Origin of the sequence: Streptomyces sp. NPDC055966 (genome assembly GCF_042269865.1) — a bacterium.
Lineage (GTDB): Bacteria > Actinomycetota > Actinomycetes > Streptomycetales > Streptomycetaceae > Streptomyces.
The window spans coordinates 739,882-849,672 of the sequence record NZ_JBHJYK010000001.1 but is presented as its reverse complement, the minus strand read 5'-3'; the positions used below and the strand labels follow the sequence as shown (position 1 = coordinate 849,672).

111 protein-coding genes, 4 tRNA genes, 2 pseudogenes and 1 riboswitch (1 of these 118 only partly in view) are annotated in these 109,791 nt (G+C 70.3%); of the genes and pseudogenes, 57 read left to right on the top strand and 60 right to left on the bottom strand.

Translation table 11 applies throughout. The features are described 5' to 3' along the window. The 5 genes in view from ACFC8N_RS03970 to ACFC8N_RS03950 are tightly spaced (at most 35 nt apart) and all read right to left on the bottom strand, a layout consistent with a single transcriptional unit that may run on beyond the window. A protein-coding gene (locus ACFC8N_RS03970; RefSeq protein ID WP_376286107.1) for a glycine betaine ABC transporter substrate-binding protein crosses the window boundary here: on the bottom strand, positions 1-921 show its 5' portion. The gene continues 36 nt to the left of window position 1, outside the view; only the first 921 of its 957 coding nucleotides appear in the window; it begins with the start codon at positions 919-921; the stop codon falls past the left edge of the window. Continuing rightward, on the bottom strand, positions 918-1,772 hold the full coding sequence (locus ACFC8N_RS03965) for an ABC transporter permease (protein ID WP_376286104.1): 855 nt from the start codon (positions 1,770-1,772) through the stop codon (positions 918-920). The genes ACFC8N_RS03970 and ACFC8N_RS03965 overlap by 4 nt, the downstream gene beginning before the upstream one ends. Continuing rightward, positions 1,769-3,022 (bottom strand): betaine/proline/choline family ABC transporter ATP-binding protein, encoded by a 1,254-nt coding sequence (locus ACFC8N_RS03960; protein ID WP_376286101.1) that lies wholly within the window; start codon positions 3,020-3,022, stop codon positions 1,769-1,771. The genes ACFC8N_RS03965 and ACFC8N_RS03960 overlap by 4 nt, the downstream gene beginning before the upstream one ends. Next, positions 3,015-3,662, bottom strand: a complete 648-nt coding sequence (locus tag ACFC8N_RS03955; protein ID WP_376286098.1) for an ABC transporter permease — start codon at positions 3,660-3,662, stop codon at positions 3,015-3,017. The genes ACFC8N_RS03960 and ACFC8N_RS03955 overlap by 8 nt, the downstream gene beginning before the upstream one ends. Positions 3,663-3,697: 35 nt before the next feature. Then, positions 3,698-4,177, bottom strand: coding sequence for an Lrp/AsnC family transcriptional regulator (locus tag ACFC8N_RS03950; RefSeq protein WP_356036884.1), 480 nt, complete (start codon positions 4,175-4,177; stop codon positions 3,698-3,700). A 122-nt stretch (positions 4,178-4,299) separates the two neighbouring features. Here ACFC8N_RS03950 and hppD point away from each other — a divergent pair, with 122 nt between their 5' ends. Continuing rightward, positions 4,300-5,445, top strand: coding sequence for a 4-hydroxyphenylpyruvate dioxygenase (hppD, locus tag ACFC8N_RS03945; RefSeq protein WP_356036882.1), 1,146 nt, complete (start codon positions 4,300-4,302; stop codon positions 5,443-5,445). On the opposite strand, the gene ACFC8N_RS03940 is transcribed toward hppD, so the two are convergent. Next, entirely contained in the window at positions 5,442-5,645 is a 204-nt protein-coding gene (locus ACFC8N_RS03940) for a hypothetical protein (RefSeq protein WP_362821277.1), read from the bottom strand. The two genes, hppD and ACFC8N_RS03940, sit on opposite strands and share 4 nt — an antisense overlap. 92 nt (positions 5,646-5,737) lie before the next feature. Here ACFC8N_RS03940 and ACFC8N_RS03935 point away from each other — a divergent pair, with 92 nt between their 5' ends. Then, positions 5,738-7,153, top strand: a complete 1,416-nt coding sequence (locus ACFC8N_RS03935) for an FAD-binding oxidoreductase (protein WP_376286094.1) — start codon at positions 5,738-5,740, stop codon at positions 7,151-7,153. A gap of 56 nt (positions 7,154-7,209) precedes the next feature. On the opposite strand, the gene ACFC8N_RS03930 is transcribed toward ACFC8N_RS03935, so the two are convergent. Further along, entirely contained in the window at positions 7,210-7,623 is a 414-nt protein-coding gene (locus ACFC8N_RS03930) for an SsgA family sporulation/cell division regulator (protein WP_356036876.1), read from the bottom strand. 234 nt (positions 7,624-7,857) lie between these two features. On the opposite strand from ACFC8N_RS03930, the gene ACFC8N_RS03925 reads away from it, so the two are divergent. Together ACFC8N_RS03925 and ACFC8N_RS03920 are read left to right on the top strand one after the other, a co-directional pair. Further along, positions 7,858-9,405, top strand: a complete 1,548-nt coding sequence (locus tag ACFC8N_RS03925; protein ID WP_356036874.1) for an RDD family protein — start codon at positions 7,858-7,860, stop codon at positions 9,403-9,405. A gap of 84 nt (positions 9,406-9,489) precedes the next feature. Then, entirely contained in the window at positions 9,490-10,134 is a 645-nt protein-coding gene (locus ACFC8N_RS03920) for an RDD family protein (RefSeq protein WP_356036872.1), read from the top strand. Positions 10,135-10,230: 96 nt separating this feature from the next. Here the strand turns inward: ACFC8N_RS03920 and ACFC8N_RS03915 are convergent, their stop codons facing one another. Beyond that, on the bottom strand, positions 10,231-10,470 hold the full coding sequence (locus ACFC8N_RS03915) for a hypothetical protein (RefSeq protein WP_071372259.1): 240 nt from the start codon (positions 10,468-10,470) through the stop codon (positions 10,231-10,233). Positions 10,471-10,775: 305 nt separating this feature from the next. Here ACFC8N_RS03915 and ACFC8N_RS03910 point away from each other — a divergent pair, with 305 nt between their 5' ends. Next, a complete protein-coding gene (locus ACFC8N_RS03910) occupies positions 10,776-13,139 on the top strand; it encodes an immune inhibitor A domain-containing protein (RefSeq protein WP_376286089.1) in 2,364 nt (787 codons plus the stop codon). Positions 13,140-13,260: 121 nt separating this feature from the next. Beyond that, positions 13,261-13,578: a hypothetical protein gene (locus tag ACFC8N_RS03905; RefSeq protein ID WP_356036868.1), complete on the top strand. Its 318-nt coding sequence runs from the start codon at positions 13,261-13,263 to the stop codon at positions 13,576-13,578. 19 nt (positions 13,579-13,597) lie between these two features. On the opposite strand, the gene ACFC8N_RS03900 is transcribed toward ACFC8N_RS03905, so the two are convergent. Together ACFC8N_RS03900 and ACFC8N_RS03895 are read right to left on the bottom strand one after the other, a co-directional pair. Beyond that, positions 13,598-14,191 carry a nicotinamidase gene (locus ACFC8N_RS03900; RefSeq protein ID WP_356036866.1) on the bottom strand — a complete coding sequence of 198 codons (594 nt, stop codon included), beginning with the start codon at positions 14,189-14,191 and terminating at the stop codon, positions 13,598-13,600. A 104-nt stretch (positions 14,192-14,295) separates the two neighbouring features. Further along, a complete protein-coding gene (locus tag ACFC8N_RS03895) occupies positions 14,296-15,642 on the bottom strand; it encodes a nicotinate phosphoribosyltransferase (protein ID WP_356036864.1) in 1,347 nt (448 codons plus the stop codon). A gap of 58 nt (positions 15,643-15,700) precedes the next feature. On the opposite strand from ACFC8N_RS03895, the gene clpS reads away from it, so the two are divergent. The 9 genes from clpS (at position 15,701) to ACFC8N_RS03850 (ending at position 23,483) form a co-directional block, all read left to right on the top strand. Next, positions 15,701-16,018, top strand: coding sequence for an ATP-dependent Clp protease adapter ClpS (gene clpS, locus ACFC8N_RS03890; protein ID WP_356036862.1), 318 nt, complete (start codon positions 15,701-15,703; stop codon positions 16,016-16,018). A gap of 13 nt (positions 16,019-16,031) precedes the next feature. After that, the gene (locus ACFC8N_RS03885; protein ID WP_376286084.1) at positions 16,032-16,637 is read left to right on the top strand and encodes a DUF2017 domain-containing protein; all 606 of its coding nucleotides are present in this window, start codon (positions 16,032-16,034) and stop codon (positions 16,635-16,637) included. Between the two features lie 318 nt (positions 16,638-16,955). Next, on the top strand, positions 16,956-18,386 hold the full coding sequence (locus ACFC8N_RS03880) for an amino acid permease (protein ID WP_356036858.1): 1,431 nt from the start codon (positions 16,956-16,958) through the stop codon (positions 18,384-18,386). 187 nt (positions 18,387-18,573) lie between these two features. After that, entirely contained in the window at positions 18,574-18,996 is a 423-nt protein-coding gene (locus ACFC8N_RS03875) for a Mov34/MPN/PAD-1 family protein (protein ID WP_376286081.1), read from the top strand. 79 nt (positions 18,997-19,075) lie between these two features. Further along, the gene (locus ACFC8N_RS03870) at positions 19,076-19,171 is read left to right on the top strand and encodes a putative leader peptide (protein WP_023550193.1); all 96 of its coding nucleotides are present in this window, start codon (positions 19,076-19,078) and stop codon (positions 19,169-19,171) included. Between the two features lie 86 nt (positions 19,172-19,257). Then, the gene (locus ACFC8N_RS03865) at positions 19,258-19,536 is read left to right on the top strand and encodes a MoaD/ThiS family protein (protein WP_356034121.1); all 279 of its coding nucleotides are present in this window, start codon (positions 19,258-19,260) and stop codon (positions 19,534-19,536) included. 17 nt (positions 19,537-19,553) lie between these two features. After that, positions 19,554-20,504, top strand: coding sequence for a cysteine synthase (locus ACFC8N_RS03860; protein WP_356034123.1), 951 nt, complete (start codon positions 19,554-19,556; stop codon positions 20,502-20,504). Positions 20,505-20,782: 278 nt separating this feature from the next. Then, entirely contained in the window at positions 20,783-22,858 is a 2,076-nt protein-coding gene (locus ACFC8N_RS03855; RefSeq protein ID WP_356034126.1) for a putative Ig domain-containing protein, read from the top strand. Between the two features lie 145 nt (positions 22,859-23,003). Beyond that, positions 23,004-23,483 (top strand): hypothetical protein, encoded by a 480-nt coding sequence (locus tag ACFC8N_RS03850; protein WP_356034128.1) that lies wholly within the window; start codon positions 23,004-23,006, stop codon positions 23,481-23,483. Positions 23,484-23,489: 6 nt separating this feature from the next. Here ACFC8N_RS03850 and ACFC8N_RS03845 read toward each other — a convergent pair whose 3' ends face one another. Next, the gene (locus ACFC8N_RS03845) at positions 23,490-23,999 is read right to left on the bottom strand and encodes a type II toxin-antitoxin system PemK/MazF family toxin (RefSeq protein WP_376286075.1); all 510 of its coding nucleotides are present in this window, start codon (positions 23,997-23,999) and stop codon (positions 23,490-23,492) included. A gap of 229 nt (positions 24,000-24,228) precedes the next feature. Between ACFC8N_RS03845 and ACFC8N_RS03840 the strand changes: the two genes are divergently transcribed. Continuing rightward, on the top strand, positions 24,229-24,981 hold the full coding sequence (locus tag ACFC8N_RS03840) for an MBL fold metallo-hydrolase (protein ID WP_356034133.1): 753 nt from the start codon (positions 24,229-24,231) through the stop codon (positions 24,979-24,981). Between the two features lie 58 nt (positions 24,982-25,039). On the opposite strand, the gene ACFC8N_RS03835 is transcribed toward ACFC8N_RS03840, so the two are convergent. Beyond that, positions 25,040-26,287, bottom strand: coding sequence for a PTS transporter subunit EIIC (locus ACFC8N_RS03835; RefSeq protein WP_356034136.1), 1,248 nt, complete (start codon positions 26,285-26,287; stop codon positions 25,040-25,042). 144 nt (positions 26,288-26,431) lie between these two features. After that, entirely contained in the window at positions 26,432-27,733 is a 1,302-nt protein-coding gene (locus ACFC8N_RS03830; protein ID WP_376286071.1) for a PTS transporter subunit EIIC, read from the bottom strand. Between the two features lie 127 nt (positions 27,734-27,860). Here ACFC8N_RS03830 and ACFC8N_RS03825 point away from each other — a divergent pair, with 127 nt between their 5' ends. From ACFC8N_RS03825 to ACFC8N_RS03815, 3 genes are all read left to right on the top strand, one after another. Then, positions 27,861-28,094, top strand: coding sequence for a PTS glucose/sucrose transporter subunit IIB (locus tag ACFC8N_RS03825; RefSeq protein ID WP_356034141.1), 234 nt, complete (start codon positions 27,861-27,863; stop codon positions 28,092-28,094). A 78-nt stretch (positions 28,095-28,172) separates the two neighbouring features. Next, the gene (gene rph, locus ACFC8N_RS03820; protein WP_356034143.1) at positions 28,173-28,910 is read left to right on the top strand and encodes a ribonuclease PH; all 738 of its coding nucleotides are present in this window, start codon (positions 28,173-28,175) and stop codon (positions 28,908-28,910) included. Between the two features lie 98 nt (positions 28,911-29,008). Then, a complete protein-coding gene (locus tag ACFC8N_RS03815) occupies positions 29,009-29,407 on the top strand; it encodes a hypothetical protein (RefSeq protein ID WP_356034146.1) in 399 nt (132 codons plus the stop codon). Between the two features lie 83 nt (positions 29,408-29,490). Here ACFC8N_RS03815 and ACFC8N_RS03810 read toward each other — a convergent pair whose 3' ends face one another. From ACFC8N_RS03810 to ACFC8N_RS03795, 4 genes are read right to left on the bottom strand one after another with little or no spacing between them, the layout of a single operon-like run. Continuing rightward, on the bottom strand, positions 29,491-30,240 hold the full coding sequence (locus tag ACFC8N_RS03810) for a DUF1707 domain-containing protein (RefSeq protein ID WP_362821271.1): 750 nt from the start codon (positions 30,238-30,240) through the stop codon (positions 29,491-29,493). 9 nt (positions 30,241-30,249) lie between these two features. After that, a complete protein-coding gene (locus tag ACFC8N_RS03805; RefSeq protein WP_356034273.1) occupies positions 30,250-31,197 on the bottom strand; it encodes an ATP-binding cassette domain-containing protein in 948 nt (315 codons plus the stop codon). 24 nt (positions 31,198-31,221) lie between these two features. Beyond that, entirely contained in the window at positions 31,222-31,998 is a 777-nt protein-coding gene (locus ACFC8N_RS03800) for an ABC transporter permease (protein WP_362821311.1), read from the bottom strand. A gap of 37 nt (positions 31,999-32,035) precedes the next feature. Next, positions 32,036-32,836: an ABC-2 family transporter protein gene (locus tag ACFC8N_RS03795; RefSeq protein WP_356034151.1), complete on the bottom strand. Its 801-nt coding sequence runs from the start codon at positions 32,834-32,836 to the stop codon at positions 32,036-32,038. A 693-nt stretch (positions 32,837-33,529) separates the two neighbouring features. On the opposite strand from ACFC8N_RS03795, the gene ACFC8N_RS03790 reads away from it, so the two are divergent. Further along, positions 33,530-36,370 (top strand): transglycosylase domain-containing protein, encoded by a 2,841-nt coding sequence (locus ACFC8N_RS03790; RefSeq protein ID WP_376286273.1) that lies wholly within the window; start codon positions 33,530-33,532, stop codon positions 36,368-36,370. Positions 36,371-36,399: 29 nt separating this feature from the next. Here the strand turns inward: ACFC8N_RS03790 and ACFC8N_RS03785 are convergent, their stop codons facing one another. The 3 genes from ACFC8N_RS03785 to ACFC8N_RS03775 form a co-directional block, all read right to left on the bottom strand. Next, complete coding sequence (locus tag ACFC8N_RS03785) at positions 36,400-36,720, bottom strand: multidrug efflux SMR transporter (RefSeq protein WP_053665396.1); 321 nt, start codon at positions 36,718-36,720, stop codon at positions 36,400-36,402. 39 nt (positions 36,721-36,759) lie between these two features. After that, positions 36,760-36,853: riboswitch (guanidine-III (ykkC-III) riboswitch) on the bottom strand. Between the two features lie 52 nt (positions 36,854-36,905). Next, positions 36,906-37,208, bottom strand: a complete 303-nt coding sequence (locus tag ACFC8N_RS03780) for a co-chaperone GroES (RefSeq protein ID WP_107304396.1) — start codon at positions 37,206-37,208, stop codon at positions 36,906-36,908. A 97-nt stretch (positions 37,209-37,305) separates the two neighbouring features. Further along, positions 37,306-37,635 (bottom strand): DUF3618 domain-containing protein, encoded by a 330-nt coding sequence (locus tag ACFC8N_RS03775; RefSeq protein WP_356034157.1) that lies wholly within the window; start codon positions 37,633-37,635, stop codon positions 37,306-37,308. A 93-nt stretch (positions 37,636-37,728) separates the two neighbouring features. Between ACFC8N_RS03775 and bcp the strand changes: the two genes are divergently transcribed. From bcp to ACFC8N_RS03755, 4 genes are all read left to right on the top strand, one after another. Next, entirely contained in the window at positions 37,729-38,196 is a 468-nt protein-coding gene (gene bcp / locus ACFC8N_RS03770) for a thioredoxin-dependent thiol peroxidase (protein ID WP_376286064.1), read from the top strand. A gap of 145 nt (positions 38,197-38,341) precedes the next feature. Beyond that, positions 38,342-39,001, top strand: coding sequence for an HNH endonuclease signature motif containing protein (locus ACFC8N_RS03765; RefSeq protein ID WP_356034162.1), 660 nt, complete (start codon positions 38,342-38,344; stop codon positions 38,999-39,001). After that, entirely contained in the window at positions 38,998-39,495 is a 498-nt protein-coding gene (locus tag ACFC8N_RS03760) for an HNH endonuclease (protein WP_376286061.1), read from the top strand. The genes ACFC8N_RS03765 and ACFC8N_RS03760 overlap by 4 nt, the downstream gene beginning before the upstream one ends. Positions 39,496-39,510: 15 nt before the next feature. Next, a tRNA-Leu gene (locus tag ACFC8N_RS03755) sits at positions 39,511-39,585 on the top strand. A gap of 42 nt (positions 39,586-39,627) precedes the next feature. Here the strand turns inward: ACFC8N_RS03755 and rdgB are convergent. Together rdgB and ACFC8N_RS03745 are read right to left on the bottom strand one after the other, a co-directional pair. Then, a complete protein-coding gene (gene rdgB / locus ACFC8N_RS03750; protein WP_356034166.1) occupies positions 39,628-40,230 on the bottom strand; it encodes an RdgB/HAM1 family non-canonical purine NTP pyrophosphatase in 603 nt (200 codons plus the stop codon). Positions 40,231-40,249: 19 nt separating this feature from the next. Further along, positions 40,250-41,584: an SGNH/GDSL hydrolase family protein gene (locus ACFC8N_RS03745; protein ID WP_376286058.1), complete on the bottom strand. Its 1,335-nt coding sequence runs from the start codon at positions 41,582-41,584 to the stop codon at positions 40,250-40,252. A 229-nt stretch (positions 41,585-41,813) separates the two neighbouring features. Here ACFC8N_RS03745 and ACFC8N_RS03740 point away from each other — a divergent pair, with 229 nt between their 5' ends. Then, entirely contained in the window at positions 41,814-43,142 is a 1,329-nt protein-coding gene (locus ACFC8N_RS03740) for a DUF445 domain-containing protein (RefSeq protein ID WP_376286055.1), read from the top strand. Positions 43,143-43,152: 10 nt separating this feature from the next. Next, positions 43,153-43,360: pseudogene (locus tag ACFC8N_RS03735) on the top strand (helix-turn-helix domain-containing protein); the annotation flags it as partial. A 31-nt stretch (positions 43,361-43,391) separates the two neighbouring features. Here the strand turns inward: ACFC8N_RS03735 and ACFC8N_RS03730 are convergent. Beyond that, the gene (locus tag ACFC8N_RS03730; protein WP_376286053.1) at positions 43,392-43,694 is read right to left on the bottom strand and encodes a hypothetical protein; all 303 of its coding nucleotides are present in this window, start codon (positions 43,692-43,694) and stop codon (positions 43,392-43,394) included. 100 nt (positions 43,695-43,794) lie between these two features. Here ACFC8N_RS03730 and ACFC8N_RS03725 point away from each other — a divergent pair, with 100 nt between their 5' ends. Next, a complete protein-coding gene (locus ACFC8N_RS03725) occupies positions 43,795-44,685 on the top strand; it encodes an inositol monophosphatase family protein (RefSeq protein WP_376286050.1) in 891 nt (296 codons plus the stop codon). Positions 44,686-44,941: 256 nt separating this feature from the next. Here ACFC8N_RS03725 and ACFC8N_RS03720 read toward each other — a convergent pair whose 3' ends face one another. From ACFC8N_RS03720 to ACFC8N_RS03690, 7 genes and pseudogenes are all read right to left on the bottom strand, one after another. After that, a complete protein-coding gene (locus ACFC8N_RS03720; protein WP_376286047.1) occupies positions 44,942-45,424 on the bottom strand; it encodes a hypothetical protein in 483 nt (160 codons plus the stop codon). An 83-nt stretch (positions 45,425-45,507) separates the two neighbouring features. Then, positions 45,508-45,732, bottom strand: a complete 225-nt coding sequence (locus ACFC8N_RS03715; protein ID WP_376286044.1) for a DUF397 domain-containing protein — start codon at positions 45,730-45,732, stop codon at positions 45,508-45,510. Between the two features lie 355 nt (positions 45,733-46,087). After that, positions 46,088-46,919 (bottom strand): annotated as a pseudogene (locus tag ACFC8N_RS03710) (helix-turn-helix domain-containing protein). Beyond that, positions 46,909-47,427, bottom strand: coding sequence for a DUF6879 family protein (locus tag ACFC8N_RS03705; protein ID WP_376286041.1), 519 nt, complete (start codon positions 47,425-47,427; stop codon positions 46,909-46,911). Before ACFC8N_RS03705 ends, ACFC8N_RS03710 begins: the two are co-directional and overlap by 11 nt. Next, positions 47,411-47,629 (bottom strand): hypothetical protein, encoded by a 219-nt coding sequence (locus tag ACFC8N_RS03700; protein ID WP_376286038.1) that lies wholly within the window; start codon positions 47,627-47,629, stop codon positions 47,411-47,413. Before ACFC8N_RS03700 ends, ACFC8N_RS03705 begins: the two co-directional genes overlap by 17 nt. Before the next feature lie 157 nt (positions 47,630-47,786). Further along, positions 47,787-47,981: a hypothetical protein gene (locus ACFC8N_RS03695; RefSeq protein WP_376286035.1), complete on the bottom strand. Its 195-nt coding sequence runs from the start codon at positions 47,979-47,981 to the stop codon at positions 47,787-47,789. 8 nt (positions 47,982-47,989) lie between these two features. Next, positions 47,990-48,841 (bottom strand): helix-turn-helix domain-containing protein, encoded by an 852-nt coding sequence (locus tag ACFC8N_RS03690; RefSeq protein ID WP_376286033.1) that lies wholly within the window; start codon positions 48,839-48,841, stop codon positions 47,990-47,992. Between the two features lie 261 nt (positions 48,842-49,102). On the opposite strand from ACFC8N_RS03690, the gene ACFC8N_RS03685 reads away from it, so the two are divergent. Next, complete coding sequence (locus tag ACFC8N_RS03685; RefSeq protein WP_376286031.1) at positions 49,103-49,762, top strand: ATP-binding protein; 660 nt, start codon at positions 49,103-49,105, stop codon at positions 49,760-49,762. A gap of 96 nt (positions 49,763-49,858) precedes the next feature. Here ACFC8N_RS03685 and ACFC8N_RS03680 read toward each other — a convergent pair whose 3' ends face one another. From ACFC8N_RS03680 to ACFC8N_RS03645, 8 genes are all read right to left on the bottom strand, one after another. After that, positions 49,859-51,211 (bottom strand): DNA cytosine methyltransferase, encoded by a 1,353-nt coding sequence (locus ACFC8N_RS03680; protein ID WP_376286028.1) that lies wholly within the window; start codon positions 51,209-51,211, stop codon positions 49,859-49,861. A 9-nt stretch (positions 51,212-51,220) separates the two neighbouring features. Next, positions 51,221-53,065, bottom strand: a complete 1,845-nt coding sequence (locus tag ACFC8N_RS03675) for a DUF6339 family protein (RefSeq protein ID WP_376286025.1) — start codon at positions 53,063-53,065, stop codon at positions 51,221-51,223. Beyond that, entirely contained in the window at positions 53,065-53,961 is an 897-nt protein-coding gene (locus tag ACFC8N_RS03670) for a hypothetical protein (RefSeq protein ID WP_376286022.1), read from the bottom strand. The genes ACFC8N_RS03675 and ACFC8N_RS03670 overlap by 1 nt, the downstream gene beginning before the upstream one ends. Further along, positions 53,958-55,934, bottom strand: coding sequence for a hypothetical protein (locus ACFC8N_RS03665; protein ID WP_376286019.1), 1,977 nt, complete (start codon positions 55,932-55,934; stop codon positions 53,958-53,960). The genes ACFC8N_RS03670 and ACFC8N_RS03665 overlap by 4 nt, the downstream gene beginning before the upstream one ends. Next, entirely contained in the window at positions 55,931-56,956 is a 1,026-nt protein-coding gene (locus ACFC8N_RS03660; RefSeq protein WP_376286016.1) for a PD-(D/E)XK motif protein, read from the bottom strand. Before ACFC8N_RS03660 ends, ACFC8N_RS03665 begins: the two co-directional genes overlap by 4 nt. Continuing rightward, entirely contained in the window at positions 56,953-59,508 is a 2,556-nt protein-coding gene (locus ACFC8N_RS03655) for a Z1 domain-containing protein (protein WP_376286013.1), read from the bottom strand. Before ACFC8N_RS03655 ends, ACFC8N_RS03660 begins: the two co-directional genes overlap by 4 nt. Positions 59,509-59,622: 114 nt before the next feature. Further along, positions 59,623-60,078 (bottom strand): very short patch repair endonuclease, encoded by a 456-nt coding sequence (locus ACFC8N_RS03650; RefSeq protein WP_376286010.1) that lies wholly within the window; start codon positions 60,076-60,078, stop codon positions 59,623-59,625. A gap of 419 nt (positions 60,079-60,497) precedes the next feature. After that, entirely contained in the window at positions 60,498-61,517 is a 1,020-nt protein-coding gene (locus ACFC8N_RS03645; RefSeq protein ID WP_376286007.1) for a hypothetical protein, read from the bottom strand. A gap of 138 nt (positions 61,518-61,655) precedes the next feature. On the opposite strand from ACFC8N_RS03645, the gene ACFC8N_RS03640 reads away from it, so the two are divergent. Then, complete coding sequence (locus ACFC8N_RS03640) at positions 61,656-62,669, top strand: permease (RefSeq protein WP_376286270.1); 1,014 nt, start codon at positions 61,656-61,658, stop codon at positions 62,667-62,669. A gap of 14 nt (positions 62,670-62,683) precedes the next feature. Further along, on the top strand, positions 62,684-63,415 hold the full coding sequence (locus tag ACFC8N_RS03635; RefSeq protein ID WP_356034203.1) for a TIGR03943 family putative permease subunit: 732 nt from the start codon (positions 62,684-62,686) through the stop codon (positions 63,413-63,415). On the opposite strand, the gene ACFC8N_RS03630 is transcribed toward ACFC8N_RS03635, so the two are convergent. Further along, positions 63,405-64,880: a beta-1,6-galactanase gene (locus ACFC8N_RS03630; RefSeq protein ID WP_376286004.1), complete on the bottom strand. Its 1,476-nt coding sequence runs from the start codon at positions 64,878-64,880 to the stop codon at positions 63,405-63,407. The two genes, ACFC8N_RS03635 and ACFC8N_RS03630, sit on opposite strands and share 11 nt — an antisense overlap. 203 nt (positions 64,881-65,083) lie before the next feature. Between ACFC8N_RS03630 and ACFC8N_RS03625 the strand changes: the two genes are divergently transcribed. Further along, positions 65,084-65,878: a class E sortase gene (locus ACFC8N_RS03625; protein ID WP_376286001.1), complete on the top strand. Its 795-nt coding sequence runs from the start codon at positions 65,084-65,086 to the stop codon at positions 65,876-65,878. Positions 65,879-65,899: 21 nt separating this feature from the next. Here the strand turns inward: ACFC8N_RS03625 and ACFC8N_RS03620 are convergent, their stop codons facing one another. Then, positions 65,900-67,309, bottom strand: a complete 1,410-nt coding sequence (locus tag ACFC8N_RS03620; protein WP_376285998.1) for an MFS transporter — start codon at positions 67,307-67,309, stop codon at positions 65,900-65,902. Positions 67,310-67,416: 107 nt separating this feature from the next. On the opposite strand from ACFC8N_RS03620, the gene ACFC8N_RS03615 reads away from it, so the two are divergent. Continuing rightward, entirely contained in the window at positions 67,417-67,944 is a 528-nt protein-coding gene (locus tag ACFC8N_RS03615) for a helix-turn-helix domain-containing protein (protein ID WP_356034214.1), read from the top strand. Positions 67,945-67,981: 37 nt separating this feature from the next. Here the strand turns inward: ACFC8N_RS03615 and ACFC8N_RS03610 are convergent, their stop codons facing one another. After that, complete coding sequence (locus ACFC8N_RS03610; protein WP_376285995.1) at positions 67,982-68,818, bottom strand: serine hydrolase domain-containing protein; 837 nt, start codon at positions 68,816-68,818, stop codon at positions 67,982-67,984. Between the two features lie 94 nt (positions 68,819-68,912). Between ACFC8N_RS03610 and ACFC8N_RS03605 the strand changes: the two genes are divergently transcribed. The 3 genes from ACFC8N_RS03605 (at position 68,913) to ACFC8N_RS03595 (ending at position 71,073) form a co-directional block, all read left to right on the top strand. Beyond that, complete coding sequence (locus ACFC8N_RS03605) at positions 68,913-69,242, top strand: DUF6412 domain-containing protein (protein WP_356034219.1); 330 nt, start codon at positions 68,913-68,915, stop codon at positions 69,240-69,242. Between the two features lie 118 nt (positions 69,243-69,360). Continuing rightward, positions 69,361-70,086, top strand: coding sequence for a YidC/Oxa1 family membrane protein insertase (locus tag ACFC8N_RS03600; protein ID WP_376285991.1), 726 nt, complete (start codon positions 69,361-69,363; stop codon positions 70,084-70,086). 129 nt (positions 70,087-70,215) lie between these two features. After that, positions 70,216-71,073 carry a fumarylacetoacetate hydrolase family protein gene (locus ACFC8N_RS03595; protein ID WP_356034225.1) on the top strand — a complete coding sequence of 286 codons (858 nt, stop codon included), beginning with the start codon at positions 70,216-70,218 and terminating at the stop codon, positions 71,071-71,073. Between the two features lie 87 nt (positions 71,074-71,160). Here the strand turns inward: ACFC8N_RS03595 and ACFC8N_RS03590 are convergent, their stop codons facing one another. From ACFC8N_RS03590 to ACFC8N_RS03580, 3 genes are all read right to left on the bottom strand, one after another. After that, positions 71,161-72,060: an LLM class F420-dependent oxidoreductase gene (locus tag ACFC8N_RS03590; RefSeq protein ID WP_376285988.1), complete on the bottom strand. Its 900-nt coding sequence runs from the start codon at positions 72,058-72,060 to the stop codon at positions 71,161-71,163. 87 nt (positions 72,061-72,147) lie between these two features. Beyond that, positions 72,148-72,642, bottom strand: coding sequence for a heme-degrading domain-containing protein (locus ACFC8N_RS03585; RefSeq protein ID WP_356034230.1), 495 nt, complete (start codon positions 72,640-72,642; stop codon positions 72,148-72,150). After that, complete coding sequence (locus ACFC8N_RS03580) at positions 72,642-73,712, bottom strand: Gfo/Idh/MocA family oxidoreductase (RefSeq protein WP_376285985.1); 1,071 nt, start codon at positions 73,710-73,712, stop codon at positions 72,642-72,644. The genes ACFC8N_RS03585 and ACFC8N_RS03580 overlap by 1 nt, the downstream gene beginning before the upstream one ends. Positions 73,713-73,807: 95 nt before the next feature. On the opposite strand from ACFC8N_RS03580, the gene ACFC8N_RS03575 reads away from it, so the two are divergent. From ACFC8N_RS03575 to ACFC8N_RS03510, 14 genes are all read left to right on the top strand, one after another. Continuing rightward, a complete protein-coding gene (locus tag ACFC8N_RS03575; protein ID WP_376286267.1) occupies positions 73,808-74,959 on the top strand; it encodes an ROK family protein in 1,152 nt (383 codons plus the stop codon). A gap of 76 nt (positions 74,960-75,035) precedes the next feature. Beyond that, a complete protein-coding gene (locus ACFC8N_RS03570) occupies positions 75,036-75,320 on the top strand; it encodes a hypothetical protein (protein ID WP_376285982.1) in 285 nt (94 codons plus the stop codon). After that, entirely contained in the window at positions 75,266-76,252 is a 987-nt protein-coding gene (locus ACFC8N_RS03565) for a hypothetical protein (protein WP_376285979.1), read from the top strand. The genes ACFC8N_RS03570 and ACFC8N_RS03565 overlap by 55 nt, the downstream gene beginning before the upstream one ends. Before the next feature lie 48 nt (positions 76,253-76,300). Next, a complete protein-coding gene (locus ACFC8N_RS03560; RefSeq protein WP_356034238.1) occupies positions 76,301-77,056 on the top strand; it encodes a GntR family transcriptional regulator in 756 nt (251 codons plus the stop codon). 132 nt (positions 77,057-77,188) lie between these two features. Next, entirely contained in the window at positions 77,189-78,313 is a 1,125-nt protein-coding gene (locus ACFC8N_RS03555; RefSeq protein ID WP_376285976.1) for a TIGR03364 family FAD-dependent oxidoreductase, read from the top strand. 8 nt (positions 78,314-78,321) lie between these two features. Beyond that, the gene (locus ACFC8N_RS03550) at positions 78,322-79,017 is read left to right on the top strand and encodes an HAD family hydrolase (protein WP_376285973.1); all 696 of its coding nucleotides are present in this window, start codon (positions 78,322-78,324) and stop codon (positions 79,015-79,017) included. A 1-nt stretch (position 79,018) separates the two neighbouring features. After that, positions 79,019-80,074, top strand: a complete 1,056-nt coding sequence (locus tag ACFC8N_RS03545; protein WP_376285970.1) for an ABC transporter ATP-binding protein — start codon at positions 79,019-79,021, stop codon at positions 80,072-80,074. Beyond that, a complete protein-coding gene (locus tag ACFC8N_RS03540; RefSeq protein ID WP_376285967.1) occupies positions 80,067-80,849 on the top strand; it encodes a 2-aminoethylphosphonate ABC transporter permease subunit in 783 nt (260 codons plus the stop codon). Before ACFC8N_RS03545 ends, ACFC8N_RS03540 begins: the two co-directional genes overlap by 8 nt. Beyond that, the gene (locus ACFC8N_RS03535; RefSeq protein ID WP_376285965.1) at positions 80,836-81,633 is read left to right on the top strand and encodes an ABC transporter permease; all 798 of its coding nucleotides are present in this window, start codon (positions 80,836-80,838) and stop codon (positions 81,631-81,633) included. Before ACFC8N_RS03540 ends, ACFC8N_RS03535 begins: the two co-directional genes overlap by 14 nt. Before the next feature lie 68 nt (positions 81,634-81,701). Continuing rightward, complete coding sequence (locus tag ACFC8N_RS03530; protein WP_376285962.1) at positions 81,702-82,754, top strand: 2-aminoethylphosphonate ABC transporter substrate-binding protein; 1,053 nt, start codon at positions 81,702-81,704, stop codon at positions 82,752-82,754. Positions 82,755-82,882: 128 nt separating this feature from the next. Then, positions 82,883-83,662 (top strand): HAD-IIA family hydrolase, encoded by a 780-nt coding sequence (locus ACFC8N_RS03525; protein ID WP_356034254.1) that lies wholly within the window; start codon positions 82,883-82,885, stop codon positions 83,660-83,662. A gap of 115 nt (positions 83,663-83,777) precedes the next feature. Then, a complete protein-coding gene (locus ACFC8N_RS03520; protein ID WP_376285958.1) occupies positions 83,778-84,431 on the top strand; it encodes a hypothetical protein in 654 nt (217 codons plus the stop codon). Positions 84,432-84,440: 9 nt separating this feature from the next. Beyond that, a complete protein-coding gene (locus ACFC8N_RS03515; protein WP_356034259.1) occupies positions 84,441-85,112 on the top strand; it encodes a class F sortase in 672 nt (223 codons plus the stop codon). A 94-nt stretch (positions 85,113-85,206) separates the two neighbouring features. Beyond that, the gene (locus ACFC8N_RS03510) at positions 85,207-86,268 is read left to right on the top strand and encodes a glycoside hydrolase family 6 protein (protein ID WP_376285955.1); all 1,062 of its coding nucleotides are present in this window, start codon (positions 85,207-85,209) and stop codon (positions 86,266-86,268) included. 2 nt (positions 86,269-86,270) lie between these two features. Here ACFC8N_RS03510 and ACFC8N_RS03505 read toward each other — a convergent pair whose 3' ends face one another. The 4 genes from ACFC8N_RS03505 to ACFC8N_RS03490 form a co-directional block, all read right to left on the bottom strand. Next, positions 86,271-88,205, bottom strand: coding sequence for a kelch motif-containing protein (locus ACFC8N_RS03505; RefSeq protein WP_356034264.1), 1,935 nt, complete (start codon positions 88,203-88,205; stop codon positions 86,271-86,273). Beyond that, entirely contained in the window at positions 88,202-90,199 is a 1,998-nt protein-coding gene (locus ACFC8N_RS03500; protein ID WP_376285952.1) for a glycosyltransferase family 2 protein, read from the bottom strand. The genes ACFC8N_RS03505 and ACFC8N_RS03500 overlap by 4 nt, the downstream gene beginning before the upstream one ends. Positions 90,200-90,448: 249 nt before the next feature. Then, positions 90,449-91,198 (bottom strand): FadR/GntR family transcriptional regulator, encoded by a 750-nt coding sequence (locus tag ACFC8N_RS03495; protein WP_356034270.1) that lies wholly within the window; start codon positions 91,196-91,198, stop codon positions 90,449-90,451. A gap of 201 nt (positions 91,199-91,399) precedes the next feature. Continuing rightward, positions 91,400-91,473 (bottom strand) — tRNA-Lys (locus tag ACFC8N_RS03490). Positions 91,474-91,657: 184 nt separating this feature from the next. On the opposite strand from ACFC8N_RS03490, the gene ACFC8N_RS03485 reads away from it, so the two are divergent. The 3 genes from ACFC8N_RS03485 to ACFC8N_RS03475 all read left to right on the top strand — a co-directional run bounded on the left by ACFC8N_RS03485 (position 91,658) and on the right by ACFC8N_RS03475 (position 94,615). Next, positions 91,658-92,689, top strand: coding sequence for a peptidoglycan-binding protein (locus tag ACFC8N_RS03485; RefSeq protein ID WP_376285949.1), 1,032 nt, complete (start codon positions 91,658-91,660; stop codon positions 92,687-92,689). Positions 92,690-92,793: 104 nt separating this feature from the next. Further along, complete coding sequence (locus tag ACFC8N_RS03480) at positions 92,794-93,879, top strand: SPFH domain-containing protein (RefSeq protein WP_376285946.1); 1,086 nt, start codon at positions 92,794-92,796, stop codon at positions 93,877-93,879. Between the two features lie 121 nt (positions 93,880-94,000). Continuing rightward, positions 94,001-94,615, top strand: coding sequence for a lytic polysaccharide monooxygenase (locus ACFC8N_RS03475; protein WP_356038954.1), 615 nt, complete (start codon positions 94,001-94,003; stop codon positions 94,613-94,615). A 49-nt stretch (positions 94,616-94,664) separates the two neighbouring features. Here ACFC8N_RS03475 and ACFC8N_RS03470 read toward each other — a convergent pair. From ACFC8N_RS03470 to ehuB, 6 genes are all read right to left on the bottom strand, one after another. Then, positions 94,665-94,738 (bottom strand) — tRNA-Lys (locus tag ACFC8N_RS03470). A 98-nt stretch (positions 94,739-94,836) separates the two neighbouring features. Further along, positions 94,837-95,595 carry an IclR family transcriptional regulator C-terminal domain-containing protein gene (locus tag ACFC8N_RS03465; protein WP_356038951.1) on the bottom strand — a complete coding sequence of 253 codons (759 nt, stop codon included), beginning with the start codon at positions 95,593-95,595 and terminating at the stop codon, positions 94,837-94,839. A 178-nt stretch (positions 95,596-95,773) separates the two neighbouring features. Then, complete coding sequence (gene ehuA / locus ACFC8N_RS03460; protein ID WP_356038948.1) at positions 95,774-96,556, bottom strand: ectoine/hydroxyectoine ABC transporter ATP-binding protein EhuA; 783 nt, start codon at positions 96,554-96,556, stop codon at positions 95,774-95,776. Further along, entirely contained in the window at positions 96,546-97,196 is a 651-nt protein-coding gene (gene ehuD / locus ACFC8N_RS03455) for an ectoine/hydroxyectoine ABC transporter permease subunit EhuD (RefSeq protein WP_376285942.1), read from the bottom strand. Before ehuD ends, ehuA begins: the two co-directional genes overlap by 11 nt. Beyond that, positions 97,193-97,912: an ectoine/hydroxyectoine ABC transporter permease subunit EhuC gene (gene ehuC, locus ACFC8N_RS03450; protein WP_362821243.1), complete on the bottom strand. Its 720-nt coding sequence runs from the start codon at positions 97,910-97,912 to the stop codon at positions 97,193-97,195. Before ehuC ends, ehuD begins: the two co-directional genes overlap by 4 nt. After that, positions 97,909-98,835, bottom strand: coding sequence for an ectoine/hydroxyectoine ABC transporter substrate-binding protein EhuB (gene ehuB, locus ACFC8N_RS03445; protein ID WP_356038940.1), 927 nt, complete (start codon positions 98,833-98,835; stop codon positions 97,909-97,911). Before ehuB ends, ehuC begins: the two co-directional genes overlap by 4 nt. A 46-nt stretch (positions 98,836-98,881) precedes the next feature. Here ehuB and ACFC8N_RS03440 point away from each other — a divergent pair, with 46 nt between their 5' ends. Beyond that, the gene (locus tag ACFC8N_RS03440; RefSeq protein WP_356038937.1) at positions 98,882-99,376 is read left to right on the top strand and encodes a DUF3830 family protein; all 495 of its coding nucleotides are present in this window, start codon (positions 98,882-98,884) and stop codon (positions 99,374-99,376) included. Here ACFC8N_RS03440 and ACFC8N_RS03435 read toward each other — a convergent pair. Beyond that, positions 99,357-100,763 carry an amidase gene (locus tag ACFC8N_RS03435; RefSeq protein WP_356038935.1) on the bottom strand — a complete coding sequence of 469 codons (1,407 nt, stop codon included), beginning with the start codon at positions 100,761-100,763 and terminating at the stop codon, positions 99,357-99,359. The genes ACFC8N_RS03440 and ACFC8N_RS03435 overlap by 20 nt on opposite strands. Positions 100,764-100,779: 16 nt before the next feature. Beyond that, positions 100,780-101,739 carry a D-2-hydroxyacid dehydrogenase gene (locus ACFC8N_RS03430; RefSeq protein WP_376285938.1) on the bottom strand — a complete coding sequence of 320 codons (960 nt, stop codon included), beginning with the start codon at positions 101,737-101,739 and terminating at the stop codon, positions 100,780-100,782. A gap of 174 nt (positions 101,740-101,913) precedes the next feature. Between ACFC8N_RS03430 and ACFC8N_RS03425 the strand changes: the two genes are divergently transcribed. The 3 genes from ACFC8N_RS03425 (at position 101,914) to ACFC8N_RS03415 (ending at position 104,730) form a co-directional block, all read left to right on the top strand. Beyond that, positions 101,914-102,708, top strand: coding sequence for a decarboxylase (locus ACFC8N_RS03425; protein ID WP_376285936.1), 795 nt, complete (start codon positions 101,914-101,916; stop codon positions 102,706-102,708). A gap of 67 nt (positions 102,709-102,775) precedes the next feature. Then, a complete protein-coding gene (locus ACFC8N_RS03420; RefSeq protein WP_376285933.1) occupies positions 102,776-103,507 on the top strand; it encodes a decarboxylase in 732 nt (243 codons plus the stop codon). A 125-nt stretch (positions 103,508-103,632) separates the two neighbouring features. Beyond that, a complete protein-coding gene (locus tag ACFC8N_RS03415) occupies positions 103,633-104,730 on the top strand; it encodes an LLM class flavin-dependent oxidoreductase (RefSeq protein ID WP_356038925.1) in 1,098 nt (365 codons plus the stop codon). Between the two features lie 45 nt (positions 104,731-104,775). On the opposite strand, the gene ACFC8N_RS03410 is transcribed toward ACFC8N_RS03415, so the two are convergent. Further along, positions 104,776-106,605 carry a putative bifunctional diguanylate cyclase/phosphodiesterase gene (locus tag ACFC8N_RS03410; protein WP_376285929.1) on the bottom strand — a complete coding sequence of 610 codons (1,830 nt, stop codon included), beginning with the start codon at positions 106,603-106,605 and terminating at the stop codon, positions 104,776-104,778. A gap of 332 nt (positions 106,606-106,937) precedes the next feature. Between ACFC8N_RS03410 and ACFC8N_RS03405 the strand changes: the two genes are divergently transcribed. Beyond that, on the top strand, positions 106,938-108,191 hold the full coding sequence (locus ACFC8N_RS03405) for a M6 family metalloprotease domain-containing protein (RefSeq protein WP_356038921.1): 1,254 nt from the start codon (positions 106,938-106,940) through the stop codon (positions 108,189-108,191). 99 nt (positions 108,192-108,290) lie between these two features. Here ACFC8N_RS03405 and ACFC8N_RS03400 read toward each other — a convergent pair. The 3 genes from ACFC8N_RS03400 to ACFC8N_RS03390 all read right to left on the bottom strand — a co-directional run bounded on the left by ACFC8N_RS03400 (position 108,291) and on the right by ACFC8N_RS03390 (position 109,446). Further along, a tRNA-Lys gene (locus ACFC8N_RS03400) sits at positions 108,291-108,364 on the bottom strand. Further along, positions 108,355-108,987 (bottom strand): bifunctional DNA primase/polymerase, encoded by a 633-nt coding sequence (locus ACFC8N_RS03395; RefSeq protein ID WP_376285926.1) that lies wholly within the window; start codon positions 108,985-108,987, stop codon positions 108,355-108,357. The genes ACFC8N_RS03400 and ACFC8N_RS03395 overlap by 10 nt, the downstream gene beginning before the upstream one ends. A gap of 90 nt (positions 108,988-109,077) precedes the next feature. Then, positions 109,078-109,446, bottom strand: coding sequence for a hypothetical protein (locus ACFC8N_RS03390; protein ID WP_376285923.1), 369 nt, complete (start codon positions 109,444-109,446; stop codon positions 109,078-109,080). Positions 109,447-109,791 lie beyond the last annotated feature (345 nt).

Sequence of the window (109,791 nt, the reverse complement as noted above, 5' to 3'; positions counted from 1 at the left end):
CGCCACCTGGTGCGGGTCCTGCCCGTCCACGTCCACCCTGGCGTTCAGGGTCCGCGCGACCGAGTTGTCCAGCTTCCTGGTGACCGGGTCGATGACGCTCGCGATGGCCGGCCACTTCTTCAGGACCTTGCTGTTGACCACCGGTGCGGCGTTGTAGTCCGGGAAGAACTTCCTGTCGTCCGCCATCACCGCCAGGTTCATCGACTTGATGCGCCCGTCGGTGGTGAACACTTCCCCGTAGGTGCACTTCCCCTTGGCCACCTGGGTGTAGGTGATCCCGGTGTCCATCTGTGTGACGTTGCCCGCCGGGATCCTCATCCCGTACGCCTTCTCCAGCCCGGGCAGCCCGTCGGCGCGGTTGGCGAACTCGCTCTCCACGCACAGCGTGACGGCGCCGGGGTCCTTCGCGGCGAGCGCGGCCACCTGCGAGAGGGTCGTCGTGCCGTACTTCTTGAAGTCGGCCTGGTTCATGGCCAGCGCGTAGGTGTTGTTCAGGCGTGCGGGAGGCAGCCACGTCAGCCCGCTGCGCAGGTCCGCGTCGCGCACCGCCTGCCACTGTCTTTGCGGGTCGGGGATGGGCTCGCTGTGGCCGAGGTACGTGATCCAGGCCGTGCCCGTGTACTCGTACTGCGCGTCCGCCGTCCCGCCCTTGACCGCCTCCCGCGCGCCGATCGACCCCTGGATGCCGGTGCGGTCCAGCACGTCCGCGCCGGCCGCCTGGAAGGCGATCCCCATGATCGCGCCGAGGATCAGCTGCTCGGTGAACTCCTTGGAGGTGACGGTGATGTGGGCCCCCTTGAGCGGGCCGCCCGCGCCGATCGTGCCCGGTCCCACGTCGTCGGCCATGGGGGAGCCACTGGTCAGCCCGCAGCCGGAGGCCAGCAGCAGCCCCGCCAGTGTCAGGCACGCACCGCGTCTCATGCGCCCACCTCCAGGCCGTGCGGCCGTAGCAGCGCCTCGGCCAGCGAGGCCAGCCAGTCCACCAGCAGGGCGAGCGCGACGGTGAGGACCGAGCCGAGCACCAGCACCGGCATGCGCTGGGTGGTGATGCCGGTGGTGATCAGCACGCCCAGGCCGCCGCCCCCGCCGAAGGTCGCCAGCGCCGCCGTGCCGACGTTGAGGACCAGGGCCGTGCGGACGCCCGCGAGGATCAGCGGGACGGCGAGCGGGAGTTCGACCCGGGTGAGCACGCCGAGCGGGGACATGCCGATGCCGCGGGCCGCCTCCAGCAGCGTCGGGTCGTTGGCCTGCAGACCGGCGATGGTGTTGGAGAGGACGGGCAGGATCGCGTAGACGATGATGCCGATCAGGGCGGCCTTCGTGCCGGTGCCGAGCCAGATGACCAGGAGGGCCAGCAGGCCGATCGCGGGGGTCGCCTGGCCCATGTTGGCGAAGGTCAGCGCCACCGGGGTGGCCCTGCGGAAGGACCGCCGGGTGAGCAGGATGCCCAGCGGGATCGCGATGATCAGCACGAAGAAGGTGGAGATCACCGTCAGTTCCACGTGCTGCCACAGCGCCTTGGAGACCTGGCCGTTCGACAGCGCGTTCTTCGAGATCGTGTCCAGGTGCGCCTGCCGGAACCACAGCCAGGTCGCGAGCAGGACGGCGACGAGGAACGCCGGCAGGAACGTCAGCCGCTGCCAGGTCACCCGGCGCGCGGGCGGGCGCCGCGCCGGGGGCGGGGCCTCCTGCTCGGCCTCGCCGTCCTCGCGGAAGGGGAGCCCCCTGACCTCGTGCTCGCCGGCGGGGCGCTGCTGCCTCTCCGTGCTCACGCCTTCGTCACTCCTCCGGGGCCTTCCTGCTCGAAGTGCGTCTGCTGGGCGCGTGCCTCCTCCAGCTCGTGCTGCGCCTCCATCGCCTCCAGCCGGTCGGCCTCCAGCAGTTCGTGCACGGAGTTCATCAGCGTCTCCATGTCGACCACGCCGATGTACTCACCGCGTCTGCCGGTGACCGCGACCCGGCCCGCGTTGTCCGTGAGCACGGCCTCCAGCGCGTCGCGCAGGGTGCCGTCTCGGGTGACCGTGTCGTGCACGAGCGTGCCCGCGCGGGCCAGCGAGCCCTTGGCCCGCATCAGGTCGCCGCGGCGCAGCCACTTGTAGGGGCGCCTGCGCCGGTCGAGGAGCAGGATCTCGGTCTCGCCGGTGGAGCGCAGATGCCCGAAGATCTGCTGGAGCGGGGTGTCCACGGTCACCGTCGGGTAGTCCCGCATCTCCACGTCCCGCACCCGGGTCAGGTTCAGCCGCTTCAGGGCGGCGCCCGCGCCGACGAAACCGGAGACGAAGTCGTCGGCCGGGTTGGTGAGGATCGCCTCCGGGGTGTCGAACTGGGCGATGTGCGAGCGTTCGCGCAGGACGGCGATCCGGTCGCCCAGTTTGATCGCCTCGTCGAAGTCGTGGGTGACGAACACGATCGTCTTGTGCAGCTCGTGCTGGAGCCGGATCAGCTCGTCCTGGAGGTGGTCGCGGGTGATCGGGTCGACCGCGCCGAACGGCTCGTCCATCAGCAGCACCGGCGGGTCCGCCGCCAACGCCCGTGCCACGCCCACCCGTTGCTGCTGTCCGCCGGAGAGCTGGCGCGGATAGCGGCCGTGGAACTCGACCGGGTCGAGCCCGACGAGGTCGAGCAGTTCCTCGACCCGGGCCCGGATCCGCGTCTTCGGCCAGCCGATCATCCTCGGCACCAGGGCGATGTTCTGCGCGACGGTCATGTGCGGGAAGAGACCGGCGGACTGGATGGCGTAGCCGACCTTGCGGCGCAGCTTCACCGGGTCGATGTCGGTGACGTCCTCGCCGCCGATCCGGATCCGGCCGCCGGTCGGCTCGATCAGCCGGTTGATCATCTTGAGGGTCGTGGACTTCCCGCAGCCGGACGGGCCGACGAAGACGACCGTCTCGCCCGCCTTGATCTCCATGCTCACGTTGTCCACGGCCGGCTGCGCGCCGCCCGGGTAGCGCTTGGTCAGGTTCTCCAGCTCGATCGAGGCGCCGTGCGCGGTCGTCTCCTGGGCGGCGGTCTCAGACACGGATCCCCCTGGGGATGGTCAGCCGCCCGATCAGGACGTACGCGGCGTCGAACACAAGCGCGAGGATGACGATCCCGAGGGTGCCCGCGAGCACCTGGTTCAGCGCGTTCTTGCTGCCCAGGGAGGCGAGCCCGCGGAAGATCTCGTTGCCGAGCCCGGGGCCGGAGGCGTAGGCGGCGATGGCGGCGATGCCCATCAGCATCTGCGTGGAGACCCGGATCCCGGTCAGGATCGGCGGCCAGGCCAGCGGCAGCTCCACCCGCATCAGCCGCATCGCCCGGGACATGCCGATGCCCTGGGCCGCGTCCACCAGCATCGGGTCGACCCCGCGCAGGCCCACGATCGCGTTGCGCACGATCGGCAGCAGCCCGTACAGCGTCAGCGCGATCACCGTCGGCGGCACGCCCAGCCCGACGACCGGGATGAGCAGACCGATCAGGGCGAGGGAGGGGATGGTGAGAATCGTGGAGGTGGCGGTGGTGGCGAGGCTGCCCGCCCAGTCGGAGCGGTAGGTGACGACGCCGATCACCACCCCGATGACGGTCGCGAGGACCATGCACTGGAAGACCGCGCTGGCGTGCTGGTAGGCGTCCGCGAGCAGCTGCTGATGACGATTGCCCAGGTACTCCCAGAAGCTCACCCGCGCTCACCCCAGACCGGTCACGCCGCTACAGGTCACGTCCCTTCACTGTCCCGGGCGGCCTGCTCCACCAGCGGGATGATCCGCAGCGGAACGGGGTTCTCCATGACGATCGCCGTGGAGGCCCGGACGATGCCATCAAAACCGACGACGCGGTCGATCACCCGTTGAAGATCGGCGTTCGACCGGGCCACCAGCCGGCACAGCATGTCCCCGCTGCCGGTCGTGGTCAGCAGCTCCAGCACCTCCGGCACCGTCGTCAAGTGGGCCCGGACGTCGGGGCCTTGGCCCTGCCGGATCTGGAGCGTGGCGAAGGCGGTGACCGGGTAGCCGAGGGCCGCCGGCTCCACCTGGGGACCGAATCCGCGGATGACTCCGTTCGACTGAAGCCGGTCCAGGCGTGCCTGCACGGTCCCGCGGGCCACCCCGAGCCGCCGGGACATCTCCAGCACCCCGATGCGCGGCTCGTTCGCCAGCAGCACGATGATCCGCCCGTCCAGATGATCGATCGCCACGGCACCTCCAGGGATGGTCATCCTGTACAGAAAGCTCGCCGGTACGGCCGTACCGCTGTACAGACTGCCCAGCGGATACGCAAACTATTGCGCACCTTGCAGAGCGGGGCCACGCTTCCGCCATGACGCAGACCACACACCAGACCCCCGACACCGCCCGGCAGGCCGATCCCTTCCCGGTCAAGGGAATGGACGCGGTCGTCTTCGCCGTGGGCAACGCCAAGCAGGCGGCGCACTACTACTCCACCGCCTTCGGCATGAAGCTGGTCGCCTACTCCGGACCGGAGAACGGCAGCCGCGAGACCGCCAGTTACGTGCTGGAGAACGGCTCCGCCCGGTTCGTGTTCACCTCGGTGATCAAGCCGAGCACCCCCTGGGGCGAGTTCCTCTCCCGGCACGTGGCCGAGCACGGCGACGGCGTCATCGACCTGGCCATCGAGGTCCCGGACGCCCGCGCCGCCCACGCCTACGCCGTCGCGCACGGCGCCCGCTCGCTCGCCGAGCCGTACGAGGTGAAGGACGAGCACGGCACCGTCGTCCTCGCCGCCATCGCCACGTACGGCGAGACCCGCCACACCCTCGTCGAGCGCACCGGCTACGACGGCCCCTACCTGCCCGGCTACGCCGCCGCCCGGCCGATGGTCGCCCAGCCCGCCCAGCGCACCTTCCAGGCCATCGACCACTGCGTCGGCAACGTCGAGCTCGGCAGGATGGACGAGTGGGTGGCCTTCTACAACAAGGTCATGGGCTTCACGAACATGAAGGAGTTCGTGGGCGACGACATCGCCACCGAGTACAGCGCGCTGATGTCGAAGGTGGTCGCGGACGGCACCCTGAAGGTGAAGTTCCCGATCAACGAGCCCGCCATCGCCAAGAAGAAGTCCCAGATCGACGAGTACCTGGAGTTCTACGGCGGCGCGGGCGTCCAGCACATCGCGCTGAACACCAACGACATCGTGCAGACCGTGCGCACCATGCGCGCGGCCGGCGTCGAGTTCCTCGGCACCCCGGACTCCTACTACGACACTCTCGGCGAGTGGGTCGGTGACACCCGCGTGCCGATCGACACCCTGCGCGAGCTGAAGATCCTCGCCGACCGCGACGAGGACGGCTATCTGCTGCAGATCTTCACCAAGCCGATCCAGGACCGTCCGACGGTCTTCTTCGAGATCATCGAGCGGCACGGCTCGATGGGCTTCGGCAAGGGCAACTTCAAGGCCCTGTTCGAGGCGATCGAGCGCGAGCAGGAGAAGCGGGGCAACCTCTAGTCCCGTACAGGGCGCCCCTGCGGGTGCTGACCGGGTACGCCGGTCAGCACCCGCAGCGCCGCCCGCGCCGGCGCGCGGACCACCATGTGCGGCCGCTCCTGCGGCAGCAGCGTCAGCACCGCGGCCACGGCGACACCGGCCGCCGGCAGAGCCAGCAACAACACCCGGTACGTACCCGGCATGGTCAGTCGGTTGTCCATGGCGCTCACTGTGCGTCAGTACGACGAGCACATCCGGGCGGCCCAAGGGGGGTCGGGACGGGGTTCACACCGATGGCCGTGAGTGTCACGCTGTGATCATGAGCCGTATCGAAGCCCCTCGCTCCGAAGACACCGCAGAGACGAGCAACCTCACCGACCGGCTCCTGGCCGGCCTGCCCGCCGAGGCCGTCCTGACCGACCCCGACGTCACCGCGTCCTACGCCCGCGACATGGCGAGCTTCTGCCCGGCCGGCGCCCCCGCCGTCGTCGTCCTGCCCCGCACCGTCGAACAGGTGCAGTACGTCATGCGCGTCGCGACCGAGCTGCGCGTCCCCGTCGTCCCGCAGGGCGCCCGCTCCGGTCTGTCCGGCGCCGCGAACGCCACCGACGGCTGCGTCGTGCTGTCCCTCACCCGGATGGACCGCATCCTGGAGATCAGTCCCGTCGACCGGATCGCGGTGGTCGAGCCGGGCGTCGTCAACGCCACGCTCTCCCGCGCGGTCGAGGAACACGGCCTGTACTACCCGCCGGACCCCTCCAGCTGGGAGATGTGCACCATCGGCGGCAACATCGGCACGGCCTCCGGCGGCCTGTGCTGTGTGAAGTACGGCGTCACGGCCGAGTACGTGCTCGGGCTGGACGTGGTGCTGGCCGACGGCCGCCTGATGTCCACCGGCCGCCGCACGGCGAAGGGCGTCGCCGGCTACGACCTCACCCGGCTCTTCGTCGGCTCCGAGGGCTCCCTCGGCATCGTCGTCCGGGCCGTCCTCGCGCTGAAGCCGAAGCCGCCGCGGCAGCTGGTGCTGGCCGCCGAGTTCCCCTCCGCCGCGGCGGCCTGCGACGCCGTCTGCCGGATCATGGAGGGAGGCCACGTCCCCTCCCTCCTCGAACTGATGGACCGTACGACCGTCAAGGCGGTCAACGACCTCGCCCACATGGGTCTGCCGGAGACCACCGAGGCGCTGCTGCTGGCCGCCTTCGACACCCCGGACCCGGCCGCCGACCTCGCCGCCGTCGGCGCCCTGTGCGAGGCGGCCGGCGCCACCGAGGTCGTCCCGGCCGAGGACGCCGCCGAGTCCGAACTCCTCCTGAAGGCCCGGCGGCTCTCGCTGACCGCGCTGGAGGCGGTCAAGGGCACGACGATGATCGACGACGTGTGCGTGCCCCGCTCCAGGCTGGGCGCGATGCTCGAAGGCGTCGAGCGGATCGCCGCCACGTACGACCTGACCATCGGCGTCTGCGCGCACGCCGGCGACGGCAACACCCACCCCACCGTCTGCTTCGACGCCCGGGACGAGGACGAGTCCCGGCGGGCCCGCGCGTCCTTCGACGAGATCATGGCCCTCGGCCTGGAGCTGGGCGGCACCATCACCGGCGAACACGGCGTCGGCGTACTGAAGAAGGAGTGGCTGGCCCGGGAGATCGGCCCGGTCGGGGTGGAGATGCAGCGCGCGGTGAAGCACGCCTTCGACCCGCTGGGCATCCTCAACCCGGGCAAGCTGTTCTGAGCCCCCGGTCCCCCGTCGGCCGGCCGGGCCGACCGGGCCGGCGGGGTTCGCCGGGCTCACTGGGCGAGCAGCTGGTCGAGGGCGTCGTCGATGCCCAGCTGCTCGCCCTCCGTCCCCGGCGGCACCGCCGTCAGGGTCCGTTCCAGCCACGCCGACACCTGCGGGATCGGCGCCTCCAGCAGCGCGTCCCCGTCCGGCGAACTGAGCGCGATCAGCACGACGCTGCGCCCGTCGGCCTTCGTCGGCCACACCCGCACGTCCCCGTGCCCGCACGGCCGGAACACCCCCTCCACCAGCAGATCGCGGGCGAACGTCCAGTTGACCGGGGACTCGGAGTTGATGTGGAAGGTGATGTGGACGGCGTACGGATCGTCGGAGCGGTAGGCGAGCCGGGCCGGGACCGGGATGCTGCGCTCCGGCGACAGGATGAGCTTCAGCTCCAGCTCCCGCTCCACCACGGTGTGATGCATGACGTTGCCCTTCTTCTCTTGCCGGGGGCCTCGGAACGGGCCCGCACCGGGGGAGAGAGGGCAGGGGCCGCGCCATTACGCGGGTTCTGGGAAATTCTTTCCGGGGATCTGTGAGAGCCGGGTCCGGCGTTGCCCGGAAGGGGTTCGGTCGAGCGGGACTGGCGCTGCGGGCCGCCCCGGTCTGATAGATGTGGAGCCTTCAGCACACCCCCGAGCAGATACGGGACGACGGACATGAGCGCCCCAACCCCGGCCCCAGGTGACGACCGGCCCCGCGAGGGCTACTACCCGGACCCGTCCATCCCCGGCTACGTCCGGTACTGGAACGGCGCCTCCTGGGTGCCCGGCACCAGCCGCCCGGCGCCGCACGACGGTGAGCCGCTCACCCCGCCCCCGGGCGTCCGCCCGGTGACCCCGGCCCCGGCCGTGGAGGAGACGGGGCCGCACTTCTTCGACGAGGACCCCCAGCCCGCGCCCACCGGGCAGCAGCAGGGGCAGCGCGGCGGTGCGGGCGGGGTGCAGGGCGGGGCGGGCGCCGGTGACGGGCGTACCCCGTGGGGCGCCGATCCCAGGGTCCCGGCGGCGGGGCAGGGCGGGCCGGGCGGCCCTACCGACGCGGCCTCGAACCCGCCGGCGCAGGACGACGGCCCGGACCCCGGCGGCACCTTCATCTTCCGCCGCCCGGTCCCCGGCCCCGCCGCGGTCAGGGACGAGGGCACGATGACGTTCCGCCCGGTACCGGGCCAGGGCAGGCCGGGCGACCGGCCGGCCGCCGCTCCGGACGCCGGGGCGGGCTCCGGTTTCGGCCCGCAGACCCCTGGCCCGCAGACCTCCGGCCCCGGAGCGCCCGCCGCCGGCCGGCCGGGTACGGGCTTCGTGCCGGGCCAGGCCGGGCCCGGCGCCGGTACGGCGAACTCCGCCGGCGCCCCGGGCGGCTTCGGCCCGCAGGGGCCCGTCGGCCGGGCCACCCCGCCCGCCGCCGCGCCTTCTCCGGCCGAGGGCCCCGGATTCGGTGCGGGCAAGGCCGCCGCCGCGCGTGCCGCGGCCGCTCAGCCGCCGCAGCCGCCCCAGGCCGCCCAGCAGGCCCAGGCGCCCGCCGCCGTCGCCCCCTCGGTGCCGGCGCAGGGCGGTGCTCCCGCCGGCGGCCCCGGCACCCCGCTGACCAGCGGGCCGGGCGGCGGCCAGGCCTCCTGGGCGCAGCAGGTGCACCAGCTGGCCGGGGGCGGGGACGAGCAGCCCATGGCGCCGTGGAAGCCGCCGGTGGAGGACGTCTTCCAGGCGGCCGCGCGCCGCCAGGCCGCGGCCCGGCCCGCCGGAGTCGGCAAGCGGCTCGCGGCCCGGCTGATCGACACCCTGATCGTGCTCGCCGTGACGGCCACCGCCGCCGTACCGCTCGGCCTGCGCGCCGCCGACCACGTCCAGCAGAAGATCGACGCGGCCAGGCTGTCCGGCCGTGAGGTCACTGTCTGGCTGCTCGACGGCACGACCGCCACCAGCCTCGGCATCGTGCTCGCCGTCCTCCTCCTCGCCGGCGTCGCCTACGAGGTGGTGCCGACCGCCAAGTGGGGCCGCACCCTGGGCAAGCGGGCGCTGGGCCTGGAGGTGCGCGACATCGAGGCCCACGAGCCCCCGGCCTTCGGCCCGGCGCTGCGCCGCTGGCTCGTCTACAGCATCCCCGGGCTGCTCGGCATCGGGATCGTGGGCGTGCTGTGGTGCCTGTTCGACCGGCCCTGGCACCAGTGCTGGCACGACAAGGCGGCGCACACCTTCGTCGCCGGCTGACGTACCGGCCGGCGTACGCGAGGGGCTACTCCGTACGGCCGCCCGCCGGGTGCGGAGCCGGGGTGTTCGCGATCCACTCGGGCCATGAGCAGCGAACCGCCCCCCGGCTCCGGAGAGCAGCCCCCCGAGGACGACCCGTTCAGGAAGCGGCCCCCGTCGGACCAGGGGCCGGGCTCGCCGTACGACACCCCGTACGGCGGTGCCCAGCCGCCCCCGCCGGCCGGCGGCGGACCGTACGGCGGCGGCCCCTACGGCGGCTACCCCGCCGACCCGCTGGCCGGCATGCCCCCGCTGGCCGACAGCGCCCGGCGCACCCTCGCGCGGATCCTCGACATGATCCTCGTCGGCATCGTCGTCTGGCTGCTCACCTGGGCGTTCGGGGTGCGCGAGTACAACATCAACGGCGATCACGTCGAGGTCGGCAAGTCCGTCGGGCAGTCGTTCATCGGCGCCGTGCTCTACATCGCGTACGACACCTTCATGATGAGCAAGTACGGCCAGACCCTCGGCAAGAAGTGGCTCGGCATGCGGGTGGCGAACCTGGACGACGGTGCCACCCCGTCCGTGCAGACGATGCTGATCCGCTCCCTGGTGCTGTGGGTGCCGTTCGCGTTCTGCTGCGCCTGCGTCTGGACCGCGATCTGCGGCGGCTGGAGCTACTTCGACAAGCCGTACAAGCAGGGCCTGCACGACAAGGCGGCCAAGACGGTGGTGGTCAGCACGGGTTGACGGGTTGACGGGGTGCTGCGACCGGGTGCGGTGGACACGACACGAGAGCGGCGGGTTCGTGAGCTGTCACGAGCCCGCCGCTCTCGTGTCCGTCCCTCACAGGGAGACCGGCTCTTCCTGGGGTGCGGGCTCGACGGGGTCGGCCGGTGCCACGGCCGCGCGGGCCTTCGGCAGCGGCACCGTCATCGCGACGAGCAGCCCGAGGGCCAGGGCCGCGAGGGCGATGACGGTGATCCCGAGGCCCGAACTCGTCTGGGACAGCAGCAGCATGGCGAGCGTCGAGAAGATCACGGTGCAGGAACCGTAGGCGAGCTGTGCGGCGGTCGGACGAGGCATGGCAATCGTGTCCTCGGAAGTCTTCGGGGGATTGTCGGGGGAACAGGTGGGGTGCCGTTCGACTCTCTCCGCGTGCATGCCCGAGGGGGACGGCTGGTAAGCGTGACCTAACCCACGGTTCCGGTGCACAGGGGGCGCACGGAGTCATGGGGTGGAGGCATAGTCCGCTTGCAGGTGCGTAAAGCGAACGTCAGCTCCGCATAGTGCACACGGCCCGAGTGAGTCAAGATCTGTCTTTTCTTCTAAACCTCTAGTCAAATTACGTCACTTGACATGCGTCGGACAGACGCAGGGGAGGAACTCAAGTGACCAGCAGATCCTGGACGTTCAGAGCGGCCGCGATCGGCGTGACGCTGGCGGCGGCCTCCGCCACGTTCGCCACCTTCGCCGTCGCGGAGGCCGCCACCCGGCCGGCTCGCACCGCCGCCGCTCACCGGCACGACCCGGCCCCGGTGAAGCAGCAGGCGCACGACCTCGACGGCCCGCTCAGCAAGACGCAGAGGGCTCAGCGCCAGGAGGCCCTGAACCAGCTGATCGCGGGCAAGGCCAAGGCGAAGGACCGTGACGGCTCCAAGGTCGTGGAACTGGGGAGCAAGAAGGGCGACGGCAAGTACGTCGAGCTGAGCCGCGAGAAGAACGACAGGATCTTCACGATCCTGGTGGAGTTCGGGGACCGGACCGACCCGAAGTACGGCGGCACCGCGGGCCCGCTGCACAACACGATCGCCGCGCCCGACCGTACGAAGGACAACTCGACGGCCTGGCAGGCGGATTACGGCCGGAAGCACTACCAGGACCTCTACTTCGGCACCGGCAGGACGACCGAGTCGCTGAAGAAGTACTACGAGAAGCAGTCCTCGGGCCGCTACTCGGTCGACGGCGAGGTCGCGGACTGGGTCAAGGTCCCCTACAACGAGGCCCGTTACGGCAACAACGCCTGCGGCTCGACCAACTGCCCGAGCGTGTGGAACGTGGTCAGCGACGGTCTGAACGCCTGGGTCGCGGGGGCGAAGGCGGCCGGGAAGTCGGACGCCGACATCAAGAAGGACCTCGCCCGGTACGACCAGTGGGACCGCTACGACCACGACGGCGACGGGAACTTCAACGAGCCCGACGGCTACGTCGACCACTTCCAGATCGTGCACGCCGGCGAGGACGAGTCCGCGGGCGGCGGCGCCCAGGGCACCGACGCGATCTGGGCCCACCGCTGGTACGCCTTCGGCACCGACGCGGGCGCGACCGGCCCGGCGGGCAACAAGCTCGGCGGCGCCCAGGTCGGCGACACCGGCATCTGGGTCGGCGACTACACCATCCAGCCGGAGAACGGCGGCCTCGGCGTCTTCGCCCACGAGTACGGCCACGACCTCGGCCTGCCCGACGAGTACGACACCGCGGGCGGCGACAACTCCACGGGATTCTGGACCCTGATGTCCTCCGGCTCCTGGCTCGGCACCGGCAAGGAGGCCATCGGCGACCTGCCCGGCGACCTGAACGCCTGGGACAAGCTCCAGCTGGGCTGGCTGAACTACGACACCGCCAAGGCCGGCGTCTCCTCCTGGCACAAGCTGGGCTACGCCGAGTACAACACCAAGTACCGCCAGGCGGTGGTCGTCTCGCTGCCGGACAAGGCGGTCACGACCGAGGTCGTCACCCCGGCGCAGGGCTCGACCCAGTGGTGGAGCGGCAGCGGCGACAACCTCAAGAACACGCTGACCCGTTCCGTCGACCTCTCCGGCAGGGCCTCGGCCACCCTGAGCCTGGACGGCTGGTACGACATCGAGAACGGCTACGACTACCTCTACACCGAGGTGTCCACCGACGGCGGCGCCAACTGGACCGCACTGGACGGCACGGTGGACGGCCAGACCGTCCCGCGCGACGGCTCCGGCAAGCCCGCGCTGACCGGCACGGCCGACGCGTACAAGAAGCTGTCGTACTCCCTCGACGCCTACGCGGGCAAGAAGATCGACCTGCGCTTCCGCTACCAGACCGACGGCGGCGTGGCGTTGAAGGGCTTCGCGGCGGACGAGATCACGGTCACGGCGGACGGCACGCCCCTGTTCTCCGACAACGCCGAGTCCGCGGACGCCGGTTGGACCGCCTCCGGCTTCTCCCGCATCGGCGCGTCCTTCACCAAGGACTACAAGCAGTACTACCTCGCCGAGAACCGGCAGTACGTGTCGTACGACAGGACCCTCAAGTCCGGCCCGTACAACTTCGGTTACCAGAACACCGGCCGCCCCGACTGGGTGGAGCACTACCCGTACCAGAACGGTCTGCTGGTCTGGAAGTGGGACACCTCCCAGGCGGACAACAACACCAACGCGAACGCCCACCCGGGGACCGGGCTGATCCTGCCGGTCGACGCCCACCCGAAGGCGCTGCGCTGGTCCGACGGCACGCTGCTGCGCAACCGGATGCAGGCCTACGACTCCACCTTCACGCTGGAGCCGACGGACGCGATCACGCTGCACCAGTCGGGCGTCGCGACCAGGATCAAGTCGCAGAAGGGGGTGCCGGTCTTCGACGACCACACCGGCACCTACTACGACCCGGCGAACCCGACCGGCGGTGTCAAGGTCACTGACACCAACACCAGGATAAAGATCACCAAGCAGGCCCGAAACGGCTCGACGATCGAGCTGGAAGTCGGTCCCGCGGTGAAGTAGTCGGCATTTATGCAGGTCAGGCGCGTATCGGCGGCAAACCCTTGGCGGGTTGCCGCCGATCGTGTTTAGGTGCGTCCTGTGGACCGCTTATTGACACCGACCGGAACGGGGATCTGACGGCATGGCCGCTGGAGGCTTTACCAAGCTGCCGAACGGCACGGTCGTGGTGGCACTGAACCTGCCCTACGACTCCGCCGGGGTGCGCGTACTCGTGCACGCCCAGAACCGGGCGCGCGCCCTGACCAGGCTGCGCAACCTGGGGTTGCGCGCGATCTATCTACGGGGCAACGCCGCCCCGCCGACCCCGGACGAGATCACGGCGGTCCTGCACCACCCCGACGGCCTGATATGGCGGACGGCCCCCGCCGACAACGGTGTCATCGTGACCGAGCTGTGGCACCCGATCAGGGCACTTCTTCGCAGATCGGCGGTGGCGTAGCCGCGCGGGGGAGCGGGGTCTAGCCGCTGACGACCGGCTTGCCCGTCAGCTCCACGCCCGCCTCCCGCAGCTCCTCCAGCGCGCGCTCCGTCGTCTCCCCGGCGACGCCCGCCGTGAGGTCCAGCAGGACCTGGGTGCGAAAGCCCTCGCGGGCGGCGTCCAGGGCGGTGGCGCGGACGCAGTGGTCGGTCGCTATGCCGACCACGTCGACCTCGTCGACGGCGCGCTCGCGCAGCCAGTCGGCCAGGGGGACGCCGTTCTCGTCCCTGCCCTCGAAGCCGCTGTAGGCCGCCGAGTACGCGCCCTTGTCGAAGACCGCGTCGATCGCCCCGGAGGCGACGGCCGGGGCGAAGTTCGGGTGGAAGCCGACGCCCTCCGTGCCCGCGACGCAGTGCGCGGGCCAGGAGCGGACGTAGTCGGGGTCGTCGGCGAAGTGGCCGCCGGGGGCGATGTGGAGGTCGCGGGTGGCGACCACGTGCCGGTATCCGCTCCCGGCCGCCTGGCCGATCAGCTCCGTGATCGCGGCGGCGACGTCGGCGCCGCCGGACACCGCGAGGCTGCCCCCCTCGCAGAAGTCGTTCTGCACATCTACGACGATCAAGGCGCGGCGCATGGTGGGTGTCCTTCGACTGTCGGTTAATCAACCGAGCCTAGAGACTTCCGGGCCCGGACGGGAGGGGGCGGACGCGGGGGCGGACGGGAATGTGACGACAGGGCCTAGCTACCCGAGCGCTCCGTGAGGTACTCCGTCGGAAGGACGGGTTCCCCTCGGGAGAGCTGTGTGGCGGAGAGCGGGAGATTCGCGCGGGCGGCGATGTGCCGGCCGCGGGGGACGTCCAGCGGCTCGCGGCCCAGCACGTCCCCGCCCTTGATCAGCTGCACCAGCAGCTGCCGGTCCGCGAGCTCCGGCGGCACCGGGCCCGTGCCGACGACCTCGGCCTCGGCGACCCCGTCCGCGTCGAGCCGGCGCGCCGCCCACTTGCGGCCGCCGATGGAGGTCTTGCCGCCGCTGGACTTCTTCGCGACCGGCACCAGCGGCGCCTTCGGGTCGCCGGACTCGGCGCGGGCGACCAGCTTGTAGACCATGGAGCAGGTCGGGTGCCCGGAGCCGGTCACCAGCTGGGTGCCGACGCCGTACGCGTCCACGGGAGCGGCGGCGAGGGAGGCGATGGCGTACTCGTCCAGGTCGGACGTGACGACGATCTTGGTGTCGGCCGCCCCCAGCTCGTCCAGCTGCTGGCGCACCCGGTGCGCGACGAGCAGCAGGTCACCGGAGTCGATGCGGACCGCGCCCAGCTCGGGTCCGGCCACCTCCACGGCCGTACGGACGGCCTCGGCGACGTCGTACGTGTCCACGAGCAGCGTGGTGCCCCGGCCGAGGGTGTCGACCTGGGCCCGGAAGGCGTCGCGCTCGTGGTCGTGCAGGAGGGTGAAGGCGTGGGCCGAGGTGCCGACGGTCGGGATGCCGTAGCGGAAGCCGGCCGCCAGGTCGGAGGTGGTGGCGAAGCCGCCGACGTACGCCGCGCGGGCCGCGGCCACCGCCGCCAGCTCGTGGGTGCGCCGGGCGCCCATCTCGATCAGCGGGCGGTCCCCGGCGGCCGAGGCCATGCGGGAGGCGGCCGCGGCGATGGCGGAGTCGTGGTTGAGGATGGAGAGGATCACCGTCTCCAGCAGCACGCACTCGGCGAAGGTGCCCTCGACCCGCAGCAGCGGGGAGCCGGGGAAGTACACCTCGCCCTCGGGGTAGCCCCACACGTCACCGCCGAAGCGGTAGTCGGCGAGCCAGGCCAGGGTCCGCTCGTCGACGATGTTCCGCTCCCGCAGGAAGCCGAGGACGTCCGGGTCGAAGCGGAAGTTCTCCACCGCGTCCAGGACGCGTCCGGTGCCCGCCACCACGCCGTAGCGGCGCCCGTCCGGCAGCCGCCGGGTGAAGACCTCGAACACGCTCCGCCGTTCGGCCGTACCGGCCTTCAGGGCCGCCTGGAGCATGGTCAGCTCGTACTGGTCAGTGAAGAGCGCCGTCGAGGGAACGTCCACCGGCAGCCCAAGGTCCGCTGTGTTCATGGCCATGGATGCTACACCCCTTTTCGTCGGTGTGACGATTTTTCCTCGCCGTGGCAGCATGGGCTCTGTGACGTCACCCGCGCCCGTAGAGATCGAACGCACCGAGTCGGCGGAGGAGGTCTTCGCCGTACCCGAGCCCGACGTCCCCTGGGTCACGATCGTGCACAACGACCCGGTCAACCTCATGAGCTATGTGACGTACGTCTTCCAGTCGTACTTCGGCTACACCAAGGACAAGGCCACCAAGCTCATGCTCGACGTCCACCACAAGGGCCGGGCGGTCGTCTCCAGCGGCACACGCGAGGAGATGGAGCGCGATGTGCAGGCGATGCACGGGTACGGTCTGTGGGCCACCCTCCAGCAGGACCGGAAGTAGCGAACCCCTTCAGATGCCCGGACATTTCGAACCGCTTCCCGGCGGCGGCGCGGCCGTCGCGCTCGACGACGTCGAGATCTCCATCATCCGGTCGCTGGCCGTCCAGCTCCTGGAGCTGATCGGCCCCGGCCCCGGCGCCGAGGCCCCCGAGGACCCGCTCGCCGAGCTGTTCGCGGAAGGGCCCAGCGAGCCGCCCGCCGACCCGGTGCTGCGCCGGCTCTTCCCGGACGCCTACAGCGACCCCGAGAAGGTCCCGGACTCGCCCGCCGAGGCCGAGGAGCGCCGGGCCCACTCCGCCGAGTTCCGCCGCTACACCGAGAACGACCTGCGGGCCGGCAAGCGGGAGAACGCCCTCGCGGTGATCCGCGCCCTCGACGCGCTCGCCCCGGTGGACGAGGGCGGGGCGGTGCTGAAGCTGGCGCCGCAGGAGTCGAAGCAGTGGCTCGGCGCCCTGAACGACCTGCGCCTCGCGATCGGCTCCCGGCTGGAGATCACCAACGAGGACGACACCGACCTGCTCTACCGGCTCCCGGACGAGGACCCGCGCAAGCCGATGGTGATGGCCTACCTGTGGCTCGGCGGCCTCCAGGAGACCCTCGTGACGACCCTGATGCCCTGATATGCCCGCTCGCGTGTTCGCTCAGCGGACGCTCAAATCCGGATAACGATCCCGTTACCATTGCGGCCGGTTTTGCCGCATTTGGCCGTTCTTTGTCCGCTTTTCCCTGTGCGGTGCGCCACAACGCGCCCCTGTGATCAATATTGCGGCCGTGATAAATCTTCACGACCGCCCGGCCGACGCCACCCATGTCAGGCCGGGTGCGCCACCGAGCCGACGACCGTCGGCCAGGCACAACTCCATCAATCCGGGGGGATCGAAACCCGATCCGAGGCCGACGAAGGGCCGCGGTTCGGCATGGAGAAAGGCGCACCACACATGACCTCAGCGCAGGTCGATCAGCATCACGACGGCAATGAGGCCGTGCGGGACGGCGAGGGCGGCGAGGGGTACCAGCGCGGGCTCGGGGCCCGGCAGATCCAGATGATCGCCATCGGCGGTGCCATCGGCACCGGCCTGTTCCTCGGCGCGGGCAAGGGCATCTCCAAGGCCGGCCCGAGTCTGATCCTGGCGTACGCCGTCGCGGGCCTCGTCATCTTCCTGATCATGCGGGCACTCGGCGAACTGCTGATGTACCGCCCGGTGTCGGGTTCGTTCTCGGAGTACGCGCGCGAGTTCATCGGCCCCTTCGCGGGCTTCGTCACCGGCTGGACGTACTGGCTGTTCTGGGTGGTCACCGGCATCACCGAGGTCACCGCCGCGGCCGCCTACATGACGTACTGGTTCGCGATCCCGCAGTGGGTCTCGGCGCTGATCTTCACGATCGTGCTCTACGCCGCCAACCTGATCTCCGTGAAGCTCTTCGGCGAGCTGGAGTTCTGGTTCTCCATGGTCAAGGTCACCGCGATCATCGGCATGATCCTGATCTGCGTCGGCATCCTCACCGTCGGCTTCTCCGACGCGGGCAGGACCGCCTCCGTCAGCCACCTGTGGAACGACGGCGGCTTCTTCCCGCACGGCGTCGGCAGCACCCTGATGACCCTCCAGATGGTCATGTTCGCCTTCCTCGCCGTCGAGCTGGTCGGGGTGACCGCGGGCGAGTCCAAGGACCCGAAGAAGGTCCTGCCCAAGGCGATCAACACCGTGCCCTGGCGCATCGCCGTCTTCTACGTCGGCGCGCTGATCATGATCCTGTCGGTCGTGCCGTGGACCGAGTTCCACCCGGGCGTGAGCCCCTTCGTGGCCGCCTTCCAGAAGATGGGCCTGTCCGTCGGCGCCGGCATCGTGAACTTCGTCGTCCTGACGGCCGCGCTCTCCTCCTGCAACTCCGGCATGTACTCCACCGGCCGCATGCTGCGTGACCTGGCGCAGAACGGCCAGGGACCCCAGGTGTTCACCAGGCTGACGCGCAGCGGCACCCCGCTCGTCGGCACCACGTTCTCCGCCGCGCTGATGCTCGTCGGCGTCTGGATCAACTACCAGTGGCCGGGCAAGGCGTTCGACTACGTCGTGTCCTTCGCGACCATCTCCGGTATGTGGGCCTGGATCGTCATCCTGATCTGCCAGATCCGCTACCGGACGAAGGCCGATCGCGGACTGCTGCCGCAGAGCGAGTTCCGCGCGCCGTGGGCGCCGTACGCCAGCTACGCCGCGCTCGCGTTCATCTTCATGGTGATCGTGCTCATGGGTATCGACAAGGACGCCCGGGTGTCGCTGTACTGTGCTCCGCTGTGGGCCGCGATCCTCGGCGTCTCCTACTGGGTGCTCAGGCGCCGCAACCCGCAGGCCGCGGCCTTCGTCAAGCGCTGACCTCCTCCCCGGGACGTCCGGCCGCGCGGGGCTCTCGTGGTGCCCCGCCGCGGCCGCCGCTCAGGACGTCCGGCATATGGGCCGTTCCGTACCATCCCTCGGTACGGAACGGCCCTTCTGCTTTCCCGCCCGTCTCCCACCACCATCCCAAACGAGCGCTTCGCGCGCTCCGCTTATTCTGGCGAGCATGCTGACCATCACCCAGGCCCTCGTCGACCAGATCGTCGCCCACGCGCGCAAGGACCACCCCGACGAGGCGTGCGGCGTCGTGGCGGGCCCGGCGGGCTCGGACCGCCCCGAGCGCTTCATCCCCATGCTGAACGCGGCGATGTCGCCCACGTTCTACGAGTTCGACTCGGGCGATCTGCTCAAGCTCTACCGCGAGATGGACGACCGCGACGAGGAGCCGGTGGTCATCTACCACTCCCACACCGCCACCGAGGCCCACCCCTCGCGCACCGACATCTCCTACGCCAACGAACCCGGCGCCCACTACGTCCTCGTCTCCACCGCCGACGCCGACGGCCTCGGCGATTTCCAGTTCCGATCCTTCCGGATCGTGGACGGCGAGGTCACGGAGGAGGAGGTCACGGTCGTGGAGGCCTACTGATCTCAGCCGTCGGACGAAATGCGTCCGGCATGCGGGATCACACTCCGGGACCCGGACCGGGAATCGTTACGATGAGCGCATGGTTCTGAACGACGTGAGCGAGAAAGCGCCGGGCATGCTGCTCGTGGCGCGGCTGCACGTCGATCTGTGCAGGCTGAACAGCGCCATCTGTTGACGTTTCCCGCCGCCGTACGGCCGTGAGCCACGGCGCGCGACGCCGTGCGCCCACTTTCCGACCCTTTCCGACAGGAGCCCGCGACCATGGCCATCGAGGTCCGCATCCCGACCATCCTCCGCACGTACACCAACGGTGAGAAGGCGGTGGAGGGCAAGGGGAACACCCTCGCCGAGCTGTTCGCCGACCTCGAAACCCGGCACGCGGGCGTCGAGGCCCGCATCGTGGACAACGGCCAGCTGCGCCGCTTCGTCAACGTGTACCTGAACGACGAGGACGTCCGTTTCGTGGACGGCATCAACACCAAGCTGTCCGACGGCGACACCGTGACGATCCTGCCGGCCGTGGCCGGCGGCATGCGCTGATCGGTCGCTGAGCAGCGATGCGCTACGACTCCCCGCTGGCCGCGGTGGGCAACACCCCCTTGGTGCGCCTGCCGCGGCTCTCGCCGTCCGCCGACGTCCGGATCTGGGCCAAGCTGGAGGACCGCAACCCCACCGGCTCGGTCAAGGACCGCCCCGCGCTGCACATGATCGAGCAGGCGGAGAAGGACGGCCGGCTGACCCCGGGCTGCACGATCCTGGAGCCCACCTCCGGCAACACCGGCATCTCGCTGGCCATGGCCGCCAAGCTCAAGGGCTACCGCATGGTGTGCGTGATGCCCGAGAACACCTCGCAGGAGCGCCGGGACCTGCTGGGCATGTGGGGCGCCGAGATCATCTCCTCGCCGGCGGCGGGCGGCTCCAACACCGCCGTGCGCGTGGCCAAGGAACTGGCCGCCGAGCACCCCGACTGGGTGATGCTCTACCAGTACGGCAACCCGGACAACGCCGGCGCCCACTACGCCACGACGGGTCCGGAGATCCTCGCCGACCTGCCGTCGATCACCCACTTCGTCGCGGGCCTCGGCACCACCGGCACCCTGATGGGCGTCGGCCGCTACCTGCGCGAGCACCGGCCGGGCATCCAGATCGTCGCCGCCGAACCGCGCTACGACGACCTCGTCTACGGCCTCAGGAACCTCGACGAGGGCTTCGTACCGGAGCTGTACGACGCGTCGGTCCTCACCACCCGCTTCTCGGTCGGCTCGGCCGACGCGGTCACCCGCACCCGTGAACTCCTCCAGCAGGAGGGTATCTTCGCGGGCGTCTCCACCGGCGCCGCCCTGCACGCGGCGATCGGCGTGGGCCGCAAGGCGGTCAAGGCGGGGGAGTCCGCCGACATCGTCTTCATCGTGGCCGACGGCGGCTGGAAGTACCTGTCCACCGGCGTCTACACGGCGGCCACCACCGAGGAGGCCATCGAGACGCTCCAGGGCCAGCTCTGGGCGTAACGCCGTAACACCGCATTAACGCGCATCAAGCGGTCACCAGCCCCCTCTCATGAGGGGGCTAAGCCATTCCTATGGCGAGGCAAAGAAATCCCCCCGGTACTGCCGGTCCCGGCCCCGCCGGAGCTACGTTCCTCGGCGCACCCTGTCATGTCACGCTCACTCGGCGCCATGACAGGTGTCTGCGAGTGTCATGCTCATGACTGCGCGGCACCGCCGCTACGCGCGTCACGGGCCTGCCAATCCAGTGAAATCCCCACTTCAACCGGAGGCAGCACCCCATGCGTGAGTCACGCCCGAGCAGCCGGAGACGGAGTCTGCGAAGACTCGTCGCCGTCGCCTTCCCCGCCCTCGCCCTCACCGTCGCCGGACTCACCGCGGCACCCACGGCAGGGGCGGCCCAGGCGGCCACAGCTCCCGCGCCCCACACCTCCAAGGTGACGCAGAACAGCAAGGCCCTGACCGCCCCGCAGCGGCAGGCGTTCCACTCGACCGGCAAGGCCGGCCAGAAGGTGCCGACCCAGCACCTGTGCGCCACCGCCAAGCCCGGCGAGGCGTCCTGCTTCGCGCAGCGCCGCACCGACATCAAGCAGCGGCTCGCCGCGGCGCTCGCCGCCGCCACCCCCTCCGGCCTCTCGCCGGCCAACCTGCACAGCGCCTACAACCTGCCGACGTCGGCCGGTTCGGGCATGACCGTCGGCATCGTCGACGCCTACAACGACCCCAACGCCGAGTCGGACCTGGCCACTTACCGCTCCACCTACGGCCTGTCCGCCTGCACCAAGGCCAACGGCTGCTTCAAGCAGGTCAGCCAGACCGGTTCCACCACCTCGCTGCCGACCAACGACACCGGCTGGGCCGGTGAAGAGATGCTCGACATCGACATGGTCAGCGCGGTCTGCCCGAACTGCAGCATCGTCCTGGTCGAGGCCAACTCCGCCACCGACTCCGACCTCGGCACCGCCGAGAACGAGGCCGTCGCGCTCGGCGCCAAGTTCGTCTCCAACAGCTGGGGCGGCTCCGAGTCCTCCGCCCAGACCAGCGAGGACTCCCAGTACTTCAAGCACCCGGGCGTCGCGATCACCGTCTCCGCGGGCGACTCCGCCTACGGCGCCGAGTACCCGGCGACCTCCCAGTACGTGACCGCCGTCGGCGGCACCGCGCTCTCCACCGCCTCCAACTCCCGCGGCTGGACCGAGTCCGTCTGGAACACCTCCAGCACCGAGGGCACCGGCTCCGGCTGCTCGGCGTACGACCCGAAGCCGAGCTGGCAGACCGACACCGGCTGCTCCAAGCGCATGGAGGCCGACGTCTCCGCGGTCGCCGACCCGGCCACCGGTGTGGCGGTCTACGACACCTTCGGCGGCTCCGGCTGGGCGGTCTACGGCGGCACCAGCGCCTCCTCGCCGATCATCGCGAGTGTCTACGCCCTCGCGGGCACCCCGGGCTCCAGTGACTACCCGGCGAAGTACCCGTACCAGCACACGAGCAACCTGTACGACGTGACGAGCGGCAACAACGGCTCCTGCTCTCCGTCGTACTTCTGCACCGCGGGCACCGGCTACGACGGCCCGACCGGCTGGGGCACCCCGAACGGCACCGCCGCCTTCACCTCCGGCGGCAGCAGCGGCGGCAACACGGTGACCGTCACCAACCCGGGCAGCCAGTCCACCACCACGGGCGGCTCGGCCAGCCTGCAGATCAAGGCCTCCGACAGCGGCAGCGCCTCCCTGACCTACAGCGCCTCCGGCCTGCCGACCGGCCTGTCGATCAACAGCTCCACCGGCCTGATCTCCGGCACGGCGTCCACCGCGGGCACCTACCAGGTCACCGTCACCGCGACCGACTCGACCGGCGCGACCGGCTCGACCTCCTTCACCTGGACCGTCGGCACCTCCGGCGGCGGCTGCACCTCCTCCCAGCTGGTGGCGAACCCGGGCTTCGAGTCGGGCAGCACCGGCTGGACCGCGACCAGCGGCGTCATCACCAACGACACCGGTGAGGCGGCCCACAGCGGCTCGTACAAGGCATGGCTCGACGGCTACGGCTCCAGCCACACCGACACCCTGTCCCAGTCGGTGACCATCCCGGCCGGCTGCAAGGCGAGCTTCACCTTCTACCTGCACATCGACACCGCCGAGACCGGCAGCACCGCGTACGACAAGCTGACGGTGAGCGCCGGTTCGACGACCCTGGCGAGCTACTCGAACCTCAACGCCAACTCGGGTTACGCGCAGAAGACCTTCGACCTGTCCTCGTTCGCGGGCCAGACGGTCACCCTGAAGTTCAACGGTGTCGAGGACTCCTCCCTCCAGACCAGCTTCGTCATCGACGACACGGCCGTGACGACCAGCTGATCCGCACCGCCTGAACCACCCGGACCACCCGTGATCCCGCACGCGGAAGGAAATATTCCGCGTGCGGGATCCGTTCGTCGTGCCGGTACGTCTCATCTGCACCAGGCGGCCGACTCCCCACGGCCACGGCAGAAAGGCGAAACCCATGCGTCGTAGCGCGACGTCCCTCGCAGCCCTCGCGGCCGCGGTGCTGCTGCTCGCCGGATGCGGCTCCAAGAGCGGCACGAGCGACCAGGGAGGCAAGGGCGGCAAGGGCACGGACACCGGAAGTGCCGGCACGGTCTCGCCCTCGGCACCGGCCGGCGGCTGTGCCTCCACCGTCGAGCTGAAGGCGACCGACGCCGGCCGCACGGTCTGCGTGGCCAAGGGCGGCGAGGTCCGGCTGACCCTGGAGGGCACCAAGTCCCGCCCCTGGAAGCCGGTCCAGGCGAGCGGCACCGCCCTGAAGGCGATCAACACCGGCTTCGTCATCCGGCCGGGCCAGGCCACGGCCGCCTACCACGCCGTGGCGGCCGGCACCGAGAAGCTGACCACGTCCCGCCCGCTGTGCGCGCAGCCGACGAAGCCCGGCGGGGTGTCGTGCATGGGCATCCAGGAGTGGGCGGTCACGGTGACCGTGAAGTAGGGGTGCTCAGCCCGCCAGATGCCGGACCTGGTCCCACAGCACCGGGTCCACCACACCCACCCGGCGCCGGAAGTCGCCGACCGGCACTTCGCGCAGTTCGTCGGTCTCCAGGAAGCTGGGCCTGCCCCGGGCGTCGCCGACCGCGCCCGGGGGCAGCGGGATCACCCCGGACCGCTCGTCGTGGTACTTGCTGGTGATCTTCGCGACCGTGGCCCGGTTCCCGCGCACCGCCAGCACCAGACACGGCCGGTCCTTCGCCCTCCCGTCGCCCGCCACCGCCCTATCCGACGCGCTACGCGCGGCCCCCTTTGATTCTTTCCGGTCCTCGTAGGGGACGTCCGCCCACCAGATGTCCCCCGGGACGGGCCGTCCGTCACGCGCGCGCGTACCGGCGCGCCCCGGCGGCCGCAGCCGCCGACCACCGGGCCGGCGGCCGCGGCCCCAGCCGTCGACGAGCGTGGCGACCAGCGCGAGCAGTACCACCGCCGCGAGCGCCAGCCACCAGGACGTGTCCATACGACGACGTTACCGGCGCGCGCTGCGGATCGCGCGCCCTTGGTGTTCCTTCTGCGCCCCCTTTCCAGCCGAACCGGTGACAGCGCAGGTGAGTTCGCCCACAACGGCCCTTTGCGGAGGAGCGACCCGCGCTTTCGCGCCTTACGCTCGACAAACCGCACGACCCCCGTTTTCCCACCCATTTGATCTTGCCGTTCTGATCTTCACCGCCAACGGAGGTTTCTGCTTCATGAAGCTCACCGTCGTCGGCTGCTCGGGGTCGTTCCCGTCCGCGGAATCGGCCTGTTCGAGCTACCTCGTCGAGGCCGACGGCTTCCGGCTGCTTCTCGACATGGGCAACGGCGCCCTGGGCGAGCTGCAGCGCCACTGCGGTCTCTACGACCTCGACGCGATCTTCCTCAGCCATCTGCACGCCGACCACTGCATCGACATGCTCGCGTACTTCGTCGCGCGGTACTACCGCCACGACGGCGGCCGCTGCGACCCCATCCCGGTCTACGGCCCCGAAGGCACCGAGCACCGCCTCACCACGGCGTACGCCGACACCCCTTCCGCCTCCTCGATGAGCGAGGTCTTCGACTTCCACACGGTCAAGCCCTCCACGTTCGAGATCGGCCCCTTCACGGTCCACACCGACCTGGTCCGCCACCCCGTCGAGGCGTACGGCATCCGCGTCGAGCACGCCGGGAAGTCCCTGACGTACTCCGGGGACACGGGCGTCACCGAGGCCCTGGACGAGCTGGCCCGGGACACCGACCTGTTCCTGTGCGAGGCCGCGTTCACGCACGGCAAGGAAGACATCCCCGACCTCCACCTCAACGGCCGCGAGGCGGGTGAGTCGGCCGCGCGCGCCGGCGCCCGGCGCCTGGTCCTCACCCACATCCCGCCGTGGACCGACCCGGAGGCCAACCTCCGTGACGCGCGCGCGGTGTTCGGCGGGCCGGTGGACCTGGCCGCGCCCCGGGCGACGTACGAGATCTGAGACCACGCACGAGAAAGGCCCCGGAACCGTACGGGTTCCGGGGCCTTCGCGTGGAGTGCTATGCCTTCGTCAGGTCCTCGACCTCTTCATCGGGCTCGCGGCCCGGGGTGGGGAGGTTGAACCTGGTGATCGCGAAGCGGAACACCACGTAGTAGACCGCCGCGAACACCAGGCCGATCGGGATGATCAGCCAGGGCTTGGTCGCGAGGTTCCAGTTGAGCGCGTAGTCGATGAAGCCCGCGGAGAAGGTGAAGCCCGCGTGCACGCCGAGCGCCCAGGTGATCGCCATGGACAGGGCCGTCAGCACCGCGTGGATCGCGTACAGCATCGGGGCGATGAACATGAAGGAGAACTCGATGGGCTCGGTGACACCGGTGACGAAGGACGTCAGCGCGAGGGAGATCATCATGCCCAGCACGGCCTTGCGGCGCTCGGGGCGGGCGGAGTGCGCGATGGCGAGCGCGGCGGCCGGCAGACCGAACATCATGATCGGGAAGAAGCCCGACATGAACATACCGGCGTGCGGGTCACCGGCGAAGAAGCGGTTGAGGTCACCGTGGACGATCTGACCGGCGGAGTTCTTGTAGTCGCCGATCTGGAACCAGGAGACGGTGTTCACGAACTGGTGCATGCCGACCGGGATCAGCGCACGGTTGACCAGACCGAACAGTCCCGCGCCCAGCGCGCCGAGACCGGTGATCCACTCACCGGCGTTGGAGATGCCCTCACCGATGGGCTTCCAGACCAGACCGAAGAAGACACCCATGAGCGTGCCGACGAAGGCCATGATGATCGGCACCAGCCGGCGGCCGTTGAAGAAGCCGAGCCAGTCCACCAGCTTCTTGCGGTGGTAGCGCTGCCACAGCACCGCGGCGAACAGACCCATCAGGATGCCGCCGAGCACACCCGGGTTGTTGTAGGTGGCCTCGACTATCTTGCCGCTCTCGATGTGCTGCTGGGTCAGCGGGAACGCCTTCAGCACGTTGCTGTAGACCAGGAAACCGACCAGGGCGGCGAGCGCCGTCGAGCCGTCGGACTTCTTGGCGAAGCCGATCGCGACACCGATGCAGAACAGCATCGGAAGGTTGTCGAAGATCGCACCACCGGCCGTGGCGAACACCGCCGTGACCTTGTCGGGCAGGTGCAGCTTGTCATGGACGTCCTGCTGCCCCAGACGCAGCAGGATGCCCGCCGCCGGCAGTACGGCGATCGGCAGCTGGAGACTGCGGCCGACCTTCTGCAGGCCCTGGAACAGGCCGGATCCCCGCTTCTTCGCGGGAGCCGCCGTGGCGGTGGCGGTGCTCATGGTGGGTTCCTCCATCGGTGGTGGTCTACACCACTCAGTGGTGTAGACCTGTTGTAGCACGATGAAGGTGGGATAAGGAACCACGAAATCCGCTACCGGAACGCTACGCGGTGTGCCGGTGTGCTAAGGGGGACCGGGCCCGGCTCAGGCCTTGGTGATGTCCTCGACCTCGTCCTCGGGCTCCCGGCCCGGGGTCTTCAGATCGAACCTCGTGATCGCGAACCGGAAGACGACGTAATAGACCGCCGCGAAGCACAGGCCGATCGGAATGATCGCCCATGGTCTCGTCGCCAGGTTCCAGTTGATCACGTAGTCGATCAGGCCCGCCGAGAAGCTGAAGCCGTCGTGCACCCCGAGGCCCCACGTCACCGCCATCGACACACCGGTGAGCACGGCGTGGGCGGCGTACAGCAGGGGCGCGATGAAGAGGAAGGAGTACTCGATGGGCTCGGTGATGCCCGTCACGAACGACGTCAGCGCCACCGAGAGCATGAGACCGCCGACCTCCTTGCGACGGCTCGGCCGCGCGCAGTGCGTGATGGCCAGCGCGGCGGCCGGCAGCGCGAACATCATGATCGGGAAGAAGCCCGAGGTGAACTGACCCGCGTGCGGGTCGCCGGCCAGGAACATGTTGATGTCGCCGTGCACCACCGTGCCGTCCGGCTTGGTGAAGCTGCCGAACTGGAACCAGATGGGCACGTTCAGGAACTGGTGCAGGCCGACCACCAGCAGCGCGCGGTTCGCCAGCCCGAAGACGCCCGCGCCCCAGGCGCCCGCGTCCCGCAGCCAGTGGCTGAAGCTCTCCAGCCCGCTGCCGATCGGCGGCCAGATCCACAGGCACAGCGCCGCGAACACGATCGCGACGAACGCCATCAGGATCGGCACCAGCCGGCGGCCGTTGAAGAAGCCCAGCCAGTCCACCAGCCTCGTGCGGTGGAACCGCGCCCAGAAGAACGCGGCCAGCAGACCCATCACGATGCCGCCGAAGACACCCGGGTTCTGGAAGGTGTAGGGCGTCACCGACCCCACGCCCACACCGGTGCTGACCTGACAGCCGACCTGCGCGACCGCCTTCGAGCCGCCCGGACAGGACTCGGGGAACTGGTGCAGCACGCCGTAGTAGACGAGGAACCCGGCCACCGCCGCGAGCGCCGTCGAGCCGTCCGCCTTCTTCGCCATGCCGATGGCCACGCCCACGCAGAACAGCAGCGGCAGGCCGAGCGAGCCGTCGAGCAGGGCACCGCCCGCGCCCGTCATCACCTTGGACACGTTCGTCCAGCCCAGTCCGTCCTTGCCGAACACGTCCGGCTGGCCGAGGCGGTTGAGGATGCCCGCCGCGGGCAGCACCGCGATCGGCAGCTGGAGGCTGCGGCCCATCTTCTGCAGACCCTGGAAGGCGCGGTTCCAGCGGGCGCGGGCGGGGCTCACCTCGGCCTCTGTGCTCATCGGTTGGCGACCGCCTGTCCTGTGGTGTAGACCAGTCGTGGACGATTGAGTTTGCTGTGACGTCATCCTTCGGTACGCACGGCGCAATCGCTCGCGAAGTTGGGCCAACTGTGCGTGAGGAGACCAAATGGCCAGCAAGGCTGAGAAGATCGTCGCCGGCCTCGGCGGTATCGACAACATCGACGAGATCGAGGGCTGCATCACCCGGCTGCGCACCGAGGTGCACGACGCCGCCAAGGTCGACGAGGCCGCCCTGAAGGCCGCCGGCGCCCACGGCGTCGTCAAGATGGGCACCGCCATCCAGGTCGTCATCGGCACCGACGCCGACCCCATCGCCGCGGAGATCGAAGACATGATGTGAACCTCACCGGTTCACCTGTAAGGGGCTCTTCCCGACGCGGGAGGAGCCCCTTCCCCATGTGCGGCTAGGCTCGTCGCCATGTCTCGCATCGACGGCCGTACCCCCGAACAGCTCCGCCCGGTCACCATCCAGCGCGGGTGGAGCAAGCACGCCGAGGGCTCCGTCCTCGTCTCCTTCGGCGACACCAAGGTGTTCTGCACCGCCTCCGTGACCGAGGGCGTCCCGCGCTGGCGCAAGGGCAGCGGCGAGGGCTGGGTCACCGCGGAGTACGCCATGCTGCCCCGCGCCACCAACACCCGCGGCGACCGCGAGTCCGTCAAGGGCAAGATCGGCGGCCGTACCCACGAGATCTCCCGCCTCATCGGCCGCTCCCTGCGCGCCGTCATCGACTACAAGGCGCTTGGCGAGAACACCATCGTCCTCGACTGCGACGTCCTCCAGGCCGACGGCGGCACCCGCACGGCCGCGATCACCGGCGCGTACGTCGCGCTCGCCGACGCCGTCGCCTGGGCCCAGGGCCGCAAGCTGATCAAGGCCGGCCGGCAGCCGCTCACCGGCACGGTCTCCGCCGTCTCGGTCGGCATCGTCGGCGGCGTCCCCCTCCTCGACCTCTGCTACGAGGAGGACGTGCGCGCCGAGACCGACATGAACGTCGTCTGCACCGGCGACGGCCGTTTCGTCGAGGTCCAGGGCACCGCCGAGGCCGAGCCCTTCGCCCGTGACGAACTGAACGCCCTGCTCGACCTCGCCGTCAGCGGCTGCGACGAACTGGCCCGGATCCAGCGCGCCACGCTGGACGCCACGCTCGGGAAGTAAAGCGCGGACCAACGGGAGGGGTGCGCGGGGGCAACCCGCGCACCCCTTCCCGGCGTCCTTCGGGTACAGCAGCCCAACCAGGGGAGGGGACCACCACCATGGCCGTCAGCCGACGCCGCCGTCTCACCGCCGTCGCCGTCGTCGCGGCGACCGTCGCGCTCACCGCTGGCCTGACCACCGGATGCGACAGCGTCGGCAAGGCCCTCGACTGCGTGCACACCGCCGACTCCATCGCGGACAGCGTCACCGGCCTGCAACAGGCCGTGGAGAACGCGGCGAACGACCCGACCCAGGCCGACGACTCGCTGAACTCCATCGAGAAGAACCTCGACAGGATCGGCGACAAGACCGACCACGCGGACGTCAACAAGGCGGTGGACGACGTGAAGAAGGCGGTGGGCAACGTCCGAACGGCCATCAGGAACGGTGACCGCACTCCGGACGTGAGCCCGGTGACGGACGCGGCGGGTGAACTGACCAAGGTGTGCACCAAGTGACCTAGGGGCGCGGGGCTGTATCGACATGCGGCTCTGCCGCGCGGGCGCGAACAACCACAACCACCCGCGCCCGCCGACGGCGCTCAGTACTCCCGGTCCCGGCGTTCCTGCCGCAGCTCGCGCCGCGCTTCGCGCCGCTCCACCCGCTCCTGCCGCCGCTGCTCCTTGAGGCGGAGCCGTTCCGCCCGGGTCACCTTGCGCTCCACGCCGACCCCGCCCCAGAAGGCGAAGCCCCCGATGACCACCCGCGGCGCGCCCGGCTCCGGCGGGTCGTCGTCACGGGGGTGCTCGAAACCGCCCATGACGCCGATGCCCCGGACCACGACCTCGACCCCCGGCGGCACGACGACCTGCACGCCGCCCATGATCGCCACGCAGTTGATCTCGACCTCGCGGTCCGCGAAGTTCGCCTCGCGCAGATCGATCTCGCCGCCGCCCATGAACGCGAAACAGCTGAACCGCTTCGGCACCGTCCAGCGGCCCTTGCGCTCGAACCCCGACAGGATCGCCACCCCGCCCGCCGAGGACCCCTCGCCGCCGACGATCCGGGACGCCCAACCCCCGCTCTCCGCAGGCGCCTTGGTGAACGACACCGGCGCGGGCGGCGCCGCCGCGGCGGCCGTCGGCAGATCGCGGGTGAGCGGGGTCAGCTCGCCGTAGGTGCGCGCCCGGTAGGTCGCCTCCAGCCGCTCCTCGAACTCCGCCATGTCGAGCCGGCCCTCGGCCAGCGCGTCCCGCAGCACCTCGGCCACCCGCTCACGGTCGGCGTCGGAGGCCCGCAGGTCGGGGGCGGGAGCAGGGGCCCGGTGGTCCCAGGCCGCGTCGTCGGTCATGACAGCAGCCTACGAGACGGCCTTCTCCGCGTACATCTTCGCGATGACGGCCTCGATGTCCGGCTCCCGCACCGACAGGTCCACCAGCGGATACCGCGCCGCCAGATGCGCCACGAGCGGCGCCGCCGACTGCCCCGCCGGGAACGCCAGCGACTGCCGGGGCCCCTCGACCCGCACCACCCGCGCCCCGGGCACCTCCACCGGCGGCAGCTCCCGCTCCAGGTCCACCACCAGCGTCCGCTCGCTCTCCCCGGCCTCGTGCAGCCCCGCGAGCGGGCCGTCGTACATCAGCCGGCCATGGTCGATCACCATCACCCGCGAGCACAACTGCTCGATGTCCTGAAGGTCATGAGTGGTCAACAGCACCGTCGTGCCGCGCTCGGCGTTCAACTCCCGCAGAAACCCCCGTACCTTGGCCTTCGACACGACGTCCAGGCCGATCGTCGGCTCGTCCAGGTACAGCACCTCGGGATCGTGCAGCAGCGCCGCAGCGATGTCCCCGCGCATCCGCTGGCCCAGCGACAGCTGCCGCACCGGCACGTCCAACAGGTCACCCAGCTCCAGGAGTTCGACGCAGCGGTCGAGGTTCTCCCGGTAACGGGCCTCGGGGATGCGGTACATGCGGTGCGCCAGCCGGTACGAGTCGATCAGCGGCAGGTCCCACCACAGCGTCGTACGCTGCCCGAACACCACCCCGATCCGCCGCGCGAGCCGCGTCCGCTCCCGGGACGGATCGATGCCCGCCACCCGCAGCCGGCCGCCGCTCGGCGTCAGGATGCCGGTCAGCATCTTGATCGTGGTCGACTTCCCGGCGCCGTTCGGCCCGATGTAGCCGACCATCTCGCCGCGCGCCACGGAGAACGACAGCGAGTCCACCGCCCGCACCTCGCGCCGCTCCCGCTTCATGAACCCGGTCCGCTTGCGCACCTCGAAGACCTTCTCGACGTCTTCGAGCATGATGAAGTCACTGTCCGGCACGTGCTAGCTCCCTGTGCTCCGGTACGAACGAAGTCCCGCCCGCCACGCCAGCCCCGCCAGCGCACAGCAGCCCGCCGCGACCAGCGGAGGCGTGAACGCCACCCACCCGGGCAGGTCCAGCGGATACGGCCGCCCCAGCACGTACGTCGCGGGCAGCCAGTTGACGAAGGCCAGCGGCAGCACGAACGTCACCCCGCGCACCAGCTCCTTCGCGAACACCGTCGGCGGATACTGCAGCAGCGTCGTCCCGCCGTACGTGAAGGCGTTCTGCACCTCGGAGGCGTCCTGCGCCACGAACTGGAACGCCGCCCCCGCCACGAACACCGCGCAGAAGATCGCGAAACCGCTCGCCACCGTCACCGGCATCAGCAGCAGCTTCAGCGGCGTCCAGTCGATCCCCACCCGGGTCAGCGCCCAGCCCAGCACCAGCGAGCCCTGCACCACCCGGCCGAGCCGCCGCAGCGCGAACCGGTCGGCGGCCACCTGCGCCAGCACCGGCACCGGCCGCACCAGCAGCGTGTCCAGCGTGCCGTCCCGCACCCGCCGCCCCAGCCGGTCCATCGAGCCGATCGCCAGATCCGCCAGCCCGAAGGACACGGCCGACAGCCCGTACAGGAACGCCACCTCCGCCAGCGTGTACCCGCCGAGCGCGTGCACCCGCGAGAACATCAGCATGATCGCGACGAAGTCGAAGAAGGTCGCCGCGAAGTTCCCGAACGTGGTCATGGCGAACGACGCCCGGTAGGACATCGTGGACCGCACCCACATCCCGGCGATCATCCCGTACGCCCGCACCCCCGCGAACACGCGGCCGCGCTCACCCACCCTGGACCACCACCCGCCGTGTCGCCGCCGACTGCAACAGCCGGCCCAGCCCCAGCAGCACCGCCGCCCACGCTCCCTGGAACAGATACGTCCGCAGCGGATCCGCGTGCCCCAGCAGCACGTCCGCCGGACCCTGCAGCAGAGACGACCACGGCAGCGCCCGTACGACCTCGCCGAGCGCGCCCGGAAAGACGTTCAGCGGCAGCAGCATCCCGCTGCAGAAGTAGCCCGCCAGCCACATCATCTGGCTCACGCCCGTGCCGTCCAGCAGCCAGAACGCGCTCAGCGCCACCAGGTAGCGGATCCCGAAGCCGACCACCATCGCCAGCACGACCGCGACGAGGAACGCCAGCCAGGTGCCGGCGTCCGTGGGCAGGTACGCCGGAAAACACAGCGCCCCGAAGACGAAGGGGATCACGCCCCGCCCCAGCAGCTGGAAGAAGGCCCGGCCCAGATCGGCGGCGAGCCACCACAGCTGGAGGTCGGCGGGCCGGTAGAGATCGATCGCCACGTCCCCCGTACGGATACGATCCATCAGCTCCTCCTCGACGCCCCCGCCCCCGATCGCGAGCGTCGACAGGAAGGCCTGCCCGAGCCAGACGTAGGTCACGACCTGCGCCTCGTCATACCCCCCGAGGTGCGGCTTCGCGTCCCACAGGGCGCGGTACGTGTACACGAGGATCAGTCCGAAGACCGTGTTCGTGAACACCCCTGCCGCAGTGGCCGCCCGATACGTCGCGTACCGTCTGAATCCCCCCGCTGCGACGGCCACGTACAACCGTCCCGCGCCCACGCCAGTCCACCTCCCGGGACCGCTCGACACCGAAGCGCAGGAGCCTAGTCCGGAGGCCCGGCGGCCGGCCACGCATTTTCGTGCCCGAACCGTGCCGGAATCCGGGAACGGAACGCCAGGTGCGAGAGTCTTCACTCCGGGGGCGTAGAAGGCGTACGAGGCGTACGGAAACGACGTACGACGAAACAGGAGTCCGTGCACGACATGAGCGACGAGCCACAGCCGCAGGAACCGAAGGAAGGCGTGGCGCCGGAAAAGCCGCTGCCGGCTGCGACAGGGGAGGCCGAAAAGCCCTCCGGTCCGGCCCGGGACGAGAAGGCCGACGAGGGGGCGGAGACGAGGGAACCGGCTTCGGCCACCCCCACGCCCACGCCTGCCCCTTCGACCGAGCCGGAGGAGTCCGCACGGACTGAGCAGGGAGACTCGGCGCGGGCCGAGCAGGCCGAGCAGGGCGAGCAGGGCGGAGTCGGCCGGACGGGTGAACCGACGGCGTCCGAGGCCCGCTCGGCCCAGGACCGCACCGCCTCGATGGCCCGCGCCCGCCAGGCGGCGCGCGGGGGGCGCACGGAGTCCGACGCGACGACCTCCACCGGCCCCGACGACGCGGCTCCGGCTTCCGGTGCGGCGGGCGGTGGCAGTGGCAGCGTCGGTGGCTCCGGTGCCGAGAAGCCCCAGTCTCCCGAGAGCACGCAGGTGCTGCGGCGCGTCGGTGCGCCCCGGGGACCCCAGGAGGACGCGCCGAACGCGTCGGCCGGGGCAGGTCAGGGCCCCGGTGAGCCGCGGACGCCCGAGACCACCCAGGTCCTGCGCCGGGTCGGCGCACCCCGCCCGGGCGAGCCCGGTGTCACCGGTGATCCCGCCGGCACCGGCACGAAGCCGGGCACCGCGTCCCGCACCGCCCGGACGGCCGGAGCGCTCGGCGCCGCCGGCACGGCCGCGGCCGCCGCCGCGGGTGCCGCGAACGCCGCCGGCCAGGCGGGTGCCGTGGGTGCCGTGGGCTCCGCGGCAGGCGCGGGCACCCGACGCCCCGGCCCCGGCAACGGCCCCCGTACCGCCCCCGCCGGCCCCTCCAGTCCCTCCTCCTCCGAGGACGCCACCGCCCTCCTCGCCGCAGCCGACGGCCCCGCCGGTGCGCCCGGCGGACCCAGCGGTCCCGGCGACGGCGGAGGCAAGGGCGGCAAGGGGAAGAAGAAGCGGCCCAAGCGGACCGGGTGGCGGCGGATCATCCCCACCTGGCGCATGGTGCTCGGCACCTTCCTCTTCGGCGTGCTCCTGATCATCGGCCTGTTCTTCCTCGGCTACTCGATGGTCAACATCCCGCCCGCCAACGCCCTCGCGACCAAGCAGAGCAACGTCTACCTCTACGCCGACGGCTCCCAGCTCGCCCGCGACGGCCAGATCAACCGCGAGAACGTCAACCTCGCCCAGGTCTCCAAGGACGCCCAGCACGCCGTACTGGCCGCCGAGGACCGCGACTTCTACACCGAGTCGGCCGTCGACCCCAAGGCGATGCTGCGCGCCGCCTGGAACACCGCGACCGGCAAGGGCACGCAGTCCGGCTCGACGATCACCCAGCAGTACGTGAAGAACTACTACCTGGCCCAGGAACAGACGGTCACCCGTAAGGCCAAGGAGTTCTTCATCGCGATCAAGCTGGACCGGCAGAAGTCCAAGAACGAGATCCTTGAGGGCTACCTCAACACCAGCTACTTCGGCCGCAACGCCTACGGCATCCAGTCCGCCGCCCAGGCCTACTACGGCGTCGACGCCCAGAACCTCGACCCGGCCCGCGCCGCCTACCTCGCCGCGCTCGTCAACGCGCCCAGCGAGTACGACGTCGTGGCCCACCCCGAGAACAAGGCCGCGGCCGTCGCCCGCTGGAACTACGTCCTGGACGGCATGGTCAAGAAGGGCTGGCTCAGCGCCTCCAAGCGCGCCGGGATGACGTTCCCGATGCCGAAGGAGCAGACGGTCTCCACGGGCATGTCCGGCCAGCGCGGCTACCTCGTCGAGGCGGTCAAGCACTACCTGACCACCAACAACATCCTCACCGACGACCAGCTCGCGACCGGCGGCTACCGCATCACCACCACCATCCAGAAGGGCCGGCAGGACGCCTTCGTCAAGGCGGTGAACGACCAACTGGTCGCCAAGCTGGACAAGAAGAACAACAAGGTCGACAACTACGTCCGGGCCGGCGGCGCCTCCGTCGACCCCAAGACGGGCGAGGTCGTCGCGATGTACGGCGGCATCGACTACGTGAAGCAGTACACCAACGGCGCGACCCGCGGTGACTTCCAGGTCGGCTCGACGTTCAAGCCGTTCGTGTTCACCTCCGCGGTGCAGAACGGCTCGACCACGCAGGACGGCCGCCAGATCACGCCGAACACGGTGTACGACGGCACCAACGAGCGGCCCGTGCAGGGCTGGAGCGGCGGCACCTACGCCCCGCAGAACGAGGACCAGAAGTCGTACGGCCAGATCACGGTCACCAAGGCCACGGACCTGTCCGTGAACGCGGTGTACGCGCAGATGGCGGTCGACGTCGGCCCGTCCAAGGTCAAGCAGACCGCGATCGACCTCGGCATCCCCTCCGGCACCCCGGACCTCCAGCCGTACCCGTCGATCGCCCTCGGCACCGCCACCGCCAGCGTCCTGGACATGGCGGAGGGGTACGCGACGCTCGCCAACCACGGCAAGCACGGCCAGTACTCCCTGGTGAAGAAGCTCACCAGGGACGGCGGCACGGCCGAGATCAAGCTGCCCGACCCGACGGTCAAGCAGGCCGTCAGCCGGGAGGCCGCCGACACCACCACGGCGATGCTCCAGAGCGTGGTCGAGAACGGCACCGCCTCGGCCGCGCAGGCCGCGGGCCGTCCGACAGCCGGCAAGACCGGCACCGCCGAGAGCGACACCGCCGCCTGGTTCGCGGGCTACACCCCCGACCTGGCCACCGTCGTCGCCGTCATGGGCCAGGACCCGGTGACCGCCCAGCACAAGTCGCTGTACGGCGCCCTCGGCCTGCCGCGCATCAACGGCGGCGGTGCGCCGACCCAGATCTGGACGCAGTACACGCAGGCCGCGCTCCAGGGCACCCCGGCCTCCGACTTCGACCTCCAGCTCGCGTCGGGCGCCGACCAGCCGCAGGCGCCCAGCACCGGCACCTCGGCCACGCCGGGCACGACCGGCGGCCAGAACACCGGCGGCACCACCACCGGCACCCCCACCACCGGCGGTACGACCGCGAGCCCGACCACCGGCGGCACCACCACCGGCACCCCGACCACCGGCGGCACGACCACCACCGGCGGCGGCACCGGCACGACGGGCGCCACCACGACCGGCGGCGGCACCGGCACAACAGGCGCCACCACCGGCGGGAACACGACGACCGGCGGCGGGACCACCGGCACCGACACGACCGGCGGCACGACCGCCAGTCCCAGCGGCGGCACCCTCGGAGGCGGCGGCACACCCGGCGGCGGCACGACGGGCACGACCAACGCCGGCGCGGGCGGCGGCCCCGGCACATGACGCGGTGACGACAGCAGCAGCCTGACGTCTCAGTGACCGCTGGTCGCCTTCAGCCCGACGACGGCGACCAGCAGGAGACAGACGAAGAAGATCCGGGCGGCGGTGACCGGCTCACCCAGCACCACCATGCCGAGCACCGCCGCCCCGGCCGCCCCGATGCCCACCCACACGCCGTAGGCGGTACCGATGGGCAGGGACTTGGCGGCGTACGACAGCAGCACCATGCTCGCCACGATCCCGGCGCCCGTGAGCACACTCGGGACCAGCCGCGTGAATCCCTCGGTGTACTTCATCCCGATCGACCAGCCGACTTCGAGCAGACCGGCGACGACAAGCAGAACCCAGGCCATGACGGCACCTCCGGGGTATCGAGAGAGATCTCTGAACGGGGTGCGTCGTCTTTTCCTGGTCGTTCAGGCTTTCCTGGTGTCGCGGTCCCGGTACGGCGCGTCTCGTCGGGCTCGCTCCCGAACATAGCAAAGCCCACGCAAAAGGGGCTGGTGACAACCGTCACCAGCCCCTCTGAGCTGCCGGACTACAGGTACAGGCCGGTCGAGTCCTCGGACCCCTCGAACCGGTCCGCGGCCACGGCGTGCAGATCACGCTCGCGCATGAGCACGTACGCCACACCCCGCACCTCGACCTCGGCCCGGTCCTCCGGGTCGTACAGGACCCGGTCGCCGGGCTCCACGGTCCGTACGTTCTGCCCGACCGCGACGACGTCGGCCCAGGCCAGCCGCCGGCCGACCGCCGCCGTGGCGGGAATCAGAATGCCGCCTCCCGACCGCCGCTCGCCCTCACCGGCGTCCTGCTTGACCAGAACCCGGTCATGCAGCATCCGGATGGGCAGCTTGTCGTGCTGAGGGGTGTTCTCGTTTCTGTTGGCGCTCACGCCTCGAACCTACCTGCCTTCGCCCCGCCCGTCCGCTTCCGGGTCAGCCCTTGCGCCGCCTGCGGCCGACGGCGAACAGCCCGACGACACCGACGGCGAGCAGCGCGACCGGCACGATCCGCTCCAGCCGGGGCGCGCCCTCGTCGTCCACGAACTGCGCCCGCACGTCACTGACCACCCGATTGACCTGCACATACGCCCGCCCGACGGTGTGGTCGAGATGGGCGGCAGCCTTGGCCTTCGCGTCCCCGATGATCGTCTGCGGATGGACCCGCACGCCGATCTCGTCGAGCGTCTCGGCCAGCACTTCGCGGCGGCGCTTGATGTCCGCCTCGATCTGCGCCGGGGTTCTGGTGTCCGACGTGTCCGCCACCGTACGGCCTCCGAAGTCATCTGATGCTGTCCCGGACAGTCTGTCAGCTTCTCCTCCCGCCGCACCGCAAGGCCCCCCGGTTACCCTGGCCCGATGAGCGAGCGACTCCAGCCGGGGGACGTGGCCCCCGCCTTCACCCTCCCGGATGCCGACGGCAACGAGGTCTCCCTGGCCTCCTACGAGGGCCGCAAGGTCATCGTCTACTTCTACCCCGCCGCCCTGACCCCGGGCTGCACCAAGCAGGCCTGCGACTTCACGGACAACCTGGAGGTCCTCGCCTCCGCCGGCTACGACGTCATCGGCATCAGCCCCGACCAGCCGGAGAAGCTCGCGAAGTTCCGCGAGAAGGAGTCCCTGAAGGTCACGCTCCTCGCCGACCCGGACAAGAAGGTCCTCGACGCCTACGGCGCCTTCGGCGAGAAGAAGAACTACGGCAAGACCTACATGGGCGTCATCCGCTCCACGATCGTCGTGGACGAGCACGGCAAGGTCGAACGAGCCCTCTACAACGTCCGCGCCACCGGCCACGTGGCCAAGATCATCAAGGACCTGGGCATCTGAGGGGCCGTATCCGCTGCTGGCGGCTCGCACCGAGGGTGACCTGGTGCGGGCCGCTTTCTCGTGTCGGGGCGTGACTGTCCGATAACCGGTTCGTTACTCCGTACAGGCTGCGAACGCATGCGCGGCCGAAACGGAGGGGGCTCGCATGGGGGCCAGTGCGTACACCAGGGAGCGTCTGGAGGAGGCGGCTCGCGGGGCGCGGACGTTGTCGGAGGCGTTGGAGAGGCTGGGGGTGGATCCGAGGAGTTCGAGGAGGGACTACATCAGGCAGCGGATGAAGAAGCTCGGGGTGGATACGTCGCACTTCGAGCGGGAGGGGGCTAAGTGGACACGCGAGGTTCTTGAGCCAGTGGTGGCAGCATCCGCGAGCGTCAACGAGGTGGTGCGTCGACTCGGGCTCGATGCCGTGGGTGGTCACCAGGCCAACATTGCCCGGCGGATCAAGGCGTACGGGCTCGACACCTCACACTTCACGTCCGTGGTCCGAACTGAGCGGATGAGGCACAACCAACGCCGCCGGACCCCCGCAGAGATCCTCGTAGAGGACGCATCGGGGCATGCTCCGCGCGTCCCGGGACAGCGACTCAAGCGGGCAATGCTGGAGCAAGGGGTGGACGAGAGTTGTTCCCGCTGCGGAATCGAGGCTGTGTGGCAGGGACAGCCGCTGCCACTGGAAGTCGACCACATCAACGGGGACTGGCGGGACAACCGCCCGGTGAACCTCCGCTTCCTGTGCCCCAATTGCCATTCCACGACAGACACGTACCGGGGTCGTGGCAAAGGGCGTCACGGGGGTGGTCGATGAGCGGCGGCAAGCGTCGTCCGCACCCCACGCGCGAGGAGCTGAGCGCTGCGGTTGCCGAGTCGGTCTCCTTGGCGGAGGTGCTGCGTCGCCTGGGACGGCCGGACAACGGTGGGCAACGACTGATGTTGAGGGAACGGATCGCACAGGATTGCCTCACGACAGCCCACTTCGTTGGGCAGGCGCATCAACGGGGGCGTCGTAGCCCGAACGCCAAGAGCTCGGAGGAGGTGTTGGTACGTCACGACGCTGCACATCGGATCAAGACCACGCGTCTGCGCCGTGCGCTTCGCGAAGTGGGCGTACCCGAGCAGTGCGCCGGGTGTGGTGTCGGCGCCGAGTGGCTCGGGAAGCCCATGACGCTGGAGATCGACCACATCAACGGGGACTGGCGCGACAACCGGCGGGAGAACCTTCGTCTGCTCTGCCCCAACTGCCACGCGATCACGAGCACCTGGTGCCGAGGAGGGCGACGAGCGGCTCGGCACGACCAGTAGAGTAGGCGAGGCTGAGGGCCCGTACCCCAGCTGGCTAGAGGGCGCCGGTTTAGGTCCGGTGTGTCGTGGGTTCGAGTCCCACCGGGCCCACACGCTGAGGGGCCGTCCACTTGGGCGGCCCCTCTTCCGGTCTCAGCCCAACAACTCCCGCACCACCGGCACCAGCGCCCGGAACGCCTTCCCCCGATGGCTGATCGCGTTCTTCTCCTCGGCGCTCAGCTCGGCGCACGTCCGGGTCTCGCCGTCCGGCTGGAGGATCGGGTCGTAGCCGAAACCGTTCGTGCCGGCGGGGGCGTGCCGGAGCACGCCCCGCAGCTGTCCCTCGACCACGCGCTCCCTCCCGTCCGGCAGGGCCAGTGCCGCCGCGCAGGCGAAGTGCGCGCCCCGGTGTTCCTCGTCGATGTCGGCGAGCTGGGCCAGCAGCAGTTCCAGGTTGGCCAGGTCGTCGCCGTGTTTGCCCGCCCAGCGGGCGGAGAAGATGCCGGGGGCGCCGTTGAGGACGTCGACGCACAGGCCCGAGTCGTCGGCGACGGCCGGCAGGCCGGTGGCCCGGGCCAGGGCGTGGGCCTTGAGGAGGGCGTTCTCGGCGAAGGTGACGCCGGTCTCCTTGACGTCGGGCACCTCGCGATAGGCGTCCGCGCCGACGAGTTCGTGGGGCAGTCCGGCTTCGGCGAGGATGGCCCTCAGCTCGGTGATCTTTCCGGTGTTACGGGTGGCGAGGATCAGGCGGGTCATGCGCGCCAGTATTCCTCCCCTACAGCTCCGTCTGGCCGCCGCCCTCCAGGCTGCGCAGGTCGAACACCTCGGCCATGCGGGCGAAGCCGCGGTCGCTGGGGTGGAGATGGTCGCCGGAGTCGTAGTCGGGGCGCAGACGGCGGGGGTCGTACGGGTCGCGCAGGGCCTTGTCGAAGTCGACGACCGCGTCGTACACCGTGCCGGTGCGGATCTGCGCGTTGATCTGCTGCCGGACGGCCTCGCGTGTCCCGGTGCAGCCGCGGTGGCCCCGGAAGGGCATCAGGGTGGCCCCCACGACCTTGAGGCCGTGGGCGTGGGCCTGTGCGACGAGCGTGCGCAGGCCGGCGACGATGCGGTCGGGGTCGGCGAGGCCGGGGTTGCGCAGGATGTCGTTGACGCCCAGGTCGATGACGACGACCTTGGTGTTCGGGCGCGAGAGTGCGTCGCGGGCGAAGCGGTCGAGGCCGCTCTGGTTCTCGGGGGGCCGGCCGAGGCCGCTGGCGAGGACCTGGTTGGCGCTGATGCCCTCGTTCACGATGCTGTAGCGCGGCAGCCGGCCTCCGCTCTCCAGTGCCGTGCGCAGCCGGTCCGAGAGGAGGTCGGGCCAGCGGTGGTCGGCGTCGGTGGTGGAGGTGATGCCGTCGGTGATGGAGTCGCCGAAGGCGACGACGGTGCCGTCGGCCTCGTTGCTGAGCACGTCCAGCGCGGTGACGTAGCGCCAGTACGGCGTCTGTGCGGTGTACGGCGTGCCGGTCGCGTCCTCGGTGTGGTCGCCGGTGGCGACGTAGGAGATCTGCCGGGCGTGCGGGTGGTAGGTGACCGGGCCGGAGGGGGTGGGGGAGTAGGTGGTGACGAGGACGTCGCTGTCGTGCGGGACGGCGAGCCGGACGGCGTCGCTGGTGATCTGGTCGCCGGGGGGTACGACGACGCCGGTGGCGCCGTTGAAGGTGAGGCGGCGCATCGACGCGGGGTCGGCCGCGGCGGTGCCGTTCCCGGCGGACAGCGCGACGGAGGCGTGGGTGAGGGTCAGCGGCGACTGGCCGTACAGGTTGGACAGCGTGATCCGGGCGCTGGTGCCGCCGGTGTTGGCGTGCACCACGTTGCGTACCGAGTGGCCCGCCAGGCCCTCGGTCTCGGTGCCGGGTTCGCCGCCGACCGGTGCGGTGGCCCAGGAGCCCACCCAGGTGCCGGTGGAGGCGGGGGCGGCGGAGGAGTCGTGGTGCGGGCGGTCGTCGGTGAGGGTGCCGCGCGCGGTGCCGTCGTCGGCGCCCACGGTGAGGTAGATGACGGCGGATATGGCCACGACCAGCGCGATGAGCGCGGTCATCAGTACATAACCACGACGCTTGGTCACGCTTGTTCTGTTCCCCTCGGGGGATCGGGAGCCCGATGCTCCGACGGTTCCGTTGTTCCGCTGGTGATGGGCCCATGATGCGGTATGGGCCGGGGACAGCTGTCAGGGCCCTGCCCGGAAGTCCCCTGTGGATGGACGCCGGGAACTCTCGTTCCGTTCCGGGAGTCGGTCAGGAAGGGACAATTGTGTGCGGGATCGCCGCACGGGTGGACCGGAACGGGTGGAGCCGATGGAAGCGACGGAAGCGACGGAAGCGTCCGAGACGGAGACGGCACGGGGTGTGTCGTACAAGACCATGACGGCCTTCACCCCGGCCGACGAGGAGCGCCGGCGCGGGGTGCGCCGGATGAAGCTCACGGCGACCGGCCTGCTGCTGTTCGTGGCGCTGGTGTACGTCCTCGCCAAGCTCGCCACGCACGAGGGCGCAGGTCCCTGGGCGGGTTACGTCGCCGCGGCGGCCGAGGCCGGCATGGTGGGCGCGCTGGCGGACTGGTTCGCGGTCACCGCGCTCTTCCGCCACCCCCTCGGACTGCCCATCCCGCACACCGCGATCATCCCCACCAAGAAGGACCAACTGGGCGTCTCGCTCGGGGAGTTCGTCGGCGAGAACTTCCTCTCCGAGGACGTCGTACGGCAGCGGCTGCGCGCCGTCGGCATCGGCACCCGGCTCGGCGCCTGGCTGGCGGAGCCCGAGCACGCGGACCGGGTGACGGCCGAGCTGGCGACGGCGCTGCGCGGCGCGCTGACGGTGCTGCGGGACTCGGACGTGCAGGCGGTGGTCGGGGAGGCGATCACCCGCCGGGCGAACGCCCAGGAGATCGCGCCCGGCATCGGCAAGATGCTGGAGAAGGTCGTCGCCGACGGCGGGCACCGGCGCGTGGTGGACCTGGTGGTGACCCGGGCGCACGACTGGCTGGTGCTGCACCGGGACGACGTGATGGTCGCCGTGGAGGGCGGCGCGCCGGGCTGGACCCCGAGATTCGTGGACCGCAAGGTCGGCGAACGCGTCTACAAGGAGCTGCTCCGCTTCGTCACCGAGATGCGGGACATGCCCGCGCACCCGGCGCGCGGCGCCCTGGACCGCTTCCTCACCGACTTCGCCTCCGACCTCCAGTCCGACACGGAGACGCGGGCGCGGGTGGAGCGGCTCAAGGGCGAGGTGCTGGGCCGGGGCGAGGTGCAGGACCTGATCGCGTCCGCGTGGACGGCCGTACGGTCCATGATCGTGGCGGCGGCCGAGGACGAGCGCAGCGAGCTGCGGCTGCGGGTGCGGGCCGCGCTGCTGTCGCTGGGCACGCGGATGGCGACCGAGCCGAAGGTGCAGGAGAAGGTCGACAGCTGGGTGCAGGGCGCGGCGGTGCACGTCGTGACGACGTACCGCAAGGAGATCACCTCGCTGATCACCGACACCGTGGCCGCCTGGGACCCGGAGCACACCACCCGCAAGATCGAGGCGCACATCGGCCGCGATCTGCAGTTCATCCGGATCAACGGCACGGTGGTGGGATCCCTGGCGGGACTGCTGATCTACGTGGTGACGCGGACGCTGGGAGCGTGAGGGGGCCGGGAGGACCGGCACGTCACCGCTCCAGTGGCCGCACCGGACCCGGGCACGGCGCGGCCCAGCACCTGCTGGAGACGACGCCGTACCCTGTCGAGCGCATCGCCGAACAGCCGGGCTTCGGCTCCCCGACGGCGTACCGGGAACGCTTCCGCCGGGTGGTGGGCACGAGCCCGCCGGCGTACCGGAAGCCGTTCGGGGCGGGAACCCTGTGACGGGCACCCGGTGATCGGGGCGTCCGCTGCGTCAGGCCTTACGGTCGGCGACAGCCCAGGAGGCGAGGGCGACGGCGCCGGCGACTCCGAAGACGGACGGCCAGGCGCCGACCTTCTTGGCCAGCGGATGCGACCCCGCGAAGGCGGCGACGTACGCGGCACCCAACGCCCCCGCCGCCTTCCCCCCGGCCTGCTTGCGCCACTGCTGCGCGGCAGCGACCCCGGCCACGGCCAGCACGGCCCCGCCCAGCTGCCGCTTCCTGGTCCAACGGGCCACGCCGTACCCACCGACGAGCCCGCCGGCGGCGACGACCGCACTGGGAACCTTGGCCACGACTGCCTCCTCTGTTGTCCTTTGTGTCATCTTCTGTATGCAGCCGAGGCTAACGAGCCCCACCGGGACATCGCGCACCAGCCCCTGCCATCCTGCGCGTGTGGAGGAACACGACGAGGACGCACACGGGGACGCACACGAGGACGTATGCGCCGCCGACCTGGACCCGGACCCAGACCCGGACCCAGACCCGGACCCGGACCTGGACCTCGACCGCGCGCTGACGATCGCGACCGACCTGGCCGCCTGGGCGTCGGAGACGATTCGCCGCCCACGCCACGGCGAGGAGGTACGGGAGAAGGCGGGCCCGGCGGACATCGTCACGCAGACGGACGAGACGATCGAGATCCACGTCCGCTCGGTCCTCCGGGCGGCCTTCCCGTCGCACGGCATCGAGGGCGAGGAGTACGGCGTCGACGAGCCGACCACGCCAACCGCCCCCTATTGGGTCGTGGACCCGGTCGACGGCACCACGAACTACGCCCACGGCATCGGCTGGTGCTCCTTCTCCCTGGGCCTGGTCTCCCCCGACGGCACCCCGCTCCTCGGCCTGGTGGCCGACCCCTGGCGCCGGGAAGTCTTCACCGCGATCCGAGGCCGCGGCGCCCACCTGAACGGCACCCCGATCCATGCCTCGCCCCACACCACCCTCACCGGCCACCTCTTCCTCACGGAGTGGGCCGCCCACTCCCACTGGCCCGGCCTGGACCCTCTCCTGACCGCCCTCTCCCACCGCCACTGCACCACCAGGGTGATGGGCTCCACGGCCCTCTCCCTCTCCCAGGTCGCGGCAGGCCGCGCCACGGCAGCGGCCATCGGCGAATTCCACGCGGTGGACGGCCTGCCGGCGTACCTGATCGCGATCGAGGCGGGCGCGGTGGCCCTCCCTCAATTCCCCACGTACAACGAGCCGTTGCTGCTGGCGGCGCCGGGGGTGGCGGAGGAGTTGAGGGGGCTGTGGGAGACGAGTCGCCGCACGGGCCGGGCATAGCTGCCCCTCCTCCGCCGGCCTTCCGGCCAACGGCAGGGCCGCCCCACCTTGTCTCTCCCCCCGTTTCCCCGGCCGCCCGCTCGCTTCTCCCCCGTGCTGGAGCGAGCCGGGTCAACGGTGGCCCGAAGCACCATCGCCGCAGGCGACGCTAGAGCGCAGCGCAGCGGAGCGGAAGCGCCCTTGACGCGGCTCGCGGAAGCACGACACTTCCAAAGAAGCGGGCGGCCTACGGGGCAAGCTCACCGCCGACGGCTGGTCACACGAGCCCTCTTTGCCCAACGGGACAGGCCAGTTCGGGCTGCGTGTGGTTCGGAGAACACGTCACCACTGCGACGGACAGGTACGAGGGATGCTCAAGGTAGAACCCGAACGACACATCGCTACCTGAACTGACTCTCTCAGTAGCGGAGTTGACCAACAGGGGGAGATCGATGAAGTCCCGCTCCCATTCGGAGGCAAACCGAGGCGCGTACTCGGCTACGCACGCGCCGACCCAGGCAGCCGCTTCATTCGGCTCGTCCCACGTGCCGCGAACCAACGACCGCGGCTTGACGAGCCAGTACGCCGTCTCCAACGGAGGAAGGTCCACGACCGGGAACTCCGCCGCGACCTCCCGATAGCGCTGGATCAGCTCCGGCTTACCCCCGGCCGGTGGCGGCTCGGGATAGGGCGGCCGCCGTAGGGCTTCCTGATCAAAACGCTCTTTCGCCCCCACCCAGAGATAGCCGTGGTGATGCACCTGTCGTTCCTGTCGTCGGACACCGAGGACCATGGGGGGGACCGGTCCCGACTCCGCGTGGAGCCGGGACCGGCCGCGACGCATCAGGCAGACAGCCCGAACCTCACCGGATCGATGCCGGCCACGGCCAGCTCCTCCGTCGTGAACCGCAGCGGCTCCGCGTCCGGCCGCTTACTGTCGCCCAGCGCCCAGGCGTCCTCGCCGATCCGGGCGAGGGTGACGCACCCCTCGGTGCAGGGACCACCACAGGCCTTCACGAAGGAGGCCCCACTGATGTCGAGCCCGTACAGCTTGGTTCCGTTCAGCATTACTGCACCTTCCTGCTCAACTGATCGCGGCCAGGGGTGACCGCCGCCGCCCCGGTGGGCGGGAGTTCATGGGATGGGGAACCCGGATGCGCCTCCGCCTTGTGTCGACGTAATTCCACATTCGCATCGGAGACGGCACTGTAATCGTGTCTGGAGCGGGCGCTCTCGCGCTGATCAAAAAACCCGAGGCATTTTTTGCATCCAGATGTCACCCCCGGATCGGGCAGAAGTTCGGTCAGCCCGTATCCGTGAGGCTTGCGGGCATCAAGCATCGTTCCTCCCCGGTTTCATGTCCCACACATGATCCACCGAAGGGAGCGCGAAGGGGAGTCATATGCCCGTTGTCTACTAAAGATCAACGGTACAGGCTTGCCCATTCCTGAAGCAGGGTTCGGGCTGCTTCCCCGAACTGGGCCTTCTGCTCGTACTGCTTGAACACTTCCAGATGCTCGTTAATGTCGCGAGGGTCGCGGAATACGGATCGCCCGGTGAATGTTTCGACAGTAGCAAGCCTGTCGTCGTAGACCGTAAAAGTGTTCATGGGGCCACGACTTATGGTCGTGCCAATGGGTATGAGGCCAATCCGTATGTTGGGCAGATGGGAAAGTGAGGCCAGGTGGTCGATCTGTACTGCCATGGCGGGAGGGGGGCATCACGGCCCATCGCGCAGCCTGCTCCGTGATCAGGAAGGTGAAGCGCTTTGTGGCGTCGTAGAGCACCGACTGCCGCTCCAGCTTCCGTGCCACCGTCTTGCTGGTGTCTCCCGGTGAGTATTCGAGGCTTGCTCGGATGTATTCGGGAGTGGCCAACAAGCCGGTGATCATTGCAGGCAGGAAGTAACGAATCTCCCTGGCGTCGGCCTCCAGGACCGCCAACTCTGCCTGACGCTTCTCAAGGCCGCGCCGCCAGGACGATCTGATGGGTTGCCACTCGGTGTTGGCCAGTCGCGCCAGCGACGTTATCTCGGCAACCAGTTGCTCAGGGGCGTCGAGGGCTCGCAGAATGAGTTCAACGTCGATCAAGCTCGGCGTGATCTCAGCAGTCTCGATCTTGCTGATCTTTGACTGCGACACGTTGCAACGCCCGGCGAGCCGGACCTGGGACAGTCCGGCTCGCTTGCGCAGCGTTCTCAGCGTCTCGGCCAGGTCGGCTTTCGACTGCCCCAGCTGCTCAGGATCAAGCGTCAATGCCCTTCACGTACTCCTTGAAGGGCACCGATTCCGCGAGAGCGATGCGCTGATACTCCAGGTATGGCTCTGGGTTGCCTTCGTACACTTGCCGGTCGATCTGAGTCCCGTCCGACTCATAGTTCATGAACACGATCCGGGAGCGGTCGAACATCCAGAAGTCCTGGACCTGCTCAAGAGGGTTGGGACGATCGGTCACGTCAAGGATGCGGATGTCCTCGCCGGCTTCGACGTTGTGGCGGTAATACTCGAACTCGAAGCGAAGGTAGTCCGAGAGAGGCCGAGCGATGATGTGCACTCGCCCGACCGCGCGGCCACTGTCCCTGTATGCCTTGACCCGATCGAACCATGGCTGGGTCGCCTCACGGGTCACCGGCTCCCCGGCCAGGAATCGGCGGACAGCCTCTTCCTCCTGCGGCACGCGATAGACAGGCAGAGTTTCGAGTCGCCACGCCTCTGTTTGCATGGCGTCGAACGCCTTCCGCCAGTCCTCACCAGCCAAGAGCACGAACGGCCTCCTTCAGAACTGCCTCCGGGATCTCCACCAGCGCTTCGCCCGCCGGTGCGTCGAAGGCGTTCGACAAGTCTCCCTGGACCACGAACGACCCCGACGCGGTTCGGTACACGTTGGGGCAGTCGTCGCCCCCGCACTCTCCGTTCCCGTTCCCATTTCCATTGCCGGTCAGTCGAGTCAGCTCTTCACGTGCCATTGAGCCCCCTGAGTGTCAGGCAAGGACGTTCCCTGCCGTAGGGGTGACGCTAGGGCCGGCGGACGGAGGGCGTCTATGACGTCACGGAGATATTCCTGTAGTGGGGTAGTTGATCTTTCCGGTCGACCGTTGAACAACTGGCCGCCCGAAGGCAGCCTCACTGGAGCAGATGGTCGGCCTTGCCGGCCTTGATGTCTCGAATCATGGTGCTGAGAGCCTCTCGACCGTCCATGATGAAACGGTCCTCCTGCCCGTGCACCGCTATGTACGCGTTGCCGGCTCCGTCGACACCTATCCGGAAGCAGGAGTTCCCCTCCCCGCAGAACGGGTCTTCCCACTGGATCTCGGGCATGACTCCTCCTAGAGCCCCTGTGCGATGGCATGGATGAAGTCCCTTGAGTCGTCGGGGGACAGCGCCAGGTCCTCCATCCGGTCCAAGTGGGAACGGTACTTGGCCAACTCGTCTTCCCCGTAGAGGAAGTCCGGGCCGTGCGAGTTGTCGATCTGGACGGTGTCCAGCTGCTCCGTCGCTCCCTCTGCGTACAGAACGGTCTGGCCGGCGCCGGGGAACCCGCCATGGGCGAACGGAACGACCAAGACGCTCACGCCGTCCTTCTCGGACTGGGAGAGAAGGTATTCGAGCTGCTCGCGGGCAACCCGGCGACCTCCGAACTGCATCCGGAGCGCCGCTTCGTGAACGATGCCGGTGAACGGAGGGGCCGCATTGGTGGCGAGCACGTCTTGGCGCCGGTTGCGATGCGCGGCCCGCATGGTCACCTCGTGTTCCGGCAATTGGGGCAGGACCGCGCGGAAGACTGCGAGTGCATAGTCCGTCGTCTGGAGGAGGCCGGGGATGTGCACCGTGCACGACGCACGCATGCGGACAGCACGTGCTTCCAACTCCGCGATGTCGAGCAGGCCTTGAGGCAGTGCACCGCGGTACTGATCCCACCAACTCTGCGCGCCCGCCAAGGCCATGTCGACCAAGGCACTCACGTACTTCTCGTCGGTACACCCGCAGCGACGGGTCAGTGTGCGCAGACGCTCCTCGCTGATGTTCCGGACCCCGGACTCCATGTAGGAGATCTTCCCCCGGTCGACGCCCAGGAGCTTCGCGGCCTCCTCCGCGGACATGCCGGCCGCTACTCGCATCCTGCGCAGCTCGTGACCGAGACGCTTCTGTCGCTGGGTGGGGGCTGGCTTCGGGGGCATGCCGTTCCTTCCTGTGCGCTCTCGCGCAGTCTGCCGTGTCTGCGCGGCAGAGGCCACGAACGAGCTAATTTGCCGATATGTGTGGCAAATTTACCTCGCCATCTCTACGTTGAGTACTGCGCCACTCGCGCCTCGTGAGCGGAAGTGCATCGCGCAAGCCTGCCCGGTTTCTCCTGCCCTGGGAGGGATGGGCGTGCGCCAGGGAGACAAGCCACTGCTTGCCGAGCGGCAGAGACAACAGGCCAAAGAAGGAGTTGGGAGATGGACTGCACTGCATGCACGCCAAGACGACCCTGGGAGTTGCCGTTTCTCGCTGTGCCGGAGGAAGTGGCTGCACTTCGCCGGCTGCTGAGGCTCCACTTGCGTCTGTGGGGCCTGTCAGAGCTCACCGAGGCGGCTCAACTCTGCGTCAGTGAGCTGGTCTCCAACGTAATCAATCACGTGGGACCGGGAACGCCGACGACGCTTGCCGTGTCGATGTGCGGTACGAGCCTGCGCATCGAGGTGCGCGACCCCGGCACACACGGTTTACCCACCTTGATCAGAGCGACCGATGACGCGGAGGCAGGGCGCGGCATGGCACTTGTTGCTGCCAGCTCCGAGCGCTGGGGCGTCCAGCTCCTACCGGAAGGCAAGGCCACTTGGGTCGAACTCTCGACCAACCTGAGTGCGCCGCACGGCCACAGCCAGAACACGCATGTCTCGAAGGCCGCAAGAATGCTCGACTTCTACGATGTGCGGCCGTCTGCACGTCCGGGCACGTCGAACATGCTGACTACCGCTATCGCCGAGCGGGCTGCGGTCGAGGCCATTGCTGACCTCCTTCACTGGCTTCGGGCGCATGGTCACGATGCAGACGAGGCACTCGACCGGGCCCAAGAGCAGTTCGAGGCAGAGTCGGGGCAGCTCACCACTTGGTGACAGCTCTTTCGGCTGGCTTGCCCCATCGTGCCGACTGTTCCAGCGACAGCCCGGGGTCGAATCAGTGGCGATTTTCCGGGCTATCGTGGACGGGGGTCACCCACGTAGATAAGCGTATATCGACGCGGCAATCGCCTTGCCGAGAGGGATGGGGACTGCATTTCCGATTTGTGTGGCAATCTCGATCTTCGAGCCACACCAGCGGAAGTCGAGCGGGAATCCCTGAATCCTGGCAGCCTCGTAGTGCGTGATCGGGCGAGACAATTCCGGATGCAGATAACGACCCTTTTCCGGCTTGAAGAACTCTGTGCGAATCGTCACCGAAGGTTCCCCATAGCGGAGCCGTCCCATGACGTCGCCAGTACCCGTGTTGTGATTGTCCCAGCTCTCGGTTGAAAGGTACTTGACGGGTGTCCTCACACCTGGGGGATTGGGTGTGTCAAATACGTGGACCTCGTTGCGCTTATCGACCGTGTACCACTTGTTCCGCAGATCTTTCCTGTTGCCACCCGGGGGGATGGCGAGGTAACGGGCTCTGGAGAGCGGCTCGGGATTTCGGCCGAAGTGTAGGTCGGCAGTGCTGAAGATGCCTGACTGTACAGAATTCACCTCAGGGATGAACTCCTTGCCGTCTGGAAGTTCAGTCCCCCGCAGATGGAGTGCTGCTGATTCGGTGAAGATTTCGTCCACTGCCTGCCAGTAGGGCGTTCCTGCCTCCAACCCGTCGAGCGGCTGGGCGGCGGTGGCGGGCAGCCGCTTGGGGCGACGGCGGTGTGTCCTCGCAGGGTAGGACAACGTCCGGCCGTTCGAGAGGTCGCGACGGACGCCGATGACAATGGCACGACGACGTGCCTGAGTTGCACCGTAATCGGCCGAGTTGAGAAGGTATTTCTTGATCTTCTCTTCGTCGGTGTCGGAGGGTGCATAGCCTGGCGGATCCACCAGCCGATACTCGGCAAGTTTGCCGCCGGCTTCGACTTCATTGAGGAGGTTGCGAAATTCGTCCGACTTCAGAAAGCGATCGACGTTCTCGATTACGAACACCTTCGGGCGAATTTCGGCAACGATTCTGACGTACTCCTCCCAAAGTCGATTGCGCTCGCTGCCCTTTTTGCTGCGGTTCAACGCGGAAAAGCCTTGACATGGGGGGCCGCCGACGACAACGTCGGCGTGGAGGTCTTCCGGCGTCGGCTGCCACGCTTCGATGTCGCCCACGTGGACGCGAGCGGCCGGGATCCGCTCGTCGCGCCGCAGGGCCCCGAAGTTCACGGCGTAGGTGGCAGCCGCGGCAACGTTGTGTTCGACGGCCGCGATGCTGTGGAAGGCGGGCCCGTCCCAATGTCCTCCGGCAGGCTGAAACTCGTGGAATCCCTGAGTAAAGCCGCCGCAGCCGCTGAACAGGTCAACGACTGTGATCGGATCGAGGGCAACGGGGCGGGGCGTAACCATGGGGCGATCTTAGCCTCGGAGTGCAGCCGCGATGGCGAGTCCGACGGCGGTTGCGAGGGGTGGAGGCATCGCGTGCCCCACCTGACGATACCGGGACGTCTTGCCACCGTGGAGCTTCCAGTCGGAAGGGAACGATTGAATCATCGCTGCCTGTTCGATTGTGAGCTTGGGCTCATCCCCGACTGGGAAGTCGGGTCCGGGCGGCTCGTCGCCGAGGCTGTTGCCGTTCACACCCAGGGCAGCCCATGCCTTCTTGCTGCCGGTGGGACCGAGGTCCGCGCCACCGCGTCGGTCGGAGCCTCCGACGAGCGCGGGGGCGATGCGATCTGCCTTCTCGATCCACTGTCCTGCTCCCGGCCAGTTGCGGGCAGACATGGACAGACCGAGAACTTGGCCCACGGTCGGCGCCGGGGCGCCATTCGGTGTGGGCCAGGCGAAGCGAGCGAAGTAAGGGTCTTGGAGGGCTATTAGAAAGCCGCTCTTGCGGTTCTGTGGGACGCTGAAGTCGGCGGCATTGAGCACCATCCAACTTGAACGTAGGCCGGCGTTGAGTAGTTCGTTCTCGATCCAGGCCCGGTCGGTTTCGAATGCGGGATCTGCTACGAGATCGGGAACGTTCTCGAAGAGCACGGCCTTCGGCTTGATCTCACATGCCAGGGAAATGGCTGCGCGCAGCACCCAACGTTCTTCGGTGTCCTCGGTCCGGCCAATGGTTGCCAACGACTTCACACGTGGCAATCCGCCGCTGACGAGATCGACTCCCATGACATCGGGACGCATGCTGGGAAGGAACTGGAGGACATCCATGCAGACGATGTCCCAATCGGGGCGGTTCAGCCCAATGGAGAAACAGGCGTCGGCCTTGGACTCTATGAGCATTACCGGGTCAAACCCGGCACGTTCGAGTCCAAGCGCCTGTGCGCCTGCGCCGGCGCAGATCTCCAAGGACCTGAACCGTCCGGTGTCGGCTTGAGCCGTTGGGGACGATTCGCAGATCGGCTGTTCGTCCTGTATCGAAGCCGCCGAACCGGAAGCCTCGTGGCGATTGCGCGGCACGGAATTCTGCAGATGCTCCCCGCGCCCGTCCACGGTCGTTGAAGAGTTGAGGCGTTGCGCTTCCAAAGATTCTTGGGCAACAGCGCCCAACTCCTCGTCAAGTGCCCTCTCCTCGATGCCGTCAAACAGTACGAACGGTGCGAGCCGAAGCAGGCGCTTGAGGAAGTCACGAAGCGTGTCGCGTTCGTTCAGACCCCTGAGATCCAAGTCCTTCCAAACACGCAGGATCGCGCGGACGAGGTGAGGGCTTCCGCCGAGTGCGGCGCGTCGGGCATAGATCTGATCGAAGGCGGCCTCACCGAGGATCTTGAGGGCAGTGTAGGGTTCCGGATCGTCGGGCGAGCGCACGAGCTGGGCACGCCACCAGAGGCGGCCGAACACGTGTCGCGTGAGGTCGGTGCCAAGTACACGGTCCCTGGGCGGCTGCGGGTAGCGCCAGAAGGCCACGTCCGGGAGCAACACCAGGGCCAGGAAGGCCCAGACATCCCTGGACGCGGCTTCAGCGGGCACCATGCCCATCTCGCCGTGGAGCAGCGCTGCCAACTGTAGATCGAACTCCGCGTTGCGTGTTCGGTCGGAGTCATCAGGGAAGCCCGCCTGCTTCGCCAGGTCGAGAACGCCTTCCCGTAGGTCGCGGAGTTGAGCAGCAGTGATGCGGTCTCCGCCTGTGGCCACGTAGACGGCCGAATCATGTGTGACTGCCACATGGCGGGACAATTCACCGACATCGAGCTGCTTGTATTCGTCGAAGAGGGGTCTCGCCTGCGCGGCGAGGAGACGAGGATACAGAAAGCTCATCACGACACCTCGAAGATTCTTACAGCCGCTTGCAGGTCTGACGCGAACAAAGCAGGCGACTGACGTTGGCGCAGGCGTACGTCGGTGATCAACTGCCCTGGGAAGAGCTGGTCGAACAGACTCAGCAGCGTGGCACCGAGTGAACCATCAGGGAAGTCGGCATCCTCGGCAAATTCGTCATTGGCGAGAGCGTGTTCGATCATGGTCCTGGCGGCATCTGCATAGACGGCGGACAGAACGATCCTGTCAACGGGGCGAGGCTTGGCCGCATTTTGGAATGCTGTGGCGGTGACCGTGTTTCGCTCATTGACCAGGAGGAGCAGAGCCCCCATCGTGGCGTGCTCCAAGCCACCAGTGATCTGCAGGTGCCATGCTGCGTCGTCCGGAAAAGACGTGAGGGCGAAGTCGATGACGGCCATGGGAAATTGAGGAGCATCACCCTGAAGCCGCAGTTCTGCTCGATCGCTCCACAGCACGGAACCAGCGCGCCGTGGTGCCGAAGAGCGAGCATCGCTTCGCCGCTCGGCCAGCACGAGGGCGGTGTCCAGAAGTAGCAATCCGCCGAGGTCGGTCCCACGCAGCAGCACGTCGAACTCCGTGGAGACGGTACCGTCTCCCGTCAGACGCGAATGCTGAGCCGGGCCACTCAAATTTGAGCCGGTGGCGGTCCACACGGCGGAGACCAGGAGAGAAGCATCTTCTGGGAGACCGCTCTGCCGGCGAGCCCGGTCCACGTCAATGCGGACTCTTCTCCGCACGTGCAGATCCATGTGATAGTCCCAGTCCGGCAATGCCTCCGGCAGAGCCACCTCGCCGTCCTCGACCACGAGTCGCCATTGCTCGGCAGTGACCACGTCCTGCGACGGGGTGCGGTAGGGAAGGACACGTCGAGTCATGGGCGCCTCACCGTCTCGACCTTGATACCGATCTCAGTCATTGTGTCTGGCGCAGGCCGGACGACGGCGCGCCAGACAGTGTCGCCGCCATCGAGCACATGTGGATCGGAGGTGTACAAGCGACCACTTTCGTCCTCCCAACCGACCAGTTCAGGCATGCTGGCTCCGATGGGAGGATCGGTCTCGCGTCCGCCGCTCCCGGGAAGGGTGACCGCAAGGTCGATGTGTACGCGCTGCGGCCCCGACACGGGGAGTCGGAACTCTTGAATGAGTACCGAGTTGTTCCCGCGGTCGTCGTAGTACGGCTCGCCTACGTACAGCACCCGCGGTCGGCGGATGGTCGAGCCGCCCTTGGCGAATGCGGAGCCTCCTGAGAGCGATTGCTCGTCCGTGTGATGTGCCCCGACGCCGGGGGTCATTGCCGGGTCGAGCGCTGTAGGCGTACTCGTGGGCCTGGCCGATAGTCGACGCCCCGTCTCTTCGGCGTCCGACACGGTGCTACGCGTCGCGGTACTGCCGGGCTTGGAGTAGGCCGTGGCTCCACCGATACCCCAGGCACCGCCCACCAGTCCGGAGAACATCGAACTGGCTGCGCCAAGAGCCACGTTGCTCGTTCCGGGACGTGTCACGCCACCGAGAGACAGAAGGCCTTCCAGAGCTTCATTGATGCGTCGGAAGGTCGTCTGGACAAATGTGCTTTCCGGCCTGTCGAGAGAGTGTGGGTTCCAGGCGTCGTGGGTGGGTGGCTCCGCCTTGGCGTAGACGTCGTCCATCGCCTCGTCGGCACGGAAGACGCCGGCATATCCCTGATTGGCGCTCGGAGGCTTTGGCCCGGCGTGGTAGGTGACCACGAGTTCAGCGGGACGCATCAGGCAGACATGATGGATCAGGTCTTCGATGTCCAGCATGCGTGACGCGCGTGTGGCGTTGAGCGGCGGCATGATGCGTTTCACGAGCCCAAGCCGTCCCAAATGGCGTTTCGGCTTGAAGCATTCGAGATCAGTGCCTTTCGGACCTGCCATCTCTTCGTACGCTGCGACGAACAGGTTCAGCGGGCGGGTGGTCCGGGGATCGGGCACGGGATGAGGAATACCGTCACGTGTGACTGAGAAACGCATGGCGGGCGGCGCGTCGGCGGTGCCGATCATCTTGGGCCAGAGGTGCCAGGCGATGGTGTCACTCAAGTAGCCGGCTGCTGCGTCCGGACCCTCGAGTTCGTCAAGATTGGGATCGATGACGACAACGGTCGTACCGGTCTCATGCGCCCCGAAGGCCTTGAGGCCAAGGCGCTGCGCGACGGTCTCGGCCGCCTCACCGACAAGTGGTTCGACGACGCTACCGGAACTGTCACCCCACCAGTGCCTTCCTGTGTAGCGACGTTGCCCCTGACGCTCAAGTGTCACGTAGCTCTTCCACAGGGTGCACCCGATGAGGCGGGTCTCGTACTCTCCCTGCGGGGTGCGGCACCGGGAATGGACAAGTACCGATCCGGCCTTGGACAGCAGGTAGAAGATGCCCTTGCCGAACCCGTAGGTGCCGCCGCCAAGAGGGGTGTCGCGGGGCTCTCCGATGTTGCGGATGAAGGAGACGAAGTCTCGTTCAGGGCCTACGGCATCGTCAGCACGGGTCGGCCCTCCGAGCCCGCGGGTGCCCCGATCGGATACTGCAAGCACCCGGATCGAGCCACGCTTGAGCGTTTCCCGGAGCGGAAAATTGTCGCTTCCGGGGGCGCCGGCAAGCAGCAGTTCCCTCCATACGCTGGTGTGCGCGGGGCCGACGGTCCACATGTCGATGCGGTAGTCGACCGGAACATTGGACTGAGGGAGGCGGGCATCCCAGCTGTTCTGAGCGGACTCGCGAACGAGGATGGTGAGTAGGTCGAGTTCTGGGCGTCCCAACTGGTTTCGGATGCCCTCGGCGGCGCTCGCGCCTTCCGGAGGATAGGGCTGAGAGAACCACTGAGGACCCGTCACATGGACTCCTGGATCAGCTGATCGAGTATTTGGACGGCTTCGTCGGTGCTCACGGGGGCCGGAGCGTCATGGGACAGATCGATTGTGTATTCGACATCCAGAACCGGTATCTGAACGCCTGCGCTGAGGAGTGTCTGTGTTGTCAGCCGTGGGAAGTCGGGCCCAACCCTGTACCACCTCTCCTCCGCGATCACGAAGCGAACATTTCGGTATTTTTCGGCGTCGACGGGGCGATAGCCGACCGCGGCCATCATTTCGAGGAAGGCGCTCTCGTCGTCGCATGAATGAAGCGCCTGATCCAGCAACTCCAAGAACCCGACTCCGGAATCACTTGTGTCAACCGCTTCCAAGCGGAACCAAACCAGGTGAAGCGCCCCTCCCGCGGGACCGTCGAGCTGGTCGAGTCCGTGTATGCGGGGCCTGCGAGGTCCATTCGCGCTACTTGTCTTGACCTCCACGGCCGCCTTCCCGGCCGCGAAGTCGTGAGGATGCCCTTCAGGACCTCGCCAGATCCTGTGGGCACTGGAGTCGCGTCCAAGGAGCCGGTTCAGCACCACCAGCTCGCCGAACAAGCCGGCGATCTGCTCAGGCCCCAGCGGAGCACTCTGTGGTTGGAAGAGCGCCTTCCAGCGGTCGAGTACTCCATAGAGAGCCTTGACCGGGTTCTCGGGACGCACGGCAACTGCACTCAACACATCGATGCACAGGTTCGTGAACAGGTCGTTGAGATCTTTACGCAGACAGGCGAGGTCGGCATACGTCTGATAGCTCTCGTCGTCTTCCAACGGACGCTTGCGCAGCTGGAGCACGGGACCGTCGGGATTGGTCCTGATCCTTCGGTGCGTGTGCACCGGCATCAGCACGTGGCGACAGCCCTCGTGGTCGATGCCGGCAACCAGCGACCCCTGGGCCGTCATCACGGGCAGTTGGGACACGCGCAGACGGTGTTCACCAGTGGTCTGCTCGCTCTCCAGTGCAACCCAATGCTCTTCGATCAACTTTCGGAAGGCCTCGTCGTTCACGCGTCTTCACCTTCGACAAGGAGGCTGTAGTCCTCGTCCTCGATGCGCAATCCCGACAGATTGGCGGAAATGTACTTCTCTACGGTGCTGTCCCCATGGCCAGGTTCGGGGAAGACGAGGCCCACGCCGATGACGTGCTCTTCCGCATTGAGCGGGGCGCGAAGCTTCTTGGTAGGACCAGGCGCGGAGGTCTTGTCAATCGGATAGAGAACCAACAGCCCAGTGTCCGGAAGGAGCACACGGCGCCTGTCCATGATGCCCTTCTCGGTCAGTTTCGCCGTGTCGCTGTCGAGGTCCACAGCAGCGTCGCGGCGGCTCATGAGGGTCTTGATGTCGGCGAAGTACGGATCGGGGTTGCTGACGGCGAGACGGGCTCGGCTGTTGAGCCCCACGCCGATGTCCGCAGCAAAGTCGAATGGCTCACCTGCGGGATTGCCGACGATCGCCACGTTCCACCGGCGGAGCGAGTCGGCTGCTTTGACCCGCTTCTGGATGTAGCCGATGATCAGGTCGGCGTCGTTCTCGGGCGACTTGTCGTGGAACTTGTAATCGGCCAGGAAATCTGTCACCACGTCGTGGGGCACGTTACGGAAGACGTACCGCCCTTCCGACGACCGAGTCTCGATTCGAACCGCATGCGCGCGGGCTGCAGCCACCAGGTTGCGTGATGCGGCGATGTTTCCCCGGAGCCATTCCGCGTCCGTGCGGAAGTAGTGGGTCTGAACTCGCTTGCCACCGTACGAGGAAGCTGCGGTGACGGCGTCGCGCATCTTGGCTGCCGCTGTGACGCGGAGCGCCGGGTGCGTACGCAGGCGTACGGCGAAGGTGAGGGGTGTCTCGTCCTCGGTCATGTATACGTCGATGTCTCGGCGCATTTCTGTCTCGACGGTGGCGAGGTGTCGGAACCACTCGGCCAGTTCGTCGGTCATCCAGATCCGAGGGAGGTCTGCGTAGCCATTTCGGAAGCCGAACCAGCGCCCCATCTGCAACAGCGTGTCGTAAGCGGAGACTGCGCGGACGAAGTAGCTGACCGACAAACCTTCGAGGGTAAGCCCACGGGAAAGAGTGTTGCCCCCTACCGCAATAGCCACGACGGGTCCGTTTTCGTAGTCCAGACGATCCTCGCTGCTGGAGTTGTCCATGATGACGCGGCAACTTCGAAACACGCCAGGCAGCTCAGGTGCCAAGTCCTCGAAGGGGACCTTCTGCTCGCCGAACTCCTCCGCCGGGACGCGCGCGGTCTCCTCTTCCCACAGGTTACGGAGCCGAGAGAGGAAGTTCGAGTCGGCAAGGGAGTCCGCAGCACGCTTCAACAGATGTTCCAGCGGTCGCTTGAAGCTGTTGTGCACAGACGTGTTGACGCTGGTGTGAATCAACATTGTGCTGTGCGGGTTTCCCCTACGGCGGACACGGCGAGCCGCTGTGGTCAGCCAGAAGTACTCGACGGCTCTGCGGAGCGTATCGGTGATGACGGGCTCGAATCCTTCGACGTCTGCCTTCGTCTCCGGGCGCACGCACGTCACATCGTCGTCCGGGACCGAACGGATCATGTCGTGTCCGTCGTCGACCTGCTCGGCGTCCTCGCCGTCGAGCGCGTAGCGACCGAACAGGACCTCCGTTCCGAAGTGCCCATCCGGCTTCGGGAGATTTACAACGAAGTCGCGGGGATAGAGGTCCTGCGCGCTCGGATCAATGAGCAAGTTGGCGAAGGGAGATGCCGTGTAGCCCACGTAGGCGGACCGCGGCAGACTGCTCATGATGCTGAGGATCAGCGGGTTGATGGACTTGGTCGCAACCGTGGCCTGGTCGGCCTCGTCGTCAATGATCAGCGCCGGGCAGTCCTGCAGGTAGTCCGAGGCTTTGTCCAGCCACAGAGCCAGCTTGCGGAGCACCGTCGCGTTCTTCTTGACCACGCACAGCACGTGTGTCTTGTTGCTCTTGCCGAAGTAAGAAGCCGGATTCTCCTGAGGAGTGAAGTCCCTGTCGAGGCCAGTCAGTTGGGACCACAGAGATGGGTTGGGTTCGACGAGCTGTTGGACCAGCCGTGCTTGGGTCTGGCGTCGGAGACCATTGTGGATGCCTGCCAGGACAATGAAGAGCTTGTAGCCGCGGTCGGCCGCCTTGGCCATGACCGAGGTGAAGTTGGTTGTCTTGCCGGACTGTACGTAGCCCACGACCAGGCCGCGCGTGGAGAACGACTTCTCCTTCGGATGGTTCAGGAGGGAGACCACGCGCGTCGAGGAGTCGTCGAGATTGCGGATGGCGGGCTCGTCGGTCCAGCCGTCCTTGCGTAGTAGGTCAACAATCGCAGGCCAGCACTTGTCCTTGTCCTGCGGTCCCGTGTACCACGTGTCGCGGTTGCCGAGGACGACGGCGTGAGGCTCTTCGAGTTCTTTGATGCGTATGGTCTGCTGTTCGTGGCGCTCGCGGATCTCTTGGACGATCTCTGGCTTGACCCCCAGCATCTCCAGTCGCTTGACCGCTTCGGCTGGTGGAAAGGCGTCCAGAAGTGCCTTGAACGTGTCATACATACCGTCGAACTCGTCGGTCATAGGACCCGACCGCCCCCGCTCCCACTCGTCATGTTTCTGGGTTGACTGCCCCGCGCGCCCAGGAAGCCCCGGGGTTCGGAAGGTGCCCAGCGTTACCTTCACAAGGTCTGCACATTATTCAGGTGGACGGTTCCCCCCACCAAGGCCCTTGTCCTGATTGATGCCTGACTCGGAGCCGGTTTGACCTTCACGGAGCGGCTGCCCCGATGTCACCGACCGGGCGATTCGGCGTGCCACGTCCTCGGGAGATTCGTGCTCCCAGAAGCGCAACACGGTCCACCCTGCGGCTCGCAGGTGCTCCGTCGTCTCGAGGTCGCGCGCCATGTTCTTGTCGAGCTTGGCGCGCCACCACGCAGCGTTGGCCTTCGGGTGCGTGGCGTGTTCGGGGCAGCCGTGCCAGAAGCAGCCGTCCAGGAAGATCGCAACCTTGGCTTTGGTGAAGACGATGTCGATCGTCCGTCGAGGCATGTCCGGTACCGGCCGGTTTACTCGGTAACGCAGCCCTGAGGCGTGAAGGAGTCGGCGGACCGCTACTTCGGGCGCCGTATCGCGCGATGCCTGTCGGCTCATGCGAGCGGAGACAGCGGCGGAGGAAGGCACTGCATGTGGCACAGCAGCATTCTGCCGGCGTGACCGGAGCAGCGTGGCCTCTGTCCGCGAAAGCGGAGAGTCTTGGAAACCGGAGATACGTGGGCGAGCTGGGACCGCCCGCTTCTCGGCATTGTTGTGCTTCCGCGGCCCGGCCTCAAGGGCGCTTCCGCTCCGCTGCGCTGCGCTCTCGCGTCGGCTGGCGCCGATGGCTCTTCGAGCCACCCTTGACCCCGGGCCGCTCCGGCACGGGGGAGAAGCGAGCGGGCGGCCCGGGGGAGCGGGTGGGGAGGTGGGTGGCGGCTCAGTCGCCTTGATTGGGCAACCACGCTGGGCGGTCCGGTGGCGTGGCGGGTGATCCTGTGGCCTGCGGAGTTGTGGGCCGCGGTGTCGTTACGGTCCTACGCCCCGTGGCAGGCGCCGTAGCCCTCCGCGGAGCCGCACCAGCACTCGGCCCCCCTCTCCGGTGGCCAAGCCTCCGCCCGCCCCCTCGCCGCCAGCGTCGTCGCGTACTGCGGCAGCAGCGTCACGTCGTCCGGGGAGGAGCCCTCCGAGGCTGCGAAGGCCTCATAAGAAGGGACCGTGCCCGTCACGATGCCCAGGTTCGCCGTGCCCGAGGAGGACAGTTCGCGGAGCGAGGACTCTATGGTCGACAGGTGTTCCGGGTGGGAGGGGTACTCCGAGGAGAGGGTCGGGTACGCCGAGACCAGTTCCGTCAGTTCCGGGGCCGGCCAGTGCAGGACCGCCACCGGGAAGGGGCGGGAGAGGGCCTCGCGGTAGGCGCCCAGTTCGGCTTGGAGGCGGGAGATTTCGGCGGCCAGTTCGGCGGGGTTGTCCGAGCCGAGGGACCAGACCCTTTTCGGGTCGTGGAGTTCGTCCAGCGAGACGGGAGCCGAGTGGAGGGTGTCCGCCAGGGTGTCCCAGTCGTCGTGGGGGAGGCCCAGCATGCGGCGGACGCGGTGGCGGGCGTAGAGGAGGGGGTGGGTGGGGGCAGGGGGTTCCGTGCCCTCCGGCAGGAGCGAGCGGGCGGCCTCCGTGAGGGTTTCGGCCGCCGCCTCCAGTTCGTCGTGGGACTCCAGGGACTCCGCCGCGATCAGCCAGGGGGCCGGGTCGCGCGGGGCGGCGAGGCGGAGGCCCTCGATGATCGCCCTTGCCTCGGCCTCGTGGCCGTACTCCCAGAGGTTCGAGGCCTTCAGGGCCCGGATCAGGGGAGGGTTGTCCAGGTCGGCGGTGGTCGCCAGCAGGCGGTCGTAGAGCGTGGTCGCGGCGGGGCGGTCGCCGGACAGTTCCAGGTGGGCCGCGGCGCGCAGGAGGAGGGCCTCGGCGTCCTCGGGGTACAGGCCGGCGGTCCGCTCCAGGCGTGCCGCTTCCGCGGTGTGGTCGACGTTCTCGGCAGGCGAGGCAGGCGTGTCGGGGCGCATGGGGGACACCGTACTGCCGCGCGGTGACAAAAGTGAGGCGTGGAGGGGGCGCGGGGGAGGGGCCGCGGGCCTTCGTCTATCTTCGTGGGAGCTCGGGTGTGGGCATCCAGTGGGGGTTGCGTGAAGAGCGCCGGTGGGGTGGGGCTGGTAGAGGCCGAGGCGGACGCCGACGGAGGTCGGCAGGGGGCGGCGTTGCCGCCGTACTGGCCCCTGTTGCTCGTCGCGGCGGCCGTCGTGCCCGGTGTCCTGCTGTTCGTCGTCGGGCGGTGGGGGGACGCGCCGGCGGTGCAGGCCTGGCGGACCGTCTGCCTGGCCGTGACCGTGCAGGCCACGCCCTTTCTGCTGCTCGGGACCGCACTGTCCGGGGCGATCAACGCCTTTGTGCCGGAGCGGGTCTTCCAGCGCATCCTGCCCCGGCGGGCCGCGCTCGCCGTGCCCGTGGCCGGGGTCGCGGGGGTGGTGCTGCCGGGGTGCGAGTGCGCCTCGGTGCCCGTCGCAGGCAGTCTCATCGGGCGGGGGGTTCCGCCGGCCGCGGCGTTCGCGTTCCTGCTGTCCGCGCCCGCCATCAATCCTGTCGTGCTGACGGCGACGGCGATCGCGTTTCCCGGGCAGCCCGCCATGGTGCTGGCCCGGCTGCTCGCCTCGCTCGCCGCCGCCGTCGTCATGGGCTGGCTGTGGCTGCGGTTCGGGAAGGCGGAGTGGCTGCGGCCCGTCGTGCGGCATCAGCATGCCGGGCATCGGGACGGGCGCAGCCGGTGGGACGAGTTCCGGCGCGGGTTCCAGCACGACTTCCTGCACGCCGGGGGCTTTCTCGTGCTCGGGGCGATGGCGGCGGCCACGTTCAACGTCGCCGTGCCGCGCTCCGTGCTGGACACCTTCGCCGGGTCGCCCTGGCTGTCCGTGCTGTTCCTGGCGGGGCTGGCGGTGCTGCTCGCCGTGTGTTCCGAGGCCGATGCCTTTCTCGCGGCCTCCCTCACCGCCTTTCCGGCGGTGGCGCGGCTCGCGTTCATGGTCGTCGGGCCGATGGTGGACCTGAAGCTCATCGCGCTCCAGGCGGGGACCTTCGGGCGGGCCTTCGCCGTACGGTTCTCGGCCGCCACCGTCGTCGTCGCCGTCGCGTGCAGCGCGCTGATCGGGGGAGCACTGCTGTGAAGGGGAGTACTGCCGTGAAGAGGTGGCTGCGGGCGGGGCTGCTCGCGCTCTGCGGGCTCGGGCTGCTGCACATCTCCCTCTTCACCGACCTCTGCCTGCGGTACGTCAAGGAGGGCATGCGGCCGCTGCTCATCGCCTCCGGTGTCGTCCTCGTGCTGCTGGGCGTCGCCGGTGCCCTGCTCGATCGCCGGCAAGAGGACGAAGAAGTCCGTCACGGGCACGATCACTCCGGCCTGCCCCGCGTCGCCTGGCTGCTGCTCCTGCCCGCGCTCAGTCTGCTCTTCTACGCCCCGCCCGCCCTCGGCGCGTACACCGCCTCCCGGCAGCCGGCCAAGCCCGTCGCCGAGCGGCAGACGTTCGCTCCGCTGCCGGCCGGCTCGCCGGTGCCGATGACCCTGTCCGACTTCACCGGCCGGGTGCAGCAGGACCCGGCGCGGGACATCAAGGGGCGGACCATCCTCATGACCGGGATCGTCACGCCCCACGGGGGAGGCAGCTGGGATCTGACGCGGATCATCATCAACTGCTGTGCCGCGGACGCCCAGTCGGTGAAGGTGCGGATCTACGGCGGTGACGTGCCGCCCGCCGGCGCCTGGGTGTCGGTCACCGGGACCTGGCACCCGGGCGGGCGGCTGGGCACCAGGTCCGCGCCGGTCGCGCTGGACGCGCTCACGGTGAAGAAGGTGCCCCGGCCGGTCAACGGCTACCAGGACGCCCTTCCGCTGCCCTCGGCCGTCACACGCTGACCCCGTCCACCTGGAGCGTCTGGACCGACTTCGCGGCGAAGGGGACGGCTACGGACTTGCCGGACAGGTACGTGTCCGAGTGGGCCGTGTAGAGGTCCGAGCCGCCCGTCGTCACCGTGTTCCAGCGGGGGACCAGTCCGCCCGAGCCGCCGGTCACCGAGGAGAAGGACGAGAGGTCGAAGGTGAGGGTCTGGGCGGAGGCGGATGTGTTCGCGGCGACGATCACCAGGCGTTTCGCGGACCTGTCCAGGGCCGCGACCGCGTAGCTCACGCCCGTGTCGAGGATCGTCATGCCGGGGCGGATGTGCCGGGTGAACTGGGCCAGCGTGTAGTACTTCGTCTGCACCGCACCGGGCTGGAGGGTGGCGGCGTCGTAGACGATCGTCGCCCAGCCCGAGCTGGGGTCCATCACCTGCCAGTAGACCCAGGCCGTGGGGTGCAGCCAGCGGAAGTCGTAGAGGAGGTTGCTCGCCAGGGTCAGGCCCGTCGAGTCGCCGTCGCCGTACTCCGAGTTCCACAGGGCCTTGCCGGACGTCGTCACCACGTCCGAGTAGAGGAGGTCGCGGCGGCCGCCCGAGCCCTGGTAGCCGTGGACGTTGACCCGGTCCACGTAGCCCTTGGTCGTGGCGGAGAAGGAGTCCCAGGTGGTGCGGGCCAGGTCGTAGGTGTTCTCGTCCGATGCCGAGATCTTCGTCGACGTGAGGCCGCGTTTGTCCAACTCGCTGCGTACGTACGGCAGTACGGCCGCCTGGACGGTCGCGTCCATGTGGCAGCCCTCCTGGGTGCCGGTCGCGGTCCACCAGGAGGACGAGGGCTCGTTGAAGGCCTCGACCGTCGAGAAGGTCACGCCCCAGTTCTGCTTCGCGTAGAGGGCGACGGCGGCCAGGTGGGAGGCGTGCTGGCGGTAGTTCCAGGACTGGAGGTTGTTGCCGCCGCCGGAGGCGCCCGAGGGGTTGTGGTTCAGGCACATCCACCACATCGGGGAGTTGGCGAACAGCTCGGTGGTCGCGCCGCGCCCGGCCGCCTTTACCAGCATCGCGCGCTGGGTGGCGTCCGCGGTCCACTTGAAGGAGGACGACGTCGGGTCCTCGCTCGTCCAGTCCTGCCAATAGCCCTCGATCTGCTTGAACTTGGGGATGTCGGCGGAGGCGACCATCGACTCGCCGCCGACGCTGTTCCAGCTGCACGCGCCCAGGTTGTAGCGGGCGATGTTCAGGCCGAGGCCGGGCAGCGACGTGCCGTTGTACGTCGTCGACCCGGTCGTGAAGAAGATGTCCGCGAAGTCGTCCCGCGTGCCGAAGACGTTCGCCCACCAGGCGAGGGACGTGCCCCAGCCCTCCCAGGTGCCGTAGGCGGCGGACGGGTCGACCGGGATCGTCGCGTCCGCGCGCGCGGTGCCCGTCGCCAGGGCGCTGCCCAGGGCGCCGCCGCCCGCTGCGGCCAACAGTGTTCTGCGTCGGATCATGGCTTCTCCGCCTCTCCAGTTCCCCGTTGCGGCCTCCGGCAGCAGGAAGCATCGGGGGTGACGGGTGGGGCTGTCGAGAGTTCTGACAGTACTTTCTCAAACCCATTGAGGAAGCCTGTTCGGCATCCCGAACCCCCTGCGGCTATGGCCAGTTGGGCCCGCCGCGCCTATCGTGCGGGCGGCCATCGTGGAGGTGGGTGCGGATGCTCGCGGCGTCTGGGGTGCGGGTCGTAGGGCACGGCGACCGGCGCCGGCGTGCCCGGCGCCGGCGGATGCTGTGGGGCGGGGGCGAGGCGCTCGTCACGGTCGGGGTGCTGCTGGCGCTGCTGGTCGTGCACCAGCTGTGGTGGACCAACCGGGAGGCGCGGCGCGGCGCCGAGCGGCAGGTGCAGGCGCTGGAGCGGGAGTGGGGGAGCGGCAACGGCCGCGGCGCCGACCCGGGTTCGAGTCCCGGTCCCGCGTCGCCCGGCCCTTCCGGTACGACGGGGCGGGCCCCCGCGCCGCGGTCGTCGTCCGTCCCCGTCCCCGCCGCCGCCCCGCCCCGGCGCTCCCAGGCGTACGCCGTCCTCGACATCCCCCGGCTCGGGCTGCGCGTCCCCGTCGCCGAGGGCGTGAGCAAGGCCGACGTCCTCGACAAGGGGTACGTCGGCCACTACCGCGGCACCGGGCAGCCGGGCCAGGCCGGGAACTTCGCGCTCGCCGGGCACCGCAACACGCACGGCGAGCCCTTCCGTTATCTGCCCCGGCTGCGGCGCGGGGACGACGTCGAGGTGGAGACGCGGACGGCGACGTACACCTACGACGTCGACCAGGTGCTGCCGCAGACCTCGGCGACGGACTCGGGGGTGATCCGGCCGGTCCCGCGCTCCCTCGACCGGCCGTCCTACGGCTACGACAGCCCCGGCTACTACATCACCCTGACCACCTGCACCCCCGAGTTCACCTCCCGCTACCGGATGGCGGTGTGGGGGAAGCTGGTCTCCGTGCGGCCGAGGTGAGCGTGCCGGGCCGCCGCCGGTTCAGGACCGCTCCCGCGGCGCCAGCACGCTCACCACGCCCAGCACCGCCAGTCCGGCCGACACCAGCAGGGCGATGTCCGCGCCGTGGGCGAGGCTGCCGGAGGAGGTGGCGAGGGCGATGGTCAGGGCGACGCCGGCGCTGGAGCCGATGTAGCGGAAGGTCTGCTGGGCGCCGGAGCCCATCGCGGCCCGCTCGCGCGGGACCGACTCGACGGCCAGCAGCGGCAGACCGCCGTTGAGCAGGCCGCTGCCCACGCCGCCGATGACCAGGCCGGGCAGCAGCCGGACCCAGGAGCCGGAGCCGACGGCGCCGAGCATGGCCAGGACGCCGACGGCGTGCAGGGCGAAGCCGGCGGCGAGCTGGACGCGCGGGGTGACGCGGCCGGCCAGGCGCTTGACCTGGAGGGCGACCGTGAAGCTCAGCCCGGACCAGAGCAGGAGCAGCCAGGCCGTGTCCATGGGGGACAGCCGCAGCGTCTGCTGGATCAGGGCGGGCAGGAAGCTGAACGGCGCGATCACCGCGAGGCCGGTGAACAGGCCGCCGCCGGCCGAGGCGAGGAAGGGGGCGTGGCGCAGCAGACCGAGGTCGATCATCGGGGTCGCGACCCGGCGTTCGACCGCGACGAAGAGCGCCATCAGGACCACGGCGGCCGCGAGGAGCAGGCCGACGGGTGCGCGCAGCCAGCCGTCCCGGCCGAGGGTCAGTGCGGCGAGCAGGGACACCAGGGCGAGGCCGAAGGTCAGGGCCCCCGGGATGTCGGGGCGGCCGCCGCGCGGGGCGCGGGACTCGGCCAGGGCGCGGGTGCCGAGCGCGGCGGCCACGAGGGCGGCGGCGCCGAGGACGCCGTACGCCACGCGCCAGTCGGGCAGCGCGCCCGCGATCAGCGGGCCGGTCGCGATGCCGCCGCTGACGAAGGCGCCCCAGACGGCGGTCGCGTGCAGCCGGCCGCGCGGGGAGGGGTAGGCCGCGACGATCAGGCCGAGGCTGCTCGCGAGGAGTGCGGCGCTGGCCGCGCCCTGGGCGATGCGGGCGAGGGTGAACTGCCAGGTGGACGTGGCGAAGGCGCCGAGGACGGTGGTGAGGCCGAGGGCCAGGGTGCCGCTGAGGAAGAGCCGGCGCCGGCCGTAGTCGTCGGCGAGGCTGCCGGCCACCAGCAGGAGCGCGGCGAGGCCGAGCGGGGTGCCGTTCAGCAGCCAGGCCTGGCCGGACAGGGCGGTGTGCAGGGCGCGCGCCGTGTCCGGGAGCGTGACCATCGGGGCCGTGTACGTCATCAGCGCCACGGCGGTGGCCGCGCTGGTCAGGGCGAGGGTGGCCCGGGGGCGGGCGCCGGGGGCGTCCCGGGCGGATGCGGCGGTCGCGGTGTCGGCGGGGGTGCTGGCGGTGGCGGCGGCGGAGTCGAGCCCGGTCATGGCGTGTTCCTTATGGTTCAGTCATTGAACTGACCTGACCCGGCCACCGTAACACGGTCAGTTCATTCATTGAACCTATTCGTCGGAAAGTGGCTACAGTGGACGGCATGGCACTGGGCAAGGACTACGCGACACAGCAGTGCTCGATCGCTCGCGCGCTCGAGATCGTCGGTGAGCGCTGGACGCTGCTCGTCGTCCGGGACGCGCTGTACGGCGTGCGGCGCTACAACGACTTCCTCGTCCACCTCGGCATCCCGCGCGCCGTCCTGGCCGCGCGGCTCCAGACGCTGACCGCCGAGGGCATCCTCGAAAAGCGCCGGTACCAGCAGTCGCCGCCGCGCGACGAGTACGTCCTCACCGACCGCGGCGCCGAACTGTGGCCCACCCTGCGCGCCCTCGGCCTGTGGGGTCGCGAGCACTACACCGACGGCCGGCTGCGCTCCTTCCGGCACGCGGACTGCGGCACCGAACTCGGGGCGTACGGAGAGTGCCCCGCGTGCGGGGGCGTCGTACCGGTGGGGGACGTGGTCATGTGGCCCGGACCGGGCCTCGACCCGGACCCGGCCGACCCGGTGAGCCGGGTGCTGCTCAAGCCGAAGCGGCTGCTGGAGCCGCTGGAGACCGACTCGGCCTAGGCGCTCCCGGCGCGGTGCCCGGCAGTCCTGAGCGGTCCTAGGCGATCCGGCGGACCAGGTCGACGGCGGTGCGGTCGGTGTCGTCCGAGTCGCCGTTCAGCCGGTGGACGACCACCCAGCGGCCGTCGTCCGTCGCCCCGGCGAAGAGCGAGGCGTGCCGGGTCGCGCCGTTGTGCCACAGCAGGGCCCCGGACCTCTGCCACGAGGGGGCGGGATCGCCCAGCCGGCGCTCGACCGCCAGCCGGAACAGCAGATCGGCCACCGCGCGCGGCGTGGCCCACAGCCCGCCCGCCGGGAGGATCGCCCCGTCCATCGTCCAGGGCCGGCGGGCCCGGCCGAACAGCCCCGGGGCGAGCAGCCGCCGGTCCGCGTCCGGACGCACGCCGACCTCGTCGACGTCCAGCGGGCGCAGGACGTGCTCGGCGAGCAGCTCCTCGTACGGCGCGCCGGCCGCCGCGACCAGCGTGGCGCCCAGCACCGCGTACCCGAAGTTGGAGTACTCCCGCTGCCCCGGCGGCCGGACCGCGACCTTGTCGAGCCGGGCGAGCGCCCGGGTGAGCGCGGACTGGTCGAAGGCGGCGTAGGGGTCGGCGAGTTGGAGGATCCCGATGGGGTCGGGCGGGAGGCGGGGCAGGCCGGAGGTGTGGGTGGCCAGATTCCGCAGCGTGATGCCCGTGCCGGGCGTGGCGGGGAGGTGGCGCTCGACGGGGTCGTCCGGGTCGAGCAGGCCCGCGGCGGCCATGCGCATCAGGGCGGTGCCGGTGAGCACCTTGGTGAAGGAGCCGATCTCGACGAACCGGTCCACCGCATGGCCGCCGGAGACCCGCGCGGCAGGCTCGTCGCTCGTCAGGACGCAGGTCGGGATGCGTGGCACGGGGAGCTCCTGTCGGGTGCGGGCTTCGGGTACGACTGCCCTCTCAGGTATAAAGGGCGGAAACGTGTCGGAAGTTGCTTACGGGGAGGGCCGGATGAGGCGCGGGTTCGTGTCGTCGCGTTCGCTGCGTTCCTCGCGTACGGTCGCCCTGCTGCTGCTCGTGCTGCTGCCGGTCCTGCTGCTCGACACCGGCAACCTCTCCGCGACCGTGGCGCTGGCCGCGACCGCCGCCGCCGGTTCCGCGTTCTCCGTCTGCCTCCTGCTCTCGGCGCGCAGCGCCCCGGCCGTTCCGCCCACGCGCGTGCGTACGGCGATCCGGGACCGGGCCCGGCGTACGGCCTTCCTGCCCCAGCGTGATCCCGACGCGCCCGGCCGGCGACGGCCGAGGGCACCCGGGTGCGCCCTCCCGGCGACCGCCGCGTAGGGCACGCACCCCCATTCTCTTCCCGTACGCGTGACCCCGCGCGGGTCGTCATGCCGCTCTGTTCCGTTCCGGCCATGCCCGGACATCCGGCACGACGAGACCCCCGGAGGGCTCACCCATGTCCGTTCTCGCTGTCTTCGCCCGCCTGGTCGAGCACGTCGCCGACCTGCTGACCCCGCTGTTCCACGCCTCCGCGGCCGCCGCCGCGATCGTCCTGTTCACCGCGCTCGTACGACTCCTCGTCCACCCGCTGTCCCGCGCCGCCGCCCGTGGCCAGCGGGCCCGGGCCGCGTTGCAGCCGAGGATCGCCGAACTGCGCACGAAGCACGCCGAGGATCCGCAGCGGCTCCAGAAGGCGGTGCTGGAGCTGCACGCCGAGGAAAAGGTCTCGCCGCTGTCCGGCTGCCTGCCGAGCCTCCTCCAACTGCCCGCGTTCTTCCTCCTGTACCACCTCTTCTCCAGCTCCACGATCGGCGGCGAGGCCAACGGCCTGCTCGGACACGAGCTGTTCGCGGCGCCGCTCGGCGGGCGCTGGGCCGACGCGCTCGCCGACGGCGGGCCGTTCGGGCCGGCCGGGCTGGTCTACGCCGGTCTCTTCGTCCTCGTCACGGCCGTCGCCGTCTTCAACTACCGGCGCACCAAGCGCATGATGGCGAACAACCCGGTCGCGGTCGCGGGCGGCGACGGCGGGCAGGTGCCCGGGCTCGGCGCGCTCAACAAGGTCATGCCGTTCATGTCGTTCTTCACCCTCGTCACCGTGGCCGTCGTCCCGCTCGCGGCCGCGCTGTACGTCGTCACGAGCACGACCTGGAGCGCCGTGGAGCGGGCCGCCCTCTATCAGTGAGAGGCCTGGTTACGGTCCAGTACGTGAACAGGGTCTTGCGGAGTGGACTCCGGGATTGGAGGATCGGCCAGTCCTCCGATGGCTGCACCCATCGGCCGGGCGCCCCCGCGATCGAGGGAGATTGTGACCATGAAGCTGCTGCGAGTCGGTACGGCAGGGGCGGAGCGGCCCGCGCTGCTCGATGCCGAGGGAACCCTCCGGGACCTGTCGGGGATCGTCGACGACATCGACGGCGCGCTCCTCGCCGACGAGGCCGCGCTCGGCCGGGTACGGGCGGCCGCCGCCTCCGGTGAGCTGCCCGCGCTCGACGCGGCGGGGCTCAGGACCGGGCCGCCGCTCGGCCGGATCGGCAAGATCGTGTGCATCGGGCTCAACTACCACGACCACGCCCGCGAGACCGGCGCCGAGCCGCCCGCCGAGCCGGTGGTCTTCTTCAAGGCCCCGGACACCGTCGTCGGGCCGCACGACACCGTCCTCGTCCCGCGCGGCTCCGCGAAGACCGACTGGGAGGTGGAGCTGGCCGTCGTCATCGGACGAACGGCCCGCTACCTGGAGTCGGCCGAGGACGGCCTCGCGCATGTCGCGGGGTACACGGTCGCGCACGACGTCTCCGAGCGGGAGTTCCAGATCGAGCGCGGCGGGACCTGGGACAAGGGCAAGAACTGCGAGACGTTCAACCCGCTCGGGCCGTGGCTCGTGACGGCCGACGAGGTGCCCGACCCCCAGGCGCTGTCCCTGAGGCTGTGGGTCAACGGGGAGCTGAAACAGGACGGGACGACGGCCGAGCAGATCTTTCCCGTGGGGGAGGTCGTGCGGTACGTCAGCCACTTCATGACGCTGTACCCCGGGGACGTCATCAACACGGGGACGCCGGCGGGGGTGGCGATGGGGCAGCCGGAGCCGAAGCCGTATCTGCGGGGCGGGGACGTGGTCGAGCTGGAGATCACGGGGCTCGGTCGGCAGCGGCAGGAGCTGAAGGACGCCTAGGCGGGTGGGGGCTGCGCGAGCACGGCGGGTGCGGGTCGGCCGTGGTTTCTCGCGCAGTTCCCCGCGCCCCTTCGAGGGCGCTTCCGCTCAGTCCAGCAGATAGGCCAGGCGGCGCCATTCCTCCCTCGGGAGTTGCTCCCGCGGGCCCCCGGTGACCACCTGGAGGGCCACGTGGTCCGCGCCCGCCTGGTGGAAGGTGTCGATGCGGTCGCGGACGGCGGCCTCGTCGCCCCACGCGAAGACCGCGTCGACCAGGCGGTCGCTGCCGCCGTCGGCCAGGTCGTCCTCGGTGAAGCCGAGGCGCAGGAAGTTGTTCGTGTAGTTCGGCAGGGCGAGGTACATCGCGAGGGTCTCGCGGGCGACGGCGCGGGCCCGGGCCGGGTCGGGCTCCAGGACGACCTTCAGCTCGGGGGCGAGCAGCGGCCCCTCGCCGAGGATCTCGCGGGCCTGCGCGGTGTGTTCGGCGGTGACCAGGTACGGCACCGCGCCCGCCGCCCGGTCCCGGGACAGCTCCAGGGTCTTGGGGCCGAGGGCCGCGAGGACCCGGCGGTCGGCGGGGACGCCCGCCGCGTCCAGCGCGTCGAGGTAGGCGACCAGCGCGGAGTAGGGGCGGCGGTACTGCTCGGCGAGCTTGGCGTGGCTCACCCCCAGGCCGAGCACGAAGCGGCCGGGGTGGGCCGCGTCCACCTGGGCGAAGGCCGCCGCGCTGGTCTCGGCGTCGTAGTCCCAGATGCTCTGGATGCTGGTGCCGACGGTGAGGGCGTCGGTGGCCTCCAGGAGCGGTACGGCATGCCGGGCCGCGCTGCTGCCGCCCAGCCATACGGCTCGGAAGCCGAGCTCCTCCAACTCGGCCGCCGCCTCCGCCAGTTCGCCGCGCCGGGAGGGTTCCTCCGTGCGCAGGGCGAAGCTCCAGATGCCGTAGCGGCCGATCCGGTCCTTCAAGCCGTGCGAGGTGTTCGTGCTGCTCGTGCTGCTCGTGCTGCTCATCGGGGCGATCCCTCCGGGCGGGTCGTGATCATCACGTCTACAGCCCTTCCCAACCGGCGGGATCCCCCCACGGATTCCCGGCGGGTGTCACACCTTGAGGAATCGCTCCAGGGCCTCGACGACGAGCCGGTGGTCCTGGAGCTGGGGCAGGCCGGAGACCGTCACCGCGCCGACGACGCCCACGTTCTCCACATGGACCGGGAACGAGCCGCCGTGGGCCGCGTAGGTGCCGGGGTCCAGGCGGGCGGAGTCCTCGAAGGTCGTGCCCTTGGCGCGGAAGCGGGAGCCGACCAGGTAGGAGGAGGCGCCGTAGCGCTCCACCACCCGGCGCTTGCGGGCGATCCAGGCGTCGTTGTCCGGGGTGGAGCCGGGCAGGGCGGCGTGGAAGAGCTGCTGGCCGGCGCGGTGGATGTCGATCGCGACGGGCGCCCCGCGCTCCCGGGCCAGCTCGACCAGGAGCGAGCCGAGGGCCCAGGCGTCCTCGTACGTGAACTGCCGGAAGACCAGGCGGCGTTCCTGCGCCTCCAGCTCCTCGACGGACGGGGCCGGTGCGGGGTCGGTGCGGGGAGCGGTCCGGGACATCAGAGGGTCACCGTCGCCTTGTCGAGGGCCGAGCGGCGGGCCGCTTCGAGTACGTCGAGGGCGGCGGCCGCCTCCAGCGCGGACACCGGGTTGGGCGCGCCGGCACGCAGGGCGTCGGTGACGGCCGCGTAGTAGGCGGGGTAGTCGCCCGGCAGGGTCGGTACGGGGGTGCCGGCGCCGGTCAGCGGGGACTCCCCGGCGCCGATGCGGCCCCACAGGGACTCCGGCTCGGCGCCCCAGTGCGGGCCGGGGCGCAGGCCCTCGCGCAGTGCCCCCTCCTGCGGGTCCAGGCCGTACTTCACATAGCCCGCCCGCGAGCCCAGCACCCTGAAGCGCGGGCCGAGTTGGGCGGTGGTCGCGGAGACGTAGAGGTGGGAGCGGACACCGCTCGCGTGGGTGACGGCGATGAAGGTGTCGTCGTCGGTCTCGGCGCCCGGGCGGCGGACGTCCGTCTCGGCGTACACCTCGGTGGCCGGGCCGAAGAGGACCAGGGCCTGGTCGACGACGTGGCTGCCGAGGTCGTAGAGGAGACCTCCGATCTCTGCCGGGTCGCCGGACTCGCGCCAGCCGCCCTTGGGCTGCGGGCGCCAGCGCTCGAAGCGGGACTCGAAGCGCCACACGTCGCCGAGCGAGCCGTCCGCGAGGAGCCGGCGCAGGGTCAGGAAGTCGTTGTCCCAGCGGCGGTTCTGGAAGACCGACAGCAGCAGGCCGCGCTCCTCGGCGAGGGCGGCGAGGCCGCGGGCCTCGGCGGCGGTCCCGGCGACCGGCTTGTCGACCACGACCGGCAGGCCCGCCTTCAGGGCGGCGGTGGCGAGCGGGACGTGCGTCCTGTTCGGGGACGCGATGACGATCAGGTCCAGTTCGCCGGCGCGGTCGAACAGCTCCCAAGGCGTGGCGACGGTCCGGGTGTCCGGGAACTCGGCGCGGGCCTGCTCCTGCCGCTCGGGGTTCGAGGTGACCACGGTGTCCAGGGCGAGGCCCTCGGTGGCGGCGATCAGCGGGGCGTGGAAGACGGAGCCGGCGAGGCCGTAGCCGATCAGGCCGACGCGGAGAGGGGTGGCAGCACTCATGGGACTACTTTCGCAACGCTGTTGCCAAAGTGCAAGCGGCGGGGACAATGGGTGGCGTGAACAGGACGACGACGGGGACGGGGACACGGGCGGGAATGGGGACGCGGGAGGGGATGGGCGTCGGCGGCCCGGCGGGGGCGAACCTCGGCGCGGTGCGCAGCCACAACGCCGCGCTGGTGCTGGGCCTGCTGCGGGACGCCGGGGCGGAGGGCATCAGCCGGCTCGAACTGGCCGAGCGCACCGGGCTGACCCCGCAGGCCGTCAGCAAGATCACCGCACGGCTGCGGGAGCAGGGGTTCGCGGCGGAGGCCGGGCGCCGGGCGTCCACCGGGGGCAAGCCGCGCACGGTGCTGCGGCTGGTGCCGGAGGCGGGGCACGCGGTCGGGGTCCACCTGGACCGCGACGAGCTGCGGGCCGTCCTCGTCGACCTGGACGGCGCCGTGGTGGCGCAGCGGCGCGCGGAGCTGGACCTGGGGGCGGGGGCGCCGGCCGTGCTCGGGGTGCTCACCCGGGCGGTGGAGGGGCTGGTGGGGCAGGCGCTCGGCCTCGGGGACGACGACGGACTCGCCGGTGTCGGCACGCTGCTCGGAGTGGGGGTGGCGCTGCCGGGGCCGCTCGACCACGCGCGCGGGGTGCTGCACCGGGTCACGGGATTTCCCGAGTGGGACGGCTTCGCGCTGCGGGACGCGCTGGAGACACGGCTCGGGGTGGCGGTGGTGGTCGACAAGGACACGAACGCGGCCGCGCTGGGGCTCTCGGTGCGGGGCGAGGGCGGCTCCGGATCCTTCGCGTACCTGCATCTCGGCACCGGGCTCGGGGCCGGGCTGGTGATCGGCGGGAGCGTGCACCGGGGGGCGCGGACCGGGGCGGGGGAGTTCGGGCACCAGGTGATCCAGCTCGACGGTCCGCCGTGCGAGTGCGGGAACCGGGGGTGCGTGGAGGCGCTGTGCCTCGGGGCCGTGGGGCGCGGGGAGCCGGAGGAGGCGGCGCGGGTGCTGGGGGTGGGGGCGGCGAATCTGGTGGGGCTGCTCGACATCGACGCGGTGCTGCTCGGGGGGCGGACCGTGGCCGGGGCGCCGGAGGTGTACGTGCGGGGCGTGGGTGACGTACTGGCGGCGCAGGCCCGGCGGGAGGGGATGCCGGGCGGGGCGGTGCCGGTCCGGGCGGCCGGGGGCGGCGAGCGGATCGTCGCGGAGGGGGCCGCGCAGTTGCTGCTGGGGCGGTTGTTCGGGCGCGGGGACGCGTGAGGGTGCCGTGCGCCGTGGCCGGGTTGCGAGGCCGGCCGGTCGTCCCACCGTGGAACCAACCGCATCAATCGACTCCATGGGTGACCTGAGCCCCGACGGCCCGCCTCCGAAGGTGACCGGCACCCTGGTCGGAACCGCCCGGCTCGACCCGGGCACGCGAGCGGCGGCGCACATCTACCTGGCCTGCGCCTCGGACCCGGACGACGTGGCCACGGTGGACGTCACCGTCGTCGGCCGACCCCGGCACCGCCCCCGCGGAAACGGCTCCCCCGCGCGCTCCCGGTCACCCGGCCCGACCATGGACCCATGCGACTGCGCACACCCCCGGCCCTGGCAGCGGCCGCGACCTCGGCACCGGTAGTGACCCCGGCCCTGGTCCCGGCCGCGCCCCTGGCCCTGGTGGTGCCCCCGGTCCCGGCCCCGGTCCTGCTCCCGGTGGTGACTCCGTCCGCGTCCTCATCCCTGACCTCGTCCTCGGCCTCGTCTACGTCCCTGCCCACGTCCCTGACTCTGGCCCCGGCCGTGACCCTGGCCCCACCCCCGGTGCTGCCCCCGCTCCCGCGTCTCGCCCTGGCCGCCGTCACCGTCGCGGTGGCCGTCGGACTCCTCGTCCCCCTGTCCGCGCCGGTCGCCCGGGCCGTCGGGGCGCCCGCGGATGCCGTCTGTGCCGGTGCCGACGCGCATGTCTTCCCGCTCACCGCCCGGATCCGCGGGGGCCCGGACTCGTACGAGGCGGGCGGTGGATTCGGGACCTGGTACATCGACCTCACCAACACCACCCGCCGCACCTGCACCGGTGTCCACCCGGTCGTCGTCCTCGTCGACAGCAGGCGCGCACTGAAGCCCCACCAGCCCCGGCTGGACTTCTACGACGGCTCCCGGGCCCGTCCGGTGCCGTTCGAGAGCACCGACGAGCAGGAGCTGGTCGGGGTGCTGGACGCCGCGGGGTTCGCCGGGTTCACCGTGCCGGCCGGCAGGACGGTCAGCGTCAGGGTCAGGCTCTCGCTCACCTCGGACGCCTTGGCCGACCGGGTCACCGCGGGCGCCGCCGTGGTCCAGCGCCGGGGCGCGGACGACGGGGACTGGGTCGGGCAGTCCGATCCGTACGTGTTCGGGATCGTGCACGAGGGGGACCGCGCGGGCGACGGCGCCGAGGCGGGGGCCGAAGTCGACTGGCGGACAAGCGAGTTGGCGCGCACCGGCACCGGGGGCGCGCCCGGTCTGTCGGCGGCCGCCGGGGCCCTGGTCGGGGCCGGCGCCGGTGCGTTCCTGGTGTCCCGGCGGCGCCGCTGAACCGGGTCCCGTACCGGAAGCGCTCCCGTCGTCTGCGAACATCCCTGCGTGGACTACCCGAACGACCAGGCCCCCGGCGCCCCCGTCCGCTCCGGCATCCCCGAGCACGGGCGCATCCCCAAGTACTACGCCGTGAAGGCGCGGATCGCCGCGCTGCTGGAGGAGCTGGGGGAGGGCGGCCCCATCCCCACCGAGCGGGATCTGGCCGAGCGGTACGACGTCGCGCGCGAGACCGTGCGGCAGGCGGTGCGGGAGCTGGTGCTGGAGGGACGGTTGCAGCGCCGGGGGCGCGGGACCGTCGTCGCCGGGCCCAAGCTCGCCCAGCCGCTGTCCCTCGCCAGCTACACCGAAGGGGTGCGCCGGCAGGGCCGTACGCCCGGCCGTGCCCTCGTCACCCTCGACCGTTTCCCGTGCCCCGAGGCCCTCGCCGCGGAGACCGGGCTCACCCGGGGCGAACCCGTGTGGCACCTGGAGCGCGTGCTGCTCGCCGACGAGGAGCGGGTCGGGCTGGAGAGCACGTACGTCGCCGTCGCGCGGGTGCCCCGGCTGGACGCCGACTTCGACCCCGACTCCTCCTTCTACGGCTATCTCACCGCCCAGGGCATCGCCTTCGGTGACGCCGACGAGCGCATCGAGACCGTGCTGGCCACCCCCCGCGAGGCGCTGCTCATCGGCACGCCGCCCGCCCTGCCGATGCTGCTGATCCACCGCGTCTCGCGGGACACGGAGGGCCGGCCGCTGGAGCGGGTGCGCTCGCTGTACCGGGGCGACAGGTTCTCCTTCACCACGCATCTGAGCGGCTGAGAGGCGAGTACTCGGGCACTCTCAGTTGTGTCACGAAAGGATAACGGGTCTAGCCCAAACTTGAGGGGTCGTTCACGCTCTCGTTGACAGCCGGATATCTCCGGTTCCCCGGTCCCGAGGAGCGTTGCCGACGTGAGAGTGACAGTCGTAGGAGCAGGCGTGGTGGGCACCATGCACGCCTGGCATGCAGTTCAGCGTGGCCATCAGGTCGTCCAGATCGAGCGTGAGACCGAGGCGCGCGGCGCCTCGCTGCGCAACTTCGGGCAGATCTGGGTCAGCGGCCGCGCGGGTGGCGAAGAGCTGGAGACCGCGCTGCGGGCGCGGGAGCTGTGGGAGGGGATCGGCGCCCGCGTGCCGAAGCTCGGGTTCCGGGCCAACGGGTCGCTGACCCCGGTCCGCGGCGCCCTGGAGCTGGCGGTCGCCGAGGCCGCCCTCGCCCGCCCGGACGCCGCCGCCCGCGGCTACAAGCTGCTGCTGCCCGCCGAGGCGCGCGCCCTGAACCCCGCCCTGCGCGGCGAGTTCACCGCGGCCCTGTACTGCGAGCGCGACGCGGCCGTCGAGCCCCGCACCGCCCAACTCGCCCTGCGCGAAGAGCTGTTGAAGTCCCCGGACTACACCTTCCTGCCGGGCCGTGAGGTCCGCGACGTGGTCGGCCCCGGCGCCGTACGGGACGACCACGGCGACGTGCACCACGCCGACGCCGTCGTCCTGTGCACCGGCGCCTGGCTCGGCGGACTCGTCCGCGAGCTGGCCGGGCCCGACCTGCCCGTGCGCCGCGTCCGCCTGCAGATGATGCAGACCGACCCGCTGGGCGAGCAGCTGACCACCTCCGTCGCGGACGCCGACAGCTTCCGCTACTACCCGGCCTACGGCTCCCCGGCGCTGGACGCGCTCAACGCCGGCCGGCCCCAGGCGCCGACGGCGGCCGAGCACAGGATGCAGCTGCTGATGGTGCAGCGCGCCGACGGCGGACTGACCATCGGCGACACCCACGAGTACGAGCACCCCTTCGCCTTCGACACCGCCGAGGAGCCCTACGAGCACCTCACCGGAGTCGTCGAATCCCTGCTCGGGCGCCCGCTGCCGCGCATCCGCCGCCGCTGGGCGGGCGTGTACGCGCAGTGCACCGACACGAGCCGGGTCGTGCACCGGCAGCAGGTGAGCGACGGTGTGTGGCTGGTCACCGGGCCCGGCGGGCGCGGCATGACCTGCTCCCCGGCGATAGCCGAAACGACCGCGAACGAACTGGGCTGGTGAGCACCCCCATGACCCCCTCCACCGACATCCGTCTCGTCGTCCTCGACATGGCCGGCACCACCGTCGGCGACGACGGCCTCGTCGAGCGCGCCTTCGCCGCCGCCGCAGGCGAACTCGGCGTCGAGACCGGCTCGCCCGAGCACACCGAGCACCTCGCGTACGTCCGCGCCACCATGGGCGAGTCCAAGATCTCCGTCTTCCGGCACCTGTTCGGCACCGAGGAGAAGGCCCGGCGCGCCAACGCCGCCTTCGAGAAGGCATACGGCGAGCTGGTCGACGGCGGCCTGATCGCCCCCGTCCCCGGTGCCCGCGAGGCCATCGAGGAACTGGCCGGCAGCGGCCGGACCGTCGTGCTGACCACCGGCTTCGCCCGCGTCACCCAGGACGCCATCCTCGACGCCCTCGGCTGGCGGGATCTCGTCCCGCTCACCCTGTGCCCGGCCGACGCCGGCGGGCGCGGACGGCCGTACCCGGACATGGTCCTCGCGGCCTTCGTCCGCACCAGGGCCGCGGACGACGTGCGCCAGGTCGCCGTCGTCGGCGACACCTCCTACGACGTGCTCAGCGGGGTACGGGCGGGCGCCGGGCTGGTCGCGGGCGTACGCACCGGGGCCCACGGGGACGCCGAGTTCCACGCCGCCGGTGCCACGCACGTCCTCGACTCGGTGGCCGGTCTGCCCGCGCTGCTGTCGGGAGCGCGCTGAGATGGGCATCCGCTTCGACTCCGTCACCGTCGCCTACGACGGCAACGTCGTCCTCGACGCCCTCGACCTCACCGTCGAGCCCGGCGAGGTCATGGCGCTGCTCGGGCCGTCCGGCTCCGGCAAGACCACCGCGCTGCGGGCGGTCGCCGGGTTCGTACGGCCCGTGTCCGGGCGGGTGCTCCTCGGCGGCCGGGACGTGACGGACCTGCCGCCGTACCGGCGTGGCATCGGCATGGTCGTGCAGCAGTACGCGCTCTTCCCGCACCTGCGGGTCGACGAGAACGTGGCCTTCGGGCTCAGGGCCAGGAAGACACCCAAGATCTCCAAGGGCGGGATACGGCAACGGGTCGCCGAGGCGCTGGAGATGACCGGCATGGGCGCCTACGCCCGCCGCCATCCGCGCGAGCTGTCCGGCGGACAGCAGCAGCGGGTCGCCATCGCCCGCGCGCTGGCCATCCGCCCGGACGTACTGCTCCTGGACGAGCCGCTGTCCGCGCTGGACGCCCGGCTGCGCTCCGGGATGCTGACCGAACTGGCCCGGCTGCACCGGGAGTTGCCCGACGTCTCGATGCTGTACGTCACCCATGACCAGGTCGAGGCGCTGACCCTGGCCGACCGGATCGCCGTCATGGACAAGGCGCGGCTCCAGTCCTGCGGGACGCCGAGGGAGCTGTACCGCTCCCCGGCCGACGAGTTCACCGCCTCCTTCGTGGGCGGCGCGAACCTGGTGCCCGTGACCGTGGGGACCGGCGGGGTCTCCTTCGCGGGGTCCGAGCTGGAGGTCGACACGAACGGGGCGCCCGCGGGGGCGCGGGCCACGCTGTGCGTACGGCCGCACGCCGTCGGGCTGGGCCAGGGCCCCAACCAACTCACCGGCGTCGTACGGGAGATCCAGTGGCGGGGCGCCACACACCGGCTGTACGTCGAGGTCGGCGGACACACGCTCATGGCGGACGTGCGCGAACTGAAGGCTCCGCCGGCCCACGGCGACTCCGTGAGCCTGCACTTCGCGTCCGACGACGCCGTACTGCTGCCCGCCGGAGTCAGCCATGCCTAGGCGCCTGTTGTGGGCCCTGCCTCCCGTGGTCCTGCTCGCCCTCTTCTTCGTCTACCCCCTCGGCCTCGTCGTCCAGCAGTCCTTCCAGCCCGACTCCGGCGGCACCTCCCTCCAGCCGTACGCCGACGTCTTCGCCTCCGACGCCTTCCGGCACGCGCTGTGGACCACCGTCTGGCTGGCGCTCGCCTCCACCGCCGGATGTCTGCTCCTCGGGTTCCTGCTGGCGCTGGTCATCGCGTTCGTGCCGTTCCCCGGGGCGAAGGGGGTGGCGCGGTTCATCGACGTGTACCTGTCCTTCCCGTCCTTCCTCATCACGCTGGCCCTGCTGTTCATCTACGGCAGCACCGGCATCGTCGGCTCCTTCCAGTTCCTCACCACGCCCTGGGGCGTGCTGCTGGCGGAGGTCACCTACTTCACGCCGTTCGTGATGCGGCCCCTGCTCGCCGCCTTCTCGCAGCTGGACACCGCCCAGCTGGAGGCGGCCAGTTCGCTGGGCGCGCGGGCGCCGCGGATCGTGCGGCGGGTGATCCTGCCGGAGGCGCTGCCCGCGCTCGCCGCCGGCGGGAGCCTCGTCCTGGTGCTCTGCCTCAACGAGTTCGGCATCGTGCTGTTCACCGGCGCCAAGGGCGTCACCACCCTGCCGATGCTCGTCTACAGCAAGGCGATCCTGGAGTCCGACTACCCGGGCGCGTGCGTGGTCGCCGTCGTCAACGTCCTGATCTCCGTGGGCCTCTACGCCCTCTACCGGGTGGTGAGCCGTCGTGCTGGTGCATAGCCGCGGGGCCAGGTGGGCCGTGTGGACGGTGTTCGCCGTCCTCTTCCTGCCGCTGTTCGCCCTGCCCCTCCTCGTCATCCTCGGCGCCTCCTTCGCCACCCACTGGTCCGGCGTCCTGCCCTCGGGCGCGACCGTCGCCAACTACCGTGCCGCCACCCGCGGCGAGGCCCTCCAGGCGCTCACCACCAGCCTGCTCACGGCCGTCGGCGCCAGCCTGCTCGCGCTGACCGCCGGCACCTGGGCCGCGCTGGCCGCGGCGGGGCTGAGGAAGCGGTACCGCAGGATCATGGACGCCCTGTTCGTCCTGCCGGTCGCCGTACCCTCCGTCGTGGTCGGACTGTCGGTCCTCGTCGCCTTCTCCAAGCCGCCGCTGCTGCTCAACGGCACCCGGTGGATCGTGATCCTCGCGCACACCGTGCTGGTCACGGCCTTCGCCCACCAGTCCGTGTCGGCGGCGATCACCCGCCTCGACCCGGCCTACGAACAGGCCGCCGCCTCCCTCGGCGCCCGCCCCGCCCACGTCCTGTGGCGGGTCCGTCTCCCCCTCCTGCTGCCCTCCCTGACCGCCGCCGCCGGCCTCTGCTTCGCCCTGTCCATGGGCGAGCTGAGCGCCACGATGATGCTCTATCCGCCCGACTGGACCCCGCTGCCGGTCCTGATCTACGCGGCCACCGACCGGGGCGCCCTGTTCACCGGCTCGGCCGTGGCCGTGGTGCTGATGGCCGCGACCCTGCTCGCCCTGTTCGCCGTCTCCCGGGTCCGCACCCGGGCGTCGTACCGCTGACACCCCCCACCGCAGACCATCCCCCCACTCCCGTAACCCCCGTGAAAACGCCAGGAGTTGGCCTCGCCATGCCCAGAAACCGCCTCTCGCCCGCCATAGCCCTCGCCCTGCTCGCCACCCCCGCGCTGTCCGCCTGCGGCACCTCCACCGCCTCCGACGCCAAGGAGGTCACCGTCTACAGCGCCGACGGCCTCAAGGGCGAGAACGGCGACGGCTGGTACGACAAGGTCTTCGCGGACTTCACCAAGCAGACCGGCATCAAGGTCAAGTACGTCGAGGGCGGCTCCGGCGAGATGGTGCAGCGCGCCGTCCGCGAGAAGAGCAACCCGCAGGCCGACGTGCTGGTCACCCTGCCGCCCTTCATCCAGCAGGCCGACGCCAAGGGCCTGCTGCAGAAGTACGAGGTGAAGGACTCCGACCAGGTCAGCGGCGCCGACAAGGCCGTGGACGGCTCCTGGATCTCCGTCGTCAACAACTACTTCGGCTTCGTCTACAACAAGAAGGAGCTGAAGCAGGCCCCGAAGACCTGGAACGAACTGCTCGACGCCACGTACAAGAACAAGCTCCAGTACTCCACCCCGGGCGTCGCCGGCGACGGCACCGCCGTCCTCATCAAGGCAATCCACGACTTCGGCGGCAAGGAACAGGCCCTCGCCTACCTGAAGAAGCTCCAGGCCAACAACGTCGGCCCGTCCGCCTCCACCGGCAAGCTCGCGCCCAAGGTCGACAAGGGCGAACTGCTCGCCGCCAACGGCGATGTGCAGATGAACTACGCCCAGGCCAAGACCATGCCGAACCTCGGCATCTGGTTCCCGGCCGACAAGGACGGCAAGCCCTCCACCTTCGCCCTGCCCTACGCAGCCGGCCTGGTCACCAAGGCCCCGCACAGCGAGAACGGAAAGAAGCTGCTCGACTTCATGCTCGCGCAGAAGCAGCAGGAGGAGGTCAGCTCCATCGGCGGCGGCTTCAGCGCCCGCCAGGACGTCAAGGCCACCGACGCCAACGCCGTCGCCCTCACCAGAATCATGGACGGCGTCGACTTCTTCGAGCCCGACTGGACCGACATCGACAAGAACCTGACGTCGTACGTCGAGGACTGGAAGTCGGCGACCGGCAGCTGAGCCGATCGACAGGCGGACGGCAGGGTCAGGATCAGGCCAGGCTGATTAGGCTTGGGGCGTCGGTACGCCGTGGTTCCGGCGCCCCCGCTTTGCCTTGTCGACCGCACGTACGCCAGGAGACGCACAACATGGCAGACCGCAAGCCGATCGAGTCGTGGCTCACCGACATGGACGGTGTCCTGATCCACGAGGGCGTTCCGATCCCCGGCGCCGACGCCTTCCTGAAGAAGCTGCGCGAATCCGGCCGGCCCTTCCTGGTGCTGACCAACAACTCCATCTACACCGCCCGCGACCTGCACGCCCGGCTGCGCCGGATGGGCCTGGACGTGCCGGTGGAGAACATCTGGACCTCGGCGCTCGCCACCGCCCAGTTCCTGAACGACCAGCGGCCCGGCGGCAGCGCCTACGTCATCGGCGAGGCCGGTCTGACCACGGCCCTGCACGACATCGGCTACATCCTCACCGACCACGAGCCCGACTTCGTGATCCTCGGCGAGACCCGCACCTACTCCTTCGAGGCCCTGACCAAGGCCGTCCGGCTGATCAACAACGGCGCCCGGTTCATCGCCACCAACCCCGACAACGTCGGCCCCTCCATCGAGGGCGACCTGCCCGCCACCGGCTCCGTCGCCGCCCTGATCACCGCCGCGACCGGCAAGAAGCCGTACTTCGTCGGCAAGCCCAACCCGCTGATGATGCGCGCCGGGCTCAACGCGATCGGCGCCCACTCCGAGACCTCCGCGATGATCGGCGACCGCATGGACACCGACGTGCTCGCTGGTCTGGAGGCCGGTATGCGCACGTTCCTGGTGCTCAGCGGGGTCACCCAGCCGGACGCCGTCGACCAGTACCCGTTCCGCGCGTCCAAGGTCGTCGACTCCATCGCGGACCTGGTCGACCTCGTCTGACACAGCTGACCAGCGGCTTTCAAACCCGGGCCCACCCATTTGGAGCAATCGGGCGCCCCCAGAGGATGCGGGGGCGCCTGCGCCGGGGGAGCCTCCAGATAACTGGAGGTTCACGATGGGCTCACTTCGCCTCACTGTCTGTACCGGAATCCTGGCCGTCGCCGCCCTCGCACCGTCGGCTCACGCGGCCGACGGCGGCTCGGTCTCCGTGACTCCCGGCTCCCCGTCCCCCGGTACCGACGTCTCCCTGCGCGTCCACGGCTGCTCCGGTCCCGAGGGCACCGCCGTCTCGGGCGCCTTCGTCTCCGACGCGCGGCTGACCGGCAAAGGAGGCTCCCTCTCCGGCGAGACCCGCGTCCGCTCCTCCCTCGCGCCCGGCGCCTACGACGTGAGGATCACCTGCGCCGACTACGTCATCAGCGGACGGATCACCGTGGCGGGCGGCCGGGGCGACGCCCGGGGAACGGCCCCGGGCTCCGACCGGCGAACCGGACAGACCAGCCAGACAGGACAGACCAGCCAGACAGGACAGACCGGATGGACCGGACAGGCGGGGGATGCGGACCGGCGTCCCGGCTCCGCCGCCTCCCCCGTCGCCCCGGTCCACGCGGGCGGCGGCGGCACCGCCACCCACTTCGCCACCGTGGCCACCAGTGAGTCCGGGCCCGGCACCGCCGAGACCGTCACCGGTCTGGGGCTGGCCGGGGTCGCCGCGCTCGCCGTCGGGCTCCGCGGACACCGGGGCCGCAACAGCCGTACCGGCCGCTGACGGGCCCGCATGACCGACGACCAGGGGCATCCCGGCACCGGCACCGGACGGCTGGTCACCCTCGTCACCTGGGCGCTGCTGCTGCTCGGGCTGTGGCTGTGGGGGCGGGCGGTGACCGGCGTACCGGACGGCGCGGACGACCCGGCCGCCGGTGGCACCTGGGCCTCCGGAGCCGTGGACCCCGCCCTGCTGCCCCGCGCGGCCGCGCCGCTCGCCGACGCGCTGCCGCAGCGCGTGGACATCCCCCGGCTCGGCGTACAGGCCCCCGTGGTGGCCCGCGGCCTCGACACCGAGGGCGCCGTCGACCCGCCGCCGTTCGACCAGCCGGGCGTGGTCGGCTGGTACGGCGCCGGCGCCAGCCCCGGCGCCAAGGGCGCGGCCCTCCTGGTCGGACACGTCGACACCGCGACCCGGCCGGGCGTCTTCTACAAGCTCAGCACGCTCACGCCGGGCGCGACGGTCCGGGTGGTCCGCTCGGACGGCACGGTCGCCCACTTCACCGTCGACGACGTCCGCGTCCTGCCCCGCAGCGGCTTCGACGCCCACCAGGCCTACGGCCCCCGCCGCCCCGGCCGCGCCGAACTGCGCCTGATCACCTGCGGTGGCGCCTTCGACCGCACCACGAGCTCCTACACCGCCAACGTGGTGGTCAACGCCTACCTCACCGGCACCACGCACTGACCCCCGCACGCCCCGGCGTGCGACCTCGTGACGGGGCGTCCGGATATGTCAGCATGGGACGGCACCCGGACCAGTGCGCCCAGGGGGGAATCGTATGGACGACAGCAGGGGGGCCAGGCCCTGTCATCACACTCCGACAGGACCTGGGGCGAGCGCGCGGGTGTCCGTGGCGGTGGTGCTGGGGGCGGCGCTGCTGCTCGCCGGCTGCTCCTCGGGAGGCGGAGGCGGCGACAAGAACGCCGGCGACGGCGCCCGGATCACCCAACAGCCCAAGTCCGCCGACCCGTTCTGGGTGAACCCGGACGGCACGGCGGCCCGGCAGCTCGCCGCCTACACCAAGGCGGGCAGGACCTCGGACGCCGAGCAGATCCGGAAGATCGCCGAGCAGCCCGTGGGGGAGTGGATCGGCTCGGAGAACCCCGAGCAGGAGGCCCGCGGCTTCACCGAGGCCGCCCAGCACGCCGACCGCACGGCCCTGCTCGTGCTCTACGACATCCCGCACCGCGACTGCGGCCAGTACTCCCAGGGCGGCGCCGCCGACGGCAACGCCTACCGCGCCTGGATCGACGGCGTGGCCCGGGGCATCCAGGACCGCCCGGCCGTCGTCGTCCTCGAACCGGACGCCGTACTGCACCTGGTGGACGGCTGCACGCCGAACCAGTTCCACGAGGAGCGCTACGACCTGCTCCGGGGCGCGATCACCACGCTCAAGTCCCTGAAGAACACCAAGGTCTACCTCGACGCGGGCAACGCCGGCTGGGGCCGTCCCGACCAGATCTTCCAGCCCCTCCAGCAGGCCGGCATCGCGCAGGCCGACGGCTTCGCCGTCAACGTCTCCAACTTCTACTCCACCCAGGACTCCCTCGCCTACGGCAAACAGCTCTCGGCGAAGGCGGGCGGCAAGCACTTCGTCATCGACACCAGCCGCAACGGCAACGGCCCCGCCACACAGGGCGATCCGGGCCGGCGCTGGTGCAACCCGCCGGGCCGCGCCCTCGGTGAGACGCCGACGACGAAGACGTCCGACCCCCTCGTGGACGCCTACCTGTGGGTCAAGCGCCCGGGGGAGTCGGACGGGACGTGCAAGGGCGGCCCGAAGGCCGGGGACTGGTGGGCGAGTTACGCACTCGCCCTGGCCCGGAACAGTAAGCAGTAGCCCTACGACACCTTGACCCACTGTGCGACGGACGGCGTCCCCTGGTCGTCGTCCACGAACAGCATGTACCACCCGGACGGCACCAGGTTCCGGTTCGTCGGCACGGTCACCGTGACCTTGTCCCCGGACACCCTGAAGTCCAGTGCGATCGACCGCTGGTCCACATCCGTCACATGCGTCGACGCGCTCGGCCGTATCAGCCGCGCCTTCCTGAGGCCGGCCGCCTGCCGCGACGTGAACGTCCCCGAGGCGCCCCGCGCGATCGTCTGCGGACCGCCGCTCAGCGACGGCCGCGCACCCCGGTACAGATACGGCGGGGTGTAGATCTCGATCCGCTGCTCGAACTTCCCCGGCTTGGTGTTCGCCTTGTCGCCGTACAGCGAGTCGGAGCCGAAGAACATCACCCGCCCGTCCGGCAGCAGGATCGACCCGGAGTGGTAGTTGCGGCCCACCAGCGGATCGGCGACCTGCGTGAAGCTGTTGCTGTCGGGGTGGTACAGCCGCGCCTGGAGGATGTTCGAGTCGCCGCGCCCCCGGTAGTCCTCCGAGCCGCCCGACACCAGCACCGTGTCGTCGGGCAGGACCGAGGACTGCGGATACCGGGTCCCCTTCTCCAGCGACGGCCCGTCCGTGAACGCGGGTTTCCCGGCCTTCAGGTCGATGAGCCGCGTCCTCCTGCTCGACAGCTTCGACTCACCGACCCCGCCGCCCCCGATCACCATGAACTTCTCGTCCTGCGCCGGCGGCAGCAGCACGGTCCCGGAGGTCTCCATCATGTTCGGGTCGCTGAGCCCTGGCAGCTTGGTGAAGGCGTTGCTGCCGACGTCCCAGATGCCGGGCTCCCGGCCCACGTCGTCCGGGCCGTACCCCGCGTTGGACCCCGAGTAGAAGATCTTGCCGTTCTGCATCAGGAACAGCGCCGGGTACGTCGGGAACTGCCGGGTCGTCCTCGTGTACGTCCACTTCTTCGTCGCCGGGTCGAAGATCTCGTTCTTGCCCGGCACCAGCTGACCGATGTCGTCCAGGCCGGAGACGCTGAGGATCCTGCCGTCCGACAGGGTGGTGAGCGTCGGGTACCAGCGGGCCTCGTTCATCGGGTCGACCTTGATGTACCGCTCGGCGACCGGGTCGAACTCGTAGGCGTCCTTGATGCCTTCGAAGTCCTTCTTGTCGAGGGCGAGCTTCTGCGCGATGCCGTACGTGTTGCGCGCGTCGGCGCCGCTCAGGCCCTGGACCGTGTAGTTGTCCTGGGTGCCGGTCTCGTACTGGGTGCCCTCGCGCGGCGCCTCGACGTAGACCCGGCCGTAACCGGGGTTGTTCCGCAGCCACTTGCCGGACTTGTCGAAGACCTTCGTCGCGCGCGGGAGGAGCACCGGGTCCTGCGAGACGAACGTCCTGCCGTTCCGCTTGCCGGTGAACCTCGTGCCGGCCGGCAGCGTCATCGGCTTGTCCGGGTTCTCGTTGTAGAGGATCATGACGCCGCCGGCCTTCTTGACGTCACCCTTGAGCTTCTCGTACCGCTTGGTGCCGCCGGCGATCAGGATGTCGCCGTTGCCGAGCTGCGTGTGGCCGGTGCAGAACAGGTCGGCCGGGGTCGGCACCTTCTTGATCGTGCCCTTGACCGGGTCCCAGATCCGGGTGTCGAACTTCTTGGCGTTGAAGTTGTCCTGGTTGTTGCCCGAGCCCGCGATCATCAGGATCTTCCCGGTGCGCAGCAGGGACGCGTGGATGGTGTCCTGCCGGAACTCCTTGGGGAACTCGATGATGTCCCAGTGGCCGTTCTCGGCCTTGTACTCGGGTCTGTTGATCTTGTACTGGTGGTACTGCGCGGTGGTGAAGCGGTAGACCCACGGCCCGTTCATCCCGGCCAGCGCGAGCACCACCGCCGTCCCGATCGCGAGCCTGCGGGCGCGACGGCGGCCGGCCTGGTCCTTCATTCCTTACGTCCCCCAAGTCCGCCAAGGGCGATCTGCATGGTCTGCTCGTTCGTCTCCGCGGCCGGGCCCGCCGGCGGGCCGCCGCTCGCCCAGGACGGCCGCTGCTGCGGCACCGGCGCCGGGTGCGGCGCGGCGGGCACCGCGTCCCGCGGCCCGGCCCCCGCCGCCACGGGCGCGGGCTCGCGCCGCTCCCGCCGCAGGGTGTACCGCCAGACGAGGATCGGCGAGGCGGTGATCAGCAGCGCGAGGGCCGCCCAGACGATCATCGCCGGGTGGGAGTGCCCGAACACGAAACCGGCGGCGAGCGAGCCGCCGAAGACCAGGATGAAGAACCAGTGCACCCTGAACGTCCCGAACAGCGTGTCGGGGCTGGCCGACTCGCCCTTGGGCGTGACGACGAACGTGCTCTTGCGGCGCAGCACCGCGTCCATCAGCGAACGGGCGTAGATCGGCGCGGACAGCGCGGACATCACCATGCCCGCGACACCGCCCGACCCCTCCGGCTCGTGCGGGGAGACGTTGTGCCGCCGGTTCCAGACGTACAGGCCGATCTGGAGCGCGGAGGCGTTGCCGTACAGCATCAGCCACACGGTCGGGTCGATGTTCACACCGGAGGCGCCCAGCCCGAGGAACAGGGCGCAACTCAGGGCCGCGAGGATCCAGTTGAGAGCGGACATCGGGTAGAAGATGATCATCATCGTGTAGTTGAAGAGCTTGCCCGGCCCCAGGGTGAACAGGCCCTTCCAGTACTGCTTGAGGATCGTCTCGTACGTCCCCCGGGACCAGCGCAGCTGCTGTGTGAAGAAGTCCGTCCAGGCGTTCGGGCCCTCGCCGACGGCGAGGACGTCCGGCGTGTAGACGGACTTCCACTTCCGCCCGGTCGCCGGGTTCTTGGCCCGGTGCATCTCGAAGCCGGTCGCCATGTCCTCGGTGATCGAGTCGTACAGCCCGCCGATCTGCTTCAGCGCCCTGATCCGTACGGCGTTGGAGGTGCCGACGAACATCGGGGCGCCGTAGCGGTTGCCGGCGCGCTGGATCAGGGCGTGGAAGAGGAACTGCTGGGACTCGGCGGCCTTGGTGACGAACGTGTCGTAGTTGCCGTAGACCTGCGGGCCGATGACGAAGCCGACGTCCGGGTCGCGGAAGTAACCGAGCATCCGCTCCAGGTAGTTGGGCAGCGGCACGTGGTCGGTGTCGACGGAGGCGAAGTAGTCGTAGGCGTCGCCGTGCGCCGCCAGCCAGGCGTTGTAGTTGCCGTGCTTGGTCCGCGCGCGGTGCGGCCCCTTGGGCCGGTTCCACTTCTCCACCCCCTTGCGGGTGAAGTGGTGCACGCCGAGCCGGGCGCAGACCTCCTTGACGGCCGGGTCGTCGCCCTCGTCCAGCAGCCACACGTGCAGCAGGCCCCGGTGGCGCAGCCGCACCGCCGCCTCCAGGGTCTTCGTCACCATCTCCAGCGGCTCCTTGCCGGGCACGAAGGTGGTGATGAAGGCGACCCGGGTGCCGGTCTCGGGCACGACCGGGACCGGGTCCCGGGCGACGAGCGTGGCGTGCGCGTTGGACAGCACGTTCATGCAGCGGAAGAACTCGATCAGGCCGATCGAGACGAGCATGACGACGTCGAGGGCCGGCAGGAAGTCGTAGGCGGGGTAGTCGCGTTCGGTCCAGTGCGCGGGGCGCAGCAGCCAGAACAGCAGGACCAGCGAGAGGATCGGGGCCGCGCCCAGCATGAGCGCCGCGCGTATGCGATGCGGTTCCTGCGACAGCAGCGACCGGTACGCCACCGTGTACGGCTTCGCCGGGTCGGGCTGGGTGAGCGGGCCGGCGAGCCGGCTGTAGTGCTCGTAGTCGTATCTCGGCAGGCTCTTGCGTATGCGGCGGAACTGACCCGTCCGATGGGTGACCGCCCTCAGCTGTGTGGTCCGTGACGGGTCGTCGGTCTCGTCGGTCTCGTTGTGAGCGTGGCTCTGCCCGGCGCCCCTCGGCGTCGACGTCATGAGTCAGTCCCCCCACACGCAGGTCACTGCGTGTTGTTGATCAGCGGTGGCGCGAGTGATGGCGCGTATCTCCACGTCCTCCCCACTGCATGGACACGGGATCGCGACCTTCCGGTTGCAGGGGCCCCTTCCCCGTCGGTGCGCAACCGGTTACTTCCCCCCAACTGCCGCCAATGGGCCGCAGCTTGGACATCCAGGGTTCTACGCCGTTCAGCATGATCGCAAGACGCGAAACGTGGTGTTTACCGCTCAAACCCGTTCATTGTGGCGGGCGTGGGGCGCGGGGGATCGGGGTGCGCCGGTGCTTCCGGAGGGCCGGGGTGCGCCGGTCGTGGAGAGGCGGACACGGATGTTGCCGAAGTGATCCCTTATGGCCTCCTCCGCCCGCGGCGCGTCCCCGGACCGGACCGCGTCCAGGATCTCCCGGTGCTGGCGACAGGTGACCCGGGGGTCCTGCGGCACGTCCACCAGATCCCGCTGCACCCGGTGGAAGGCGTCCCAGAACGCCTCCAGCACCTCGCTCAGCAGGACGTTGTCCAGCCCTCGGTAGAGGGTGGCGTGGAAGGCGCGGTCGGTCTCGGCGAGACCGGCTCCCTGTGCGGCCTCCTGTTCCATACGGGCGACGAGGGCATCCAGTTCAGCGAGGTCCGCCTCCGGCAGCCGCCCGGCCAGCCGCGAGACCAGCCCGGTCTCCACGGCCTCGCGCAGCTCCAGCAGCTGGAGCAGGGAGTCCTCGCCCCGGTAGTGCCCGGCGACCGTGCGGAAGGCCAGACCCTCGATCAGCGGCGCGAACGACATCGAGCCGACGTACGTCCCGAACCCGTGCCGGATCTCCACGATGCCCATCGCCTGGAGCGCCTTCAGCGCCTCGCGCACCGAGTTCCGGCTCGCCCCGAGGTACTCCATCAGCTCGGGCTCGGTCGGCAGCGGGGCGCCCGAGGGCAGCCGCCGGTCGACGATCAGCTTCTTGATCCGCTCCTGGAGGTCCCGGGCTGCCATGGCCAGAGGGTATCCGGCCAAACGAGGGGACCGGCAGAGGGATACCGGTGCAATACGGAAAGGCCCCTCGCTCGCGCGAGGGGCCTTTCCGGTCGGGGGTGTGGGTGGCGGAGCCCCCACTTCGCGCGGCGAAGCCGCGCAATAACAGAGATGGCGATCCAGGTCCGCGCTTTCTGCGGACGTGGATCGCCATCGTCATCGTGCGCCGCCAGGGACTCGAACCCCGGACCCGCTGATTAAGAGTCAGCTGCTCTAACCAACTGAGCTAGCGGCGCCTGCTGACGGGATAACTCTACCTGACCTTGAGGGGTGCCTTCGACCACCTCCGGATGGCCGGAGGGGTGCCGGACGGCCGCGTACATCATTCGGACCGTCAAAGTGGCGGCCCGGTGGACAGTTGGGAAACTGACCAACGTGCACACACGCGGACAAATTACCTCTGAATGTGAGGCAGATCTCATGACCGCTCCGGTGTTCGTGGGCCGCCGTACGCCGCCGGGGCGCCCGCTCGGCCTTTCGGCCGCCTGTGGTGTCGTCGTCGCCGCTGCGGTCGCCGTCCTCGGCGCGGCCGCCCCGGCCGCCGCCCTCACCGTCGGCCGGCCCGCCGTCCAGCGCCCCCACGTCCCCGCGGACGACGGGTCCGACACCCCGCAGGGGCCCCGGTCCGGGCTGCACGGCAAGAGCGCCGGCCCCGCCAACCCCGCCAACGTCCCCGCCACGACCCGGGCCGACATCATCAAGCGGGCCAAGGTCTGGGTGACGGCGAAGGTGCCGTACAGCATGAGCGCCTACTGGTCCGACGGGTACCGGCAGGACTGCTCCGGCTACGTCTCCATGGCCTGGAACCTCGGGACCAACGAGTGGACCGGCAGCCTCGGCTCGTTCGGCGTGAAGATCACCAAGGAGGAGCTGGAACCCGGCGACATCCTGCTCTACCACAACCCCGACAACCCCGAGAAGGGCTCCCACGTGGTGATCTTCGGCGGCTGGACCGACTACACGCACGGCTCCTACACGGTCTACGAGCAGACACCCCCGAACGCCCGGAGCCAGCCCACGCCCTACCCGTACTGGAGCAACACCGACAAGTACGTCCCCTACCGCTACGTGGGCGTGACCCCGGCCACCGCGGGCGCCCCGGCGGCCGACGGCAAGCGCGGGTCCCGTTTCCCCGTCCGGTCCGCCGCCGCCCGCCCGGCCGCCCGGCCCGTCTCGCACGGGGTGCCCGGCTATCCCGGCCGCGCCTTCTTCCTGCCGGGCGCGGAGAACGACCACGTCACCCAACTGGGCCGCCGGCTGGTGGAGAAAGGGTTCGGCAGGTTCTACGCCACCGGTCCCGGTCCGGTCTGGAGCGAGGCGGACCGCCGTGCCGTGGAGGCGTTCCAGCGCGCCCAGGGCTGGCGGGGCGGCGCGGCGGACGGCTACCCGGGCCCGGAGACCTGGCGCCGGCTCTTCTTGACCGCCGGCCCGGACCGCGTGACCGGCACCTGACCCGCGACTCCCCGCTCGTCCTCTGTCCGTCCCTGCCCACCCCTACTCACTTCCTGCTCACTTCCCTGTTCATGGCGCATCTGGCGCGGAGGTTGGAGGCACGCATGAGTACGACCACGTCACACACGCCGCCCGAGTCCGAGGGGCGACCGGAGGCCGCCGCGGGTCCGGGCGGCCTGCCCGGCCCGTCGGCCCAGAACGAGACGACCGCGGAGATCCCCGTCCCGCTGCCCTTCCCCGGCACCCCCGACCCGTCGTATCCGGTGAAGGTGCCGCTCAAGCCCGCCGTGCCCCGCCGGTCGCTGCCGGAGGTCGACCCGGAGCTGGCCGAGCGTCCCGCGCGGGTGCTGCCGGGGGCGGCCGGGGTGCTCGCCGGGGCGTGCGGGGTCGCCGGATGCGTGGCGACCACGTGGTGGGCGGGGCTGCTGCCCCGGCTCGCGACGCACGCGCTCGGGCTGCCGGTGCCCGCCGGTGCGGGACTCGGACCGGCGCAGTGGGCCGCGTACGCCGGAGCCTGGGTGCTCGGCGCGCTCGGCTTCGGCGGGCTGACCCGGGGGCGCACCGGGCGGGCCTGGGTGCTCGGCCTGTTCGGCCGCTACCGGGGGACCGTCCGGCGCACCGGGCTGCTGTGGGTGAACCCGCTGCTGCCGCGCCACGCGGTGGACGTGCGGCTGCGGCACTGGCGCAGCGAGGAGATGCCGGCGGCGGATCCGGACGGCGCCGGGCTCAGGGTGCAGGTCCTCGTGGTGTGGCGGGTCCGCGACACCGCGCGGGCGGTGCTCGGCGTCGAGGACCACGAGACGTACCTGCGCGCGTGCGTGGAGACGGCGCTGGCCCGGGTGCCCGTGGAGCCGGAGGGCGAGGCCGGCGACGGCATGACGGAGGCCGGGGACGCGCTGACCCGGCTGGTGGCGGCGGAGAGCGCGCCGGTCGGCCTGGACGTGTTCTCGGTCCAGCCGGTCCGGGTGGAGTACGCACCGGAGATCGCCGCCGCGATGCACCGGCGCCGGATCGCCCGGCTGGACGCCCGGCAGCGGGCCGGCATGCTCAGCTCGGTGGTGGACTCGGTGGAGGACACGGTGACCCGGCTGACCGGGCGCGGCCTGGTCGAACTCGACGACCACGAGCGCAAGGTGCTGGTGCGGGACCTGACCGTCGCCTTCTGCTCGGGGCGCGGGGAGCCGGGGTAGCGCACGCCGCGATTGGTATGGACATGTTCAAGTGGCGGCAATAATCTGAGACTTGGTCTAGACCTAACCGCACCATCTGCACGGCTCACCCGAACTCCCCACGTTCTCGAGGAGCGGCAGCATGCGCACCAAGACCAGATTCTCGGCTTCGACCGCGGTCGTGCTCGGGGTGGTGACCGCCGGCGCGTTCGTGCTCTCCACCGGCGGCGCCAGCGGGCACGGCTACACCGACCTCCCCATCAGCAGGCAGAAGCTCTGCGCCAACGGCACGGTGACGGGCTGCGGCGACATCCAGTACGAGCCGCAGAGCGTCGAGGGTCCCAAGGGCTTCCCGGCCGCGGGACCCGCCGACGGTCAGATCTGCAACGGCGGCCTCGACCGGTTCGCCCAGCTCAGCTCGCCGGCCACGCCCTCCGGCGGGGCCTGGCCCACCACCAGGGTGACGGGCGGCCAGACGTACACCTTCCGCTGGCAGTTCACCGCCATGCACGCCACGACCGACTTCAGGTACTACGTCACCAAGCAGGGCTGGAACCAGGACCACGCCCTGTCCCGCTCGGACCTCGACCTCACCCCGTTCCTGACGGTGCCGTACAACGGTCAGCGCCCGCCGGCCACCCTCAGCCACAGCGGCACCCTGCCGAGCGGGCTGAGCGGGCACCACGTCATCCTCGCGGTGTGGACGATCGCCGACACGGGCAACGCCTTCTACGCCTGCTCGGACGTCACGTTCTGAGCTTCAGCACGAAGGGCCCCTCGCTCTCGCGAGGGGCCCTTCGTCTATGTGCGCCGCCAGGGACTCGAACCCCGGACCCGCTGATTAAGAGTCAGCTGCTCTAACCAACTGAGCTAGCGGCGCATGACTCCCGCCCTCCGCCGGATTTTGTCTCCCGCGGCTGGCGACAAAGAAAATACTACCTGGTCCCGAGGGGTGCTCGTGACCATCCCCCTGGCGCCCTAGAGCGTGAGCGACAGCAGCAGCGGTGCCGCGTTGCGGTTGAGCGCCTCCGCCGCCTGCTTCAGCCGGTGCGCGTGCTCCACCGGGAGGGACAGGGCGAGGCAGCCCACCGAGGAGCCCGCCGTGATCGGGACGGCCGCGCAGACCGTGCCGACCGCGTACTCCTGGAGGTCGAGCACCGGCACCGTCGGCGGCTGGGACTCCAGACGGGAGAGCAGCAGCTTGTCGCTGGTGATGGTGCGCGAGGTGAGGCGGGCCATCCGGTGCCGGGAGAGATGGTCGCGCCGGCCGTTGTGGTCGAGCTGGGTCAGCAGGCTCTTGCCGACGGCGGTGGCGTGCGCGGAGTAGCGGAAGTCCACCCACTCGTTCACCGCCGGGGTGGACGGGCCGGCGGCGTACTGGGTGACCCTGACCTCGCCGTCGACGTACCGGCTGATGTAGACCGCCGCGCCGACCGAGTCGCGCAGCCGGTCCAGGGTGTGCTGGAGCTTCTCGCCCAGGGCCCGCTCGTGGTCGTGCGCCGAGGTGAGCCGGCGCAGAGTGTCGCCCGTGACGTACGCCCCGTCGCCGATCTGCTCGACGTAGCCCTCGCGGCGCAGCATGCGCAGCAGTGCGGTGAGCCGCTCGGCGCCGAAGCCGGTGCTGCGGGCCAGCTCGGTGTCGGTGACCCCGGCGGAGTGGCGCGCCACGGTCTCCAGCACGCGCAGCGCGTCCTGGGCCGAGTGGTACGGGGCGGTCGGCTCGTGCGTCAGTGCCACGGTGTTCCCCCCTGGCTCGCCTGTCTGGCCGCGAAATCCGGTCGGCGGATCGCTACCCACGATATCGGGCAAACGGTCCCCGGGGAGAGGGTGTTGGCGAGATTGTGGTGTGCACCGTTCTCGCCCGTGCCCTCTCCCAACTGGGGTACCAACCCCCTGGCATATGCCAGGGGCACCATCACAGCACCGCGCCGAGGAACTCCCGGGTGCGCTCCTGCTCCGGGTCGCTGAAGATCTGCTCCGGCGGGCCCGACTCGATGACCCGGCCGCCGTCGAACATCAGGACCTGGTCGGAGATGTCCCGGGCGAAACCCATCTCGTGGGTCACGCAGAGCATCGTGATGTCGGTGCTGCGCGCGATGTCCCTGAGCAGGTCCAGGACGCCCGCGACCAGCTCCGGGTCGAGCGCGGAGGTCACCTCGTCGAGCAGCAGCACCCGCGGCCGCATCGCCAGCGCGCGGGCGATCGCCACCCGCTGCTGCTGCCCGCCGGACAGCCGGGTCGGCTTCGCGTCGCACTTGTCGGCGAGCCCCACCAGCTCCAGCAGCTCCCGGGCCCGCGCCTCGGCCTCGTCCGCGGACAGGCCGAGGACCTGCACCGGCGCCTCGGTGATGTTCCGCAGCACGCTCATGTTCGGGAAGAGGTTGAAGTGCTGGAAGACCATCCCGATCTTCTTGCGGACCTCGCGGATCTGCTTCTCCGGTGCGGGGAAGAGCTGCTCCCCGTCGACGGTGATCGTGCCCTCGTCCGGCTTGGTGAGGGTCATCAGCAGCCGCAGGATCGTGGTCTTGCCGGAGCCGGAGGGGCCGATCAGGGTCACGTGCTTGCCGGGCCGGACGGAGAAGTCCAGCCCGTCGAGGACGGTGTTCGAGCCGAAGCGCTTGGTGACCTTCTCCAGCCGGACCAGCTCGCCCGGCACGCTCTCGGCGACAGTGGACTTCGTATGCGGTTCAACGGACAAGGCGTCGCTCCAGAGCTCGCAGCAGCAGGGAGGCCGGGAAGGAGATGAGGATGAAGGCCACACCGATCACGGTGAGGGGCTCGGTGAACTGGAAGTGCTGCTGGGAGAAGAGCCGGGACCGGCCGAGCATCTCCAGGACGGTGATCACCATCAGCATCGGGGTGTCCTTCAGCATGGAGATCACGTAGTTGCCGAGCGCGGGGATCACCCGGCGGATCGCCTGCGGCAGGATCACCGCGGTCCAGGTCCGCCGCCGGGGCAGGTTCAGCGCCGTCGCGGCCTCCCACTGGCCGACCGGCACGGCCTCGATGCCGGCCCGGTAGACCTGCATCGTGTACGTCGAGTAGTGCAGGCCGATCGCGAACACGCCGGTGGCCAGCGCCGAGAAGGTCAGGCCCCACTCGGGCAGCACGTAGAACAGGAAGAACAGCTGCACCAGCAGCGGGGTGTTGCGCACGAACTCCGTGACCACCCCGACCGGCCAGCGCACCCACCGGGTCGGCGTCCGCATCAGCAGCGTCCACACCAGGCCGAGCGTGAACGACAGCAGCGAGCCGAGGACCAGGATCTGCAGGGTGACGAGCAGCCCGTGCCAGAACTCCGGCATGAAGTCGCTCACGGCGTTCCAGTCCCACTTCATGCGACACCACCCCCCACTCCGGTCGTCTGCGCGCGCTTCAGCTCACGCGCCGCCGACGCGGTCCCCGCGTCCCTGCCGATGCCGGCCTTCAGCTTCTTCTCCAGTGCCCGCATCAGCCGCGTCAGCACGAAGGCGATCGCGAAGTAGATCAGCAGCACGTACGTGTAGATCTCCGCGCTCTGCTGCAACGCGAGCCGCACCAGGTTCGCGCTGAACGTCAGATCGCCCATGCCCATGACCGACACCAGCGCGGTGCCCTTGAGCAGCTCGATCAGCAGATTGCAGAAGGACGGGATCATCTCCGGCACCGCCTGCGGCAGCTCGATCAGCCGAAGGCGCTGCCAGGGCGTGAAGCTGAGGGCCACCCCGCCCTCCTTCTGCGCCGGGTCGACCGCGTTCAGCGCGCCGCGCACGATCTCCGAGCCGTACGCGCCGTACGTCATCCCGAGCGCCAGCGTGCCCGCCCACATCGGCACCAGCTGCCAGCCGAACGCGATGGGCAGCACGAAGAACACCCAGAAGATCATCACGAGCGCCGAGGTGCCGCGGAAGACCTCGGTGTAGAAGCCGGCGACGAAGCGCACGAGCCGGCTGCGGTGCGTGCGCGCGACGCCGACGACGAAGGACACGGCGGTGGCCAGCAGGGCGCTGAACACCAGCAGCTGGATCGTGGTCCAGACGCCCTTCAGTACGAGTTCCCACAGTCCCGAGGTCATCCGCCGCACAGCTCCTTCGCGGTGAGGCCGGTCATCTCGGCCTTGGTGAAGCCGAAGGGCCGAAGTATCCGGAACAGCTCCCCGCTCGACTTCAGCTTGTGCAGCTCGACGTTGAACGCGTCCCGCAGGGCCGTCTCGGTCGGCCGGAACGCGAAGGCGCCGCCGTCGACGTGCGGCTTGCCCTTGACCAGCGGTGCGAAGGGCGCGGTCGCCTCCGCCTTGGCCGACTTCTTCACCACTTCGCGGGTGGTGAGCGCCGTACCGGCGAAGACGTCGACGCGGCCGGCCTCCACCGCGTTCAGCCCGGCGACCTGGTCCGGGACGATGAGGATGTCGCCCTGTTTGTACCCGGCCCCGACGGCGTACTCGATCTCGGCGTACCCGGTGCCGGTGGCGAACCTGGCCTTCTTCGCGACGACGTCCTTGTAGGAGTGCAGCCCGAGCGGGTTGCCCTTGCGCACGATGAAGGAGTCCAGCATCTGGTAGTCCGGGTCGGCGAAGATCACCTGCTGGCAGCGCTCCGGGTTGACGTACATCCCGGCCGCGACGACGTCGAACTGCTGGGAGTTGAGCCCCGGGATCAGCGAGCCGAACTCCGTCGGCACCGGCTGCACCCGGTGGACCCCGAGCCGCTTGAAGACGACCTTCGCCAACTCGGGTGCCTCACCCGTGAGATGGCCGTTCTCGTCGATGTACCCGAAGGGGATCTCCCCGGCGATCCCGAGCCGGACGACCCCCTGCGCGCGGAGCCGTTCGAGCAGGTCACCCCCTGGCTTGTCCGACGCCGAGGCCACCCGCGTGCACCCGGCGGTCCCCAGCGCCCCGAGGGCGGCGAGAGAGCCGAGACCGCCGAGCACGGACCGCCGGCTGTGTCTGCGTACAGACCGGAATGTGTGTACGTCGTTCCCAAGTGGTGGAGCCATGGCGGCGCGGCTACCCAAGCGCATCCGGGCTATGCACCCTGGTTTCATGGCCGATCGATTCGTCACCGTCTCACTCGACAAGCGGGACCTGCACTGCACGGCCCGCCTTCTGACCGACCGCGCGCCGCTGACCTGCGAGGCGGTGTGGGAGGCGCTGCCGCTGTCCGGCGACGTCTACCACGCCAAGTACGCGCGCAACGAGATCTACGCCCTCTTCCCGCCGTTCGCCTCCACGGAACCCCCACTGGAGAACCCGACCGTCACCCCGATTCCCGGCGATCTCTGTTACTTCTCCTTCGCGGGCGCCGAGCTGGGCACGAAGGCGTACGGCTACGACCGCGAGGTCCGCCCCGGCAGCACCGTCGTCGACCTGGCCCTGTTCTACGAGCGCAACAACCTGCTGCTCAACGGGGACGTGGGCTGGGTGCCGGGGATCGTCTGGGGCCAGGTGACCGACGGCCTCGACCGGATGGCCGAGGCCTGCAACGACCTGTGGCGGACGGGCGCGGCGGGGGAGACGCTCAGCTTCCGGCGGGCGTGACGGTCGCGGACGAGACGATCCCCGCTTCGTACAGCGCGTGCGCGGCCCGCAGCACCAGGTCGTCCCGGTGCCGGGCCGCGACGAGCTGCATCCCCACCGGCAGCCCGGCCCCGTCCGTGCCCACCGGGACGGTCGCGGCGGGCTGCTGGGTCAGGTTGAAGGGGTAGGTGAAGGGGGTCCAGCCGGTCCAGCGGCGGTGCGCCGACCCCTTCGGCACCTCCTCGCCCGCCTCGAACGCCGTGACCGGCAGCGTCGGCGTCACCAGCAGGTCGTACGTCTCGTGGAAGCGCCCCATGCGCCGCCCGAGGTCCATGCGGACGTCCACCGCGGCCAGGTAGTCCAGCGCGCTGCACCGGGCGCCCTGGACGCAGATCTCGCGCAGGCCGGGATCCAGCAGCTGCCGCTTGCGCGGGGAGAAACGCTCGGTGAGCCGGGCCGCGCCGCTGAACCACAGGGTGTGGAACGCCTCCACCGGGTCGCTGAGGTCGGGGTCGGTCTCCTCGACGTACGCACCGAGGTCGGCGAGCCGGGCCACCGTCCGCCGGACCGCCGCCGCGACCTGCGGAGCGACCGCCACCTGGCCGCCCAGCGACGGGGAGTACGCCACCCGCAGGCCGCGCACCCCTGCGGCCAGGCCTTTCGTGAAGGAGCCCGGGGCGGGCGGCAGGGCCGACCAGTCGCGCGGATCGGGGGCGGCGATCACGTCCAGCAGCAGCGCCGCGTCGGCCGCGTCCCGGGTCATCGGGCCCACGTGCGACAGCGTGCCGAACGCGCTCGCCGGATACAGCGGCACCCTGCCGTAGGTCGGCTTCAGCCCGAAGATCCCGCAGAACGCGGCCGGGATCCGGATGCTGCCGCCGCCGTCCGTGCCCAGCGACAGCGGGCCCGCGCCGAGCGCGACGGCGGCCGCGCTGCCGCCGCTGGAGCCGCCGGCGGTCCGCGACGGGTCGTGCGGGTTGCGGGTGATCCCGGACAGCGGGGAGTCCGTCACGCCCTTCCAGCCGAACTCGGGGGTCGTGGTCTTGCCGACGAACACCGCGCCGTGCTCGCGCAGCCGGGCCACCGAGGGGGCGTCCTCGCTCCAGCTGCCCTGCTCGGAGAGGGTCGAGGAGCCGCGCAGGGTCGGGTGGCCGCGCAGCAGGAGGATGTCCTTGACCGTCACCGGGACCCCGTCGAGCAGCCCCGCCGGCTCACCGCGCCGCCAGCGCGCCTGCGACTCCCGGGCCCGCGCGAGCGCGTCCTCCTCGGTGAGCCGGACGAACGCGTTCACCTCCGGCTGGATCCGCCGGGCCCGGTCCAGCGCCTGTTCGGTCGCCTCCACGGGGCCGAACTCGCCCTTGCGGTATCCGTCGAGGAGCTGGACGGCGGTCAGGTCGGTGAGCTGCATGCACCCTCCTGGTGGTTCAGTGACCGGGGACGTAGCCGCGTTTCTTGTCGACCACGTTCACCAGTGATCTGCCCGCGGCCCACCGCTCGTACAACTCCACGAACTGCTTGCCGAGTTCGTCGCGCCAGCCGATCGTGTCGCCGCTCATGTGCGGGGAGACGATCAGCCCCGGCAGGCCCCACAGCGGGCTGTCCTCGGGGAGGGGCTCGGTCGTGAACACGTCGAGGGCCGCGCCCGCGATCCAGCGCCGGGTCAGGGCGTGGGCGAGGGCGTCCTCGTCCACCAGCCCGCCGCGGCCCACGTTCACGAAGAACGCGGACGGCTGCATCACGCCGAAGCGGTGGGCGTCGAACATGTGGTGCGTCTGCTCGGTGAGCGGCGCGGCCGCGATCACCCAGTCCGCGCGCGAGACCAGCCGGTCCAGGTCGGCCGGGCCGTGGATGCCGGTCCGCGGGGTCCGCCCGACCAGCGCCGTCGTCACGCCGAGCGCCTTCAGGGTCCGTACGATCGCCCGGCCGATCGGGCCCGAGCCGACCACGCACGCGCGCGTGCCCGCCACCCGCCGGCTCTCCCGGTGCCGCCAGGCCCGCTCCCGCTGGTGCTCCAGGGTGCGCGGCAGATCCTTGGCCACGGCCAGCACCAGCGCCGCCACGTACTCGGCGATCGGCTGGTCGAAGATCCCGCGCGCGTTGGTCACGACCGTGTCGGACGCGGCCAGCTCCGGGCACATCAGATGCTCCACGCCCGCGCTCGCCGTGTGCACCCAGCGCGGCCGGGGCCCCTCACCCGGCCAGGCCTCGCGGACCGCGTGCGAGGTGAAGTCCCAGACCAGCAGCACGTCCGCCTGCGGCAGCCGCTCGGCCAGCCGGTCCGCGCCGGTGTGCACGACACGGGCGCGACCGGTGAGGCGGCCGAGGCGCGGGAGGGGCTCGGCGTCCAGGACGAGCAGCGTGGGGTGCGTGGGAAGCGTCGTCATACGGGGCGGCTCCGGGCGTCTGACGTGCACGGATTCTCCGCGCATCATGCGCGGATTGACCACGCTCGCACCCGAACCTACCTTCGTCAACACGGGCGTACTCGCGATCCGTTGCCCGCTCGCCCGCTGCTGTTCGCTTCCACTCGTCCACTTGTCATGAGGCCGGAGCCTGCCATGGACGTTTCCTTTCTGGGCGGACCCTGTCCGCAGCGCGGCGTGGGGGTCGTCGCCCCTTTTGACTTCGCCCTCGACCGAGAGCTGTGGCGCTGGGTGCCCGACGAGGTGTCGCTGCATCTGACCCGCACGCCGTTCGTACCGGTCGAGGTGAGCCTGGACCTGGCCCGGCTGGTCAGCGAGCACGAGACCCTCGGTGATGCGGTCCGCGCGCTGACCGCCGTCGCCCCCGAGGTCGTCGCCTACGCCTGCACCTCGGGCAGCTTCGTCGGCGGGGTCGCCGGGGAGCGGGCGATGTGCGCGGCGATGAGCCTCGCCGGCGCCCCGCCCTCGGTGACGACGTCCGGGGCGCTGCTGGAGGCGCTCGCCGAGCTGGACGTGCGCCGGGTCGCGCTGGTCACGCCGTACACGGTGTCCGTCACCCGGGTGCTGGAGGAGTTCATCGCCGAGGGCGGGGTGCAGGTCACCGGGTGCGCCTTCATGGGGCTGACCCGGGAGATCTGGCGGGTGCCGTACCGGGACGTGGTCGCCATGGCCCGGCAGGCGGTCCGCCCCGGCCGGGCCGACGCGCTGTTCATCTCCTGCACCAACCTGCCGACGTACGACGTGATCCCCCAGCTGGAGGCCGAGCTGCGCATCCCGGTGCTGTCGGCCAACCAGGTCACGATGTGGGCGGCGCTGCGCAGGCTGGGTACCCGAGCGGTGGGGTCCTATCAGGCGCTGCTCGACGAGTCGGCGCGGGTGTGGCCGCCGCCCGTACCGCCGGTACTGCCGGAAGAGACGCAGGAATACTGAGGCCGGAGTCAGGAGTCAGGAGTCAGGAATCCGGAATCCGGAATCAGCGACACGGAAAAGGACGGACATGACCGCACTCGGATTCCTCTACCCGGGCCACTCCGGCGAGGACGACTACCCGCGCATCGAGCAGCTCCTCGGCAGCGACGTCCGGCTGGATCTGGTCCACACCGACATCGGTGAGGACGCGCACCGGGTGGACGCGCTGCGCGAGATGGGCTCGCGGGAGCGGCTCGCGGCGGGGATGGCCCAGCTGCGGCTGACGGGCGCGGAGACGGTGGTGTGGGCGTGCACCAGCGGCAGCTTCGTGCACGGCTGGGACGGCGCCCGCGACCAGGTGCGCGCCCTCGCGCAGGTGGCCGGCATGCCCGCCTCGTCGACGTCGTTCGCCTTCGTCCACGCGGCCCAGGAGATCGGGGTACGGCGGGTCGCCGTCGGCGCGACCTACCCGGAGGACGTGGCCGGGCTGTTCGCGGACTTCCTGCGGGCCGGTGGTCTGGAGGTGACCGCGGTGCGCCCCTCCGGGATCGTCACGGCGGCCGAGGTCGGCACGTGGGGGGAGGAGGAGGTGCTGGCGCTGGCCCGCGCGGCGGACGGCGCCGGCGCGCAGGCGGTCCTGCTCCCGGACACGGCCCTGCACACGGCCGCGTATCTGCCGCGGCTGGAGAAGGAGCTGGGCAAGCCGGTGCTCACGGCCAACCAGGTGACCGTGTGGGAGGGGCTGCGGCTGGCGGACCGGCGGGTGAACGCGCCGAGGCTCGGGATCCTGTTCACGCGGGAGCCGATCATCCAGGTCTGAGTCCGGAAGGAGGGGCGGCGCGAGAGGGCGGCACGGGAGGGCGGCACGGCGGCCGGAATAAACGGAGAGTGCCTCCTGTTATCCGGCGGACGCACAGCGCACGCCACACCACAGGAGGCCACACCGTGTCGGCAGACGAGGCAGACGAGATCCGGGGCACGACACGCGGCACCGCCCCCGTCCCCCTCTCCGTACTGGACCTGGTGACCGTCGGCGCGGGCAGTACCGCCGGGGACGCCCTGCGCACCAGTGTCGCGCTGGCGAAGTTCACGGAGGCCCGCGGATTCCACCGGTACTGGGTCGCCGAGCATCACTCCATGCCCGGCGTCGCCTCCTCCTCGCCCGCGGTGATCCTCGCCCACCTCGCCGCCCACACCGAGCGCATCCGGCTCGGCTCGGGCGGCGTCATGCTGCCCAACCACGCGCCGCTCGTGATCGCCGAGCAGTTCGGCACGCTGGAGGCGATGGCCCCGGGCCGCATCGACCTGGGCCTCGGCCGGGCGCCGGGCACGGACGGCGCCACCGCCGCCGCCCTGCGCCGCACCGACACCCTGGCCGAGGGCGCCGACGACTTCCCGCAGCAGCTCGCCGAGCTGACCCGCTTCCTGGACGACGACTTCCCCGACGGGCATCCGTACGGCCGTATCCACGCCATCCCGGGCCCGATCCAGGCCACCAGCCCCGGCGGTGTCCAGTCCCCGCACCGGCCGCCGGTCTGGCTGCTCGGCTCCTCCGGCTTCAGCGCGCGCCTCGCCGCGATGCTGGGCCTGCCCTTCGCCTTCGCGCACCACTTCTCCGCGCAGAACACGATCCCGGCCCTCGACCTGTACCGCGAGACCTTCCGGCCCTCCGCGGTCCTCGACGAGCCGTACGCCCTCATCGGCGTGTCCACGCTCGCCACGGACGACCCGCGCGAGGCCCGCCGCCAGACCCGGGCGATGGCCCTGAACATGCTCCGGCTGCGCACCGGCCGCCCCGGTCTCTTCCCCGACCCGGCCGAGGCCGAGAAGCACGAGTTCAGCCCGATGGAGGAGGAGTTCATCGGCTCCTGGACGGCCAACATCGTGCACGGCACCGCCGACGAGGTCCGCTCCGGCCTGGACGACCTCCACAAGCGCACCGGTGCCGACGAGCTGATGCTCGTCTCCCACGCCCACCGCGGCGAACTGCGGCTGCGTTCCTACGAGTTGATCGCCGACGCCTATGGACTGCCGAAGGCCTGACGCCGCGGTCGCGACGGCGCGGGACGGCCGGGCCGGCCGCGCCGGTCAGGGCCTCGGGCAGACGTCGGTGCCGAGCAGCTCGGAGATACGATCCGGCGGCACCGGGCGGGAGTACAGCCAGCCCTGCCCGGTGTCGCAGCCGATCCGGCGCAGCCGGGTGGCCTGCGCGGAGGTCTCCACGCACTCGGCGGTCACGGTGATCCCGAGCCGGTGGGCCAGCTGGATCATCGCCTCGACGATGACCTCGTCCGCCGGGTTGGGCGCGATCGCCTTCTGGTCGCCCTCGTACTGGAAGCCGCGCACGAAGGAGCCGTCCAGCTTCAGCGTGGAGACCGGCAGCCGGCTGAGGTAGGCGAGGTTGGAGTAACCGGTGCCGAAGTCGTCGATGGCGATGCGCACGCCCATGTCGCTGAGCGCCTGGAGGGCCTGGAGCGGACGGCCCGCCGAGCCCATCACCGCCGACTCGGTCAGCTCCAGCTGGAGCAGATGCGGCGCGAGCCCGGTCTCGGCGAGCACCTGCGCCACGTCGGCGACCAGGTCGGAGTCCCACACCTGCCGTACGGCCACGTTGACGCTGACGAAGATGGGCGGCTCGCCGGGGTGGTCCAGCTGCCAGCGGCGGGCCTGCCGGCAGGCGGTGTTCAGCGCCCAGCGGCCGAGCTGGACGATCGAGCCGTCCTCCTCGGCCAGTCCGATGAACCGATTCGGCGTCAGCGTGCCGAACTGCGGGTGATGCCAGCGCACCAGCGCCTCGACCCCGGACAGCCGGCCGTCCTCCATGCCGACCAACGGCTGGTATTCGAGGGCGAACTCACCGCGCTCGATGGCGGGGCGCAGGGTCGAGGACAGGGCCTGCCGGGTCATCCGGTGCGCGTTGCGCTCGGGGTCGAACAGGGTCCAGCGGCCCTTGCCGTCGGCCTTCGCCCAGTACAGGGTCGTGTCCGCCGCCTGCATGAGACCGGTGGCCGTCGTCCCCGCCGCGTGGCGCTCCACCACCCCGATGGACGCGGTCAGCGACAGCCGCTGTCCGGCCAGGTCGAAGGGGTCCTCCAGGGCCTTCAGCGCCGACTTGGCGAGATCGGCGAGCTGTTCGGTGCCGGTGGAGTCCTCGACCAGCAGCGCGAACTCGTCACCGCCGAGCCGGGCCACCAGGGGGGTGGCGGCGCGGGCGTACCCCGCCTCGTCGGCGACCCGGGTCAGCCGCTCGGCGACGGCCGCGAGCAGCCGGTCGCCGACGCGGTGGCCGAGGGTGTCGTTGACGGCCTTGAAGCCGTCGAGGTCCAGATAGCACAGGCCGATCCGCCCGGTGCCGCTCTGCTCGTACGACTCCGCCTCCAGCGCGCCCGAGAGGCGCTCGAAGAACAGCGTCCGGTTGGGCAGCCGGGTCACCGGGTCGTGCATCTGCAAGTGCCGCAGCCGCGCCTGGAGTTCACGGCGGGCGCTGATGTCCGCGACCGACAGCAGCACCCCGGGCTCCGCACCCGTGCACGGCGCCGAGGGGGCGTCGCCCGCGAGCGGCGACACGGTGACCTGCACCCACACCGAGTGCCCCTCGGGGTGTTTGAGCCGACGGGTGCAGCGCAGCCGGGCCTGCCGGCCGCGCAGGACCTCGCGGTAGGCGTGCCAACTGCGGGCGTCCGAGGCCAGGTCCACCAGATCGGCGGCGACCCGGCCGGTGAGGGGGGTGTCCGCGGACATGCCGAGGAGCTCCCCGAAAGCCGCGTTGGCGCGGACGACGAGTCCCGCGCGGTCCACGACGGCCATGGCGAGCGGGGCCGCCGCGAAGACACGGTGATAGAAGGTGTGATCACTGTCTGTAACGGCTGACCGGTCGAGGTCTGCCGCGGGCGTCGGCCCTTCGGACGTTCCGCTCACCGCTCGCTCCCGCAGTGCACTCGATCTCTGTCCGTGCCGGAAAGTGTGCCGATCATAGAGGCTGGCCCCGGGCCCTTCCAGCCACTCTCCAGTGTCCCGGATCGAGCAAGGGTTCTGACAGATCGTTTCTGCCCGCACCTGGGCGGGTTCTTCAAGCCGCCGACCAGTTGTGACGTTCCGTGAGTGATGCGGGGTGTCGAGCGCCGGGGTGCGCCGGTGCGCGGCGGGGCGCGCTCACCCTTCCGGTGCAGGCAAACAGGGCATGGCGCAATAAACGGCGCCAATCTGGAGGGCGGGTCCCTGAATCGCGTCCGGAGGTCACGTCCGTGCCCATGCTGCGCAGCACCGCCGCCGTGTGCACCACGCTGTCGGCGCTCGCCGCCACCTCGATCCTCGGCAGCCCCTCGGCCGCCGAGCCCTTCTCCACCACCCCCTGCGCCCTGCACCGCACCGACGACCACCACTCGGAGGGCCTGGACGCCTGGAACCCGGACTACACCCACCCGACCGGCGCCCTCGACGCCGTCCTGGTCTTCCTCTCCTTCCCGGACGCCACCCCCCGCGTGACCCCCGCCCAGCTGGCGGCCGATCACTTCCCGGCCACCAGCCGCTACTACGAGCAGGCCTCCTACGGCCGCTTCACCCTGCGCCCGCACCCGCTGAAGCACTGGCTGCGCATGCCGAAGCCGTCCACGGCGTACGCCATGAAGCGCGACTGGAGCGCCGAGGACCGCGGCGCCTACCTGCGGGACGCGTTCGCGGCGGCCGACCGGGAGGTCGACTTCTCCCGCTACCAGGTCGTGTACCTGGTCGCCGACCCGGACGCGCCCGGCGTCGACTCGGACGCCACGAAGGTCGTGAACCTCGACACGCCGATCCACGTGGACGGCACGGACGTCCGCCGGGTCGTCACGGTCTTCGAGAGACACCCGCCGGACCGGCTGGTCCTCGCCCACGAGACCGGCCATGTCTTCGACCTGCCCGACCTCTACCACCGCCCGGTCGACGGCAAGGGCGACTGGGACACCTACGTCGGCGACTGGGATCTGATGGGCAGTCAGTTCGGTCTCGCGCCCGACCTGTTCGCGTGGCACAAGTGGAAACTGGGCTGGCTGGATCCGCGCCAGGTGGTGTGCGTGCGCGGTGTGCGGCCGACCCGGCTGACCCTGGAGCCGCTGGAGGCCGGCCCCGGCGTCCCGGTGCGGGACACGGCGGGCGCCCCGGCCTTCGGGCTCGGGCACGGGGTGAAGCTGGCGGTCGTCCGCACCGGCGCCGACAGCGCCCTCGCCTTCGAGGTGCGCAGCGCGGCCGGCAACGACCGGGCCGCGTGCAGGCAGGGCGTCCTGGTGTACCGCGTCAAAAGCGGCGCGCAGTCCGGCGGCGGCCCGGTGCAGGTCGTGGACGCCCACCCGCACACCGAGGCCTGCTGGGAGAACTCGGTCTATCCACCCCTCGCCGACGCCCCGGTCGCCCTCGGTGAGAGCTTCACCGTGCCCGGGGACGGTGTGCAGGTGGAGGCCGAGGACCGGACGGCGTCGGGGGCGTGGACGGTGCGGATCACGCCGCGGCTGAAGGACGAGGGCTGAGCGCCGTGCGCCGTCGAAGAAGGTACGTACGAGAGGCGTGTACATACGAGAACGGCGGGTCCGATTCCTTCGAATCGGACCCGCCGTTCTTCACGCGCGTGCGCCGCCAGGGACTCGAACCCCGGACCCGCTGATTAAGAGTCAGCTGCTCTAACCAACTGAGCTAGCGGCGCCTGCTGACGTCGTAGACCTTAGCACCCTGGTCGGCGGGAGGAAAAATCGATATCCGCACCGCAGCGCGGGCGGCTCGTACAGCCGCCCAGAGCACCACCTCGGGCCCCGGCAGCCACGGGTGCCGTTGGTCCGGCGCCACCAGCCAGCGCGACTCGCCTGCGACGGGGGCGTCGCCGTACGGGGCGGGGACGGTCACCGCGTCGCCGGTGCCGTGGCACAGCAGCGGCGGGACCGCCTGCGTACGGTGCGAGCCCCACTCCTCCCAGGCCAGCAGCGAGGGCAGCCGCTGGGCCGTGCCCGGGGTGGAGAACAGCAGCATGCGGCCCCGGAACATCGCGACCGGGCCCGAGCCCGGACCCTCGTCCCACAGCTGGTCCAGCATCCGGCGCCCGAAGACCGCGGGGGCGCTCACCACGTCGAAGGCGGTGCCGCAGGGCAGGACGACCGGGGCGTCGGGGTGCTCCTGCCAGTGGGCGAGCGTGCTCCGGGGATATGTCCCTGTCGAAGCGAGCCAGGCGACGCCGTCGGCGGTGACTCGGGTGACGTTCGGTGTGCTGCTCATACCGCCAGGTGTACCGGGGGTGAGCGGGCCGTTCTTCTGAGTTGCCGAAAACCGGGACAACGGGGGTGGGGGAGGAGTATCTTGCCCGCCTGGCATATGCCAGACGGGTTGACGTATCGCGTTGACGCACCGGGTTGACGGTGTCGACGGTCACACGGGGTCGGGGGTCGTCTGCCCCTCGCTGTCGCCCCGCAGCAGGTCCCGGCCGAACTCGACCATCCGCTTCGCGTAGTCCTCGGTCCACTCCGCGCGCTCGGCGATGTCGGCCGGGGTCAGCCGGTCGAAGCGACGCGGGTCGGCGAGCTGGGCCGCCGCGATGGCCTGGAACTCCATCGCCCGGTCGGCGGCCGCGCGGAACGCCTGGGTCAGCTCCGTCGCCCGGGCCAGCAGCGCCCGCGGATCCTCGATCGACTCCAGATCGAAGAAGTGCTCGGGATCGGAGGCCGCCTCCACGGGCTCGAAGAGCAGGGGCGCGGGGCGTAGCCGCGGTTCGTCACGACGCGGCGTGGGCTCCGCCATGTCTTGTCTCCTCCTCGTACGGTTCGCTGGGCACCACCTACGGGTGGGCCACCGTCCATTGTCCCGCGCCTTCGCAAGAGCCCCTCCCGGGTGACCTACGGCCGTTCGTGCGGGGGAGGGTTCGGTCATGGGCGCCAGCTCACCCGGTGTTCGGCGAGGTGGGCCAGGATCGCGTGGTTCGCCTCCCAGCCGTCCGGGGCTGTGACCATCGGCCGCCTCCGGCGGCGTGCCGGACTCCGTCCGGCGGGTGGTTCGTGCGGGGGAGGGTTCGGTCATGGGCGCCAGCTCACCCGGTGTTCGGCGAGGTGGGCCAGGATCGCGTGGTTCGCCTCCCAGCCGTCCGGG

Bases quoted from the DNA above. Each gene is read 5' to 3' on its own strand.
- hppD (WP_356036882.1), top strand. From the start codon at position 4,300: ATGACGCAGACCACACACCAGACCCCCGACACCGCCCGGCAGGCCGAT.
- ACFC8N_RS03940 (WP_362821277.1), bottom strand. From the start codon at position 5,645: ATGGACAACCGACTGACCATGCCGGGTACGTACCGGGTGTTGTTGCTG.
- ACFC8N_RS03930 (WP_356036876.1), bottom strand. From the start codon at position 7,623: ATGCATCACACCGTGGTGGAGCGGGAGCTGGAGCTGAAGCTCATCCTG.
- ACFC8N_RS03925 (WP_356036874.1), top strand. From the start codon at position 7,858: ATGAGCGCCCCAACCCCGGCCCCAGGTGACGACCGGCCCCGCGAGGGC.
- ACFC8N_RS03920 (WP_356036872.1), top strand. From the start codon at position 9,490: ATGAGCAGCGAACCGCCCCCCGGCTCCGGAGAGCAGCCCCCCGAGGAC.
- ACFC8N_RS03915 (WP_071372259.1), bottom strand. From the start codon at position 10,470: ATGCCTCGTCCGACCGCCGCACAGCTCGCCTACGGTTCCTGCACCGTG.
- ACFC8N_RS03905 (WP_356036868.1), top strand. From the start codon at position 13,261: ATGGCCGCTGGAGGCTTTACCAAGCTGCCGAACGGCACGGTCGTGGTG.
- ACFC8N_RS03900 (WP_356036866.1), bottom strand. From the start codon at position 14,191: ATGCGCCGCGCCTTGATCGTCGTAGATGTGCAGAACGACTTCTGCGAG.
- ACFC8N_RS03895 (WP_356036864.1), bottom strand. From the start codon at position 15,642: ATGAACACAGCGGACCTTGGGCTGCCGGTGGACGTTCCCTCGACGGCG.
- clpS (WP_356036862.1), top strand. From the start codon at position 15,701: ATGGGCTCTGTGACGTCACCCGCGCCCGTAGAGATCGAACGCACCGAG.
- ACFC8N_RS03885 (WP_376286084.1), top strand. From the start codon at position 16,032: ATGCCCGGACATTTCGAACCGCTTCCCGGCGGCGGCGCGGCCGTCGCG.
- ACFC8N_RS03880 (WP_356036858.1), top strand. From the start codon at position 16,956: ATGACCTCAGCGCAGGTCGATCAGCATCACGACGGCAATGAGGCCGTG.
- ACFC8N_RS03875 (WP_376286081.1), top strand. From the start codon at position 18,574: ATGCTGACCATCACCCAGGCCCTCGTCGACCAGATCGTCGCCCACGCG.
- ACFC8N_RS03870 (WP_023550193.1), top strand. From the start codon at position 19,076: ATGGTTCTGAACGACGTGAGCGAGAAAGCGCCGGGCATGCTGCTCGTG.
- ACFC8N_RS03865 (WP_356034121.1), top strand. From the start codon at position 19,258: ATGGCCATCGAGGTCCGCATCCCGACCATCCTCCGCACGTACACCAAC.
- ACFC8N_RS03860 (WP_356034123.1), top strand. From the start codon at position 19,554: ATGCGCTACGACTCCCCGCTGGCCGCGGTGGGCAACACCCCCTTGGTG.
- ACFC8N_RS03855 (WP_356034126.1), top strand. From the start codon at position 20,783: ATGCGTGAGTCACGCCCGAGCAGCCGGAGACGGAGTCTGCGAAGACTC.
- ACFC8N_RS03850 (WP_356034128.1), top strand. From the start codon at position 23,004: ATGCGTCGTAGCGCGACGTCCCTCGCAGCCCTCGCGGCCGCGGTGCTG.
- ACFC8N_RS03845 (WP_376286075.1), bottom strand. From the start codon at position 23,999: ATGGACACGTCCTGGTGGCTGGCGCTCGCGGCGGTGGTACTGCTCGCG.
- ACFC8N_RS03840 (WP_356034133.1), top strand. From the start codon at position 24,229: ATGAAGCTCACCGTCGTCGGCTGCTCGGGGTCGTTCCCGTCCGCGGAA.
- ACFC8N_RS03835 (WP_356034136.1), bottom strand. From the start codon at position 26,287: ATGAGCACCGCCACCGCCACGGCGGCTCCCGCGAAGAAGCGGGGATCC.
- ACFC8N_RS03830 (WP_376286071.1), bottom strand. From the start codon at position 27,733: ATGAGCACAGAGGCCGAGGTGAGCCCCGCCCGCGCCCGCTGGAACCGC.
- ACFC8N_RS03825 (WP_356034141.1), top strand. From the start codon at position 27,861: ATGGCCAGCAAGGCTGAGAAGATCGTCGCCGGCCTCGGCGGTATCGAC.
- rph (WP_356034143.1), top strand. From the start codon at position 28,173: ATGTCTCGCATCGACGGCCGTACCCCCGAACAGCTCCGCCCGGTCACC.
- ACFC8N_RS03815 (WP_356034146.1), top strand. From the start codon at position 29,009: ATGGCCGTCAGCCGACGCCGCCGTCTCACCGCCGTCGCCGTCGTCGCG.
- ACFC8N_RS03810 (WP_362821271.1), bottom strand. From the start codon at position 30,240: ATGACCGACGACGCGGCCTGGGACCACCGGGCCCCTGCTCCCGCCCCC.
- ACFC8N_RS03805 (WP_356034273.1), bottom strand. From the start codon at position 31,197: ATGCTCGAAGACGTCGAGAAGGTCTTCGAGGTGCGCAAGCGGACCGGG.
- ACFC8N_RS03800 (WP_362821311.1), bottom strand. From the start codon at position 31,998: ATGATCGCCGGGATGTGGGTGCGGTCCACGATGTCCTACCGGGCGTCG.
- ACFC8N_RS03785 (WP_053665396.1), bottom strand. From the start codon at position 36,720: ATGGCCTGGGTTCTGCTTGTCGTCGCCGGTCTGCTCGAAGTCGGCTGG.
- ACFC8N_RS03780 (WP_107304396.1), bottom strand. From the start codon at position 37,208: ATGCTGCATGACCGGGTTCTGGTCAAGCAGGACGCCGGTGAGGGCGAG.
- bcp (WP_376286064.1), top strand. From the start codon at position 37,729: ATGAGCGAGCGACTCCAGCCGGGGGACGTGGCCCCCGCCTTCACCCTC.
- ACFC8N_RS03765 (WP_356034162.1), top strand. From the start codon at position 38,342: ATGGGGGCCAGTGCGTACACCAGGGAGCGTCTGGAGGAGGCGGCTCGC.
- ACFC8N_RS03760 (WP_376286061.1), top strand. From the start codon at position 38,998: ATGAGCGGCGGCAAGCGTCGTCCGCACCCCACGCGCGAGGAGCTGAGC.
- rdgB (WP_356034166.1), bottom strand. From the start codon at position 40,230: ATGACCCGCCTGATCCTCGCCACCCGTAACACCGGAAAGATCACCGAG.
- ACFC8N_RS03740 (WP_376286055.1), top strand. From the start codon at position 41,814: ATGGAAGCGACGGAAGCGACGGAAGCGTCCGAGACGGAGACGGCACGG.
- ACFC8N_RS03715 (WP_376286044.1), bottom strand. From the start codon at position 45,732: ATGCTGAACGGAACCAAGCTGTACGGGCTCGACATCAGTGGGGCCTCC.
- ACFC8N_RS03700 (WP_376286038.1), bottom strand. From the start codon at position 47,629: ATGGCACGTGAAGAGCTGACTCGACTGACCGGCAATGGAAATGGGAAC.
- ACFC8N_RS03695 (WP_376286035.1), bottom strand. From the start codon at position 47,981: ATGCCCGAGATCCAGTGGGAAGACCCGTTCTGCGGGGAGGGGAACTCC.
- ACFC8N_RS03690 (WP_376286033.1), bottom strand. From the start codon at position 48,841: ATGCCCCCGAAGCCAGCCCCCACCCAGCGACAGAAGCGTCTCGGTCAC.
- ACFC8N_RS03685 (WP_376286031.1), top strand. From the start codon at position 49,103: ATGGACTGCACTGCATGCACGCCAAGACGACCCTGGGAGTTGCCGTTT.
- ACFC8N_RS03680 (WP_376286028.1), bottom strand. From the start codon at position 51,211: ATGGTTACGCCCCGCCCCGTTGCCCTCGATCCGATCACAGTCGTTGAC.
- ACFC8N_RS03675 (WP_376286025.1), bottom strand. From the start codon at position 53,065: ATGAGCTTTCTGTATCCTCGTCTCCTCGCCGCGCAGGCGAGACCCCTC.
- ACFC8N_RS03670 (WP_376286022.1), bottom strand. From the start codon at position 53,961: ATGACTCGACGTGTCCTTCCCTACCGCACCCCGTCGCAGGACGTGGTC.
- ACFC8N_RS03655 (WP_376286013.1), bottom strand. From the start codon at position 59,508: ATGACCGACGAGTTCGACGGTATGTATGACACGTTCAAGGCACTTCTG.
- ACFC8N_RS03650 (WP_376286010.1), bottom strand. From the start codon at position 60,078: ATGAGCCGACAGGCATCGCGCGATACGGCGCCCGAAGTAGCGGTCCGC.
- ACFC8N_RS03645 (WP_376286007.1), bottom strand. From the start codon at position 61,517: ATGCGCCCCGACACGCCTGCCTCGCCTGCCGAGAACGTCGACCACACC.
- ACFC8N_RS03630 (WP_376286004.1), bottom strand. From the start codon at position 64,880: ATGATCCGACGCAGAACACTGTTGGCCGCAGCGGGCGGCGGCGCCCTG.
- ACFC8N_RS03625 (WP_376286001.1), top strand. From the start codon at position 65,084: ATGCTCGCGGCGTCTGGGGTGCGGGTCGTAGGGCACGGCGACCGGCGC.
- ACFC8N_RS03620 (WP_376285998.1), bottom strand. From the start codon at position 67,309: ATGACCGGGCTCGACTCCGCCGCCGCCACCGCCAGCACCCCCGCCGAC.
- ACFC8N_RS03615 (WP_356034214.1), top strand. From the start codon at position 67,417: ATGGCACTGGGCAAGGACTACGCGACACAGCAGTGCTCGATCGCTCGC.
- ACFC8N_RS03605 (WP_356034219.1), top strand. From the start codon at position 68,913: ATGAGGCGCGGGTTCGTGTCGTCGCGTTCGCTGCGTTCCTCGCGTACG.
- ACFC8N_RS03600 (WP_376285991.1), top strand. From the start codon at position 69,361: ATGTCCGTTCTCGCTGTCTTCGCCCGCCTGGTCGAGCACGTCGCCGAC.
- ACFC8N_RS03595 (WP_356034225.1), top strand. From the start codon at position 70,216: ATGAAGCTGCTGCGAGTCGGTACGGCAGGGGCGGAGCGGCCCGCGCTG.
- ACFC8N_RS03590 (WP_376285988.1), bottom strand. From the start codon at position 72,060: ATGAGCAGCACGAGCAGCACGAGCAGCACGAACACCTCGCACGGCTTG.
- ACFC8N_RS03585 (WP_356034230.1), bottom strand. From the start codon at position 72,642: ATGTCCCGGACCGCTCCCCGCACCGACCCCGCACCGGCCCCGTCCGTC.
- ACFC8N_RS03580 (WP_376285985.1), bottom strand. From the start codon at position 73,712: ATGAGTGCTGCCACCCCTCTCCGCGTCGGCCTGATCGGCTACGGCCTC.
- ACFC8N_RS03575 (WP_376286267.1), top strand. From the start codon at position 73,808: ATGGGGACGCGGGAGGGGATGGGCGTCGGCGGCCCGGCGGGGGCGAAC.
- ACFC8N_RS03570 (WP_376285982.1), top strand. From the start codon at position 75,036: ATGGGTGACCTGAGCCCCGACGGCCCGCCTCCGAAGGTGACCGGCACC.
- ACFC8N_RS03565 (WP_376285979.1), top strand. From the start codon at position 75,266: ATGCGACTGCGCACACCCCCGGCCCTGGCAGCGGCCGCGACCTCGGCA.
- ACFC8N_RS03550 (WP_376285973.1), top strand. From the start codon at position 78,322: ATGACCCCCTCCACCGACATCCGTCTCGTCGTCCTCGACATGGCCGGC.
- ACFC8N_RS03545 (WP_376285970.1), top strand. From the start codon at position 79,019: ATGGGCATCCGCTTCGACTCCGTCACCGTCGCCTACGACGGCAACGTC.
- ACFC8N_RS03540 (WP_376285967.1), top strand. From the start codon at position 80,067: ATGCCTAGGCGCCTGTTGTGGGCCCTGCCTCCCGTGGTCCTGCTCGCC.
- ACFC8N_RS03530 (WP_376285962.1), top strand. From the start codon at position 81,702: ATGCCCAGAAACCGCCTCTCGCCCGCCATAGCCCTCGCCCTGCTCGCC.
- ACFC8N_RS03525 (WP_356034254.1), top strand. From the start codon at position 82,883: ATGGCAGACCGCAAGCCGATCGAGTCGTGGCTCACCGACATGGACGGT.
- ACFC8N_RS03520 (WP_376285958.1), top strand. From the start codon at position 83,778: ATGGGCTCACTTCGCCTCACTGTCTGTACCGGAATCCTGGCCGTCGCC.
- ACFC8N_RS03515 (WP_356034259.1), top strand. From the start codon at position 84,441: ATGACCGACGACCAGGGGCATCCCGGCACCGGCACCGGACGGCTGGTC.
- ACFC8N_RS03510 (WP_376285955.1), top strand. From the start codon at position 85,207: ATGGACGACAGCAGGGGGGCCAGGCCCTGTCATCACACTCCGACAGGA.
- ACFC8N_RS03505 (WP_356034264.1), bottom strand. From the start codon at position 88,205: ATGAAGGACCAGGCCGGCCGCCGTCGCGCCCGCAGGCTCGCGATCGGG.
- ACFC8N_RS03500 (WP_376285952.1), bottom strand. From the start codon at position 90,199: ATGACGTCGACGCCGAGGGGCGCCGGGCAGAGCCACGCTCACAACGAG.
- ACFC8N_RS03495 (WP_356034270.1), bottom strand. From the start codon at position 91,198: ATGGCAGCCCGGGACCTCCAGGAGCGGATCAAGAAGCTGATCGTCGAC.
- ACFC8N_RS03485 (WP_376285949.1), top strand. From the start codon at position 91,658: ATGACCGCTCCGGTGTTCGTGGGCCGCCGTACGCCGCCGGGGCGCCCG.
- ACFC8N_RS03480 (WP_376285946.1), top strand. From the start codon at position 92,794: ATGAGTACGACCACGTCACACACGCCGCCCGAGTCCGAGGGGCGACCG.
- ACFC8N_RS03475 (WP_356038954.1), top strand. From the start codon at position 94,001: ATGCGCACCAAGACCAGATTCTCGGCTTCGACCGCGGTCGTGCTCGGG.
- ehuD (WP_376285942.1), bottom strand. From the start codon at position 97,196: ATGAAGTGGGACTGGAACGCCGTGAGCGACTTCATGCCGGAGTTCTGG.
- ehuC (WP_362821243.1), bottom strand. From the start codon at position 97,912: ATGACCTCGGGACTGTGGGAACTCGTACTGAAGGGCGTCTGGACCACG.
- ehuB (WP_356038940.1), bottom strand. From the start codon at position 98,835: ATGGCTCCACCACTTGGGAACGACGTACACACATTCCGGTCTGTACGC.
- ACFC8N_RS03440 (WP_356038937.1), top strand. From the start codon at position 98,882: ATGGCCGATCGATTCGTCACCGTCTCACTCGACAAGCGGGACCTGCAC.
- ACFC8N_RS03435 (WP_356038935.1), bottom strand. From the start codon at position 100,763: ATGCAGCTCACCGACCTGACCGCCGTCCAGCTCCTCGACGGATACCGC.
- ACFC8N_RS03430 (WP_376285938.1), bottom strand. From the start codon at position 101,739: ATGACGACGCTTCCCACGCACCCCACGCTGCTCGTCCTGGACGCCGAG.
- ACFC8N_RS03425 (WP_376285936.1), top strand. From the start codon at position 101,914: ATGGACGTTTCCTTTCTGGGCGGACCCTGTCCGCAGCGCGGCGTGGGG.
- ACFC8N_RS03420 (WP_376285933.1), top strand. From the start codon at position 102,776: ATGACCGCACTCGGATTCCTCTACCCGGGCCACTCCGGCGAGGACGAC.
- ACFC8N_RS03405 (WP_356038921.1), top strand. From the start codon at position 106,938: ATGCTGCGCAGCACCGCCGCCGTGTGCACCACGCTGTCGGCGCTCGCC.
- ACFC8N_RS03390 (WP_376285923.1), bottom strand. From the start codon at position 109,446: ATGGCGGAGCCCACGCCGCGTCGTGACGAACCGCGGCTACGCCCCGCG.